The sequence below is a fragment of the Aquincola agrisoli genome (genome assembly GCF_036621135.1).
In the GTDB taxonomy this organism is placed as follows: Bacteria; Pseudomonadota; Gammaproteobacteria; order Burkholderiales; family Burkholderiaceae_C; genus Aquincola; species Aquincola agrisoli.
The window spans coordinates 1-111,207 of record NZ_JAZIBG010000025.1 but is presented as its reverse complement, the minus strand read 5'-3'; the positions used below and the strand labels follow the sequence as shown (position 1 = coordinate 111,207).

The following is a 111,207-nucleotide window of genomic DNA, read 5'->3' as shown; positions in this document are numbered from 1 at the left end:
CGAAGATCACCCGGTAGCCGCTGCGCGGCTTGCGGTTCCACGAGCCGTGCTGGCCGACGAACATGCCGCTGGAGAAGGCCGGCGGCAGCTGGTTGCCGCCCGACCAGGCCAGCCCGAGCGAGGCGGTGTGGGGCCCCAGCGCGTAGTCCGGCACGATGGCCTGCTGCACGAGGTCGGGCCGCGGCGGCTGCACGCGTTCGTCCACGTGCTGGCCAAAGTAGCTGTAGGGCCAGCCGTAGAAGCCGCCGTCGCGCACCGAGGTCATGTAGTCGGGCACCAGGTCGCTGCCGATCTCGTCCCGCTCGTTCACCGCGACCCACAGCGTCCTGCCCGTCGGCTCCCACGCCATCCCGACGGGGTTGCGCAGCCCGGAGGCGAACACCCGCTGCGCGCCGGTCCTGGTGTCGATCTCGAGGATGGTGGCGCGCCGGTCTTCCTCGGCCATGCCGTTCTCGGCCACGTTGCTGTTGGAGCCCACGCCCGCGTAGAGCTTGCTGCCGTCGGGGCTGGCGATCAGGCTCTTCGTCCAATGGTGGTTGCGCGGGCCGCCGGGCAGGTCGGCCACCTTCTGCGGCGGCCCCTGCAACTGCTGCGCGCCCTCGGTGTAGGCGTAGCGCACGAGCGCATCGGCGTTGGCGACGTAGAAGCTGCTGCCCACCAGGGCCATGCCGAACGGCGAGTTCAGGCCCTCGGCGAACACCGAGCGCTGCTCGGCCACGCCGTCGCCGTCGGCATCGCGCAGCAGCGTGATGCGGTTGGCGCTGGGCGTGCCGGCGCCGGCACGCTTCATCACCTGCTGCATCACCCAGCCTTTCAGGCCCTGGCCCTCCTGCGGGCGGGGCGGGGCGTTGGTCTCGGCCACGAGCACGTCGCCGTTGGGCAGCACGTGCAGCCACCGCGGGTGGTCCAGGCCTTCGGCGAAGCGCACGACGGTGGTGCCGGGTGCGGTGGTGGGCGCCGCACCCGCCGGCCAGCCCGTGGCCTCGGCCACGTGCACGGTGGGCAGCAAGGTCTTCTTGGGCGGCGGCAGCTGGGGCTGGGCGCCGATGCCGTCCCTCAACTGCAGCTGGGCGGTGTCGCCGCAGCCGGCGGCCAGCAGCGCGGCGAGCATCGCCAGGGCGGCCAGGCGCGGCGTCCGTCGGAGGGTTGTCGTGGCGGCGCGTGTCATGCGGAATTTGCGGCAAAACACGTACCTGCGGCCTCGCGCGGGGGGCACTTTCGCCGATCGGCCGTTTGCCTGTAAGACAAGACGCCGTGTGCATGTCAGTGCATGCCGCGATCTTCCCACCGCCGGTGGCAGGGGGGCGCTGCAAGGCGTAGCCTCCCGGATGTTGAGCGGCCGCAGGTGGCCGCTGCAGGAGTGCACCATGTCTGCTGTTGCAAGGAATTCGGATCCGTCGCCGCGGTGGTCCCGGCCTGTCTCGCGGCCGGTGCAGCCCGCCCGGCGCTGCGGCTCGCTGGACGACGATGCCCCCTGGGGCGGGCCTGCCTGGCTGACGGTCTACGCCGACGAGCACGAAGAAGGCGGCGCCGAAGAGCTGCTGCTGGAGCCGGAACCGCGCCAGCTCGACCTCGCGGTCTTCCAGGGAGGCGCCCGGGCCCGCGGCTAACATCGCCGCGATGACTGCCCTTCCGCCCGACGACGCCCCCAGCGACCCCCATTCCCCCGAAGAAGCCGCCGACACCGCGGTCCACGAGCCCCGCCTGTGGCGGGACAACGGCTGGACCGCGCGTGTCATCAAGAACGAGGACGACGACGGCTGGGCCGTCGAGATGATCAAGGCGGGTGAACCCGAGCCGGCCCTGGTCGGCCCATGGACCATGGGGCGCGACAAGAAGAACCCCAAGCCGCTCGATACCGCCGCCTTCAACACGCTCGTGAAGACCGCCAGCGAGGTGCTGCGCCGCCACGAGCAGCAACTGCATGCGCTGCTGCACCGGCAGCTCACCGTCAACGGCCCGCAAGGCCCGGTGAGCGTGACGCTGGACATCGTTCCGGACGAGGACGACCCCCATGCGCTGCTCAGCGCCGAGGACGCGCAGGGCGAGCCGCTCGCGCAGGTGCGCGTGGCGGCGGGCTTCCGGCTCGATCGCGCCAGCGCGATGGCGTGGATGGACGCCGGCTTCGCCAAGCCGCGCTGATCACCCCAGCCGCAGCGTGCAGCGCAGCCCGCCGAGCGGGCTCCTGTCGAGCACCAGACTGCCGCCGTAGGTCTCGGCGATGTCGCCGACGATGGCCAGGCCCAGGCCGCTGCCTTCCACTTTCTCGTCGAAGCGGCGCCCGCGCTGCAGGGCCTGTACCAGCGCCTCGCCGGCCAGGCCGGGCCCGTCGTCCTCCACCTGCAGCGTGATGCCCTGCGCCGTGCCGTGTGCCCGCAGCAGCACACGGCGGGCGGCCCACTTGCCCGCGTTGTCGAGCAGGTTGCCGGCCATCTCCTCCAGGTCGGTCGACTCGCCTTTCCAGCGCAGGCCCGTCTGCGCCTCCACCTGCCATTGCAGCGCCTTGCCGGCATGCAGCTGGCGCATCAGCGCGACGAGGCTCTGCAGCGTGCCGTCGACGCCGATCCAGCGCAGGTTGCCGGCGCCGCTGGCGGAGCGCGCGAGGTGCCGGTCGATCAGCACCGTCATCGCATGCACCTGCGACTGCACCAGCGTGCCCGCCACGGCGGGCTTGCGCGCCTCGGCGCCCAGCAGCGCCAGCGGCTTCTTCAGCGCATGGCTGAGGTTGCCGGCGTGGTGGCGCGCGCGTTCGACGATCTGCGCATTGCGGTCCAGCACCTGGTTGATCTCCTCGGCCAGCGGCTCGAGGTCGGGCCCGAAGCGGCCCTCCACCCGCGGTGCCTGCCCGCCGCGCACGCGCGACAGCGCGGCCTGCAGGCGGCGCATCGGGGCGAGGCCGATGCGCGTCTGCGCCACGGTCAGCAGCGTGAACACCGCGATGAACGCGCCTTGCAGCCCCAGCAGCACGCGGTCGATGCGCGCCATCTCGACGTCGGTGTCGGCCACGGGCCCGAACACATGCAGCGTGGCGGGCCGCCCGGCCAGCGCCAGCGGGCGGCTGGTGCCCGCCAGCGGCTCCTGCCGCGGGCCCGCCGTGCGCCGGAGTTCGCCCGCCGCGGCAGGCGGGGCCGCCGCGAGATCCAGCCCGCTGTCCCACAGCGAGCGCGAGCGCAGCGGCTCGCCGCCGTCGTCGAGCTGCCAGTACCAGCCCGAGAAGATGCGGCCGAACTCGCCCGCCGTGGCCGCGCCGTCCAGCGGCATCCCGTCCACGGCGGCGGCCTGCAATTCGGCGGCCACCCGCTCGACGCGCTCGGCCAGGCCCTGCTCGAAGCTGCGCAGCACCACCTCGTGCAGCTGCCGGCGCAGCAGCAGGCCGCCGGTGGTGGCGATCAGCAGCGCCGACAGCACGCCCAGCAGGATCAGCCGGGCCGCCAGCCCCGCCTCAAGCACCGTCTTCAAGCGGATCCGGCTCATGCGACAGGCGGTAGCCCAGCCCCCGCTCGGTGTGGATCAGCGCGACGCCGAGCTTGCGGCGGATGCGGCCGATCAGCACGTCGAGCGTGTTGGAGTCCGGGTCGAGATCGCGCGCGTACACGTGCTCCGCGATCTCGCTGCGCGAGACCAGCGCGCCCTGCCGGCGCATCAGGTAGGCGAGGATGCGGTGCTCCTGCGCGGTGAGCGCGAGCGGGCCGCCATGCAGGCTGAAGCGGTTGGCATGGGTGTCGAACGCCAGCGGGCCCGCGGCGAGCACGGTGCCGGCCTGCCCCTGCGCGCGCCGGTGCAGCGCACGCAGCCGCACCACCACCTCGTCCTGCAGGAAGGGCTTGGTGAGGTAGTCGTCGGCGCCAGCCTCGAAGCCGGCGAGCTTGTCGCTCCAGCGGTGGCGCGCGGTGAGGATCAGCACCGGGAAGTGCCGGCCCTGCTCGCGCCAGCGGCGCAGCACGGTAAGGCCGTCCTGCCCCGGCAGGCCGAGGTCGAGCACGGCCGCGTCGTAGTCCTCCGACCAGCCCAGGGCCTCGGCCTCGCGGCCGTCGGCGCAGACCTCGGCCAGCATGCCCGCCTCGGCCAGCGCATCGGCGATGCTCGTGGCCAGCGCGCGGTCGTCCTCGACGATGAGCACCCGCATCGGATCAGTCGTTCGGTTCTTCGCGCAGCACCTTGCCGGTGACCGCATCGACGTTCACTTCCAGGCCGCGGCCGTTCGGCAGTTGCAGCTCGATCTCGTAGTAGGGCGCGCCCCGGCTGTTCATCTTGACCTCCACCTCCACCGCGCGGGCGCGGTAGCGCTTCTCGATCGACTCGATCAGGTCGGGCAGCGGCTGCAGCGTGCCGGGCGGCTTGATGCGGCTGCCGTCGGTGCTGAGCATGCGTCCGGTGTGCGCATCCGCGACGAAGCGCTGCTCGCGGCCGTCGGCCAGCTCGACCGTGATCTCGTAGACCTGCCGGCGGTCGCGCTGCTCCTCCAGCTCGGCGTGCTTGACGAGGCCGGGCTGCGCGGCGAGCAGCTGCCGCAGCACCGTGCCCATCGGCATCAGCCCGCCCGGCGGGCGGTTCTGCGCGCTCACCTCCAGGCCGGTGACGGCGTCGACATGCAGCTCCACCCGCTGGCCGTCCTTGTTCAGCAGCTTGATCTCGTAGTAGGGCCGCCCGCCCGGGCCGTTCTCGAGCTCGACGTCGAGCACGCGGCCCGCATGGGTGGCCTGCACGGCCGCCAGGATCTCCGCCAGCGGCTTGAACTTGCCCGCCTCGACCGCCCGCCGGGCCGAGTCGTGGTCGGCGGCCTGCACCGCCAGCGCAGGGCACAGCAGGGCGGCGGCGATGACGACGGACCGGAGCATCCACGCAAGCATAAGGGCAGCCCCTAAACGGCCGATGAACGGCGCGTTCAGGCGGCATTTAGGCGGCCTTTCGAACAATGGCCGCAGTCCAACACGGGAGAGAGCCGAGATGAAGCATTCCTTGTACAAGCTGGCCGGTACCTGCCTGGCCGCCGGCGCGCTGGCGGCCTGTGGCGGCGGGGGCGGCGGCGATGACGGCAGCGCGGCACCGCAGGCCCTGGCGACCTATGCCTCGGGCGCGGTGCACGGGCTGGGGCCCGTCCAGGTCAACGGTGCGCGCTACGACGAGACCGGCGCCACCGTCTACGACGAGGCGGGCGCCGCCGTTGGCGCCGGTGCGCTGGCGCTGGGCATGGTGGTCGAGGTGCATGCGGGCGAGCCCGTCACCTCGGCCGGCGGCGGGCAGGTCGCCCCCGCGTCGACGATCCGCTACCGCAGCGAGATCGAAGGCCCGGTCGCCAGCGTCGATGCCGGCGCCGGGGTGCTCACCGTCCTCGGCCAGCGCATCGGCGTGACGCCTTCGACGGTGTTCGACGACGACCTGCGCGGCGGCCTCGGCCGCGTGCGCGCCGGCGACGTGCTGGAGGTCTACGGCTTCCTGGATGCCGCGGGCGCCTACGTGGCCACGCGCATCGAGCGCGAGGACGGCGACGACCCGTACAAGCTGCGCGGCGCGGTGCAGGGCCTGGACACCGCGGCGCAGACCTTCCGCATCGGCGCGCTGACCGTCTCCTATGCCGGCCTGCCTGCCGCCGCCGCCGTGCTGGCCGACGGCGCCACGGTGCGCGTGGAACTGCGGTCCGCGCCCGATGCCGCCGGCCATTGGCCCGCCACGCGCGTCCAGGGCGCCGCCGCGGCGGCCGGCCTGCCCACCGGCCGGGTGAACTCGGAAATCGAAGGCGTGGTCACGGCTTACGCCGGCCCGGCGTCGTTCTCGGTGAACGGGGTGGCCGTCGACGCGAGCCAGGTGGCGCGCCTGCCCGCGGGCCTGGGCCTGGGCGCGCGGGTGGAGGTCGAGGGCACGCTGGCGGGCGGGGTGATCACCGCGCGCGAGGTGGAACTCGACGACGACCGCGACGCCGGCGAAGGCCTGGAGGTCAGCGGCGCCATCGAGCGTGTCGACGCGGCGGTGCCGTCGTTCGTCGTGCGCGGCATCGAGGTGCTGCATGCCGGCGCCCGCTTCGAGGACGGCACGGCGGCCCAGCTGGCCGTGGGCCGGCAGGTTGAGGTCACGGGCGTGCTGTCGGCCGACGGCAACACGCTGCAGGCCAGCGAAGTCGAGTTCGATTGAACCCACCGGCGCGGCGCGGAGGCTGCCGCAGACCCATCGATGAAGAAGGAAGCGCGATGAAAGCCAAGTTCGGAAAGATCCTCGCCACGGCCGCCGCCGGCCTGCTGCTGGCGGCGCCTGCGGTGATGCATGCGCAGTACGTGGGGCCCTCGGCCTCGCCGGAGCTGCGCCAGGTGGCCGCGGTGTTGAAGGAGGGGCGCGACGACCAGCGCGTGCGCCTGCAGGGCGTGCTGGTGCGCCACCTGGGCTCCGACAAGTACCTCTTCTCGGACGGCTCCGGCCAGATCCGCGTCGAGATCGACGACCACGTGTTCCCGCAGGCGCAGGTCAGCGAAACGACGCGGCTGGAGATCCAGGGCGAGGTGGAGAAGGACTTCCTGGAATCGCCCGAGATCGACGTCGAGCGGGTGGTGCTGCTGTCCGCGGCGCCCGGCGCCGCCGCGCCTGCCTCGGCGCCGGCACGCTAGGAGCCCGCGGGCCCATAGAGCATCTTCCCTCGGTACGCGGCCGTCGCCGCGCTCCATTAGCCTGCACAGCATTCTGCAATCCGCCTCAGAGGAGCCGGCCATGGGCTTTTCAGCCAGTGATGTGGTGCCCTTCACCCAGGCACGTGCCAACCTGTCCGAGTTGGCCGACCAGGCCAAGGCCGGCGCCGAGAAGATCATCACCAAGAACGGTGAAAGCTACTTCGCGCTGATCGATGCCGCGCGGCTGGACTACTACCACCGCCAGGAGCGCGAGCGCATCCACCTGCTGCTGATCGACGATGCCAGGCGCGGGCTGGCCGACATCGAGGCGGGGCGCATCTACGGCGCGGATGCTGCCATCGCCCAACTTCAGCAGCGACGCGCAGCCTCGGCCACCGGCAAGGCCGCCAAGAAGCGTGGCTGAGGATGTTTACCGGGTCAGCCGACCGCCAGTTCCGACGCCGTCAGCCACAGCCGCAGGTCGAACTCGAGCTGGTGGTAGTCGGGCGCCATGTGCGTGCACAGCGCGTAGAAGGCCTTGCCGTGGTCGGATTCCTTCAGGTGCGCCAGCTCGTGCACCACGATCATCCGCAGGAACGCGGCCGGCGCCTCCTTGAACAGGCTGGCGACGCGGATCTCGCGCTTGGCCTTCAGCCGGTTGCCCTGCACGCGGGCGACCGTGGTGTGGGTGCCCAGCGCGTGCCGGATCACCTGCAGCTTGTTGTCGTAGACCACCTTCGACAGCGGCTCGGCGTTGCGCAGGTACTGGCTGCGCAGGCCGGTGACGTAGTCGTACAGCGCGCGGTCGGTGCGCACCTCGTGCCCCTCGGGGTAGCGGCGCGCGAGCGACGGGCCGAGCGATCCGTCGTCGATGGCCCGGCGGACCTGGTCCAGCAGGTCGGCGGGGTAGCCGGCGAGGTACTTCAGCGGCGGCATGGCGGCGCTGCCCGCGCTCAGCGGCGCCCGCCGGGGCGCCGGGCCTGCGCGAGCGGCCGCTTGCCCTTGAGCTGCCGTTCGATCCCGTCGTTCAGGCGGCTGCGCAGGCCGATCACGTCGTCGACGTGGCCGTACACGCCGGGAAAGCGCAGGTCCAGCCACAGCCACAGCGTGCACAGGCGCAGCGCCTGCTCCATGCGGTCGAGCCGGCTGTGGCCGTCCACCTCGTCGAGGAAGGCGGGCCGGCCCGCCACGCCGGCGTTCGTGTGGTTGTGGGCCCAGTCCAGGTACTGCTGGACCTGCGTCGGCGTGCGCGTGTCGACCGGCGCCTGCGCGTAGATGAAGCGCTGCTTCAGCGGCAGCCGCCCGGCGTGCTGGTCGAGCTGCTCGGCCAGCTCCAGCATCTGCTCCAGCTCGGCCACCGCGAAGTGCGCGTCGTCGAGCCGCAGCTGGTCCATGAAGACGTCCAGCACCTCGCGCAGCCGCGTCTTGTTCATGCGCTGCGCGATGGTGTCGACGTGCCAGCCGTTCGGGGCCACCGGGGCCTTGAAGTCGCTGGGCGCCCGCGGCGTGCGGGGCAGCAGCTCCTTCAGCGTGCGCTGGGCCGAGGCCTCGGCATCCTTCAGCACGCCGACGAAACCCTCCTCGTGGATGCCGTAGCGGCCGGCGCGCCCGGCGATCTGGTGCACCTCGGAATCGGTGAGCGTGCGGTCGCCCTGGCCGTCGAACTTGGTCATGGTGCTGAACAGCACCCGGCGGATCGGCAGGTTGAGGCCCATGCCGATCGCATCGGTGGCCACCAGGATGTGCGATTCGCCCTGCGCGAAGCGCTCGGCCTCGCGGCGCCGCACCTCGGGCGGCAGTGCGCCGTAGATCACGCTGACCGGATGGCCGTTGGCGGCGATCTGGTCGCGCAGCATGAGCACGTCGCGGCGGCTGAAGGCCACCACCGCGTCGCCCAGCTTCAGCGAGGCCATCGGCACCGGCTGCGGCAGCAGCTCCACGTGCTGCTTGCGCTCGAAGTGGCGCACGGTGCAGCGTTCGCCGCACAGCCCGAGCAGGTTCTCGATCGCCTGCACCGCGTAGGCCGAGCAGATGATCACCACCTCCTTCGCCGGCACCGCGACGATGGCCTGCGTCCAGGCCCAGCCGCGCGCGCTGTCGAAGATCATCTGCGCCTCGTCGATCACGGCGACGTCGATCGGCTGCTGGGTGTTGACCATCTCGATCGTGCTCGACACCGCGCGGGCGCCGGGCGCCGGGACGTTCTCCTCGCCGGTCAGCAGCGAGCACGGCACGCCGCGCGCCACCAGCCGGTCGCGCCCCTCGAGCGCCAGCAGCCGCAGCGGGGCGAGGTAGGCGCCGTCGTGGGCCTGGGCCAGGCGCTCGAACGCGGCGTGGGTCTTGCCGCTGTTGGGCGGGCCGACGTACAGCGTGACGTTGCGCTGCAGCCGGCGCGCCTTCTCGAAGGTGTCGGGGTAGCCCTGGAAGGCGAGCTCGGTGTTCAGGCCCTCCAGCGTGTCGAGCTCGGCCGCCTGGTGCTCCCAGCGGTCCTGGGCACGGGTGCAGGCGGCCATCAGGTCCGCCATCGGCTGTGGCGTGGCGCATTCGGCCTGCAGCCGCGGCAGGAGCGAGGCGAGGTGGCGTGCACCGTGGGCACGGCTGCGGGCGATCAGCGCCTCCAGGTGCGCCAGCAGGGCCGGCGCCTGGGGATGCTGCGGCGCGGGCCCCAGCGCGGCCAGCAGCGCGTCGCGGTCGCCGCTGCGGTAGAACGCCCACACGCCGTCGGCCGACACCGGCACCCGGTACAGCACGGGGATCTGCCAGCCCGGCTCGCTCGGCTTGAGCGTCTGCCGCACGAGGCGCGTCCATTCGCCCGCGCGGCGTTGCACGCCCAGGGCCTCGAGGGCGGCGGTGCGTTCGAGCATCCGCGGGCGGGCATCGGGGGCGGTGCCCACGGCGGCGATGTGGGCGAGGGCGCTGTCCATCAGCGCCGGGGCGATCCAGCGGCTCGGGCGGGCGCCGGCCGCGGCCTTCTGCAACAACACCAGGCCCAGCTTGTCGAGGTGCTGCTCCAGGCCCGGGCTGCGTTCGTCGAGGTAGTCGGTGGGCTTGACCACCTGCGGCAGCGCGTAGGCGTGGTGGCGGATGGCCGACAGCTCGGCCTTGCCGATGTGGGCGGGCAGCCGCGCGGCGTGGCGCGGGTTGGGCAGGTTCAGGTGTTCTGGAGCGGCGGCGGTGGCCAGCGGGGCAGGGGAATTGGGCATCGAGAAGGGGTGCAGCGAAGCCCCCGAGTGTCTCAGGCATGGCGCTCCGATAATCGCGCATGACCGCAACACCCTCCACGGCCCCGGGCATCGCCCCGGCCGCCGGCGCTTCCACCGACTTCGGCACGCTGCCGCTGCCCCCCGCCACGCTGGAAAACCTGCAGCGCCTGGGCTACACCGCGATGACCCCCATCCAGGCCGCCACGCTGCCGCTCACGCTGGCGGGGCACGACCTGATCGCCCAGGCCAAGACGGGCAGCGGCAAGACCGCCGCCTTCGCGCTGGCACTGCTGGCCAACCTGAACCCGCGCCGCTTCGCGGTGCAGTCCCTCGTGCTGTGCCCCACGCGCGAACTGGCCGACCAGGTCACCCAGGAGCTGCGGCGCCTCGCCCGCGCCGAGGACCACATCAAGATCCTGACGCTGTGCGGCGGCAGCACGATGCGCCCGCAGCTCGCCAGCCTGGAGCACGGCGCGCACATCGTCGTCGGCACGCCGGGCCGCATCCTGGACCACCTGGAGCGCGGCAGCCTCGACCTGCAGGCGCTCAACACGCTGGTGCTCGACGAGGCCGACCGCATGCTGGACATGGGCTTCTTCGACGACATCGCCACCGTGGCGAAGCAGTGCCCCGCCCAGCGGCAGACGCTGCTGTTCTCGGCCACCTACCCCGAAGGCATCGCCAAGCTGAGCGCGCGCTTCCTGCGCGAGCCCAAGGAGGTGAAGCTGCTGTCGACCCACGCGGCGGGCAAGATCCGCCAGCGCTTCGTCGAGGTCGCCGAAGACCAGCGGCTGCATGCCGTGTCGATGCTGCTGAACCACTACCGGCCCGTCAGCACCATCGCCTTCTGCAACACCAAGCAGCAGTGCCGCGACCTGGTGGAGGTGCTGCGGGCGCAGGGCTTCGCGGCGCTGGAGCTGCACGGCGACCTCGACCAGCGCGACCGCGACCAGGTGCTGGTGCGCTTCGCCAACCGCAGCTGCAGCGTGCTGGTGGCCACCGACATCGCCGCGCGCGGCCTCGACATCGCGCAGCTCGAGGCGGTGATCAACGTCGACATCACGCCCGATCCGGCCACCCATACCCATCGCATCGGCCGCACCGGCCGCATCGACGAGGCCGGCTGGGCCTTCAGCCTGGCCAGCCTGGACGAGATGGGCCGGGTCGGGCAGCTGGAGACGGCGCTCGGCTTCACCACCGAATGGGAGCCGCTGGCGGCGCTGGCCGATGCGGATCCGGCGCATCCGCTGCGCCCGCCGATGCGCACGCTGCAGATCGTCGGCGGCCGCAAGGAGAAGATCCGCCCCGGCGACGTGCTGGGCGCGCTGACCAAGGACCTGGGCTACGCGGCGGCGCAGGTCGGCAAGATCAACGTCAACGAGTTCTCGACCTACGTGGCGGTGGAGGCCGGCATCGCGGCCGAGGCCCTGCAGCGCCTGTCGGCCGGCAAGATCAAGGGCCGCAGCGTGAAGGTGCGGCTGCTGGGGGATTGAGGGGCACGCGCCGGCCGGGCGTCAGAACAGGTAGCTGAACTTCAGCGTACCGGCGTTGGCGTGGTAGCCGTGGGCGTGCTCCCCGGTGTACTCGAGCTTCAGGTCGACGGCCTGCGCGGTGTACAGGTTGGCGCCGATGCGCAGCTTCAACCGGGTCGAGGGCAGTTCCGCGGTGGAGCGGAAGGCGCCGGCTTCGGCCGCTGCGCCGCTGAAGCGGGATTGCGCGCTCCAGTCGTTGCGGCTGTAGTTCGTGAACCCCACCGCCACCAGGCCGCGCAGGCGCATGCCGTTGGCCAGGTCCAGGCGCTTGCCCACCTCGAGCATCGGCGACACCGCGAACACCGTGTCGCTTTCCGACCGGACGAGCAGGCCGAGTTCGTCGGCACCGGTCTCCTGGTACCCCCCGGTGCGCAGCCGCGTTGCATGCACGTCGACGTAGGGCTTCAGGTACCAGCTGTCGAGCGTCACATGGCGCGAGATCCGGCCGTGCAGCCCGACATGCGTCGCGTCGAAGCTGCCCTCGGCGGTGGCCCTGTCGGTGCCGAGCGTGATCTGGCGCCGGCTGTCGTAGCTGCCGCGGCCGATGTTGACGGCGCCCGAGAACAGCCAGTCGCCGACCTCGCGCTTGGCCACCAGCCCCGCCGTCACGCCGTGGCCGCTGACGGCGTGGGCCATGCCGGTCGTCAGCCGGCTCGTGTCGTAGCCGAACGACCCGCCGATGAACCAGCCGTTCCCCAGGCCGCGCTGGCCGCCGAACTGGACCTGGTAGTTCTCCTGGGCGTAGCCGAGCGGCTTGCCGCTGCCGCTGCGGTGCACACGCTGGCCATCGGCGCGCGACCACAGGCAGTCGCGCTCGCGCAGCGTGCCGTCGCCGCCCTCGAACTGCGGACAGCTGTTCATCCGCTCGACGAAGCCGATGCTGCCCACGTGGATGGCCGTGCCCACCGATTGCGATGCCTCGTTGCCGAGCCGGTCGAGCTGGTCCGCGTAGCCCTGCGCCGACGGCAGTGCGCCCACCTGCGCGTAGTGCTTCGCCATCGTGTCCGACAGCCCGGGCACGAAGCCGGCCTGCAGGTGGTCGGCGACGGCACGCTGGGCGCCGCTCAGGCGCTGGGCCGCCGCCACCTGGGAAAACCGGGCGAACGGCGTGACGGTGATCGCGTTGCCGGAGGTGTCCACCATGTAGGTGAAGAGCTGCGCCGCGGAGTCGTCGCGCACCGTGACCGACGGGTCGACCGACAGCGTGCCGGCGGACAGCACCGTGACGGGCTTGGGCGCCATCGTCGCCGCCGTCAGCGAGATCACGCCCCCGGTCAGCGCCGCACTGCCGCTGACGACCAGCTTGCCGCCCACCTGGTTCTGAAAATCGACCCGGCTGTGCAGGGTGCCGGAGCTGACCAGGTTGCCGGTCAGCCGGCTGTCGGCCATCTGGTCGTAGTTGGCGCCCCAGATGTTGATCGTGCCCTGGTTGTTCACCTTCGAGATGGTGCTCTGGTCGTTGGTCGCCCACAGGGCCTGGTTGTCCAGCGTGCCGTTCGGGCCGAGGTTCAGGTTGCCGTAGATCTGGCCGAGGGCGGTGGTGTTGTGCACGTCGACCGAGGTGCCGCGCGCTTCCACCGCGGTGCCATTGGTGTTGGCGATGAACCAGGTGTTGTTGAGCGTGCCGTGGCCGTTGCCCGAGAACACGATCGCCGGGGCGCTCGAATTGCCCCACACGGTGTTGTAGCTGTTGACCGTGGCGGTGCCGGTGTTGCCGGCCTGGCCGTCGGCGTTGACGAAGATCGCGCTCGAGCCGGCGCCGGTGGCCTGCACGTAGCTGTAGTTGTTCACCACCACGTTGCCCGAGTTGCCCGAGCCGCCGGCCGTGCCCATCAGCAGGCCGGTGTCGCTGCTGGCGACCAGGCCGCCGCCGCCGCCCACGCTCTGCGCAAAGATGGCATGCGCGTTGGCGCCGGTGGTGCGCACCCAGGCCGACTGGTAGACGTTGACGCTGACGTCGCCACCGGTGCCGTCGGAGGCGGTGTTGGCGGTGAACTTCGGGCCGGTGGCGCTGGCCGCGGCCGTCGACAGGTCGCCCGCCAGCAGGCCGCCGCCGCCGATGCTCTGCGCGATGATGCCGTATGCGCCGCCGCCGGTGGTCATCAGGTCGTTGGAGTGGTCGTTCGGCCCGTTGATGCCGACCGACACGCGCACTTCGCCGCCGTTGCCCACCATGGCATTGCCGCCGAAAAACGCATTGCCGCTCGCCGGCGCGCCGAGGATGGCGCCGCCGCCGCCGCCGATGCTCTGCGCGACGATGCCGTGCGAGTTGGTGCCGGCGGTCGATACGTCGGCGGCATCCACTTCCACCAGCGAGCCGTTGCCGCACCCCGCGGCCTTGCGGCCGGTGGCGCCGCAATTGGCCTCGCCGTCGTCGCCGCCGATGTGCAGCGTGATCACCGCGGGCGTGAAGTCCACCGGCAGCAGCGGCACATCGCTCTGGCCCTGCCCGCCGCCGGTGTTGGGCACCGTCGCCCCGAGCATGCCCACGCCGCCGCCGCCGCCGATGCTGTGGGCCAGGATGCCTGCCGAGGCGTTGCCGCGGGTCACGATGGCGGCGTGGGTCCGGTCGGTGAACTGCACCGTCACGTTGCCGCCATCGCCGTTGGAGCCGCCGTCGCCGCCGAGCTGGAAGTTCACCGCCTCGATCTGCTGCCAGCTCGAGGCGGTGGCGCCGCCCTTGCCGCCGCCGCCGCCCACGCTCTGCGCAAAGACGCCGGCGGAGAACGCACCGTCGGTCTCGATGCTGCCGTTGTTGATGACGGTCACCAGGCCGCCCTCGCCGGCCGAGCCGCCCTTGCCGCCGATGCCGAAGGCGGCCGAGAAGCTCTTGCCGTCGGCGTTCTTGAAGCCCTGCGGGTTGTTGCTCGCCTGCGCCGCGCCGCCGTCGCCGCCGCCGCCGCCCACGCTTTGTGCGTAGATGCCTTCGGAGCCGGGCGACAGCGTCAGGATCTGCGCGCTGCCTGCGTTCACGACGCTCACCGCGTTGCCGTCGCCGCCGGCACCGCCCTTGCCGGCGTTGGCACCGCCGACGTCCAGGCTGGTGATCTTCATCGGGTTGGGCTCCGGCTCGGGGAACGGCGCGCCGGGCGGGTTCTGCTCGACGTAGTTCTGGAACGCGGTCGTCATGCTCTTGAGTGCGCCGTCCCCGATCAGCTGGTCATGCGCGAAGCCGTAGATGCCGTCGCTGTACTTCGTCACGTTGGTGCCGATGCCGACCGTGCCGGCGAGGTAGTCGGTCACCGTCAGCTCGGGGTCGGTGCCGCCGCCCGCCGTGGCACCGCCGCCGCTGCCGCCGCCGCCGCCGATGCTCTGGGCGTAGATGGCCGCCGAGGCCGCACCGGTCGTCATGATCGCGCCGGTGTTGTTGACGTTGACCGTGCCGCCGTGGTTGCCGCTGCCGCCCGCGCCGCCGATGCCGATGTTGACCGAGACCGTGCCGCCGGAGCCGCCTGCGTTGCCCGCGGCGCCGGCGCCGCCGCCGCCGCCCACGCTCTGCGCGAAGATGCCGTTCGACAGGTTGCCCATCGTCAGGATCGAGCCGCCGGTGTTGTTGACGGTCACGTCGCCGCCGATCCCGCCGCTGCCGCCCACGCCGCCCATCGCCAGCGAGAACTCCACGGCCTTGTTGTCGCTCAGCAGGGAGGCGGTGTCGGTCTTGCCGAGCCCGCCCATGCCGCCGCCGCCGCCGATGCTCTGCGCGACGATGCCCGAGGCCCAGAAGCCCTGGGTCATCATGAAGCCGGTGTTGTCGGCCAGCACGCTGCCGCCGACGCCGCCCGTGCCCCCGTTGCCGCCGACCACGACGTGCGCGTTGACGTTGGAGTTCTCCACGCCGATGCTGCGGTTGCCGGCATCGCCGCCGTCGCCCCCGCCGCCGCCCACGCTCTGGGCGAACAGCCCGTTCGACGCCCCGCCCTGCGTGATGATGGAGCCCGCGTTGGTGCCGTGCACGCTGCCGCCGTCGCCGCCCGTGCCGCCGATGCCGCCGATCGTCACGGTCATGTTGACAGACGGTGTATCCGGCATGGTCACGGCCTGCAGCGTCTCGGTCCAGCTGGCGCCGCCGTGGCCGCCGCCGCCGCCCACGCTCTGCACGCTGATCGCGGCCGAGTTGGCGGCCAGCGTGTTGATCTGGCCCTGGTTGTAGGCGACCACCGGGCCGGCATCGCCGCCCTTGCCGCCGTTGCCCCCCACCGCGCTCGCCATCGTGATCTGGCCGCCCACGGTGACCGACGACGCAGCGCCGCCGGCACCGCCGCCGCCGCCGATCGCCTGCGCATCGATGCCGCGCGAGTGCTGGCCTTCGGTCTGGATCACGCCGTAGTTGTTGGCGGTGACCTGCGTGTAGACGGTGCCGCCGGTGTCGCGCGTGACCGCGTCGCCGCCCTTGCCGCCCACGCCGCCGATGGACAGCGACACGAAGCCGCCGATCGCCGAGGCACTGGCGCTGCCGCCCACGCCGCCGCCGCCGCCGATGCTCTGCGCCAGCATGCCGGCCGACCGCAGGCCCTTGCTGGAGATCACGGCGCCCGGCGTCAGCACCTGGCTGTCGGGATCGATCGAGCCGTTCTGCACCTGGACCTGCCCGCCGTCGCCACCCTGCTCGGCATTGCCGCCGAGCGAGATGGCCACGGGCGACAGCGTCGAGACCCGGACGCTGGCGCCGTTGCCGCCGCCGCCGCCGATGCTCTGCGCGATCACCACCGTGGCGTCGTCGCCGGTGGTCCTGATCAGCGCATGGCCGTTGCCGTCGCTGCGGTCGTCGGTCTCGACGACGACCAAGCGGCCGGCGCCGGCCGCACCGCCGTTGCCGCCCTTGACGCCGAAGGCCGAGCCGGCGCCGGCGCCATTGCCGCCCGAGCCGCCCACGCTCTGCCCGACGATGGCCGAGGCGCCGTAGTCCGACATGCTGATGCTCGTGCCGCTGGTGTACACCGCGACGAGGTTGCCGCTGCCCGCGGCCCCGCCGCCACCGCCGGACCCGGGGCCGAAGCTGCCGTTGCCGCTGCCGCCCGATCCGCCCTGGCCACCGAGGCTCTGCACCAGCACGCCGGCCGACACGAACGAGGACGCGGCCTGGGCGGCCGGATTGTTCGGGTCCACGATGATCGTGGCGGCCGTGCCGGCGCCATCCACGCCCCGCCCGGTGAGGGTGGCCGTGGTGGCCAGGGAGACGGTCGCCGTGCCCCCCGAGCCGCCCGCGCCGCCGACGCCGCCCTTGGCGCTGTTGTATTCGGCGCTGGCTTCGGCACCATCGCCGCCGTGCCCACCCTGGCTCACCACCACGATGCCGGAGCCGCTGGAGGTGATGGCGCCGGCGGTCGCGCCGACCGACAGGTAGAGGATCGAGCCGCCGTCCCCGCCGGCCCCGCCGGCCTTGCCGGTCGCGGAATCCGACGATGTCGCGGCGCCGCCGCCGGGGCCGCCCCCGTTGCCGCCGGACGAGCTGATCTGGATGGCGGCCGGCGCCAGTGCGCTGCCGTTGTAGGCCGAGCTGTTGGTGATGCTGTCGGCGTTGTTGTGCAGGGTGATGACCCCGCCTGTGCCCCCGTCGCCGTTGGCGCCGCTCGATCCGAAGTTGCCGCCGTTGCCGCCGGTGCCGCCCTGGCCCCCCGATGCGATCACCTGCACCGTGGCCGTGCTGCCGTTGCCGCTGGTCGCGGAGCTGCCGGGATCGAACCCCAGGGTCAGCGTGCCGGCCGCGCCGCCCGCCGCGGCGGCGCCGCCGTTGTGCCAGACGGGGGCCAGGCCGCCGCCGTGCGCATCGCCGCCCTTGCCGCCCGAACCGCCGTTGGCGCGGACGAGCAGCGCGGCATGGCTGCCATCGCCGGCCAGGGCGGTGCCGGCGGCGTACTGCAGGGTCTGGGCGCCGCCGGTCGGGGCCGCCGGCGCATCGCCGCCGGTGCCGCTGCCGCTGAAGGCGCAATCAGGGTCGGGCGAATGGCAGGAACCGTTCGCGCCGGCGGCACCCGGTCCGCCCGAACTGTCTTCCACCACGGCCACCGCCGCGGCCAGGGGCGCCGCGGCGAGCGGGCGCGCGGTGGGCGCCTTCCGGGCCTTGGCCTTGGCCTTCGCCGCCGCGGAAGAGGCCGCGGCCAGTGCCGGCTGGGCGGCGGCCGGGGCGGCCGCGGCATGTGCGGCGTACAACAACAGGCCGGCCGAAGAAACCGCCAGGCACTGCCTCAACGGCAGGTGCAGCGGGTGGAGTCGGAAACGCGCGGGAAGGCATGGGAAAGCAGGCATCGCAGGCTCGCTGGTGGGGGCGAAGATCGGGTGGGCGCGTGGTCGAGCGCAGGGCTCGCCGAGCGATGAACGATGCTAGGCAGGCCTGCCCGCCGCAGCAATTTCCCTGCGTCTCAAGACTGTTCTGTGCGTCTCAGGCGCGATCGATCCCCGGCGGGCCTGCCGGCCGGCCGCCGCGGCGCGGCCGGGCTTCACCGGGCCGTCAGGCCGGCAAGGGCTCCGCGGCAGCGGACCGCTCCTCGATCCACGCCTCCAGCTCGTCCGCCGGCACGGGCCGCGAGATCAGGTAGCCCTGCATCACCGGGCAGCCTTCGCCGGCCACGAAATGGCGCTGCGCCTCGGTCTCGACGCCTTCGGCCACCACCGTCATGCCGAGCGACTTGCCGATGCGCAGCACCGACACCGTCAGCGCGCGGGCCATCTCGTCGTGCTCGATGTCCTGCACGAAGCTCTTGTCGAGCTTGAGCTCGCGGATCGGCAGGCGGTGCAAGTGGCTCAGGCTCGAGTAGCCGGTGCCGAAGTCGTCGAGCGAGACCTGCACGCCCAGCGCATGCACGGCCTGCACGGTGGCCAGCACCAGCGGGTCGGGGTTGAGCATCACGCCTTCGGTCATCTCCACCGTCAGGTCGACCGGCGCCAGCCCGTGCCGCTCTAGCAGCTGCCCGATGAACTCCGGCAGGGCGGTGTCGAGGAAGTTGCTCGCCGAGAGGTTCACCGCCACGTGCGGCACCCGCACGCCGCGGCGGCGCCAGCCTGCCATCTCCCGGCAGGCCCGGTCGAGCACCCATTGGCCGAGCTGGCGGATCAGCCCGCATTCCTCGGCCAGCGCCACCAGGCGCAGCGGCGGCACCGCGCCCAGCGTCGGGTGGTTCCAGCGCAGCAGCGCCTCCACGCCCTGCAGCAGGCCGTCGGTGCTGGCCACCTGCGGCTGGTAGTGCAGCTGCAGCCCGCCGCCGGCGCCCAGCGCGGCGCGCAGGTCCGTCTCGAGCATCGCGCGTTCGTGCGCGGCGCGGTTCAGCTCGGCGCTGAAGAAGCGGAAGCCGCCGCGCTCCTGCGTCTTGGCCTGGTACATCGCCATGTCGGCATGGCGGATCAGCGTGTCGATGTCGGTGCCGTCTTCGGGGAACAGCGCCACGCCCACGCTGGCGCCCGGATGCAGCGTCACGCCCGCGACGGCCACCGGCTTGGCCACCGCGGCGACCAGCCGCTCGACCGCGGTGACCGCGCGGTCCGCGCCGCACTGCGGCAGCACCACGACGAACTCGTCGCCCGAGAGCCTGCCGACGATGTCGCTGGTGCGGGCGATGCCCTGCAGCCGGCGGGCCAGCTCGGTCAGCAGGCCGTCGCCCACCGTATGGCCGTAGGTGTCGTTGACCTGCTTGAAGCGGTCGAGGTCGACGAACACCACCGCCAGCGGCGAGCCGGTGCGCTGCGCGTCGTGCAGCGCACGTTCGGTCTTGGCGCGCAGCAGCGCCCGGTTGGGCAGGCTGGTCAGCGTGTCGTAGAAGGCCAGCTGGTGGATGTGCTCCTTGGTGCGCTCGCGCTCCAGGATCAGCGCGCACAGGTGCAGGCTCAGGTCGACCAGCCGGCGGTGCAGCACGCTCGGCTCGCCGGGGGTGCGGTAGTAGAAGGCGAAAGTGCCCATCACCTGCCCGTCGCTGCTGCGGATGGGGTTGGCCCAGCAAGCGGCGATGCCGAGCGGGCCGGCGATCTCGCGGTAGCGGTTCCAGCGCTCGTCGGTCGCGATGTCGGCCGCCATCACCGGCTCGTTCAGCCACGCCGCGGTGCCGCAGGAGCCGTGGTCGGGCCCGATCGGCTGGCCGTCGATCCACTGCGTGAAGGCTTCCGGCATGCGCGGCGCGGCCAGCGGGCGCAGGCGGTTGTCCTCGTCGACCGTCATGATCGAGGTCAGCGCCTCGGGCGCGATGCGCTCCACCTCGCGGCACAGCAGCATCAGCAGGTCGTGCATCGGCACCTCGCGCACCATGGCGTCGAGCACGCGGTACTGCAGCACCTCGTGCAGCTTGGTGTGGGTGATGTCCGTCAGCACGGTCACGAAGTTGCACAGCCGGCCCTGCACGTCGTGTACCGGATTGACCGCCACCGAGACCCAGCGAGGCCGGTGGTCCCGGGTGTAGGTCAGCATCTCGGCGCTGTGGCTGCGGTCGTCGAGCGCCGGATCCTGGATGGCCGCCAGCGTCGACGGGTCGGTATGGGGCCCCGCCAGCACATCGCCCGGCCGGCGGCCGAGCAGCTCGTGCATCTCGTAGCCGAACATGCGGGTGCAGCCGGCGTTCGCGAAGATGATGCGGCGGCGCTCGTCCGCGACGATCACCGCGATGTCGCTCTCGTTGACGGCCATGGACAGCAGCCGCTGGGGGTCCTGCCGTGGGTCTCCCGCTCGTGCGTCCTGCGTGGACATCTGGAAATTCATCGATGGATCCCTGGCGAGGGCGGATGGTCTGCGACGGGGGCTGCCCGGCCCCTGCGCGCAGGGGCCGATAAGGGCGCCGGAAGCCCTGCTGTTTTTCGGTTGCGGGCGGGCGGGCTTGAGGTCTACTGCGGCGCGCGATGTCCTTCCTGCTGTCCATGTTGCACCCCGCAAAACGCCGTGTCGCTGCCGCGGCCGTCCTGCCGGTCGTGCTGGCCGCCTGTGCCAGCGCGCCCGAGATCCCGCCGTCGCTGTACGAACGCCTCGGCGGCGCCCCCCGGGTCGACCTCGTGGCGGCGCGCACCGTCGACCGTGCCGTCGCCGACCCGCGCACGCGGCGCGGCTTCGAGGGCGTGCACCTGGTCACGCTGAAGCAGGGCCTGGCCTGGCAGCTGTGCCAGGTGTCGGGCGGCGTTTGCGCCCCCGGGGGCGAGGCGATGGCCGATGCCCACAATGGCCTCCAGATCACCGATGCCGAGTTCGACGCGCTCGTCACGCTCCTGCGCCAGGAGCTCGATCGCGCCCACGTGCCGCCATCGGCCAAGAACGAATTGCTGCGGCAGCTGGCGCCGGCGAGGCAGGGCGACGTCGCCAGGGCGGCGCCCCGTGGCTGAGCGGCGGCTGCACTTGCGCCGGCGGGCCGACGGTGCCGTGCTGGCGGCCGCCATGCTGGCAGGCGCGGCGTCGGCGGCGCCAGTGACGGTCACCGTCACGGACTCGGCGGGCAAGCCGCTGCAGGAGGCGGTGGTGTATGCGCTGGTCAAGGGCCAGCCGCAGCAGACCACCACCGCCACCGCCGAGATCGGCCAGCGCGACAAGCAGTTCCAGCCGCACGTGACCGTGGTGCAGACCGGCACCTCGGTGAGCTTTCCCAATTTCGACACGGTGCGCCACCACGTCTATTCGTTCTCGCCCGTGCGCACGTTCGAGCTGAAGCTCTACGCCGGCACGCCGGCCAAGCCGGTCGTCTTCGACAGGCCCGGCACCGCCGCGCTCGGCTGCAACGTGCACGACCGCATGACGGCCTGGGTGCATGTCGTCGACACGCCCCTCTTCGCCAAGACCGACGCGCAGGGCCAGGCCAAGCTGGAGCTTCCAGCGGGCAGCCACCTGCTGCGCGCCTGGCACTTCAGCCAGCCCGGCACCGCGCTGCCGGCCGAGGTGCCGCTGCAGGTGGGCGGCACGCCGGTGCGTGCGGCGGTGCAGATCGCCGCCGGGGGCTGAGCTGCCATGCCTGCCACGCCATCGTCCCCGGGCCTGCTGCGCAGGCTGACGCAGCCGTTCACCCGGCGCCTGCAGTGGCGCATCGTGGTGCTGTTCGTCGGCCTGCTGCTGGGGGTGCAGCTGGCCAGCTTCATGACGATCCGCGGCAACCTCGAAGGCAATGCGGCCCGCCACATCGACCAGGAGCTGCAGACCGGCGAGAAGGTGCTGCGCCGCCTGCTGGCCGCCAACGCGCAGAACCTGTCCGAGGCGTCCAGGGTGCTGGCGGCCGACTTCGGCTTCCGCGCGGCCATCGCCAGCGGCGACCGGGACACGCTGGCCGACGTGCTCGACAACCACAGCGCCCGCATCGGTGCCGAGGTGGCGCTTTTCGAGGACGTGCAGCGCCGGCTCGTGGCCTCCACCGCCGCGGGCAGCGAGGCGCTGCCCATGCGGGCGCCGTCGTCGGGAGGCAGCACCATCGGCGTGTTCAAGGGAAGGCCCTTCCAGCTCGTCACCGTGCCGGTGCGGGCGCCGCAGGTCATCGGCTACGTGTCGATGGGCTTCCCGATCAACTGGGCCGTGCTGCAGGATGTCGAGCAGATCGCCGGGCTGCGCACCGCGCTGGCGATCCGCGCGGCCGGCGGCGGCTGGCAGGTGCTGCCCGCAGCGGACGGAGCGGCGCCCTCGGCCCCGCCGATCGACACCGCGGCATTGGCGCGCCAGCTCACGCCCGGGCACCCCGGAGCGATCCTGCTGGACGGCGGCCTGTACAGCGCACGCATCGTCACGCTCGCCGACGCGCCGGGCAACGAGGCGGCCGTGATCCTGCTGCAGTCGGTGGACGAGGCGGTCGCACCGTTCCGCAGCCTGCAGCTGATCCTGCTGGCGATCAACGCGGCCGGGCTGGTGGTGTTCGCGATCGGCAGCATCGTCACCGCCCGCACCATCACGCGGCCGCTGCAGAGCCTGTCGCGCATGGCCGAGCGGCTGGGCGCCGGCGACTATTCGGAGCCGGTGGCCGTTCGCGCGCGCGACGAGGTGCGCGACCTGGCCCGCTCGTTCGAGGCGATGCGCCAGGGCATGCAGCAGCGCGAGGCGCAGATCCGCCGCCTGGCCTACTGGGACACGCTGACCGGCCTGCCCAACCGCGCGCAGTTCCACGACACGCTGGGCGGGCACCTGCGGCGCGACACGCCGCTGTCGGTGCTGATGCTCGACCTCGACCGCTTCAAGCATGTGAACGACGTGCTGGGCCACGCCTTCGGCGACCGGCTGCTGCGCCAGATCGCCGGGCGGCTCACCGCGGGCGGCCTGCGGCAGCACGACATGGTCGCGCGGCTGGGCAGCGACAAGTTCGCCGTGCTGCTGCCCCACACCGACGTCGACATCGCGCGCGACGTGGCGGTGCGGCTGCGCCGCATGCTCGAGCAGCCGCTGACGCTCGACGACCACACCATCGACGTCAGCGCGGGCATCGGCATCGCGGTGCACCCCGCGCACGGCAAAGAGGCGGACCAGCTGATGGTGCGTGCCGAGATGGCGATGTACGCGGCCAAGTCGCAGCCGCTGCACGAGGGCGGCGTGACGCTGTACGACCCCGGCATCGACTCCTCCAGCGAGGCCTCGCTGTCGCTGCTGACCGAGCTGCGCGCCGCGGTGGCGCAGGACCAGCTGCGGCTCTTCCTGCAGCCGAAGATCGCGATGGACACCGGGGCGGTCGTCGGGGCCGAGGCCCTGGTGCGCTGGCAGCATCCGGTGCGCGGCATGATCCCGCCGATGCAGTTCATCCCGTTCGCGGAGCAGACCGGCTTCATCCGCGAGCTGACGGGCTGGATGATCGAGCGCTGCTCGATGCGCTACGCCGAGCTGCAGCGCCAGGGCATCGACCTCAAGTTCGCGATCAACCTCTCGACGCGCGACCTGCTCGACCAGAACCTGCCGGCCAAGATGGAGCGGCTGTTCTCGCGCGGCGGCGTGCGGCCCCAGGCGCTGTGCCTGGAGATCACCGAGAGCGCGATCATGGACGACCCCCAGCGCGCGCTGCAGACGCTGCAGCGCCTGCATGCGATGGGGCTGCGCCTGTCGATCGACGATTTCGGCACCGGGTATTCGTCGCTGGCGTACCTGAAGCGCCTGCCGCTGCACGAGCTGAAGATCGACCGCAGCTTCGTGATGGCGATGGAGACCGACCGCGCCGACCTGAAGATCGTGCGCTCGACCATCGACCTGGCGCACAACCTCGGGCTGACCGTCTGCGCCGAGGGCGTCGAGAACACGCAGACCTGGGCCCTGCTCAAGGCCCTGCGCTGCGACGAGGCCCAGGGCTACCTGATGGGCAAGCCGATGCCCGAGGCCGTGTTCGCGGAATGGCTGACCGACTGGGCGGCGCCGCAGGCGCGCCTGCGCACCGAGTTCGCGCCGTTCATTTGACGGGCTGCACCGGCGGGTGCCAGGGGTCGACGTGCGTCATCACGTGCAGCACCGGATGCGCCGCCATCACGCGGTCGTGCACCGCCACCGCAATGGCATGGCCCGCCTCGACGGTGAGCGAGGCATCCACTTCCAGGTGCAGGTCGACCACCAGCAGGTCGCCCATCCGGCGGGTGCGCAGGTCGTGCACGGCCCGAACGCCCGGCGTCGCGGCGGCGGTGGCGCGCAGCGCCTCGACCTCGGTGGCGTCGGCGCCGCGGTCCATCAGGTCGGACAGGGCGTTCCAGCCGAAGCGCCAGCCCATGCGCGCCACGAGGAAGCCGACGATGGCCGCGGCGACCGGGTCGAGCAGCGGGTGGCCGAGCAGGTTGCCCACGATGCCCGCGGCCACCACCAGCGACGACGCGGCGTCGGAGCGGGCGTGCCAGGCATTGGCGGCCAGCAGGCTGGAGCGCAGCCGCTTCGCCACGCCCAGCAGGTAGCGGAACAGCAGCTCCTTGGCCGCCAGCGTGAGCAGGGCCATCCACAGCGCCGCCACGTGCACGCGCGGTATGTCGGCCGGCGCCTGCAGCTTGCCCAGCGCCGCCCACAGCAGGCCGGCCCCCACGGCCAGCAGCAGCCCGCCGAGCACCAGCGAGCCGGCATTCTCGAAGCGGGCATGGCCGTAGGGATGGTCCGCATCGGGTGCCTTGCGGCCGTGGTGGCCGGCGATCAGCACGACGAAGTCCGAGAGCAGGTCCGACAGCGAATGCATCGCGTCGGCGATCAGCGCCTGCGAATGCGCCAGCATGCCCACGGCCAGCTGCAGCGCGGTCAGCACGACGTTGACCCCCACGCTCACCCAGGTGCTGCGGCTGGCGGCCGCGGCGCGGCCTTCGGGATCGTTCTGCATGCGTGCAGCTTAGTGCAGTGCGCTGCGACGCCCTGCGGCGGTGCAGCGCCGCCCATAATCGGCGCCTCCCTGGGCGCCCGCGATGGGCAAGCCGCTTGCATGGATGTCGGCCTTGGCGAGGAGTTCACATGCCTGATTGGGGCCGGTCCGTTTCCTGGATCATTGCAACCGTTCTGTTCCTGGCGGCCGCGCCGGCCGATGCGCTCACCCTGCGGGTGGCCAGCCGCGGCGACGTGCTGTCGATGGACCCGCACTCGTTGTTCGAGTCGCTGCAGATGGGTTTCCTGTCCAACGTGTACGAGCCGCTGCTGACGCGCGACAAGGACATGCGGCTGGCGCCGGCGCTGGCCACGGCGTGGGAACAGCGCAAGCCGAACGTCTGGCGCTTCACGCTGCGCCGCGGCGTGCGCTTCCACGACGGCCAGCCCTTCGATGCGGACGACGTGGTCTTCTCGTTCGCCCGCATCGCGAGCGATGCCTCGGACCTGCGCAGCACGGTCGCCGACATTCGCGAGGTGCGCAAGGTCGATGCCTACACCGTGGACATCGAGACCACGCGCCCGCAGCCGGTGCTGCCCGAGATGCTGCCGGTCGTCTTCATCATGAGCCGCGCCTGGTGCGTCGAGGTGGGCGCCGAGCGGCCGGTCGATCGCCGCAGCCGCCGCGAGAACGCGGCCAGCCTGCGGGCCAGCGGCACCGGGCCCTACCGGCTGGCCCGCCGGGAGCCTGGCGTGCGCACCGCACTGGTCCGCCACGCCGCGTGGTGGGGCACGCGGCAGGGCAATGTGGAGGACGTCGCCTTCATGCCCATCGCGTCGGACGCCGCCCGCCTGGCGGCCTTGATGTCGGGCGAGGTCGACTGGATCGATCCGGTGCCGCTGCAGGACGTCGAGGCGCTCCGTGCGGCCGGGTTCAAGGTGCTGCAAGGGCCGGAACTGAGGACGATCTTCCTCGGCATGGACCAGCACCGCGACACCCTGCTGTTCGGCCAGGCCGATGGCAACCCCTTCCGCGACCCGCGTGTGCGCCGCGCCATCTACCAGGCCATCGACGTGCAGGCGATCCACGACCGCGTCATGCGGGGCGCCTCGGTGCCGGCGGGGCTGGTGGTCGGCCCCGGCGTGCGGGGCTACCCCCCGACGCTCGACCAGCGCCTGCCCTACGACGTCGAAGCGGCCAGGACGTTGCTGGCCCAGGCGGGCCACGCGCGGGGATTCGACGTCGGGCTGCACTGCCCGAACGACCGCTACGTCAACGATGCGGCGATCTGCCAGGCGGTGGCCGCGCAGCTCGCGCGCATCGGCGTGCGCGTGGCGCTGCATGCGGAGAGCAAGTCGATCTGGTTTCCGCGCTTGCTGCGCCGTGACACGAGCTTCTACCTGTTCGGCTGGGTGCCGCCGACGCTCGACGCCCACAACGCCCTGTTCAACCTGGTGGCGACGCCCGGCGAGCAAGGCCGGGGACAGTACAACGCCGGCGGCTACAGCAACCCGGAGATCGACCGCCTCACCGCCCGCATCGACAACGAACTCGACCCCGCGCGGCGCGACGCGATGCTGCGCGACGCGCTGCGCCTGCACCGCGACGACATCGGCCACATCCCCCTGCACCAGCAGACGCTGGCCTGGGGCACGGTGAAGCGCCTGAGCGTCAGGCAGCTGCCCGATGGCGTGATGCGTTTCGACTGGGCCGTGCTGGCCGACCGTTGACGGCGCGGCGGCGGGCTCAGCGCAGCGCGCGCAGCCACCGGCCGAAGCTGCCGAGATCGCGCGTGGATGCGCCGGCCGGGCCCCAGGCCAGGGCGCCGTGCGCCTTCGAATCGCTCGGGCTGAAGCCGAAGTGCTTTCGGAACGCGGTGCTGAAATGTGCCGCACTCTTGAAGCCGTAGGTATCCGAGATGCGGCCCAGGTGGATGCGCCCGTCGGCGTTGCACAGCAGCTCGTGGATGTGGTTCAGCCGGCGCTCCTTGACGTAGGCCGCGACGCCGCCGAGCGGCTCGAACAGGCGGTAGAGTGTCGCGCGCGACAGCTTCAGCGCGCTGGCGATGTCCTGCGGGCTCAGGTCCGCGTCCTTCAGGTGCATTTCGATGTAGCGGCAGACCTGGCGCAGCAGCGTGACCTCCGCGGCGCCACGCGCTTCGGCGAGCCGCGCCGCGTCGGGCGCGATGCAGGCGGCGATCATCTGCACGGTCGGCTGCCAGAGGGACGCCGCTTCCGCGACCGACAGGCTCGGCAGCAGCTGCGCAAGCGATTGAAGGTGGCTGCGCAGCAGCATCGCGAGCGCGCCGGCGGGCACGAAGCCGTGCACGTCGAGCGGCCGCGGCAGGGCTTCGTCGAGCACCTCGCGTGCGATGAACACGCTGACGTTGCTGCCGGCCGAGATCGACCGGCGTTCCGGGCGCGACATGTCGGTGAAGAGGATGTGGCCCTGCCCGATCTCGGTGCGCCGGCCGTCCGACTCGACACGCAAGGCCCCGTGGGTGACCAGCGTCAGCCGGTAGTGATCGACGCCATCGGCGCGGATGCGCTGGGCCGTGCGTTCCTGTTCGCACGGGCCGAAGGCCGCGGTGCCCGCGATGATCTGGCCGAGCTGCCACGACGACGTGTCCATGCAGAAGGCCGGTGTGCCCCCTTCGGAAGACGGCGACACGCCGTACAGGCCGTCCACCCGCTGCCGCCACGCGTCGAAGCGGTCTTCGTCCGACAGGCCTTCCGTACAAAAGCGGATCTCTGCCAGCTTGGCAGGCGGCGCGTCCTCGACCACTTGACCCACGTTCATCAGGCAGCTCCCCACGACTACAGAGCCAGCGAGCCGCCGATTATGCCGGGCTCGCCCGCGCCTTCTCTCGGATCGCCCCGGGGGCGAAGGACGATCTGAGACGCAGGCCAAAGAGGTGAGATGCACGGGCAATGCAAGGCCCGCGCAGCCTGCCTAGCATGCGGAGCTCCGAAGCCCGTTGCCCGACTGCCTCATGAAAGATTTCCAGCTGCATGTCCCGCCAGGCTATCCGCGCAACTTCGCCCCGGCGACGCAGGAGCTGGACATCGGCGCGCTGCCGGTCGACGGCGCCGTGCCGCGGGGCCTGCGCGGGACCTTGCTGCGCAACGGCCCGAACCCCCGCACGCCGCAGGCGGCGGCACATTGGTTCGCCGGGGACGGCATGCTGCACGCCTTCCGGTTCGACGGCGGGCGGGTCAGTTATCGAAACCGCTGGATCCGCACGCCGCGCTGGTGCGCTCCGGCAGGCGCGGCATCTTCCGCGGAGGGCGGCAGCGTTGCGAACACGAACGTGCTCGTCCATGCCGGCCAGCTGCTGGCGCTCGAGGAGGCGCACCTGCCGCTGCGCCTCGACGGGCTGGCGGCGGATGGGCCCGTCGGCCCACCGGACTTCGCCGCATCGCTCGCGGGCCCGTTCACCGCGCATCCCAAGATAGACCCCGCCACCGGCGACATGATCTTCTTCGGGTACGGCGTGCCCGACGCGTGGAGCCCCGGCATGTCATACGGCAGCCTCGACGCAGCCGGGCGTGTGACGCGCTTCGAACGGTTCTGCGCGCCGTACGCCAGCATGGTGCATGACTTCGCCGTGACCGCGCAGCATGTGCTCTTCCCGGTGCTTCCGCTCGCGGCCAGCGCGGCGCGCGCCGCCGCAGGCGGGCCGACGTTTGCGTGGGAGCCGCATCGCGGCGGGTACGTCGGCATCCTGCGGCGCGACCGGGGCGTTGAAAGCCTCGCGTGGCGTGCGGTGCCGCCGTGCTTCGTTTTCCATGTCATGAACGCGTGGGACGACGGACGACGGATCGAGGTCGACGTGATGCAGTCGGATGTGCCGGCGCTCTTCACGTGGCCGGACGGCAGCGCCATCGACGGCGACAGCGACGCCTACCTGGCGCGCTGGACGATCGACCTCGACGCGGCCGCGCCTTGCCATTCGCAGGAGTTCCTGTGCGACATCCCGGGCGAATTCCCTCGGATCGACGACCGTTTCGCGGGGTCTGCCCACCGCCACGCCTGGTTCGTCGGCGACGGCGCGCAGGGGCAGCCCTTTGCCTGCCTCGTGCACATCGATCACCACGAGGGCCGGCTGGACGTCCACCACCTCCCGGCCGGCGACTGCGCATCGGAGGGCGTTTTCGTGCCACGCGCCGGCCATGCCGGCGAGGGTGAGGGCTGGCTGCTGTCGGTGGTGTATCGCGGCCGCGCCGACCGCAGCGATCTGCTCGTCTTCGATGCGCAGGCGCTCGGCGCGGGCCCGGTGGCCTGCGTGCGGATGCCCTGCAGGATCCCCAACGGGCTCCACGGCAACTGGGTCGATGCGGCCGCCGGTGCGGCGTGGCATGCGTGGTGAGACGCCGAGGCAAGTCTTGAGACGCCTGCCCAACGACACACGGACGGTGGCGGCAGAGAATTTGTGCAGGGGCCCCGAGCGCCCCCTGGAGGTCCCTTGAGCATCACCGAAATCGTCATCCTGCTGGCCCTGACGGGCTATGCCATCTACCGCCAGTCGGTCAGCCATGCCGTGGTCGGCCGCACCCGTTTCAAGCTCGCGCTGGTGTATGCCGCGGTGGGGCTGGCGGTCGGGGGCTTCTACCTGCCGCCGGATGGCCGTGCCTGGCTGGTGCTGCTCGTCGGATTGGTGGCCAGCCTCGTGGTCGGCCTGGTGCGAGGGCGCCTGAGCCTGCTGACGCTGAGGCCGGACGGCGTCGTCCTCAGCCGTGGCACGCCGCTCACCATCGGCCTCTTCGTGGCGCTGGTGGCCAGCAAGTACGCCTGGGGCGCCTGGGAGTTCCTGCACCACGCCCATCCCCACGGCGGCTTCGGCGAGGTGCTGCTCCAGATCGCGGCGATGGCCGCGCTGCAGGCCGAGGTCGTCTGGCGGCGCGCGCTGGCGCTGCGGCCCGGGCACGGGCCCGCCAGGGACGGCTTCGGCGCTGCCCGGCGCGTGCCTGAGGGCTGACCCCTGACGCCCCGGCGCCCGCATCGCACCCGCCGCACGGCACTGCCGCCTCACCCCACCGCCACCACGGTCCCCACCATGCACACCCATCGACCCTTTCCCCGCCTGCCACGGCGCGCCGCGTTGGGCCTGTTGTGCATCGGCCTGATGCTTTCCGGCTGCGGCGGCGGGAGCGCAGGCGGCGGCGACGATCCGATCCCGCAGCCCGACGTGCTCACCAGCCGCGACGGCGTGCTGCGCGCCACGCTGCGCCAGGCCCCCGCGGAGATCGTGGTGGCGGGCCAACGCTTCACCTCCAACGTGTTCAACGGCCGCTACCTCGCGCCGGTGCTCCAGGTGCAGCGCGGCGACCAGGTGGAGCTGACGCTGCACAACCGCATCGGGCCTGCCGACATCCAGATCACTGCGCCGCAGGAGAGCAACCTGCACTACCACGGCATGTCGATCTCGCCGGCAGCGCCTGGCGACGACGTCTTCCTGCACATCGGTGCAGGCGCCGACTACCTCTACCGCTGGCAGGTGCCCGAGCGCCATCCGCAGGGCGCGCACTGGTACCACCCGCATGCCCACGGCCTGGTGGAGCCGCAGATCCTGTCGGGCATGTCGGGGCTGTTGATGGTCGACGGGCTGGTGCGCCAGCACTTCCCGGCCTTCGCGGCGTTGCCGGAGAAGCATTTCATGCTGCGCGACATCGAGTTGCCTGGCGCCGAGGACGGCGCGCCGCTGACCAAGACCATCAACGGTGTGCTGGGGGGGTGGCTGCGCCTGCAGCCCGGCGAGATGCAGGTCTGGCACTTGGGCAACGTCGGCGCCGATGCCTATTTCGACCTGGCGGTCGACGGCCTGCAGATCTGGGAGATCAGCCGCGACGGCAACCTGCTGCACCGGCCCCGGCGGCTGGACAACGTGTTCCTGCCGCCCGGCTCGCGCGCGAGCGTCGTGGTGGTGGCACCGGCCGTACCGGGGGCCTACGCCATGCGCAGCCGCGACGTGGAGACTGGCCCGCAGGGCGATCCCAATCCCGAGGTGACCCTGGCCACGCTGCGTGTGCAGGGCGCCGCCATGGACACTGCCGCGCTGCAGGCCTTGCTGACCCGGCCGGCGGTCGGCCGGGACACGGCCACGCCCGAGCAGCTGGCCGCGCGGCCTATCACGCGGCGGCGCACCATCACCTTCTCGGAGACGGACGACGGCAACACCTTCTTCATCGACGGCCAGGTCTACGACCTGCGGCGCGACGACGTGACGGTGCGGCTGGGCGATGTGGAGGAGTGGACGCTGCGCAACGTCAGCGGCGAGCGCCACGTGTTCCATATCCACCAGATGGACTTCCTCGTGAAGTCCATCAACCAGCAGGACATCGACGAGACCGGCCTGCGCGACGTGGTGGACATCCCCTACCAGCAGGACGGTGTGCCCGGCGAGGTGAGGATCATCGTGCCCTTCGACAACCCGGACATGGTGGGGCGCTTCGTGTTCCATTGCCACATCGTGGAGCACGAGGACAACGGCATGATGGCCAACGTGGTGGTGCTGCCGCCGGCAGGCGTCGCGATGGCGCCGGCCCGCATGCGCACGGTGCCGGCCGCACCGCCCGCGGGGGCCTGGCAGGCGCTGATGGGCCGCGCCGCCAGCCTGCTGGGCACGACGGCCCGGCGGGTGCCCGACCCGTCGTTCTTCGACAGCGACATCTGCCGCAGCACCGTCGGCGCGGCGGAGCCGGTCGACCTGTCGCGGCTGTTGCGCTGACGTTCCGGTCTCGACGAACCCTGGCGGCGGCGCATGCAGCGGCCCGCGGCTGCGTGAGAATTCCGGCCGTGATGATCCGCCACCGTCCCGACCCCATGCCTTCCTTGCAAGTCCCTGCCCGCCGCCGAGCGGTGCTGCAGGCCCTGGCGCTGCTGGCGCCCTGGGCCGCCCCCGCCGCCTTCGCCCGCACCGAAGCGGCGCCCCGCGCCGTGACGCCCCGCGGCCCGCTGGCGGGCGACGAGCTGAACAACATCGCCGTCTTCAAGGCCGTGTCGCCCTCGGTCGTGAACATCACCGCCTTCGGCGTGGAGCGCGACCTCTTCTCCACGCGGGCGCAGCAGGTGCCGCGCGGCACCGGCACCGGGTTCGTCTGGGACGAGGCCGGGCACGTCGTCACCAACTTCCACGTCATCCAGGAGGCCACCGGTGCGCGGGTGACGCTGTCCGACCAGAGCACGCACCGCGCCTCGCTGGTCGGGGTGTTCCCCGACCGGGACCTCGCCGTGCTCAAGATCGACGCGCCGCGGGCCAAGCTGCCGCCCATCCCGCTGGGCACCAGCAAGGACCTGCAGGTGGGACAGAAGGTCTACGCGATCGGCAACCCCTTCGGCCTCGACCAGACGCTGACCACCGGCATCGTCAGCGCACTGAACCGGGAGATCGAGTCGGTGACGCGGCGCACGATACGCGGCGCGATCCAGACCGACGCGGCGATCAACCCCGGCAACTCGGGCGGGCCGCTGCTCGATTCGGCAGGCCGGGTGATCGGCGTCAACACCGCGATCTACAGCCCCTCGGGCGCCAGCGCCGGCATCGGCTTCGCGATCCCGGTGGACGAGGTGAACCGTATCGTGCCGCGGCTGATCCGAGACGGCCGCATGGTGCGCCCCGCGCTGGGGGTGACGGCCGGGCCCGAGACCATGGCGCGGGCGCTGGGCCTGCCGCAGGGCGTGGCGCTGGTGGCGGTGAGCCCGGGCGGGCCGGCGCAGCGGGCCGGCCTGCGGCCCTTCACGCGGGGTGCGCAAGGCGGCATCGTCGCGGGCGACGTGATCCAGGCGATCGACGACGTGCCGGTGGCCGATCTCGACGACATGCTGACCGCCCTGGAGGCCTACCGGCCCGGCGACCGCGTGACGCTGACGCTGTGGCGTGCCGGCCGGACGCGGCGCCAGCAGGCGACGCTGGCCGAGTCGGAGGATTGAGCGGCGGGGCTGTCAGGGCTGTCCGACACGGCGGTGCGGCGGCGGCTTGTGGCTTCGCACGGGCGCCCGGCCTAGCCTAGAGGTACTTCCACAAACCTCGAAGGGGACCGTGATGAACAGATTGCAGCGTGGTGCCGTCCTGGTGCTCGGCCTGGCCAGTGCGGCGCTGGCCGCCGGTTGTGCCAACCTGAGCGATTGCCAGAAGGGCTCGGCCGTGGGCGCCGGCGTCGGCGGTGTCGCCGGCTCGGTGCTGAGCGGCGGCAGCACCGCCGGGACCGTGGGCGGTGCCGTGGTCGGCGGCGTGATCGGCTCGCAGGGCCGTTGCAACTGACGGCACGGCGCGGCCCAACCGCCGGGCGCGGGGTCACCGCTGGCTGCGCGCCTTGCGGGAGTCGACGTCGGCCAGTTGCTGCTTGAGCAGCAGGAAGAGCACACGCGCGTTCTCCACCGTGAGGCTGAGCGTGCTGGTCGGTTCGGCATCGTCGTCGCGCGGGCCGGCGTTCTGCACCTGCGCGTCGATGCGCGCACGCACCAGGCCGTGGCTGTTGGACATCGACTTGATGCGCTGGATCTCGATGTTGAAGGTCTTCATGCCATTAGGGTAGCCGAGCGGGGCCGGCTATGGGCCATCCGGCTCGCTGCCTCAGCGTGCCGATCAGGCCGCGAACCGCGCCACCGCCGCCTCGTCCCAGCGCAGGCCCACGCCGGGCCGTGAGGAGGGCAGCGCCTTGCCGCCCTCGAAGGCCAGCGGTTCGGCGAGGATCGGCCCGGCCAGGTCCATGCGCTCCAGGTAGTGCGCGGTGGGGGTCACCGCCAGCAGGTGGGCGCTGAACTCCTGAAAGATGTGGCTCGACATCGGCAGGCCCCGCACCTGCGCCAGCGCCGCCGCGCGCAGCCAGCCGCTCACGCCGCCGATTTTCATCACGTCGGGCATCGCCAGGTCGCAGGCGCCGGCGTCGAGCGCCTTGGCCATGTCGTCGAGGCCGAACCAGTTCTCGCCCAGCTGGATCGGGACGCCGGCACCTTCTCGGATGCGCGCGTGGCCGCCCCAGTCTTCCTGCAGCGTCGGTTCTTCCACCCAGCCGATGCCCTCGGCCCGCAGCGCGGCGATGCGGCGCTGGGCCTCGGGCACCGTCAGGCCCTGGTTGTAGTCGACCAGCAGCGCCACGTCGGGGCCGGCGGCGCGGCGCAGCGCGCGCACGATGGCGAGGTCTTCGGCCAGCGTCGCGTAGCCGATCTTGGTCTTGATCGCGGAGAAGCCCTGGCCGCGGGCGCGCGCCGCCCGTTCCACGCCGGTGGCTTCGCCGTCCATGCTGTGGCTGTCGTAGGCCGTCAGCGGCCGGGGCGTGCCGCCGAGCAGCGTGGCCAGCGGCAGCCCGCGCGAGACGGCCAGCGCGTCCCACACCGCCATGTCGAGCCCGGCGCAGGCCATCTGCGCGATGCCGGTGCGGCCCAGCAGCCGCAGCCGGCGCGACATCAGCGCGTCGATGTCGAAGGGCACCAGCGGCTGGCCGCGCAGCCACTCGCCCAGGCCCAGCACCATCTGCCGCGTGGCGTGCAGCGCGGCCGGCGTGTAGGTGAACACGTAGGCGCGGCCGACGACGCCGCTGCGGGTGTAGAGGTCGATCAGCACCATCGGCGAGGTGCTGACGATGCCCACGCTGGTGCGCACCGGGTACTCCAGCGGCACGTTCACCGAGTGGGTGTGGATGCGCTCGACGGTGTCGGCTTCGTCGGTGCGCAGGTCGAGGTCGGCGATGTTCATTCAGAGTCCGAGGTAGGCCGCCTTCACGCGCTCGTCCTGCAGCAGTGCGCGCGCAGGGCCGCTGAGCGCGATGCGGCCGGTCTCCAGCACGTAGCCGTGGTCGGCGATGGAGAGCGCGGCGTGCGCGTTCTGCTCCACCAGCAGGATCGGGATGCCCTGCGCCTTCAGCCGTTCGATCACGTTGAACACCTCGCGCACGAGCAGCGGCGCCAAGCCCATCGACGGCTCGTCGAGCAGCAGCACCTTCGGCCTGCTCATCAGCGCGCGGGCCATCGCCAGCATCTGCTGCTGCCCGCCCGACAGCGTGCCGGCGGCCAGCAGGCGCTTTTCCTTCAGCACCGGGAAGAGGGCGTACATCGCGTCGATCTGCCCGGCCACGTCGGTGCGCTGCGTGTAGGCGCCCAGGCGCAGGTTGTCCTGCACCGACAGCGGCCCGAACACCTGCCGGCCCTCGAGCACCTGTGCGAGGCCGGCGCGCACGCGCTTCTCGGGCGCGGCGTGGGTGATGTCGTCCCCGAGCAGCTCGACCTGGCCGGCGCGGGCGCGGATCAGCCCGGAGATCGTGCGCAGCAGCGTCGTCTTGCCCGCGCCGTTGGCGCCGACCAGCGCGACGAGCCGACCCGGCTGCAGCTCGATGTCGATGCCGTGCAGCGCCTCGATGCGCCCATAGCCGGCCACCAGGCCGCTGACTGTGAGCGCGGCCGTCATGCGGATGCTCCCACGGCCGCCTCGGCGTGCGCCGCGGCTTCTTCCGCCGGGGCGCCCAGGTAGGCCGCGATGACCTGCGGGTTGCGGCGCACCTCGGCGGCCGTGCCTTCGGCCAGCTTGCGGCCGTAGTCCAGCACCAGGATGTGGTCGGAGATGTTCATCACCATCTTCATGTCGTGCTCCACCAGGACCACCGTGATGCCCGAGGCGGCGATACCGCGGACCAGCTCGGTGATCTCGTGCGTCTCGGTGTCGTTGAGGCCGGCGGCGGGCTCGTCGAGCAGCAGCAGGCGTGGCCGGCCGGCCAGTGCGCGGGCGATCTCCAGGCGCTTCAACACGCCGAACGAGAGCTGGGTGGCGTGTGCATCGGCATAGGCGCCCACGCCCACGCGCTGCATCAGCGCCAGCGCCTCGTCGCGCAGCGCACGGTCGTCGCCCCGCGTGCGCCCGAGCAGGCCGCCGATGAGCGAGCTGCGGGTGCGCAGGTGCGCGCCCAGCAGCACGTTCTCGCAGGCGGTCATGTTCATGCACACCTGCAGGTTCTGGAAGGTGCGCGACATGCCCAGCCGCGCGAGCTGGTCGGGGCCGAGGCCGCAGACGTCCCTGCCGTCGAGCAGCACCTCGCCGCGGGTGGCGGTGTAGACGCCGCTGATGAGGTTGAACAGCGTGGTCTTGCCGGCACCGTTCGGCCCGATCACCGAATGCACGGAGCCGGGGCGCACGGTGAAGCTGACGTCCTCGACGGCCTTGACGCCGCCGAAGGACTTGGAGAGGCGGCGTACTTCAAGCATGGTGGTTTGCTCCACGGTTGTCGAGGAGCATGGATTGCTGCGGTAGGGCTTCCTTGGTGGTCGTGGGCCGGGCCAAGGCCGCCGGGCATCCGACTCCGCGAATGTCCTCCGGACCGGGCAAGCCCGGTCCTCCCCCTCTTATTTCGCTGCGTCGGATACCCGACGCCCTTGGCACAGGCAGGGGTGTTTCCCTGCGGTGGATCGGGCGAGGCCGTGCGGGAGCGGGACGGTGGGGCACGGTGCGCAGCGAAATCAAGGAGGAGGCGGCGGCCGCAGGCCGGCGACGGGGGACATTCGCGGAGCACCGTGCCCCGGCGGCCTGCTCCAATGTGCAGCCGAACCGGGGGTTGAGCATGTCAGCAGCACGCACCTCACCCCCTCCGCCGCAGCTTCTGCGCGATCGACGGCACCAGCCCCTTGGGCAGGAACATCATCGTCAGCATCAGGATCAGGCCGAACAGCACCATCTCGTAGCCCTGCAGGCCGCCCAGCAGCTGGGGCAGCAGGGTGAGCAGCGCCGCGCCGAGCACGGCGCCGAAGGTCGAGGCCATGCCGCCCAGCACCACCATCGTCGCCAGTTCCACCGAGTGCGTGAACGAGGCCAGCGACGGGCTGACGAAGGCCAGGTAGTGCGCGGTCAGGCTGCCCGACACGGCTGCGAACACCGCCGACAGCACGAACACGCGCACCTTGAAGGCAGGCACGTCCACGCCCATCACGCGGGCCGCGACCTCGGAGCCGTTGAGCCCGCGCAGCGCGCGCCCGGCCGGCGAGTCGTAGAGGTTGAGCGAGCACAGGATCGCCAGCCACAGCACCACGGCCGCCACCGCGTACCAGTGGCCCACCTTCATCAGCACGAAGCTGCCGATCTGCAGCGGCGGCACCGGCATGCCGTCGGGGCCGCCCGTCCAGCCGACCTCGTTGATCAGCACGATGTTGACGATGACGCCCAGGCCCAGCGTCGCCATCGTCAGCGAGTGGCCCTTCAACCGCAGGATGGGCTTGCCGATGAGCCAGGCCACGAAGCCCGCGCCCGCCGCGGCCACGGCCATCGACATCAGCGCGGGCCATTCGAAGCGGCTGGCCGCGATGCCGCTGCCGTAGGCGCCCAGCGCGATGAAGGCGGCGTGGCCGATGCTGATCTGCCCCGCGAAGCCCATCAGCAGGTTGAGGCCGATGGCCGCCACCGCGGCCAGCGCGACGCGGATGGCCACGTCCATCAGGTAGTTGTTGCCCAGCACCAGCGGCAGCAGCGCGAGCACGGCGGCCGTGACGAGCAGCGAGGGGCGGAACAGGGCCTTCATACGCGCTCCACGCTCTTGGCGCCGAAGAGGCCGTGCGGCATCACCAGCAGGATGAGCACGATCATCACGAAGGGCACCGCGTCCTTGTAGGCCGACGAGATATAGCCGGCCACCATGGCTTCGAGCAGGCCGACCATCAGGCCGCCCACCACCGCGCCCATGCCGCTGCCCAGGCCGCCCAGCGTGGCGGCGACGAAGCCCTTCATGCCGAGCATCAGGCCCAGGTCGTACGAGGTGGTGGTGATGGGCGCGGCCACCACGCCGGCCACTGCGCCCAGCAGCGCCGACATGCCGAACGACAGCAGCAGGATGAACTGTGCCGGGATGCCCACGGCCTGCGCCGCGAGCTTGTTGGCGGCCACCGCCAGCATGCTCTTGCCCAGCATCGTGAAGCGGAAGAAGGCCGCGCAGGCCGCCACCAGCACGGCCGCCACGCCCAGCACCCACAGGCTTTGCGGCAGCACGTAGGCGCCGAAGATCCGCAGCGCCGTGTCGCCCGAGAACGCGGGCAGCGTGTGCTGGTTCTTGCCCAGCACGATCTGCACCACGCCCTGGATGAAGATCGACGCGCCGATGGTGATGATGATGAGCGACACGATGCTGGTGTCGCCCGCCGGCTTCACCGCCAGGCGGTACAGCAGCAGGCCGATGACGACGGTGATCGCCACCGCGGCCAGCGCCGCCAGCGCGAAGGGCATCCGCGTGCCCAGCATCGCGGCGCACACCATGCCGCCGAGCATCAGGAAATCGCCCTGCGCGAAGTTGATGACGCCGCTGGCGTTGTAGATGATGGAAAAGCCCAGGGCCGCCAGCGCATAGATGGCGCCGGTGGTGAGCCCCGAGAACACGAACTGCATGAAGTCAGCCATTGCGGGCTCCGGAAAGTAGGTGGTGCGGGCCGAGGTCTTCCACGCGCGCGGCGCCCAGCAGCGTCATCGTGCGGGCCAGCTCGTCGGCCAGCAGTTGCAGCACGCCGCGCGCGCCGCGTTCGCCGTCGCAGGCCAGGCCGTACACCGCGGGCCGGCCGACGAACACGGCCCTGGCGCCCAGCGCCAGCGCCTTGGCGATGTCGCTGCCGCGGCGGAAGCCGCTGTCGATGAACACGGGCAGCGCGCCGCCCACCGCGTCGACCACCGCCGGCAGCGCCGAGATGGTCGACGGCGCCGCGTCGAGCTGCCGGCCGCCGTGGTTCGACACCACGATGCCGTCGACGCCGCGGCGCACGGCCTCGCGTGCGTCGTCGGGGTGCAGCAGGCCCTTGATCAGCAGCGGGCCGCGCCACAGGCTGCGCAGCCAGGCCAGGCTGTCCCACACCATCGAGCGGTCCATCGCGCGGGCCAGCAGCGCCGCTTGCAGTTGCGCCGAAGCGCCCGCGTCTTCGCTTTCAGCCAGGTTGACGAACGAGGGCGAGCCGTGGCGTGCCATGCCCAGCAGCCAGCGCGGGTGGCGCGCCAGGTCGGCCAGGGTGGCCAGCGTGGGCCGGAACGGCAGCTTGAAGCCGTTGCGCACGTCGCGCTCGCGGTAGCCGCTGACGGCCACGTCGACCGTGAGCACCAGCGCGCCGTAGCCGGCCTGCTGCGCGCGGCGCACCAGCTGCTCGGCGATGGCGCGGTCGGTCATCACGTAGAGCTGCATCCACTGCTCGCCCGCCGGCTGGCGCACGGCTTCGAGCCGCGCGTTGGAGGCGGTCGACAGCACGAAGGGCACGCCCGCGGCGGTGGCGGCCTGCGCGGCCATCACGTCGCCGCGCGGCCGCACCAGGCCGTTGAAGCCGATCGGTGCGATGCCGAACGGCGCGGCCCAGCGGCGGCCGAACACGTCGATGGAGAGGTCGACGTCGCGCGTGTCGCGCAGGCAGGTGGGCAGCAGGTGCAGGCGCTCCAGGTCGCCGGTGTTGCGGCGCAGGCAGCGCTCGTCCTCCGCGGCGCCGTCGACGTAGTCGAAGACGAAGCGGGGCAGGGCGCTGCGAGCGTCGCGGCGGTAGTCCTCGACGTTCAATCGCATGGCGGGTACGGCAGGGTCGTCGTCGGGGGTGCAGCTCAGGGCTGTTTGACTTCCTTGAAGGCGCCGTTCTGCACCTCGACCATGCGGAAGGCGGACACGTCGAGCCCCATGTGGTCGGTGGCCGACATCTTGTAGACGCCGCTCACGCCGACGAAGCCGGTCGTCTTCTCGATCGCGGCACGCACCTTCTCCTTGTCGGTGCTGCCGGCGCGCTTGATCGCGTCGACCAGCATCAGCAGGCCGTCGTGCGCGTAGCCGCCGAAGGTCGACACGTCGATCTTGAACTGGCCCTCGAAGCCCTTCTGGTAGGCCACGCTCACGGCCTTCTGCACGTCGCTGTCGGGCAGGGCGCCGGCGATCAGCAGCGCGGGCGACGGCATGCGGATGCCTTCGGCCGCCTTGCCCGCGATGCGCACGAACTCCATCGACGCCTGGCCGTGCGAGGTGTACAGCGGCTGCTTCACCGCCAGCTGCTGGTAGTTGCGCGCGATGATGGCCGGCGCCTGGCCCGTGCCGAAGACCAGGATCGCCTGCGCGGGCGACGACTTGATCTTCGTGAGCTGCGGCGTCATGTCGGTGTCCTTGTCGCCGTAGACCTGGTCCTCCACCACCTTCAGACCCATGCGCTCGGCGGCCTTCAGCGTCTCGGTGCGGCCCGACTTGCCGAACCCGCCGGTGTCCGACAGCAGCGCCATCTGCGTGAAGCCGCGCTGCTTCATGTCGGCCAGCACCTTCTCGGCCGCCATGCGGTCGGAGTGCGGCATCTTGAAGACCCAGGGCTTCACCGGCTCGACGATCACCGAGGCCGCGGCCAGCGAGATCATGGGCACCTTGGCGCCTTCGACCAGCGGCACCATCGCCATCGTGGCGCCGGTGGTCGACGAGCCGATGATGGCGTCCACCTCGTCCTGCATCGCCAGCCGGCGCACGAAGGTGTTGGCCTTGTTGGCGTCGCTGGCGTCGTCGTACAGCACCAGTTCGAGCTTGCGGCCCAGCACGCCGCCCGCGGCGTTGATGCGTTCCACGTACATGCGCAGCGTCTTGTCCTGCGGGTCGCCGAGGAACGAGGCCGGGCCGGTGGCCGAGACCACGGCGCCGATCTTGATCGGGTCGGCGGCCAGCGCGGCGGCGGGCAGCAGGGCGGCCAGGCCGGCGGCGGCGAACAGGCGCAGGGCGGCGCGCTTGGGGGCGAAATGCTTCATGGTTGTCTCCATCGGGTTGTTGCTTGTCGTCGAACTCTTGTAATGGGGCGGTGGGCGCGTGCGGGATCGTCAGTGGGGTGCGGCCGCCTTCCTGACGATGCGGATCGGCTGCGCCTTGGGCTCGGGCCGCGGCAGGCCCAGCGAGCCGGCCAGCGCACGGCCTTCGGGGTCGGCCAGCGCGGCCTGGCGGGCGCTGCGCACGCGCTCGGTGAGGGCGGCGGCGTCGTCGGTGCCGCGCGTCTGCACGTCGTCGAGGATCGCGGCCAGGTTGCGGTGGCCGCGCTCGCTGGTCTCGCCGTAGCCCTTCACGAGGTTGCCGCACAGCGCCAGCTCCACCGCGAGTTCGGCCGAGCGCGGCAGCGCGGCGCCCACCGCGGCCAGCCAGCGGTCGATGGCCTGTTGTTCGATCGTGTAGCGCGAGGTGCGCGGGCGCCAGCGGCGCAGCGAGCGCAGCACGCACAGCAGCGCGAAGCCACCGACGGTGTCGGTGCGCATGTGCAGGCCGACGTTCAGCGCATGCGCGCGGCCTGCGTAGCGCCGGCGCAGCCGCGCCGCCAGGCCCGTGGGCAGGATCGAGCAGATCTCGTCGAGCCCGGGCTTGAGGTATTCGGTCAGGCGCAGCGGCTCGCCCTCGCGCGCGCCCACCTCGCGGCGCACGCGCTCAAGTCGGTCGCGGCGGGTCTTCAGGTCGGCGACGCGGATGACGTCCTCGTAGCTCATCCACAGCGCGAGGTAGCGCGCCGCCTCGCGCACAGCGGCGTGCGCAGCGGCGCCTTCGGCACCCGGGGCGCCGCACAGCGCCTCGACGCGGTCGAGGTACAGGCGGGCGTAGGCCTCGTCCTGATAGTCGGTCACCTGGCGCACGCCGGCGGCGGCGATCTCGTGCAGCGCCGCGGGCAGCTGCAGCACGCGCGCCGAAGGCGTGGCGGTCGCGCGCCGGGCTTCGCCGGGCACCGCGTTGGCGGCACCGCTGGCCGCATGCTCGAAGCCGGCCGCGAAGCCGCGCAGGCTGGCCTCCACGGCCTTGCCGGAACGGCGGATCGCGTCCTCGCAGGCCTCGCGCGAGAACGGCAGCACGCCCGAGCCGGCCATCGCGCCGAACATCACCGTGTTGATGACGGTGCCGTGCCGCCAGGCGATGGCGCGCATGTCGAACAGGAATGCGCGCTGCGCCATCTTCTCGGCGGCCTTCAGCACGCGCGACACGTCGTAGCGGCCGTCGCCCATCGCGGCCTTCTCCGACACCGCGTACTCGCGGTGCGTCGAAGCTACCAGCACCGTGCGCTGCGGGTTCACGAAGCCGTTCTGCAGCACGCGGCCGGCCTCCACCAGCTCGGAGGCGGCCACCACGTCGACGTTGCCCGGGTTGGGCGTGAGCGACATCACCGGCTGGCGACCGGCCAGTTCGGCCCGCGGCACCGGGAAGATCTCGAGGTAGTACGTGGTCGCGCCGGTGCGCTGCGCCACGCCGGGCACCGAGGTGCTCTGCACGGGGAAGTCGTGCGCCTGCGCGGCGTCGATGATCCAGTCGGCCAGCACGCCGCCGCCCTCGCCGCCCATCGCGGCGACGAGCACACACACCGAACGCGTCGTCATTCGACCTTGACTCCCTGCGCCTTGGCGATGCCCGTCCAGCGCGTGATCTCCTGCAGCCAGAAGGCCTGGAAGGCCTCCGCCGACATCGGCGTGGCCTCGACGCCCAGCGTCTGCCAGGCCTTCTTGATCTCGGGGCTTTGCAGCGCGGTGTTGACCGCGGCGTTCATCGCTTTGATGGCCTCGGGCGGCGTCCTGGCCGGTGCCATCACGCCGTACCAGGTGATCGCGTCGAAGCCGGGGTAGCCGCTCTCGGCGACGGTGGGCACCTCGGGGAAGGCCGGGTTGCGCTTGGGCGAGGTGACCGCCAGCGCGCGCAGCTTGCCGCCGCGCACCTGCACGGCGGCCGAGGGCAGCGTCTCGAACATCACCTGCACGTTGCCGCCCACCAGGTCGGTGATGCCGGGCGCGCTGCCGCGGTAGTGCACCGGCACCATCGTGATCCTGGCCTGCGAGGCGAACATCTCGCTGGCGATGTGGATCAGCGTGCCGGCGCCGCCGGTCGCGTAGTTCACCTTGTCGGGGTTGGCCTTGGCCCAGGCGACGAATTCCGGCAGCGTCTTCACCGGCAGCTTCTCGTTGACCACGACCATGTTCGGCACGTTGCCGATGTGGGCCACGCCGACCAGGTCGTGCGTGGAGTCGTAGGGCATCTTGGGGTACACGCCCGGCGCGATCGCGTGGTGTGTGGCCGCGAGCAGGAAGGTGTAGCCGTCGGGGGCCGACTTGGCCGTCACGTCTGCCCCCAGCACGCCGCCGGCGCCGCCGCGGTTCTCGACGATCACCTGCTGGCCCAGCAGCGTGGTGAGCTGCGCGGCCAGCGGGCGCGTCAGCGCATCGAGCGAGCCACCGGGCGAGGCGGGCACGATCAGGCGCACGGGCTGCTTGTTCGGCCAGCCGTTCTGGGCCAGGGCCAGCGCGGGGGCTGCAAAAGCGGCGGCCACGGCGATCAGGTGTCTTCTCTTCATCGTCTGTCTCCTTCTTGTGTCGTCAGGCCTTGCCCTTGCCGCGCGAGAGCGGTTCCTTGGCGAGGCGTTGGATGGCGTCCCAGTCGGGCGCGAAGCCCAGGCCGGGGGTGTCGGGCAGGGCCATGCGGCCGCCGGCCGGCACCGGCAGGCCGTTGAAGAGCTGCCGGCACAGCAGCACCGCCACGTGGTGGTATTCGACGAAGCCGCCGTGCGCCAGCCCGCCGTGCAGGTGCATGTTGTGGAAGGGCCAGGTGCCGCCGTTGCCGATGGCCACGTTGTGCGCCTGCGCCATGCCGGCGATGCGCAGGCACTGCGTGAAGCCGCCGCTGATGCAGGCGTTGGGCTGCAGCACGTCCAGCACGCCGGCGCGCAGGAAGTCGGCGAAGCGGCTCGCCAGGCCTTCGTTCTGGCCCGCGGCCAGGCCGATGCCCGAACGCGTGCGCACCTCGCGCAGCGCGCCGATGTCGTTGTGCGTCACCGGCTCCTCGAACAGCGTGACGCCCAGCGCCCGCGCGCCCTGCGCCAGCTCGGTGGCGTGCAGCGCGTCGAGGCTGCAGTTGGCGTCGATGCCGATGTCGATCTCGGGGCCCACCGCGTCGCGCACCGCGCGGATGCGGCGCAGGTCCTCGGCGATGACCGAGCGCAGCGTGCGCGGCTCGTCGCGCCGCGCCAGCGCGTGCTGGCCGACCGTCATCTTCAGGTGCGTGAAGCCCTGGGCCACCCACTCGCGCGCCGCCTCGGCCAGCGCGTCGCGGTCGAGGAAGCCGAAGCCGAAGGTGGCGTAGACAGGCACGCTGTCGCGTGCGCCGCCCAAGAGGCGCCACAGCGGCTCGCCGGCGGCCTGGGCCTTCAGGTCCCACATCGCGCCGTCGAGCGCGGCGATGGCGTGCGACGCGTAGCCGCTCTGGCCGCGCGGGGTGAGCAGCCAGTAGAGCCTGTCCCAGAGCTGCTCGGTGCGGCGCGGGTCCAGGCCCGTCAGCGCGGGGGCCGCCACCTCGTTGACGATGCAGGCCACCACCTCTTCCTCGGTGATGGCGGTGAAGCCGCAGCCGGTGAGGCCGGTGTCGGTGTCCACGCGCACGACCACGCAGCTCAGGTTGGTGCGCTTCTTCACGCCGGCGATCTCGACGTCGCAATGCACGTTCAGCGGCGTGGCCGTGATCCGTTCGATCTTCATGGTGTCTCCTGGGGGATTCGCCGCTTGCCGGGCGATCGTGGTCTTCAGGCGAGGGCCGCCTCGGGCGTGCGCGCGCTGCCGGCCATCCAGCCGATCACGCGGCTGCGCACGCGGTGCAGGAAGCGCTCCGCCGCGCCGGCGTTCTGCACGATCTCGGCCTTGTAGAACGAGGGGCACAGCACCGCCGCATGTGCGTTCTCGCCGCACAGGCCGCAGCCCACGCAGCCCTGGTTGACCGTGGCCACCGGGTCGGTGCGCAGCGCGCTGGGGTTGGGCTTGATGGTGAGCGACGGGCAGCCCGACAGGCGGATGCACGAGTGGTCGCCGGTGCACACGTCGTCGTCGATGCCGAAGCGCGTGCGCACCACGCGTTCCTTGCGCTTCATTTTTGCGGCGACGAGCGGCTTGATGCGGCGCTGGCGTTCGAGCTGGCATTCACCGTCGGCGATGATGACCTTGAGCCCGGGCTCGCCGGTGGTCATCGCGTCCTTCAGCGTCTTCACCATGTCCGAGACCTGGTAGCTCGGCACCGTCTTCACCCACTGCACGCCCACGCCCTTGAGCGCGGCGGCGATGTCGAGCGTGGTCTCCTTGCTGACCGGCTGCGTGGGCGAGGAGGGGATGTTCTGCGTGCCGGTGGCCGAGGTGTAGCCGTTCTTCAGGATCACGAGCACCGAGTCGTGCCCGTTGTAGACCGCGTTGACCACGCCGCTGGTGAAGCCGTTGTGCCAGAAGCCGCCGTCGCCCATGATGCTGACGGTGCGATTGGGCATCAGCGGCCCCACGCCCGCCGAGCTGGCCAACCCCAGGCCGTAGCCCAGCACGGTGCTGCCGATGTGGAACGGTGCCAGCGTGCCGAAGGTGTGGCAGCCGATGTCGGCGCTGACGTGGATGGGCCCCAGTTGCTGCTGCGTGAGCTTGATGGCCGAGAACACCGGCCGCTCGGGGCAGCCGATGCAAAAGCCCGGCGGGCGCGGCGGCACCGGCTCGCCCAGCGCCTCGATGCCGGTCTGCTTCAGCCCGGTCAGCGTGGTCTGCTCGGCGTGCAGCGCCTGCAGCGTGTCGGCCGCCAGGCCCGCGGGGCGCGCCAGCTCGAAGAAGCGGGAGAGGCCGCGCAGCAGCACCTCGCCGGTGTATTCGCCGGCCATCGGCAGCACGTCCTTGCCGTGCAGCGGCGTGTCGACGCCGGCGCGGCGCAGCAGGGCCTGGATGGCGTCCTCGGTGTAGTTGGGCTGGCCTTCCTCGACCACCAGCACGGCCTTCTTGTCGGTGCAGAAGTCGGCGATCTGGTCGGGCACCAGCGGGTACACCACGTTCAGCACGTGCAGCGGCACGCGCGATTCGCCGTAGGCGTCGGCCAGGCCGAGCTGCTGCAGCGCGCGCAGCGTGCCGTTGTAGAGGCCGCCGGGCAGGATCAGGCCGACGTCGGCCAGGTCGCCCGCGAAGGTCTCGTTCAGGCCTTCGCGGCGGATGAAGTTGACCGCCGCGGGCCAGCGCTGCTGCACCTTCTGGCGTTCATGTTCGTAGATGGCCGGCGGCAGGTTGATGCGCGCCAGGTCGAAGTGAGACTTTTCCAGCATCTGCCGGGTGGAGATGGCGGGCGCGCGGTTGTCTTTGCAAGTGAAGCTGCCGTGCACATGGCAGGCGCGAATGCGCAGCTGCAGCATCACCGGCGTGTCGCTGGCCTCCGACAGCTCGAAGCTCTTCTCCACCGCCGCGACGATGGACGACAGGTTCGGCCGCGGGTCCATCAGCCAGAGCTGCGACTTCATCGCGAACGCGTGGGTGCGCTCCTGGATGATGCTGGAGCCCTCGCCATAGTCCTCGCCGAGGATGATCAGCGCGCCGCCCTTCACGCCGGCCGAGGCCAGGTTCGACAGCGCGTCGGACGCGACGTTGGTGCCGACGGTGGACTTCCACGTCACCGCGCCGCGCACCGGGTAGTTCATCGAGGCGGCGAGCATCGCCGCGGCACCGGCCTCGGAGGCGCCGGCCTCGAAGTAGATGCCCAGGCCGTCGAGCAGGCCCTTGGCGTCGCCCAGCACGTCGATCAGGTGCGAGACCGGGGCGCCCTGGTAGCCGCCGATGTAGCTGACGCCCGACTGCAGCAGCGCCTTGGTGACGGCGAGGATGCCCTCGCCATGAAAAACCTCGCCTGCACCGAGCGACAGGCTCTTGATCTCGGCGGCGAATGAACGCTCCACGGTGTTGTCTCCTTCGGCTGGGCGGGGCCTGGCGGGGCAGGTCGGCGGATGCCGGGGCTGCTCGATTTCTGTGTATGGCGGCAAGCGTATGGGCGGCTGACGAATACATCCAATCGATAGAATGTCTGTTACTTATCGGTCATGTCTATTTGCTGAAGCACACACGTGGCGCGCCTCGACCTCAACCTCGTGCGGCTGTTCGTCGCCGTCTACGACACCGGCAGCGTGACCGGCGCGGCGCAGCGCCTGGCGCTGGCCCAGCCCAGCGTGAGCTACGGGCTGGCACGGCTGCGCGAGGCCTATGCCGACCCGCTCTTCCTGCGCAACGCGCGCGGCATGGTGCCCACCGCGCTGGCCGAGGAGGTGTACGGCCGCTTCAGCCAGGCGCTGGCCGGCATCGACAGCACGCTGGACGACCCGCACCAGCAGTTCGACCCGGCCCATTCGCACCGCCGCTTCAAGGTGGCGATGTCGGACATCGGCGAGCTGTATTTCGTGCCCCCGCTGCTGACGGCGATGCGCCAGGCGGCGCCGTCGGTCGAGCTGGAGGTGGTGCAGATGCCGATGGACCAGATCGCCGCGGAGCTCGGCATGGGCCGGCTGGACGCCGCCATCGGCAACCTGCCCGACATCCGCAACGACACGCGCAGCGACACCCTGTTCGTCGAGCGCTACGTGTGCCTGTTGGGCCGCAAGCACCCGCGCATCCGGCAGCGGCTGTCGCTGGAGGCCTTTTTGCAGGCCAAGCACGTGCTGGTGTCGTCGCCGTCGTCGGGCCACCGGCTGATCGAGCAGGCGCTGGCCGACCGCGGTGTGTCACGGCAGGTGGCGCTGCGGGTGCCGCACTTCACCGCGCTGCCGCAACTCATCGCCGGCAGCGACCTGCTGGTGTCGTTGCCCTCGCGCGTGGCCACGCTGTTCGCGGCGCAGACGCCGGTGCGCTGGCTCGAACTGCCGGTGCCGATCCCGACCTTCGAGGTGCGCGTGCACTGGCACACGCGCCAGGAGCGGCTGCCGGCGCACCGCTGGTTCATCGGGCTGGTCACGCAGACGCTCAGCGGGCTGTGAGCGGCGCGGATGCTAGGCTGCCGGCCATGACGATGCCTGCTCCCGACGCCCCATCTCACCCGTTGCTGCAGGCCGACCGGCTGGTGTTCTCGCATGGCGGGGCGCCGTTGCTGCAGGGCCTGTCGTTCACCATCGGCCTCGGCCTGACGCTCGTGCGTGGCGGCGACGGGCGGGGCAAGAGCACGCTGCTGCGGTTGATCGCCGGGAGCCTGCAGCCCGCCGGCGGCACGCTTTGCCGGCATGCGGCCACGCTCAGCTTCGAGAACCCCTCGGACCCGGCGCACGACCAGGCCGTCGCCGGCGCCTGGCTGCAGGCGCGGCTCGCGCCGTTCCCCCACGCTTTGCCGCCCGACGAGGTGCGCAGGCTGGTCGACGGCTTCGGCCTGGCCGAGCACATCGACAAGCCCTTGTACATGCTCTCCACCGGGAGCCGGCGCAAGGTGGGCCTGGTCGCCGCGGCGGCGAGCCAGGCCGCGCTGACGCTGCTCGACACGCCCTTCGCGGCGCTGGACGGCCCCTCGCGCGAGCGCCTGGCGCGGCTGCTGGCCGAGGAGGCCGCCGGTACGTCCCGTGCCTGGATCATCGCGGACTACGAATGGCCGCCCGGCCTGGCCGGTGTGCGCTGCGCGGGCATCGTCGACCTCGGCGACTGACCGCGCCGGCGCGGTCAGTCGCACCAAGGGCGATCACGGGTCGCGCGCGGCGCGTCGATGCACTAGGCTGGAACCATGAAAGCCACCGCCTCCCTCATCGTGACGGCCCTTGCTGCGTCGGGGGCGGCCGGACCGGCCGCCGCACGGACCGAACCCTGGCCGGTGGCCGGGCGGCAGGGGGTGATCCAGGTCGTCATCGTGCCGGGCAACCAGGCCCGCGACCGCGAGGCCTACACGCGGCAGATCGCGCTGCTGTGCGCCCCGCAGTCCACCTGCTTCATCAACTTCTTCACCAACTCGACCGGCGCCCCGGTGGCCGTGCCGCTGCCGGACGAGATCGCGCAGGAGTCGACCGCGGTGTTCCGGCGCTCGGTGAAGCAGGGGGGCGAGTACTTCCGCTGGAGTTGCCGCATGGGCATCGACGCCGGCAACTGTTTCTGAGCCTCGCCGCTGCGGGCCGCGGCCGGCCCGCTCAGCGGCGGCGCTTGGGCGGCTGCCGGTCGTACTTGGGCCAGTAGCCGAACTCGTCCTCGTGCACCTCGATGTCGATCTCGGCCACGCGCATCTGCAGCCGCTCCTGGACGTCCGCGACGGCCTGGTTGTAGATGCTGGGTCCCAGCTCCTCGAGAAAGAAGTTCAGCAGCCCGCCGGCGGCGATGTTCCCCAGCGGCTCCTCGAGCTGCAGGTGCTCGCGGAAGTAGCGTTCGATCGAGTCCACCGCCTGCTGGCGGACCTGCTTGGAGAGTTCGATGGCCATGCGGCGATGGTAGGCCGTAGGCTCAGCGCGCGTCGCCGGCCAGCAGCGGGGCGAGCCGCTGCCCGAGCGTGGCGCGAGAGAGCTCGCCGACGCGCGAGCCCACCAGCCGCCCCTGCGCATCGAAGAACAGCGTGGTCGGCAGCGAGCGGTGGCCGGCGAGGGTGCTGGCGCGGCCCTTGGCATCGAGCAGCACGTTGTGCAGCCGCAGCTGCTCGCTGCCAAGGAAGCGCTTCACCTTGTCGGCGGATTCGCCCTGGTTGAGGAACACGAAGTGCACACCCGGGTGCGCGGCCTGCGCCTGCTGCAGCACCGGCATCTCGCGCCGGCAGGGGCCGCACCACGTGGCCCACAGGTTGACGACCGTGGGCCGGCCTTCGAAGGAGCGCAGCGCGACGGCCTCGCCGTCCAGGCCTGCGAACGACCAGTCCGGCAATTGCGCCTGCTGGTGTGACTGCACCGCCAGTCCGACCGAGCCGGCCACCCACAGCGCCGTGGCGCCGCCCATGGCCGCGATGACGGGCCTGCGCAAGCTGCCGCGGGGGCGCAGCCACAACAATGCCGCCAGCCAGCCGGCGATGGCGCCGACCTGCGGCTCCCAGCCGCCGTCGCGGATGTCCAGGATGTCCCAGGGCCGGGCGAGGTAGGCCTCTCGGAACTGCCACACGAAGGCGAGCCTCGCCGCCACCACGGCCACCAGCAGTGCCTTGAGCAGCAGCGCCTCGGCGTCGGCGGCGCGCTCGCGCCCGAGGCGCCGGCCGATGAAGAGGCCCAGCGCCGCCGAGGCCACCGTCAGCAGGAAGGCTGCGGGCAGCGACAGCGGCCCCAGCTGCACATGCGACATGGCGGCGCGCGCGGCTCAGCCGCCGAGGTAGGCCGCCTGCACCTTGGGCTCGTTCAGCAGCAAGGCGCCGCTGCCTTCGAGCACGATCCGGCCGTTCTCCAGCACGTAGGCGTGGTCGGCGATCTTCAGCGCCTGGCGCACGTTCTGCTCGACGAGGAAGATGGTCAGCCCCTCGCGGTTGATCTCGCGCAGCGTGCGGAAGATGTCCTGCACGATGATGGGCGCCAGGCCCATCGACGGTTCGTCCAGCAGCAGCAGCTTGGGCCGGGCCATCAGCGCGCGGCCGATCGCCAGCATCTGCTGCTCGCCGCCCGAGAGGTTGCCGGCCAGCCCGTGCTCACGCTCCTTGAGCCGCGGGAAGAGCGTGTAGACCTTCTCCAGGTCGGCGGCGCGCGCGGCGGCGCCGTCGCGCCGGGTGTAGCCGCCCAGGTCGAGGTTTTCGCGCACGGTGAGCGTGGTCAGCGTCGCGCGCCCCTCCGCCACCTGCACCAGGCCCGAGGCCACGATGCGGTGCGGGGGCAGGGCGGTGATGTCGGTGCCGTCGAACTGGACGCGGCCCGCGGCCTTGGCGACGAGCCCCGACAGCGCCAGCAGCGTGGTCGACTTGCCCGCGCCGTTGGCGCCCACCAGCGTGGTGATGCGGCCGGGCGCGAGGTGGAGGTCGATGCCGTTGACGGCTTCCACGTGCCCGTAGCGCACCGCCAGGCCCTTGACGTCGAGCAGGGGCGCGGTCATGCCGGCACCTCCTCGTCGTCGCGGCCCAGGTAGGCCTCGATCACCTGGGGATCGTTGCGGATCTGCTCGGGCCCGCCCTGGGCGATGATGCGGCCGAAGTTCAGCACGGCGATCTGCTCGCACAGGCCCATCACGAAGCGCATGTCGTGCTCGATCATGAAGATGGTGTAGCCGCGGCCCTGGATGTTCTGGATCTCGCGCATCAGCTCGGTCTTCTCGGCCGGGTTCATGCCGGCCACCGGCTCGTCGAGCAGCAGCAGCTTGGGCTCGGTGGCCAGCGCACGGGCGAGCTCCAGCTTGCGCTGGTCGCCGTACGAGAGGTTGTCGGCGATCTCGTCGGCGCGGTGGTCGAGCTTCATCCACGACAGCAGCTCGCGCGCGCGGTCGCGGGCGCGGCGCTCCTCGGCGCGGAAGCCCCTCGACGCGAACAGCAGGCCGCCGGTGCCGTACTTCAGCAGGCCGTGCATGCCGACCACCACGTTCTCCAGCAGGCTCATCTCCTTGAAGACGCGGATGTTCTGGAAGGTGCGCGCGATGCCGCCGTGCGTGATCTCGTGCGGCGCACGCCCCACCACGCTGCGGCCCTGGAAGTGGATGTCGCCCGAGGTGGGCGGCAGGAGGCCGGTGACGAGGTTGATCACCGTCGTCTTGCCCGCGCCGTTGGGCCCGATCAGGCCGAAGATGCCGCCCGAGGGCACGGCGAAGCTCACGTCCTGCAGGACCTTGAGCCCGCCGAAGTGGCGCGAGACGTTCTTGAGTTGCAGCAGCTCGCTCATGCCTTGCTCCCCATGCCCACCCAGCGGCGCAGGCGCGCCGGGTCCCACAGGCCCTTGGGCAGGAACAGCACGATGACGACGAGGATGAGGCCGTTGATCACGAGGCGGAAATCCTTGAAGCCGCGCAGCAGCTCGGGCAGCAGCGTGAGGATGAGCGAGCCCAGCACCGGGCCCAGCAGGCTGTTGATGCCGCCGAGGATGGTCATCGTCAGGATCTCGACGCCGCGGTCGAAGCCGTACTCGTTCGGGCCGATGAAGAACGTCAGGTGCGCGTTGAGCGTGCCCGCCAGGCCGGCGATGGCCGCCCCCAGCACGAAGGCCACCATCTTGTGCGCGTCGACGTTGATGCCCATCAGGCCGGCGGCCGTTTCATCGAGCTTGATCGCCTCGAATGCACGGCCCGCCTTGGAGCGGCGCAGCCGGCCGAGCGCGAACAGCACCACCGCCAGCGACAGCGCCACGTGCCACCACTGCGTGGACTGCGGGATGCCGTTCAGGCCCAGCGCGCCGCCGGTCAGCGACTCGGTGTTGAGCACCACGATGCGCACCACCTCGCCGAAGGCCAGCGTGGCCATCGCCAGGTACACCCCCGACAGCCGCAGCGTCGGCTTGCCGATCACGAAGGCGACGACCATCGGCGCCGCCATGCCGCCGGCGATCGCGACCGGGAAGGGCATCCCGGCGTTCATCGTCAGCAGCGCCGAGGTGTAGGCGCCGATGCCCATGAACGCGCCGTTGGCCATGGCCAGCAGCCCGCACGAGAGCGTCAGGTAGATGGACAGCGCCAGCAGCGCGTTGGTGCCCAGCGTGAGCACCAGGTTGCTGTAGACCGCCCAGAAGTTGTCGAACCACTCCACGTTCATGCAGCCCCCTTGGCGCTGCGCGCCGTCCCCCCGAGGGGGAACTCGCCCTTGAGGCGGCTCGGCGTGCTCGTAGTCATACCTTGCGCTCCTGCAAGGTGCCGAACAGCCCCTTGGGCCGCACCAGCAGCACCAGGAACAGCAGGCCGAAGGCGACGGCGTCGCGCATGGTGGAGCCGATGTAGGCGACCGACAGCACCTCGGCGAAGCCCAGGAACAGGCCCGCCAGCATCGCGCCGCGGATGTCGCCCATGCCGCCGAGGATGATGACCGCGATGCCCTTGTGCAGGATCGGCTGGCCCATCAGCGGGAAAAGCGCGTTGGAGTAGAGGCCGATCAGCACGCCGGCCACGCCGCCCAGGCCGGCGGCGAAGAACGAGGTGAGCATGAACAGGCCCTGCACGTTCACGCCCAGCAGCGAGGCGGCCTTGGGTGATTCGGCGATGGCGCGCAGCGCGCGCCCGAGCTGGGTGCGGCGCAGCGTGAACATCAGCCCCGCCATCAGCACGAAGGACAGCAGGATGATGCCCAGCTCGATGACCGTGAGGTGCAGGCCGGCGAGCGTGATGGCGTCCTGCGGCAGCACCTCGACGGGAAAGCGCAGGTTCTCGGCGCCGAAGAGGCCCTGCGCCAGGTTGTTGATCGCGATGGCCAGGCCGATCGTCGCGATCATCGGAATCAGGTGGGGGGCATTGCGCGCGCGCAGCGGCCGCAACACCAGCGTGTCGATCAGCAGCCCCAGGATCCCGCTGACGGCGAAGGCCGCGATGATCGCGACCCACAGCGGCTGCTGGAGTTGGGTGACCGCCATCAGGGCGGCGTAGGCGCCGACCATGAACACGGCGCCGTGCGACAGGTTGATGACGCCCAGTACGCCGAAGATCAGCGTGAAGCCCAGCGCAAAGAGCGCATAGACGCAGCCCAGCGAGAGGGCATTGAACAACTGCTGTTCGAGCATGGAAATGAGCGGCGGCCCGTCGCCGCGAAGCGAGGGGCCGCCTGAGTTGGGCTGGTTACTTTTCGATGACGTAGGCGTTGCCGCGCGTCACGCTGACGATCGGCAACTGGTCGGCGTCGTAGCCGGCCGGCTTGCCCGCCTTGTCGGTGGCGCGGCGGAACTTGAAGGCGCCCGTGGCGCCCGTGACGCTCACTTCAGGCAGTGCGTTGCGCAGCGCCACGCGGTCCTTGGCGAGGTCGCCCGTGAGCTTGACCGTCTTCAGCGCCTGCGTGGCGATCTGCATCGCGTCGAAGGCCTGCGCCGCGAACTGGTCGGGGGCGGCGCCGAACTTCTTGTTGTACGCGTCGATGAAGGCGCTGTTCTCCTTCGTCTTGTTCTCGATCGACCAGGGGCTGCCGACCCACAGGCCGTCGGAGGCGCCCTTGGCCAGCTCGAACACCTTGACGGAGTTCATGCCGTTGCCGCCGATCACCGGCACGTTCAGGCCCAGCTGGCGGGCCTGCACCATGATGGGCGCGCCCTCGGCGATCAGCGCGGACAGCACGATCGCGTCGGGGTTGGTGGCCTTGATCTTCGTCAGCTGCGCCTTGAAGTCGACGTCGCCCTTGGCGAAGGTCTCGGTCGTGGTGACCGGGATCTTCAGGTCTTCGAGGGCCTTCTTGAAGTTGTCGTAGCCGCTCTTGGTGAAGACGTCGTCGTTGCCGTACAGCACCGCGACCTTCTTGATGCCGGCATGCTTGACGGCGGTCTTGATGGTGACGGGCAGCACGTCGGCCTCGGTCACCGAGTTGCGGAAGACGAAGTCGCCGATGCTGGTGATGCCGTCGGCGGTGTTCGAGGTGCCGAACACGACCGTTTTGGCGGCCTGGGCGATCGGGTCGGCCGCCTGTGCGGAGTTCGACAAGGTCGGGCCGAAGACCATCAGCACCCGGTCCTGGAAGATCAGCTTCTTGAAGGCGTTGATCGCCTCTTCCTTCTTGCCCTGCTCGTCCTCGATGACCAGCACGATCTTGTCGCCGTTGACGCCACCGGCGGCGTTGATCTGGTCCGCGGCCAGCTGGAAGCCATTGCGGATGCTTTGCCCATACTGGGCGGCGGGGCCGGAAAGGGCCTCGGCCATGCCGATCTTGATGTCGGCGGCCTGCGCGGCGGAACCCGCGGCGAGGGCGGCGGCCAGCGCGAGTGCGCGCAGCGAGCGGGGGAAGGGGCTGTTCAAGACATCTCCCGAAGAGACTGAAAAAGGGGACGCATGTTATCGCGTGGCGGCGCCGCCGCCATCCTGTCCAGCCCGTAGGTTCAGCGGGGCGACGGCGGGGGCGCGGGCACCTCGCGCACCTCGACGTCCACCACCTCGCCCTGGCGCAACCGCCAAGCGGCCGTGCCGGGCCGGGAAAACCCGCCCTCGGGGTCGCCGGATGCCTGCCGGTGCCGGAACAGGCTGAAATCGCCCATCGGGCGACGGCCGCGCAGCCGCGCCCAGCCCCACCAGCCGAGCAGGGCCAGCGCACCCACCACCAGCGATGCCATCAGTGACACCCACAGCAGCAGCACGCCCGCCACGCCGACCACCGTGCCCACCGCCACCGCGGTGACCTGTGTGCCGCGGCGCACCAAACCATCGAACCGGGATTTCGCGTTCATCGATGTCTGACGGGCGGGCTCCGCAGGAGTTCCCCATCCCCCGCCGCGCCGGCCACCGGCCGGGCCAGGGGCGCATCCCAGGGAAAACACCATGAAGCTGCCCTCCATCCTGCTCGCCGTGGCTGGCCTGGCCGGCGCTGCCGTGCACGCCGACGCCGAAGGGCTCGTCGCCATCCCGGCCCTGCAGGGCCGCGGAGCCACCAGCCCCTGGGCCGGGCAGCGGGTGGCGACCCAGGGCACCGTCACGCTGGTGACCGGCGACGGCTTCTTCCTGCAGGATCCGGCCGGTGACGGCGATCCGCTCACCTCCGACGGCATCCGGGTGCGCGCGGGCCACGTGCCCGGCCTGGCCGCGGGACGCCGGGTGCGGGTGACCGGCACGGTCGCCGAGCTTGCGCCCGAGGCCGCCCGCGAGCGGGCGGCGGCCGGCCGCACGACGACGGTGCTGACGTCCGCGGGGGCCGTGCGGGTGGCAGGCGCCGGCGCCCCGGTGGCCGCCGTGGATGTCGATCTGCAGGCCGAGGCCGAGGGCGGCCTGGAGCGCTACGAAGGCATGCTCGTGCGCCTGGCCGGCCCGCTGACGGTGTCGGACCCCCATGCGCTCGGCCGCTTCGGCCAGTTGATCCTGTCGGCCGGCGGGCGGCTGGAGGCGCCGACCCACCGCCACCCTCCCGGCCCGCAGGCCCGGGCGCTCGCCCGCGACAACGCCCGCCGCCGCATCGTGCTGGACGAGGGCAGCCTGCAGCCGAACCCGCCGGCCGTGCCCTACCTCGGCGAGGGCGGCACGGTGCGTGCCGGGGACCGCGTCGAGGCCGTCACCGGCGTGCTCGACGAGGGGCCGGGCGCGCCGGGCGCCGGCGCCTCGGGCGGCTACCGGATCCATCCGGCCGTGCCGCCGCGTTTCGTGCGGGCCCATGCCCGCACCGCGGCGCCCGCGGCGGTCGGCGGCAACGTCAAGGTCGCCGTCTTCAACCTGCAGAACTACTTCACCACCTTCTCCGACGGGCGCACCGCCGACGGCCGCGCCGGCCAGGGCTGCACGCGGGGCGGACAGCGCTCGGCGGCCGACTGCCGCGGCGCCGGCTCGCTCGGCGAGTTCCGGCGCCAGCAGGCCAAGCTCGTCGCGGCGCTGCGGGCCATCGATGCCGACGTGGTAGGCTTGGTGGAGATCGAGAACAACGGCCCCGTCGCGGTGCAGAACCTCGTCGACGCGCTCAACGCGGCCATGGGCGCGGGCACCTACGCGGCCGTGCCGGACCCGCCCGCCACGGGCACCGACGCCATCAAGGTGGCGATGATCCACAAGCCCCGCGTGCTCGGGCGCGTGGGCGCCGCGCGCGCCGACGCCAGCCCCGTGCACGACCGGCCGCCGCTGGCGCAGGCCTTCTCCTTCGGCGAGGGCGGAGAACGCTTCACCGTGGTGGTGGGGCACTTCAAGTCGAAGCGGTGCGAGGCGGCCGCCGGCGCCGATGCCGACCTCGGCGACGGCCAGGGCTGCCACAACGGCCGCCGCGTGCGGCAGGCGCAGGCGGTGGCGGACTTCCTGGATACGGCGGCCGCGGCGGCGGGCACGGCGGGCGTGCTGCTGGTCGGCGACCTCAACGCCCACCCCCAGGAGGATCCGGCGCAGGTGCTGGCCGCCCGCGGCTACGTCGACGTGGCCGCGAGGCACGTGCCGCCGCCGGGCCACACCTACGTGTTCGGCGGCGAGGCCGGCCGCCTCGACCACGCGTGGGCCGACGCCGCGCTGGCCGCCCGCGTCAGCGGCGCGGCGGTGTGGCACATCAACGCCGACGAGCCGGCGGCGCTCGACTACCGGCTGGCGTACAGGCAGCCCGCCTGCGCCGCCTGCGCGCCCGACCTCTACAGGCCGGGGCCGTTCCGCGCATCCGACCACGATCCGGTGATCGTCGGCCTGGCGCTGCGCCGCGGCGCAACCCGCTGAACGCGCTCAGCCGCCGGCACGCTTGACCGTCCAGCCCGCCCCCTGGAGGTGGGCGACGACCTTGTCGCGGTGGTCTCCCTGCAGCTCGATCTCGCCGTCCTTGGCGGTGCCGCCCGAGCCGCACAGCGTCTTGAGCCGCGTGCCAAGCTGGGTGAGCGCGGCCGCGTCCAGCGGCAGGCCGCGCACGACGGTCACCGCCTTGCCGCCACGGCCTTTGGTCTCGCGCCAGACGCGCACGATGCCATCCGTGGGTGGCGGGGCCGCCTGCCGGCTGGCGCACAGGCACTGCGCGACGGGTTGCCGGCACGCCGGGCACATGCGCCCGGCGTCGGTTGAATAGACAAGTCCGCCTGGGGCGGAGCGGCGTTGGGAGGAGGCCATCGGTGTGTCGTGACGGGGCGGAAGCCGCAAGCGTAAGGCCTAACATCGCCGCATGCCCGAGCCGCACGACACCGCCGTTCCACCCACCCGGCCGCGCCGCGCCCGCGAGGTCAAGCCCGAGGGGCAGTGGCACCACGGCAACCTGCGCGAATCGCTGATCCAGTGGGGCACGCACCTGATCGACACGCAGGGCATCGAGGCGATGAGCCTGCGCGCGGCCGCCAAGCTGGCCGGCGTGTCGCAGGGGGCGCCGGCCCATCACTTCGGCGACAAGAAGGGCCTGCTTGCGGCGATCGCGGCGCAGGGCTTCCGCGACCTGGTTGCGCTGCGGCACAAGCGGCTCGCCGCGGTCGATCCGCACGACGGCCCGGCGCGGCTGCGGGCGGTGATGCTGGCCTACGTCGACTTCGCGCAGGCGCACCCTGCGCGCTTCCACCTGATGTGCGGCCCGTTCTTCGACAGGCGCGACGACTACCCCGAGCTCACAGAGGCCGGCACCGCCTCGTATGCGCTGCTGCGCAGCGTCGTGGTGCCGCTGCTGCCCGCCGGGCGGCGGGCGGGGCTGAGCGACGACGACCTCGCCTTCGCCGTGTGGGCGACGACCCACGGCCTCGCCACGCTGCGCATGCACCGCCGGGCGGCGCCGGTGCGCACCGGCCCGCGCCGCAGCGCCGACCAGCTGTGCGACGTGATGGTCCGCTTCTGCCTGCTCGCCATCAACGGGCTCGCCGCGCAGGCGCCGGCGGATGGTTCGGCGTAAACTAGACACTGCCTAGTTTGCCGGAGAGCCTGCATGACACTTCCTATCGTCCTGGCCGAGCGCCTGCGCCTGCCCGTGGTGGCCTCGCCGCTGTTCATCGTCTCGAACCCCGACCTGGTGATCGCGCAGTGCAAGGCCGGCATCGTCGGCTCGTTCCCGGCACTGAACGCCCGGCCCGCCGACCAGCTGGAGGTCTGGCTCGAGCGCATCACCACCGAGCTGGCCGAATACGACCGCCAGCATCCGGAGGCACCGTCGGCGCCGTTCGCGGTGAACCAGATCGTCCACCGCTCGAACGACCGGCTGGCGCACGACATGGCGGTGTGCGCGAAGTTCAAGGTGCCCATCGTCATCACCTCGCTGGGCGCCCGCGTCGAGATCAACGAGGCGGTTCACGCCTGGGGCGGCATCGTGCTGCACGACGTGATCGACAACCACTTCGCGCGCAAGGCGATCGAGAAGGGCGCCGACGGCCTGATCGCCGTCGCGGCCGGCGCGGGCGGGCACGCGGGCTTCCAGTCGCCGTTCGCGCTGGTGCAGGAGATCCGCGAGTGGTTCGACGGCCCGCTGCTGCTGTCGGGCTCGATCGCCTCGGGCCGCGCCATCCTGGCCGCGCAGACGCTGGGCGCCGACCTGGCCTACATCGGCTCGGCCTTCATCGCCACGCAGGAGGCCAACGCCGTCGAGGGCTACAAGCAGATGATCGTCGACTCGACGGCCAAGGACATCGTGCACACCAACCTGATCACCGGCGTGCACGGCAACTACCTCAAGCCCTCGCTGCGCAACGCCGGCATGGACCCCGACAACCTGCCGGTGAGCGACGCCTCGGCGATGAACTTCGGCTCCGACCGCCAGAAGCCCAAGGCCTGGAAGGACGTGTGGGGCTGCGGCCAGGGCATCGGCGTGCTGCACGACGTGCCGCCGGCGGCCGAGCTCGTCTCGCGGCTCGCGGCGCAGTACGAGGCCGCGCGTGCCGACTGGCTGCAGCGCATCGCCCCGCGGCCCGCGGTGCGGGAACACGCGGGGGCTTGACCGGCATCAAGGGGCGCGGGGGCGGGGGGCCCTAGGCTCGCGGCCTGACCGCAACGGCATGGAGCCGACCCCCAAGATGACCGATCTTTCCTGCACGGCGGCGGCCGTGCCCCCGCAGGTGCCGCCGGCGCCGCCGATCCCGCACCGCAAGGAAATCCGCGCCTGGCTGGCGCCCATCGCCGCCCGCAGCACGGCCTACGCCCTCTGGCTCTCGCTGCTCGACATCACGCTGTTCGCGCTGGCCCTGTGGGCGGCCGTGGCGGCGGCGCATCCGGTGCTGCAGGTGCTGGCCGGCATCGGTGCCGGGCTGGTGATCGCGCGGCTGTTCATCCTGGGCCACGACGCCTGCCACCAGAGCTTCACGCCCCACCGCGGCCTCAACCGCTGGCTCGGCCGGCTGCTGTTCCTGCCCTCGTTGACGCCCTACAGCCTCTGGGAGGTGGGGCACAACGTGGTGCACCACGGGTACACCAACCTCAAGGGCTTCGACTTCGTTTGGGAGCCGCTGACGCTGGCCGAATTCCGCGCGCTGCCGCGCTGGCGGCAGGGGCTGGAGCGGGTCTACCGCAGCGGCTGGGCGCCGTGGCTGTACTACCTCGTCGAGGTGTGGTGGGTGCGCATGGTGTTCCCGGGCAAGCGCCACATGCCCACGCGGCGCGCGGTGTTCACGCGCGACGGCCTGCTGGTGAGCGCGGCGGCCGCGCTGTGGGCCGGCGGGCTGGCGGCGGCGGCGCTGGCCACCGGCCAGGCGGTCGCGTGGGTGCTGCTCGTGGGCTTCGTGCTGCCGTTCCTCGTGTGGAACGTGATGGTCGGCTTCGTGCTGTATGCGCACCATACGCACACGAGCATCGAATGGCATGCCGACAAGGCCTCGTGGTCGGCGGCGCAGCCCTTCGTGTCGACCACGGTGCACCTGACTTTCCGCTCGTTCGTCGGCGCGGCGCTGCACCACATCATGGAGCACACCGCGCACCACGTCGACATGAGCGTGCCGCTGTACCGCCTGCGGCAGGCGCAGCGGCTGCTCGAGGCCCGGCTGCCCGGGCGCATCGTGGTGCAGCGGTTCTCGCTGCGCTGGTACTTCGACACGGCCCGCCGCTGCAAGCTCTACGACCTGCAGGCCCGCTGCTGGACGGACTTCGACGGCCGGCCGACAAGCCCGCCCGCGACGGGCTGAAGCACACGCCGGCGCACGCAGCGCGGGCCTGCCTACACTGGCGGTCTCGCCCCTGCCAGCCTGCCGCCATGCGCATCGAAGAGTTCCGCCAACGCCTGCGTGCCCTGGGCGCCAAGCCCACCCACGAGGCGCGGCTGCTGCGCCAGTGGGTGAATGCGCGGCCGCTGGAAGGCGGCCGCAGCCTCGCGGAGCACTTCCTGCCGCAGCGCGTGCGCGACGAGCTGCCGGCGCTGGCGGCCGACCTGTCGGCGCTCGCGCGGGTGCGTTCAGCCCACCCCGCCGAGGACGGCGCCGAGCGCCTGCTGGTCGAGCTGGCCGACGGCCAGACGGTGGAAAGCGTGCTGCTGCCGCGCGATGGGCTGTGCGTGTCGGCGCAGGTGGGCTGCGCGGTCGGCTGCGTGTTCTGCATGACCGGGCGCGACGGCCTGCTGCGCCAGGTGGGCAGCGCCGAGATCGTCGCGCAGGTGGTGCTGGCACGCCAGCGCCGTCCGGTGAAGAAGGTGGTGTTCATGGGCATGGGCGAGCCTGCGCACAACCTGGACAACGTGATGGAGGCGATCACGCTGCTGGGGCGCGAAGGCGGCATCGGCCACAAGCAGCTCGTGTTCTCGACCGTGGGCGATCCGCGCGTGTTCGAGCGCCTGCCGCAAGGCCCGGTGAAGCCGGCGCTGGCGCTGTCGCTGCACACCACCTACGCGCAGCGCCGGGCCGAGCTGCTGCCGCGCGCGCCGCGCATCGATCCGGCAGCCCTGGTGGACGAGGGCGAGCGCTACGCCCGCGCCACCGGCTACCCGATCCAGTACCAGTGGACGCTGCTCGAGGGCATCAACGACGGCGACGACGAGCTCGACCGCGTCGCCGGGCTGCTGCAGGGCAAGTACGCGATGATGAACCTCATCCCGTACAACACGAACGAAGGGCTGCCGTTCCGGCGGCCCGACGGCGAGCGCGCCGCCGAGATGGCGCGCTTCCTGAACCGCCGTGGCGTGCTGACGCGGCTGCGGTGGTCGGCGGGACAGGAGATCGATGGCGGCTGCGGGCAGCTGCGGGCGCGTACGGCGCCCCAGCCGGTGCGTGTTCACCGTCGTCCGGTATCTTCCTAGGCCCGCCCCGCGACGAAAGGAAGCTTCTCCATGCCAGCGAAGACCCCTCCCGCGAAGACGCCGTCCCGGCGCACGGACGATGCCCTGCTGCGCGCGATGCGCAGCTACGTGCGGGCCAAGAGCCCGGAGCTGCTCGAGGACCCCAACATCACCAGCGTGGGCATCGGCCACAAGATGGTGCCCGGCGCCGCCGGGCCGCAGCTCGCGATCCAGTTCACCGTGGCGCGCAAGGCGTCGCCGGAGGCGCTGGAGACGCTCGGCACGGTGCGCATCCCGGCGACGATCGAGATCGCCGGCGTGCAGGTGCCCACCGACGTCGTCGAGCGCACCTACAAGCCCTCGTACATCGAGGTGCAGCTGCAGGCCAAGGATCCGCGCAAGGCCCGCGCCGACGTGATGGCGGCCGGCATGAGCGTGGGCAACGTCTTCACGACGGCCGGCACCATCGGCGCCTTCGTGCGCGACCGGGAGACGCGGGCGGTGCTGCTGCTGTCGAACTGGCACGTGCTGCAGGGCCCCCAGGGCTACATCGGCGTGGACGTGGTGCAGCCCGGCCGGCACGACGACAACCGCGTCGAGTTCAACAAGATCGGCAGGCTGCTGCGCAGCCACCTGGGGCCGGCCGGCGATTGCGCCGTGGCCACCGTGGCCGGGCGCGCGGTGTCCGACGAAGTGCTCGGGCTCGGCGTGCGGGTGACGGCCATCGGCGACCCGGAGCTCGGCGATGCGGTGATCAAGAGCGGCCGCACCACGGGTGTGACGCAGGGCACCGTGGTGCGCATCGAGGTCAACACCAAGATGGACTACGGCGCCGGCATCTCGGCGGTGGTCGGCGGGTTCGAGGTCGGGGTCGACAGCGCCGCGCCGCCGGCGGACGGCGAGATCTCGCGCGGGGGCGATTCCGGCGCATCGTGGTTCGCGGTCGATGCGCAGGGCCGGACCACCGGCGTGATGCTGGGCCTGCACTACGCCGGCGATGCGGAGGGCACGGATGCCGAGTTCGCGCTGGCCTGCTATGCCAAGTCGGTGATGACGGCGCTGGAGGTCGAGCCGCTGGGCGACATGGAACTGCCGGAGGCCGGCACGCTCGCCGACGGCCTGGTGCCGCGCGACGGCTTCGACCGCCGCTTCCTCGACTTCGCCATCGATGCGCCCAAGTTCATCAAGGGCCGGCAGGCGGACCTGGCCACGCTCGACGACGATGCCGAGCTGCGCTACTGCCACTTCTCGGTCTGGCTCAGCCGGGCGCGCAGGTACCCGCTGTGCGTGGCCTGGAACATCGACGGCAGCCAGTTCAAGCGCCTGAAGCGCACCGGCTTCCGCACCGACCGCCGCGGCGGCCTGGCCGCCTTCCAGTTCGACGACAAGCTCTACGGCAACAACCCGCTGGACAAGGGCCACATCGCGCGCCGGGCCGACCTGTGCTGGGGCTCGATGGAGGAGGCCCGGCAGGGCAACTACGACAGCTTCTACTACACGAACATCGTGCCGCAGCACGAGGCGTTCAACCAGAGCGGCAACGTCGACGACGATCCCGAGGGCGGCGTGTGGGGGCGGCTGGAGAACACCTTGTTCGATGCCGAGTCGCCGCACCAGCTGCGGGTCAGCGTGATGGCGGGCCCGGTGTTCGGCCCCGAGGACCGCAAGTTCGTGCAGAACGGCGTCGAGTGCTTCCTGCCCAACGAGTTCTGGAAGCTCGTCGCCTACCGGGACGATGCCGACGGCAAGGAGAAGGTGTTCGCCTTCCTGCTCACGCAGAAGCACCTGGTCGAGCCGCTGACGGTGCCCGAGGGCCTGCAGCTCGAGCCGTGGCTGTGGGCGCGGGTCAAGCTGCGCGACCTGGAGGCACGCACCGGCATCCGCTTCGGCGCGGCGATGCGCCGCCGCGAGAGCCCGTTCGCCGTGCCGGAGACCCTGGGCGACGCCCCGGTCATCAAGATCCTCTCGTCGCCGGCCGAGTACTTCGCCTAGCGCCGCCGCGGCCAGCCTGCCGCGCCGCCCCCGCCCCGGGCGCCGGTTCTGGCGTCTGACGGTCACTGGTTCCCGTTATTTCTTCTTCTTGTTCGTCTTCCCTTTGTCGTAATGCCACTTGATGGCGAAGAACATGCCCGTGCCGAACACGAGGATCTTGAAAGTGACCAAGACGATGGGGATCCATTCCATTGGTTCGGGTATGTCGAGTCAATTGCCAGCGAAGCCGCCCAGACCGTGAATGTGCCGACGCGCGGCCGCGTTGCACAGGCTCAGATCGCGTCGAAACAGCAGATCAGATGGCGCGGCATCAGCCCGGCGGCGGCATCTGCCCCAGCAGCTTGTCCAGCGTGATGGGGTAGTCGCGCACCCGCATGCCCGTCGCGTTGTGGATCGCGTTGGCGACCGCGGCCCCGACGCCGCAGATGCCGAGTTCGCCCACGCCCTTGGCCTTCATCGGAGAGGCGACCGGATCGGTCTCGTCGAGGAAGATGACGTCCTGGTGCGGGATGTCGGCATGCACCGGCACCTCGTAGCCGGCGAGGTCGTGGTTGACGAAGAAGCCGCGCCGGGTATCGACCACCAGGTCCTCCATCAGCGCGGCGCCGACGCCCATCGTCATCGCCCCGATCACCTGGCTGCGTGCCGACTTGGGGTTGAGGATCCGTCCCGCCGCGCACACCGCGAGCATGCGCCGCACGCGGACCTCGCAGGTCGCCGCGTCGACGCCCACCTCGACGAAGTGGGCGCCGAAGGTGGACTGCTGGAAGCGCTTGTCGAGGTCGCCGTACTCGATGCCGTCCTCCGCCACGAGGCCCTTGTCACCCGCCGCCTGCGCCAGCGGCACCCGGCGCGCGCCGGCGCGAACCTGGTCGTTGGCGAACACCGCCTGCGCCGGGTCGATGCCGACGCTGCGCGCCACGGCCTCGCGCAGCTTCATGCAGGCCGCGTACACGCCCGAAGTGGAGTTGGCGGCACCCCATTGCCCACCCGAGCCGCAGGACACGGGGAAGTCCGAGTCGCCCAGCCGCACCACGACCTTGTCCAGCGGCACGCCCAGGGTCTCGGCGGCCGTCTGCGCGATGATGGTGTAGGAGCCGGTGCCGATGTCCGTCATGTCGGTCTCGACGGTGACGATGCCGCGGCCATCGAGGCGCACCCGCGCGGCCGAGGCCATCTGCAGGTTGTTGCGGAACGCCGCCGCCACGCCCATGCCGACGAGCCAGCGGCCGTCGCGCACCTGGCCCGGGCGCGCCTGGCGCGCGCTCCAGCCGAAGCGCTGCGCGCCCAGGCGCAGGCACTCGGTGAGCCGGCGCTGCGAGAAGGGCCGCTGCGGCTTCTCGGGATCCACCTGCGTGTCGTTGAGCACGCGGAACTCGACCGGGTCCATGCCGAGCCGCTCGGCCATTTCGTCGATCGCCACCTCGAGCGCCATCATCCCGGGTGCCTCGCCGGGCGCGCGCATCGCGTTGCCCTCGGGCAGGTCGAGCACGGCCAGCCGCATCTCGGTCAGCCGGTGGGCGCCCGCGTACAGCAGGCGGGTCTGGTTCACCGCGGTCTCAGGGCCGCCGCCGGGCAGGTCGCCGGACCAGCTCTCGTGCGCGATCGCGGTGATGCGCCCGTCGCGACCGGCGCCGATGCGGATGCGCTGGATGGTGGCGGGCCGGTGCGTGGTGTTGTTGAACATCAGCGGGCGCTGCAGCGCCACCTTGACCGGCCGGCCCGCGGCGCGCGCGCCGAGCGCGGCCAGCAGCGCGTCGCTGCGCAGGAACAGCTTGCCGCCGAAGCCGCCGCCGATGTAAGGCGAGACCAGGCGCACCTTCTCCTTCGGGATGCCCAGCGTCTTGGCGAGGTCGCCGGTGCTCCAGGCCACCATCTGGTTGGCGGTCCAGACGGTGAGCCGGTCGCCTTGCCACGCCGCCAGCGTGGCATGCGGCTCCATCATCGCGTGGGCCTGGTCGGGCGTGGTGTAGTGCGCGTCGAGGCGGACCGCCGCGGCGTCGAAGGCGGAATTGAAGTCGCCCACCGCGGTGCGGGTGGGGCCGCTGGAATCGGTCTCCTTGGCGAGCGGCGCGCGGTCCTTCACCGCTGCGAGGTCGAAGGTGCCCGGCACCGCGTCGTAGGCCACGCGGATCAACGAGGCGGCCGCCCGGGCCTGCTCGAAGGTCTTCGCGACGACCACGGCGATGGCCTGGTGGTAGTGCTCGATCTCCGGCCCGCCCAGCAGCTTGGCGGTGTTGTACTGGCCCTTGGCCAGCGGGCCGGCGTTCTGCGCCGTGACGATCGCCAGCACGCCGGGGGCGGCTTGGGCGGCGTTCAGGTCCATCGAGGCGATGCGGCCCTTGGCAATGCCGGCGCCCAGCACCACACCGTAGGCGGGGTCGCGCACGACGTCGTGGCGCTCGTAGGCATAGGGGGCGGTGCCGGTGGCCTTGAGCGGACCGTCGATGCGGTCCAGCGGGCGGCCGACCACGTTGAGCTGGTCGATGGGGTTGGTGGTGGCAGGGGTGTCGAACTTCATGGCTCAGGCCTTGGCATCTGCCAGCACCGCGGCGAGCGTGCGCTCGACCAGCGGCAGTTTGAAAGCGTTGTCGGGCGTCGTGCGCGCACCGGCGAGGAGCTGGCCTGCGGCCGACGCGGCGCCTTGCGGCAGCGCCGCGTCGGCGGCCTCCACGCGCCAGGGCTTGTGCGCCACGCCGCCCAGCGCGACGCGGCCGCTGCCGTCGCGCTGCACCACGGCGGCGACCGAGACCAGCGCGAAGGCATAGGACGCGCGGTCGCGGACCTTGCGGTAGAGGTGCCGGCCGCCGACCGGCGGCGGCAGCGTGACGGACGTGATCAGCTCGCCGGGTTCCAATGCCGTCTCGGCCTGCGGCGTGTCGCCCGGCAGGCGGTGGAAGTCGGCGATGGGGATGGTCCGGATGCGGCCGTCGGCGCGCACGGTGTCGATTCCCGCATCGAGCACGCGCATCGCCACCGCCATGTCGCTCGGGTGTGTCGCGATGCAGGCGGTGCTCGTGCCCACGATCGCGTGTTGCCGGCTGAAGCCCCCGATGGCCGAGCAGCCGCTGCCCGGCACGCGCTTGTTGCACGGCTGGTTCGTGTCGTAGAAGTAGGGGCAGCGCGTGCGCTGCAGCAGGTTGCCGGCGGTGGTGGCGCGGTTGCGCAGCTGGCCGGAGGCGCCGGCGAGCAGCGCCCGCGAGAGCACGGCGTAGTCGCGCCGCACGCGGCTGTCGGCCGCCAGGTCGGTGTTGCGCACCAGTGCGCCGATGCGCAGGCCGCCGCCCGGCATGGGCTCGATCCGGTCGAGCCCGAGGCCGTTCACGTCGACGAGGTGGGTCGGCGTCTCGATCTCCAGCTTCATCAGGTCGAGCAGGTTGGTGCCCCCCGCGATGAACCGGGCGCCCGGCCAGCGCAGCACCGAGGCGGCCGCGTCCTGCGGCGTGCGCGCGCGCTCGTAGGTGAAGGCCCTCATGCCTTGCTCCCGGCCACGTCCATCATCGCATCGACGATGTTCGAGTAAGCACCGCAGCGGCAGATGTTGCCGCTCATGCGCTCGCGCAGTTCCTCGGCCGACAGCAGGGGGCGGGCGGTCAGGTCGGCCGTCACATGGCTGGGGATGCCGCTGCGCACCTCATCCAGCACCGCGACCGCGGAGCACACCTGGCCCGGCGTGCAGTAGCCGCACTGGTAGCCGTCATGGCGCACAAACGCCCGCTGCATCGGGTGCAGGCTGCGCGGCGTGCCCAGGCCTTCGATCGTGGTGACGCTCGCGCCTTCGTGCATCACCGCGAGCGTCAGGCAGGTGTTGATGCGTCGCCCGTCGACGATGGCCGTGCAGGCGCCGCACTGGCCATGGTCGCAGCCCTTCTTGGTGCCGGTCAGGTGCAGGTGCTCGCGCAGCGCGTCGAGCAGCGTGGTCCGGTTGTCGAGCGCCAGCGTGTGGCTGCGGCCGTTGACCTTGAGGGAGACGCGGGTGGGCGTGGTGGCGTCCGTCACCGCCGGGGCGGCGGTCTGGGCGGCGGCCCCAGGGGCCGCCATCGCGGCCGCGGCCGACGTGCTGGCGACCAGCACGTCGCGTCGGGAGATCAGGCAGGGATCGGTTCTTTCCATCGGTGTTCCTGTGCGGCGGCGGCCCGCGCCGGGCGATGGAGTTCACTGTATGCGGCGCCCGCCGGATCGCCGTAGGACCGCGACGACTCCGGCCGTCGGAGAGCGCGAGGACGCCCGCCGGCGTCAGCCCGTGCGCTGGAGGCCGGCGGCGGCCCGCAGCATCGCGGCCAGGCTGGCCTCGACGTCGTCGTCGGTGGTGGCCCACGAGCTGACGCTGATGCGCATCGCCGTGCGGCCCTGCCACTCGGTCACGCCGCACCAGCAGGTGCCGTCCTCCTGCAGCGCGGCGATGGTGCGGCGCGTGGCCTCGGGTGGGCCGAAGCCGACGAGCACCTGGTTCAGCACCACGTCGTTCAGCACCTCGTGGCCGGCGGCGCGCAGGCCGTCGGCGAAGCGGCGGGCGTGGCGGCAGCACCGCTCCACCATCTCCGCCACGCCTTGGCGGCCCAGGCTCGCCAGCGCGGCCCAGATGTCGACGCCGCGTGCGCGGCGCGACAGCTCGGGCGTGTAGTCCGAGGGCGACCGCGCGGTGGCGTGCACCGGCAGGTAGGCGGCGGTCACCGACATCGCGGCCCGCAGGCTGTGCTCGTCGCGCACGAAGGCGAGGCCGCTGTCGTAGGGCACGTTGAGCCACTTGTGGGCATCCGTCGCCCAGGAGTCGGCCAGCGCCAGGCCTTCGGCGAGGTGGCGCAGCGCGGGCGAGGCGGCTGCCCACAGCCCGAACGCCCCGTCGACGTGCACCCACGCGCCGGCCTCGCGCCCGCGCTCGCACAGGGCGGCAAGCGGATCGAACGCGCCGGTGTTCACGTTGCCCGCCTGCAGGCACAGGATCGTCGGCCCCTGCAGCGGCGGCAGTCGGTCGGCACGCATGCGGCCCTGCGCATCGGTGGGAACCTTGACCACGCGGCTGCGGCCCAGGCCCAGCACGCCCAGCGACTTGAACAGCGTCGGATGGGCCTCGGCGCCCACCACCACGGTGATGGGCGGCGCCCCGAAGAGGCCGTCGGCCTCCACGTCCCAGCCCGCGCGGCGCAGCACCGCGTGGCGGGCCGCCGCCAGGCCGCACAGGTTGGCCTGGGTCGCCCCGGTGACGAAGGCGCCGGCGGTGCCGGCGGGCAGCCCGAGCAGGTCGAGCAGCCAGCGCAGCGCGGCGTGCTCGAACGCGGCGACACCCGGCGTGGGCCCATGCAGTGCGGCGTTCTGGTCCCAGGCCGTCGCCAGCCAGTTGGCCGCGAGCGCGACCGGCAGCGACCCGCCGATCACGAAGCCGAAGAAGCGCCCCCCGGCCGAGGCCGCCGTGGCCGGCGAGCCCAGCGCGTCGAGCTGGTGGAGCACGGCCAGCGGGTCCTGCGGCTGCTCGGGCAGCGGCGCATCGAGCAGGCGCAGCTGCTCGACGGCCGCGGCCGAGGGCGGCACGGGCCGCGCCGGCAGGCCTTGGAGGTAGCCGTCGGCAAGCCGGGCGGCGGTCGAGAGGAGGGGGTCCACGGGCCGGATTCTGCGCCCGGAGGCCGCCCGCGGCTCAGCCGGCTTCGCCCTTGCGGTCGGCGTGGCCGAGGTGGCGCTCCGGGGCGATCCGGTCGCGCACCCGCTGCTTCAGCTCGGTGATCTCGGGGAAGCGGCCTTCCTCCTTGCGCGACCAGACCCGCTCGCCGTCGGCATGCACCTCGAAGACGCCGCCCGTGCCGGGCCGCAGCACCAGTTCGCCGATCTCGTCGAAGGTGCCGAGCAGCTCCTGCGCCATCCAGGCGGCGCGCAGCAGCCAGCGGCACTGGGTGCAGTAGTGGATCTCGACGCGGTGGGTCATCGCGGTTCGTCAGCGGGCACGGAGGACCGAGTATCGGCCGCTTCATGCCGGGGCGCGAGGGCGACGCAGCGGCCATGAGCGGCAGGCATGCCTTTGCCTCAAGTGGCGGCCCGGGCAGCGGCGCCAAGCGCGAGCACCGCCTTCTGCACCTGCTGCAACGGCCGGCTCAGCGGCTTGTCCCGGCGGATGACCCAGGCCAGCGTCCGGCTCAGCCTCGGCGAGAGGGGCAGCACCTCGATCCCGCGGCGTGAACGCGCCTGGGCGACGCCGAGTTGCGGCAGCAGGGACCAGCCCAGGTGCGCGGCCACCATCTCCTTGATCGCCTCCACGCTGCCGAGCTCCATCACGGGCCGGACGGCCAGGCCGCCATCCCTGAACCACTGGTTGATCAGCGCCCGTGTGTTCGCGCCTTCCTCGAAGAGGACCAGGGGATGCCTGGACAGCGACACCGCGGTCACGCTCCTGCGCCCCTGCGCGGCCCCGCGCGGGGCGATCGCGACGAAGGGGTCCTCCAGCACCGGGGTGACGTCGAGGCTCCTGCTCGATATCGGCAGCGTGACCAGTGCGGCGTCCAGCGTGTTCTCCTCGACCCGGCGGACGACCTCCGGCGTGTTGCCGGTGCTCACGGCGATCTCCAGCTGCGGGTTCGCGCGCTTCAGCCGGCCGAGCATCGGCGGAAGAAGGTGGATGCAGGCCGTGGCGCCCGCGCCGATGCGCACCTTGCCGGCCGCCGAATCGGTCCACCGGGTGAGGGCCGCCTCGGCATCCGCCAGTGCCAGGCTGATCCGCTGGGCATGGAGCGCCAGCTCGCCGCCTGCCTCGGTCGCACGCACCCGCCTTCCGACGCGCTCGACGAGCCGCAGCTGCAGGCGCCGCTCGAGTTCCTTGATGTGGTGGCTGACGGCCGGCTGCGACATCTCCAGGTGCTCGGCAGCCTTGGAGAAGCTGGCCTTCTGGATGACGGCCGTCAGTGTGAGCAGGTGGTCGGGATTGAGATGCCGCATAAGGAAGCTTGATGATTTGCATGCGTTTCATCCGGTTCCTCGATGCTAGGGCCGCGCATAGAGTGCCGGCGGAACGATCATGGATTCAACGGCCAGAACCACCCATGCACGGCAGCCCGCGGCGGGCCGCGATGCACCGCTGGACACGAAGCTCGTCGTGCGCCTCGGGCTCTCACAGGTGGTGGGATGGGGCACGATGCACTACCTCATCGCCGTGTTCGCCGCCCCCATGGCGGACGACTTGGGCTGGAGCCTGTCGTTCGTCCAGGCCGGCTTCTCGCTTGCACTGGTGGTGATGGCGCTGGCATCGCCGGCCGTCGGCCGCTGGATCGACGCGCACGGAGGGCGCGGCATCCTGATGGCCGGCTGCCTGGTGGGCGCCGGCGGCTGCGGCCTGCTCGCGTCCTGCGTGAACGAAGCGACCTACCTGGGCGGATGGGTGCTGCTCGGCCTGGCGATGGCCATGTCGCTGTACGACGCCGCGTTCTCGACGCTCGCGCGCATCGCCGGCCCTTCCGCCCGGCGCGCGATGGCCGCCGTCACGCTCTTCGGCGGGCTGGCCTCCACCGTGTTCTGGCCTTTCGGGCAATGGCTCTCGGGGGCCGCGGGCTGGCGAGGCGCCCTGTGGGTGTACGCGGCGATCCTCGCATCCGCGTCGTTGCTGCACCGCCGTGTGCCCAGGGCGCCGCCGCGCGAGCCATGCGCCATCGAGCCGCGCACCGCCATGACGGCGCGTGCCGGGGCCGGGCGGATGGATGTGCTGCTGTACGGCATCGTCGTGGTGCTGGTGGTGTTCATGCAGACGGGGGTCGCCGCGCACTTCATCGAGTTCGTCCGCGGCCTCGGCTGGAGTCCGGCCGCCGCCGGCCTGGTCGCCTCGCTGCTGGGCGTGGGGCAGTTCACCGGCAGGGCCTGGGTCGTGCTGCGGGGCCACCGCCACGACGCGACGATCCTGAACCTCATTCCCGGTGCGCTCCTGATGCTGTGCTACGTCGTGCCGCTCACGGCGGGCGGCAGCCTCGCCGGCATGGCGGCGTTCGCGCTGCTGTACGGGGCCGGCAACGGGATCGCGACCATCTCCCGGGGGGCCATGCCCCTGGTGCTCTTCGACCCCGGCCAATACGGCCGGATCATGGGATCGCTCATGCGGCCGGCCTTGCTGCTCGCCGCGCTGGCGCCGGTGGCGCTCGCCGAGGCGATCGGGCGCGTCGGGCACCGCGCCACCCTGGGCATGCTGCTGGCATCGTGCGTGCTGCTGCTGGCATGCTCGATCGCCTTGGCCGTGCGCTTTCATCACCACACGAGGAGACAACATGCAACGTAGAGGAATGGTGCTTGTGACGGGCGGCAGCCGCGGCATCGGCGCGGCCACCGTGCGGCTCGCCGCCGAGGCCGGCTTCGGCGTGGTGTTCACCTATGTCAGCCGTGAAGACGCAGCCCGGGCGCTGGTCGCCGACCTGGTGCAGCGCGGCCACCGCGCGCACTGCATCGAGGCCGACGTCGGCGAGCCGGACCACATCGACCGGCTCATGTCGAGTCTGCCGCAGGACATGGGGCCCTTGGTCGGCCTCGTGAACAACGCCGGGCTGACCGGGCCGCTGGGTGCCTTCGTCGATACGTCGCTCGAGACGATGCGGCGGGTGACCGCGGTGAACGTCATCGGCACGATGCTGCTGAGCCGATACGTCGTGGCCGCCTGGCTGGCGGCAGGGACACACGGCAGCATCGTGAACGTCTCGTCGATCGCGGCGACGCTCGGCGCGCCGGGCGAGTACGTGCACTACGCCGCCACGAAGGGCGCGGTGGAAAGCTTCACCATCGGCCTGGCCAAGGAGCTCGCGGCCACAGGCATCCGGGTGAATGCGGTGTCGCCCGGGACCACGTTGACCGACATCCACGCGACGGCCGGCGAACCCGGCCGTCCGCAGCGCGTGGCGAGCCGCATCCCGATGCAGCGCGTCGCCCGTCCGCAGGAGATCGCCGAGGCGATCGTCTGGCTGCTGGAGGACAAGGCGTCGTATGTCACCGGATCCGTGCTGAAGGTGGCGGGCGGGTCCTGACGCGAGAAGCGCCGCGGGGCGCACAGATCCCGTTCGTGGCGATCGAGCCCGCGCTGAACGGGCCGGCCCCTCTCACGCCCTCAACCGCTCCACCGCGAGGTCGATGAAAGCGCGCACCTTGCGCGAAGCCCGCGGTCCCTGGTGCTGCAGCGCCTGCACCGGCACGGGCGGCGGGGCGAACTTTGCGAGCACCTCGACGAGGGCGCCGGACGCGATCTGATCCTCGACCATGTACGACAGCACACGGGTCAGGCCGAAGCCGTCGCAAGCGGCGGCGATGGCGTGGTCGTTGTTGTTGGTGGCGAGCCGCGCATGGACCGGCACGGCGATGGTCGGAGCGCCGGGGCCGGCGCCTTCGCGGAACTTCCACTCCGATCCCGGCTCCAGGCCGAGCGCCGCGATCACCGTGTGCGTCGCGAGGTCCTTCAACTGCTTTGGCGTGCCGTGGCGCTGGAGGTACGCAGGCGACGCGCACACGATGCGCCGCACGGTGGCCAGCGGCGTCGCGTGGAAGGAAGCGTCCGGCAGGTCGCCGATGCGGATGGCGATGTCGACGTCGTCGTTGAGCAGGTTGACATTGCGATCGAGCAGGCGGCACTCGACCTCGGTCTGCGGATAACGCGCCAGATAGGCGAGCACCACCTGGTTGAGCTTGAGCCGGCCGTACAGCACCGAGGCGCTGACGACGAGCTTGCCGCGCACGGCGCCATGCGAGCCGCTGGCCGCCTGCTCGATTTCCTCCAGATCGCCGAGCACGCGGCGGCAGTCCTGGGCATACCGCTCGCCCACCTCGGTCACCTTGACCACGCGCGTGGTGCGCAGCAACAGGCGCACGTTCATCGCGGCCTCGAGTTCGCTCACCGCGCGGGTCACGACCGGCGCGGACACGCCGAGCCGCCGCGCCGCCGCGGAGAACCCGCCTTCTTGAACGACGGCCACGAAGATGGCCATGGCATCGAGCTTGTCCATATCCTTTCTATTCCAGAAAGAGTCATTTCCCAGCCGCGCCGATTCTCTCCGCGGACCGCGAGGGCCACCATTCGCTCACCCTCAACCCACCGGAGAACTCCCATGAGCCGCATCCACGTCGTCGAATCGTCCACCGCCACGCCCGAGCAGAAGGCACTGCTGGACGCGATCCAGGGCCAGCTCGGCATGGTGCCCAACTTCCTGAAGGTCTTCGCCAATTCGACCACCGCGCTGCAGGCCTTCCTCGGCCTGCACGGGGTCGCCAACGGCGGCAGCCTCGACCCGCTGGACCGCGAGCGCATCGCGCTGGCGCTGGCGCAGCAGAACGGCTGCCAGTACTGCGTCTCGGCGCACACGGCGATCGGCCGCAAGACCGGCCTGTCGGCCCAGGAGATCGCCGCGGCACGCGCCGGCACCAGCGACGACGACACCTCGGCCGCGATCCTGAAATTCGCGCGCAGCCTGATGGACAAGCGCGGCGACATCTCCGCGCTGGAGCTGGCCGAGGTGCGCGCCGCAGGCGTCGACGAGGCGCAGATCGTCGAGATCATCACGCACGTTGGCATGAACTTCCTGACCAACATCCTGGGCAAGGCCAGCCTGGTCGAGATCGACTTCCCGAGCGTCAAGCTCGAACTGCCGGCCGCGGCCTGATCGTCCACCTCGTCACCGGGAGCTCATCATGGGACGCGCCTATTCGGACATCACCTTCACGCCGACGGTCCGCGAGGTCCAGTCGGAGATGGGCAGCCGCGAGCAGTACGCCTTCCTCGACGCGATGAGCGAGCGGGGCGATGCCCTGACGCCGCGCGAGGCGCAATTCCTGACCGAGGCGGACCACTTCTTCCAGGCCACGGTCAGCGAGGCCGGCTGGCCCTATGTGCAGCACCGCGGCGGGCCGAAGGGCTTCCTCAAGGTGCTGGACCCGCGGACGATCGGCTTCGCGGACTTCCGCGGCAACGTGCAGTACCTGAGCGTCGGCAACCTGCGCAAGGACGATCGCGTCTCGATGATCGTCGTCGACTATCCGAACCGGCGCCGTCTGAAGCTGCTCGGGCGTGTGGAGCTGGTCGAGGCCGGCGCCAGCGCACAGGGCGACGCCGCCATCGCCGCCGTGAGCGATCCGTCCTATGGGGCGACGGTCGAGCGCGCTTTCCTGATCCGCATCGAAGGCTGGGACTGGAACTGCCCGCAGCACATCACGCCGCGCTTCACCGAAGCCGAGGTTGCGTCGCTCACCGCGCCGCTGCGCGCCCAGGTGCAGAAGCTGAAGACGCAGTTGAGCGAAGCCAAGGCGGCGCTCGCCGCTTCCCAGGTGCCGAGCGCGTCTGCCGCGCCGCAGGCCCTCGGCGACGGACCGCTCGCCCTGACGATCGCCGGCGTGCGCCAGCTCACGCCCTCGGTGCGCGCGTTCGAGCTGAGGTCCGCCGACGGCTTGCCGCTACCGGCGGTGATCGCCGGCGCCCACATCGACCTGCCGGTGCGCCTGGCCGACGGCACCGACTCGACACGCAGCTACTCGATCGCATCGAGTCCGCATCGCATGGATGCGTACGAGATCGCTGTGCAGCGCGAGGCCGAAGGCAAGGGCGGCTCCGTCGCCGTGCATGAGGGGTTCACCCTCGGGCTGCGGCTCCATGCCTCGATGCCGAGGAATCTTTTCTCGCTCGCCGAGACGGCGCACCGGGCGGTGCTGATTGCCGGCGGCATCGGCATCACGCCGATCAAGGCGATGGCGCATGCGCTTGCCGCGCGCGGCCAGGACTTCGAACTGCACTACGCCGTGCGGTCACGGGTGCTGGCGCCGTTCCTGGGTGAGCTGACCGAAGCCTTCGGAGACCGCGTGAAGGTGCATGCAAAGGACGAGGGCGGCCGCCTCGACGTCGATGCACTGATGCTCGGCCTGGGGGAGGCTGAGCATGTCTACGTCTGCGGGCCGTTACGCCTGATCGACGCCGTGTCGCTGGCGGCGAAGTCGGCCGCCGTGACCTCCTCGCGTGTGCATGCCGAGAAGTTCAGCGCCGACACGGCCAGGCCCGGGGACCGCGGGTTCGTCGTCCATCTGGCACGCAGCGGCAAGGACATCGTCGTACCGAAGGACCGCTCGATCCTCGAGGCCGCCGAAGCGCAGGGCGTGCGGGTGCCGGCCTCGTGCCGGATCGGCAACTGCGGCACCTGCGCCACGCGGGTGGTCGCCGGCAAGCCAGCGCATCGCGACGAGGTGCTCACGCACGCGCAGAAGATCGACCAGCAGCTGATGTGCGTCTGCGTTTCACGGGCCGACGGCGACGAGTTGACGCTCGATCTCTGAGCGGCGGGAGCGGGCGGCCAGCGGTGGTGCGAGCGGATCTAGAGACCCCTCGCAGGTCTTGTCTGGCCCCGGACGAGGACCGTCTGTCCTGCGCACTGCATCGTGTTCAACGAGGCAGCACCGCGGTGAATACCGTGTTGCCTTCGTTCGAGGCCAGCACGATCCTGCCCCCGTGGCCGCGCACGATCTCGCGCGCGATGAACAGGCCTAACCCCATGCCGCCCGACTTCGGGCCGCTCGTGCCTCCGCGGCGCAGGGGCTGAAAGATGACCTTCTGCATCTCAGGCGCAATCGCCGGGCCCGTGTTCTGCACGGCCAAACGAACTTCGGTGTCTTTTGTCTCCAGGAGCACCCCGATCGATGCACCCGCGGTGCCGTGCCGGGCAGCGTTGGACACCAGGTTGCCGACCACCTGCTTCATGCGTGAAGCATCCCAGGCGCCGGGGCAGGGGGCGGTGATGCTCAAGTCGATGACCACACCCGGCAAGCTCGCCCGACGCAGGTCTACCTCCTCCTGCACGGCAACCGCGAGATCGCATGCCTGACGGTGCACCGGGATGCCCAGCCCCAAGGCAGAGCGGTTGAACTCCAGCAAGTCGTCCAGCAAGGCCGACATCCGCCGACCGTTCCGTATCAACCGTTCCGTGGCCTCGCTGGCGGGGGTGTCTGCGGCCAGCCTCTTCACCAGCTCCGAGGTCAGCAGCACGGCCTCCAGGGGCCCGCGCAGTTCGTGGGCCAGGACGCCGAGAAAGACGTAGCGCCAGCGCTCGGTTTCCCGGTTGAAAAACACCACGGACTCCGCCAGCGCCTGATCGATCGCCTCGTTGAAACGGCCGACCTCCGTGACAACGTCGCGGCCCGTGGGATGACTTTCCGCCCACAGGCGCAGGACCGACGCACGCAGCGCGCGGTACTCCGCAACCAGCTGCTCGAGCGTGAAGCCGTCAGCCACCCGCAGCAGCGCATGGGTTTCCGCGGCTGTGCGCCCTACCGTGTCGGCACGCACGGCCAAGCCATGCGATTTGTTGATCTCTTCTTCGCGCGTCTGGGGGGTGCGTAGATCCGTCTGAATCGCTTCCAGGATCTCCTGGGCGTGGTCACGCAGCGCGGTTGACGACATCCGTGCTCCCGCTGGAAGCAACGTACTGGCGTAGGTTTCCCACTCCGCCAGGATCGCCCGCATTTCAGCGTGGATGAAGTCCGCCAGGTCTGAGTTCATGGTGGCACCCAAAAACGGATAACCGAGCTTATCCGAGGCTGCGTCAATCTCTCCAGGGATGGAGGGCCCACCCTGCGCATCATGGCAATCGAGCTGGTCGGGCATGCCAGTGAGATTGCATGGTGCAGAGCCGCCACCCAAGCTACGGACTCGTGCGGTGGATCAGCCCTTCCTCGATAGCCACGTCAGCAGTCTCCATCAAGGAAAAGGCCCCGAGGATTGCTCCTGAGGGCCTTGCTTCTGTACCCGTGGGCTGTACCACGGTTGATGCCTGCTTACCGGCTGGCGCCCGAAAACGTAGCTTGCAGAGACTTCGAATCGAGTGGTGGTGGTGGGCGGTTGCCTGGTGCTAAAGCCGCCCGTTGAGCTTACGAGCAATGCCGCGGGCATCCGCGGGCCTGCGGGTAGAGAGCCGCCGACTGCCCCCCATCACGGCCGGGTGGGCGGCCACAGGCGAGCGGTGTGCACCAGGGCCAAGATCCACACGGTATCGGCCTGCACCTCGTAGACCAGACGGTAGCTCTCGTGCGGGATCAACTCGCGGGTACCCGGGATCTGTCCAGGCCGCCCCATCAAGGGGTGCTCGGCCAGTCGGCCGACCGCTGCCCCGAAGAGCTCATCCATCCGGATGGCAGCGCGCGGATTGTCCTGGGCGATGAAGTCGACGATGTCGGTGCGGTCCTGCTCGGCGGCGAGGGTCCACAGGACCCTCATGCGTCAGCAGCGCCGCCGGCCTTGGCCCGCAGCGCGGCGCGACGGGCGGCGAAGCGCGCTTCGACGTCAGCGCTGCTGGCGACCTGGCCGGAGGCGATCTGCGCGCGCGCCGTATCGACCTTGGCGCGCAGGAACGCGTCGTACTCGCGTGCCTGCCGTTGACGCTCGACGAACTCGCGCATCAGTTCCCGCACGACCTGCGACGCCGGGCGGTGGCTAGCCTCGGCCTCGGCCATGAAGGCATCGCGCAGCTCGGGCTCCAGCTTCATGGTGAACACGGCTTCTTTGGACATAACCGGCTTCGAGAGGAACAGTATGGATGGAGTATATACAACATAAATACCCATAAGTAGGCTTTCATATCGCACCGCGCAGGTCTTGAACGGACACACAGCCGTCCCATAGCCGCACTGTCGCTGACCCCGTATCGGCGCGATCTCTAGGCGTTCAAGGCTCAGAAAGTCTGCGCAGCCGCTCGCTTGCCCATCCAAACCCCACTCGCTCATGCTCCAGTCGGAGTCTGGGCTGGTGGCCGATGCATACCGCACGGAGGACCGCAGCGGGACCCCCAACAGGGCGACGGTGACGCTCTGGCAGGGTGGGGCCTACGGTCTGACCAAGGCAGAGCGACTCGCCGCTGCGGAGAAGTGCGGCTTGAGGGCTCAGGACTTCGCCAACAGCGAGTACCGGCTGAACTACTTCCTCGATATGGATTGCAATGCCATGCTTCGGGAGACGCTCGCCCTTGGCGCCTAGCCTGTCTCGATCACTCGGGGCATCTCGGCGCGCCTTTGATTCCCGCATCGGGAGCGGGGGATAGAAAAAAGGCCCCGAGGATTGCTCCTGAGGGCCTTGCTCCTGTACCCATGGGCTGACCCACGGTTGATGCCTGCTTGCTGGCCAGCGCCCGAAAACGCTAGCTTGCAGAGCCTTTGAATCGAGTGGTGGAGACGAGGAGGATCGAACTCCTGACCTTCGCATTGCGAACGCGACGCTCTCCCAGCTGAGCTACGCCCCCATTCAAGCCCGTGATTATATGCATGAATTGCGCCGGTTCAGTCGACCTCGCCGTCGACGTAGAACCACCGTCCGTCCTCGCGGACGAAGCGGCTGGTTTCGTGCAGCCGGTGGGCGCGGCCGCCCAGCTTGCTGCGGGCGACGAACTCGACGACGGCCCGGTGTTCGCCGGCCATGGCGTGGTGCCGCACCTCCAGGCCGAGCCAGCGCAGCCCCGGCTCGAAGTCGATCGCGGCCGGCCGTGTGTCCGGATGCCAGGTGGCCAGCAGGTAGGCGGCGTCTTCCAGCACGAAGGCGCTGTAGCGCGACCGCATCAGCGCCTGCGCGGTCGGGGCCTGCAGGTGTTCCGGCCCGGCGTGCCAGCGGCCGCAGCACCGGGCGAGCGGCAGCCCGCTGGCGCATGGGCAGGGGGAATCGGGGCGGGGGTTCATGAGAGGTCGAGCTCCCACACCTCGCCGACGAGCTCGACGCCGAACTCCGCATGGGGCGCGGTGGCGCTGAGCCGGTAGCCATGGCGCGTGTACAGCCTGCGCGCGGCATGGAGCACGCTGTTGGTCCACAGCCGGATGCTGCGGTAGCCGGCCGCGCGGGCGAACCGCGTGCACTCGCCGACCAGCAGGTCGCCCACGCCCAGGCCTCTTGCGTCCGGCTCGACGATCAGCATGCGCAGTTGCGCAATGCCGGGCAGGGCCTGGTCGTCGGCATCGTCCCGGGCCTGCACCAGGAACACGCAGCCCAGCGGCCGGCCGTCGCGTTCGGCGATCCAGCAGGCTTCGCGCGCGGGATCGAAGCGCTCGATGAACCGGACACAGAGCCGGGCGACGAGCGCCTCGAAGGCCGTGCCCCAGCCGTATTCCTCGTGGTAGAGCGCGCCGTGCCGTGAGATGACCCAGCCCATGTCGCCGCAGCGGTGCGGGCGCAGCACGCACGCGCCAGGGGCCGGTTCGTCGGGTGCGCCGAGCAGCGCGGCGACCGTGTGGGTGGCGTCGACCAGCCGTTGCCGCTGCACCGGCGCCAGGCGGGCGAGCAGTGCCACAGTTTGCTGCTCGGAGCGGCGATCCAGTGGCGCGAAGGCCTTGCGGCCCGCAGCGGACAGGCGCAGCAGCGTCTGCCGTGCATCGTGCGGCGCAGCCTGTCCGCGCAGCAGGCCCCGGGCCTTCAGGCCGGCGAGCAGGCGGCTGAGGTAGCCGGGGTCCAGGTCGAGCTCGCGCGCCAGCGCCGCCGCACTGAGGCCGTCGTGGTGGGCCAGCTCCCACAGCACCCGCGATTCGGGCAGCGTGAAGCGCGAGTCGAGCAGGTGCTCCTTGAGCACGCCCAGGTGCCGTGTGTAGAAGCGGCTGAAACGGCGCAGCGCCGTGACCTGGCCGGGCAGCACGGAGGGGGCATCGGGCGTGGCATCGGGCGTGGCTTCGGGCGGCGAGGCGGCCGCAGGATCGGTGGCATGCATGGCTCGATGCTGCCACGAGATCATTGCTTTTGGCAATGATTTGCGGCGCGCCCGGCGGTGCGCCCTCGCGCCGGGCGGCCCGCGATAATCGCGCGATGCTGTTCGTGATCTCGCCAGCCAAGTCGCTGGACTATGAAACACCCGTCGCGCCGTCGCTGCTGGCGGCCGCCACGCAGCCGGCCTTCGCCGTGCGCGCGGCCGAACTCGTCAAGCTGCTGAAGCCGATGTCGGCGCAGCAGGTGGGCCAGCTGATGGACCTGTCGCCGGAACTGTCTGCACTGAACGTCGGGCGCTACCGGGCGTGGTCGAAGACGTCGGGCCCCCACAACGGCAAGCCCGCGGTGCTGGCCTTCAACGGCGACGTGTACGACGGCCTCGCGGCGCGCACGCTGTCCGATGCCGACCTCGCCTGGCTGCAGTGCCACGTCGCCATCCTGTCGGGGCTCTACGGCGTGCTGCGGCCGATGGACTGGCTGCAGCCTTACCGCCTGGAAATGGGCACGCGGCTGGCCAACCCCCGCGGCCGCGACCTCTACGCCTACTGGGGCGACACGGTGGCCGAGCACCTCAACACGCTGGCCGCGGCCAACGAAAGCCCGGTGATCGTCAACCTGGCCTCGCAGGAGTACTTCCGTGCGGCCGACCGGCCGGCGCTGGCGCCGCGGGTGATCGAGTGCGTGTTCGAGGACTGGAAGAACGGCCGCTACAAGATCATCAGCTTCTTCGCCAAGCGTGCGCGGGGCCTGATGGTGCGGTATGCGGCCGTGCGGCGCATCGTGACGCCCAAGGGGCTGGAAGGTTTCGACCTCGATGGCTATCGTTTCGACGGCGCGGCCTCCGAGCCCGACCGCCTCGTGTTCCGCCGCAAGGTGAGCGAATGACCCGACAACACATCACGCCCGAACTGCGCGGCTGGATCGTCGCGCAGGCCCAGGCCGGCCACACGCCGGAGAGCCTGCTGGCCTCGATGCGCAGCAGCGGCTGGGAGGAAGACGCCGCGATGCAGGCGATGGAAGACGCGCTGAGCGGCTTCCTGGCCGAGCAGCATGCGGCCGGCGGCCCGCCGGTGCCGGTCGCAGTGCCCGACATCGCGACGGACGGTGCGTCCAACGTGCTCGACGCGGGCGACCGCGAGGTGCGCATCGTCATGGCGATGCGCAACCCGCGCGTCGTGGTGCTCGCGGGCCTGCTCTCCGACGAGGAATGCGACGAGCTCATGCAGCTGGCCGCGCCGCGCATGGCGCGCTCGGAGACGGTGGACGTCGCGACCGGCGGCAACGAGGTGAACGCCGCGCGCACCAGCCGCGGCATGTTCTTCGAGCGCGGCGAGCACGAGGTCTGCCGCCGCCTGGAGGCGCGCATCGAGCGGCTGCTGCAGTGGCCGGTCGACCATGGCGAGGGGCTGCAGATCCTGCACTACGGGCCGGGCGCCGAATACCGGCCGCACCACGACTACTTCGACCCCGAGCAGCCGGGTTCCGCCACCATCCTGAAGCGTGGCGGCCAGCGGGTGGCCACCATCGTCACCTACCTCAACACGCCGGCCGCGGGCGGGGGCACCACGTTCCCCGACGTCGCGCTGGAGGTGGCGCCGCAGAAGGGCCACGCGGTGTTCTTCAGCTACGACCGGCCGCACCCCGTCACTCGCACGCTGCACGGCGGCGCGCCGGTGGTGGAAGGCGAGAAGTGGGTCGCCACCAAGTGGCTGCGCCAGGGCGTGTTCCGCTGATGAGAGGACGTCGACGGGCGCCCGCCGTCCGTCAGGGCCGCGTCCAGGGCTGCAGCAGCCGGCTGCGCACGATGCGCTCCCACTTGCGCTGCTCCCAGCTCTGCGGGCCTTCGAGCGGCCAGCGGTCGATCTCGGCCTGCACCTCGGTGCGCGGCACGCGCTGGTAGCTCGGGGCGCGCCGCGACAGCAGCCACCAGCCGCCGCGCAGGGCGCGCGGCAGCGGCGCACGGGTGGCGGGCACCCAATACACGCAGGGCCGCTGGGCCCAGAACGCCTGCCGCTCGAAGTGCACCCGCCCCGCGATGCCCGTGGCAGGCGGCAGCAGCAGCGTGTGGGTGGGGGTGTCGATCAGCGCGTAGGCCAAGTCGCCCGGCGTTTCGCCGGCGCGGTGGTACGCGAGGATCACACGGTCGATCTCGCCAGCCGGCACGCGGTCGATCTCTTCCGTGCCACGCAGCACCAGCAGATCCATGCCGCGCCAGGCGGTGAGGGGGGGTTCTCGCATCGTCGGACGCCTTGCTTTCAAGGCGCCCGACCTTAACCAGAACAGGCCGCGACGACTGTGACGATGCGCGACAGGATGCAAGCGGCGGTCAGCAGGCCGGGCGTGCCGGCGTGGGGTGCCCGGCACGCTTGCGCAGGGCCGGCAGCACGGCGATGCCTGCGAGCAGCAGGGCGCAGGACGCCGGCTCGGGCACGCTGCTGACCCAGAGGGCCTGCTGATGGTCGGCCGGGTCGGCGGCCATGGTGGCGTCGATCCAGGCACGGTAGCTGGCCAACTGCACGAAGGCCGAGGCGTGCAGGCCGTTGTCGAACGTGACGGCGGCCGAGGTGATGCCCAGCAGCGTCGAACTGCTGTCGCTCACATGGCCGAGGAACAGGCCGCCGCCGCTGTCGCCGGGCTGCACGTAGGGTTCGCCGAGCGTCGCGGTCGCGGTGATCAGCCAGTTGGTGGTGGCGGCCGGCTGGGGGCCGCTGCCATCGGCGTCGAAGGCAGGCCAGACGTCCTGCAGCCAGGTCGCGCCGTAGCCGCGCGGCCACTGGTTGCTGCCGGTCGCGATGGTCACGGCGATCGGCGCGCTCAGCGTGTCGGGCGCGAGCACCGTGCCTTCGAGCGCCAGCGCGGGCGCGTCGATCGCGGTCGCCAGGCGCAGCAGCGTCAGGTCGTCGGCCGGGAAGCCCGCCTCGCCGAAGTGGTAGACCGCGGCCACGCTCGCGCTGCCGTAGCCGTTGCCGTAGAGGCTGCCGACGCCATAGGCGACGTGCGTGGCCGTCAGCACCCAGTTGCCGGTGATCTGAACGCCGGAATCGACCTGGCCGAACGCCGTGGTGCTGGTGCCGCCGACGATCGCGGCGGCCTGGCCGGCCGCGCCGGCCAGTGCCATGGAGAGTGCAAGGCGCAGCGGCGCGCGGCAGCGGAGGGGCATCATTTGTGCACGTTCGGTCAAATTCGGAGGGCCGAATGTAGCCGATGCCGCCGCCGCGCCGCGGCGCGGCGCCTGCCGCGGTCAGCGCTTGGGCTGGGTCAGGCGCGGGCCGTTGCCGTTGCCCGAGCTGCGGCGGTCGTCGCGCCGCGCCGGCTGGGCGCCGGGGCGGCGGCCGCCGCCCGCGCGGCCGGGGCCGCCACGGCCATGGCCCGAGCCATGCCGAGGCGCAGCGCCGCCGCCGGCACGGCGCGGTTCCTGGCCGCGCGACTCGGGCGGCCTGCCGCCGCCCGGCCGGCCACCGCCGCCACCACCCGGCCGGCCGCCGCGCCCGCCGCGGCTCGCGCCGACGCCGATCGTCATGCGGCCCAGCACGATGGGCTCGGCCTTCTCGCCCGCGGGCACTTCGAAGCCGGGCACCGTCTCACGCGGAATGCTGCGCTTGATGAGCTTCTCGATCTCGCCGAGGAAGATCTCCTCGTCAGGGCAGACCAGCGAGATCGCCTCGCCCTGCGCGCCCGCGCGGCCGGTGCGGCCGATGCGGTGCACGTAGTCCTCGGGTACGTTGGGCAGCTCGTAGTTGACGACGTGGGGGAGCTGGTCGATGTCGATGCCGCGCGCGGCGATGTCGGTGGCCACCAGCACCTGCAGGTCGTTGCTCTTGAAGTCGGCCAGCGCCTTGGTGCGTGCACCCTGGCTCTTGTTGCCGTGGATCGCCATCGCGCTGATGCCCTGGTCGTTCAGGTACTCGGTCAGCCGGTTGGCGCCGTGCTTCATGCGCGTGAAGACGAGCACCTGGTGCCAGTCCTCGCTCTTGATCAGGTGCGTCAGCAGTTCCTTCTTGCGGTCGCGGCCGACCGGGTGCACCTTCTGCGCGATGGTCTCGGCGGTGGTGTTGCGGCGTGCCACTTCCACCAGCGCCGGCTTGTTCAGCAGGCGTTCGGCCAGGGCCTTGATGTCGTCGCTGAAGGTGGCCGAGAAGAGCAGGCTCTGCTTCTGCTGCGGCAGCACCGCCAGCACCTTCTTGATGTCGTGGATGAAGCCCATGTCGAGCATGCGGTCGGCTTCGTCGAGCACGAAGATCTCGACCTGGCTCAGGTCGAGCGTGCGCTGCTGGTGGTGGTCGAGCAGGCGGCCGGGCGTGGCCACCAGGATGTCGACGCCGCGGCGCAGCTTGTCGATCTGCGGCTGCATGCCCACGCCGCCGAACATCACCATGCTGGTGAGCTTGCTGTACTTGCCGTAGGTGCGCACGCTCTCCTCGACCTGGGCGGCGAGTTCGCGAGTGGGCGTGAGGATGAGGCCACGCACCGGCACGCGGCCGCGGGCGTCGCGCACCGCCGGCTTCTGCATCAGGCGGTGCAGCAGCGGCAGCGTGAAGCCGGCGGTCTTGCCGGTGCCGGTCTGGGCACCGCCCAGCAGGTCGCCGCCGGACAGCACGACGGGGATTGCCTGCGCCTGGATGGGCGTCGGGGTTGTATAGCCATGCTCGAGCACGGCACGCAGGATCGGCTCGGCCAGGCCGAGTTGGTCAAAGGTCATCGGGGAGCCCGCACGTTGCGGGGGTACCTGCCTGCTGCCGCTCGCGAACGGAGGACACCAGTCGAAGGCGGGGAGGGTGTGGTTGACGTCGGAAGCGACTGCGGCCACGTGACTGGAGGTGCGGCCGCAACGCGGATTGTAGGGCTTGCGGCCTCGTTCAGCGAAAGAGGATCGACTGGTGCACGCCAGCGCCGGCCAACGCGCCATCGCCCACCGCCAGGGCGACGTTGCCTGCGGCCCGCGCGGCGTCGCCGCAGGCGAAGACGCCGGGCACCGTGGTCTCCCGGGTGGGGCCGGTGCGCACGAAGGGGCCCATCGGCCCCTCGTCGAACGCGCAGCCAAGCTGTGCTGCCAGCGGGCTGGCCATCCGCAGGCGGGTGGCCGTGAACAGGCCGTCGAGCACGGCATGGCGGCCGTCGGCGAGCACCACGGTGGCGGTGTCGGCGATGCGCAGGACACGCGCCGGCTCGATCCGCACCCCGCGTGCCTGCAGCGCGGCGGCCTGCGCCGCGTCGGGCTCGAGCCGGCCGTCGGTGAACAGCGTGACCTGCCCCCAGTGCGGCAGCATCATCGCCTGGTGCAGCGCCAGCGGGCCTGTCGCCAGCACGCCGATGCGGCCGTTGTCGAGCTCGTAGCCGTGGCAGTACGGGCAGTGGAAGACGCTGCGGCCCCAGCGCTCGGCCAGGCCCTCCACCGGCGGCAGTTCATCGACGACGCCGGTGGCCAGCAGCAGGCGGGCCGCGTCGAAGCGCGCGGCCTCGGTCGTCACGGCGAAGCCGTCGCCCCGGGCCCGCGCCTCGAGCGCCAGCCCGTCGATCCATTCGACGTTGGGGTACTGCAGCAACTGCCGGCGCGCATCGGCGGCGATCTCGCCCGGCGCCCGGCCATCCTGGCCCAGGAAGCCGTGCGAGGCGGCGGCGAAGCGGTTGCGGCGCTGGCCGGCGTCGATGACCAGCAGCCGCCGGCGCGCGCGTGCGAGCTGCAGCGCGGCCGACATCCCGGCATAGCTGCCGCCGACGACGATGGCATCGAAGCGGGGGGCGTGTTCAGATGGCATGGATGTTCCTCTTGCGGGGATGGGCCGCGGCGCGGCGGTTGAAGTCGGCGGACAGGTCGGCCAGCGTCACCTGGCCCAGCCGGTCGACGAGCAGGCGCTCGGCCTGCTGCATCGCATCGTCCAGCGCCTCGTTGACCGCCTGCTCGACCAGGCATTGGGGGTGCTCGGCGCGGTGCCCGATCGCGAACAGCGCGGGCGAGCCGACGGCTTCGTAGATGTCACGCAGCGTGACCGCCTGCAGGTCGCAGGCCAGCGTCCAGCCCCCGCCGTGGCCCTTGCCGGAGCGGACGTAGCCAAGCTCGCGCAAACCCGCCAGCGTGCGGCGCACGACGACGGCATGGCTCTGCAGGAAGCCTGCCAGTTCTTCGGAGGCGAGCGGGCGGTCGCTGTGCGCCATGTGCAGCAGCACGTGCAGGACGGAGGAGAGCTTGCTGTCGCGTTTCATGTAATCCAAGAGATTACGTGAGACGCGAAAGGCCTTGGGCCTGTGCGGGGATAATCGGCGATTCGGCGCCTTCAGGGGCGCACCCAGACTGCACACCACACACCATGGCCCAGTACGTTATGTCGAAACAACTGCCCGGCTTCGCCGGCCTCGTCTCGTTCCGCTCGCCGAGGACCCTGTAATGGCGCAGTATGTTTTCACCATGAACCGCGTCGGCAAGATCGTGCCGCCGAAGCGGCAGATCCTGAAGGACGTCTCGCTGTCCTTCTTCCCCGGCGCCAAGATCGGCGTACTCGGCCTCAACGGCTCGGGCAAGTCGACGCTGCTGAAGATCATGGCCGGCATCGACAAGGACATCGAGGGCGAAGCCGTCGCGATGCCCGACCTGAAGATCGGCTACCTGCCGCAGGAGCCGCAGCTCGACGCCGACCAGACGGTGCGCCAGGCGGTGGAAGAGGGCATCGGCGGCGTGCTGGCCGCCAAGAAGCGGCTCGACGAGGTGTACGCCGAGTACGCCGAGCCCGATGCCGACTTCGACAAGCTCGCCGCCGAGCAGGCCGACCTGGAAGCGATCATCGCGGCCGCCGGCAGCGAGAACACCGAGCTGGTGATGGAGATCGCCGCCGACGCGCTGCGCCTGCCGCCGTGGGAAGCCACCATCGGCAACCTCTCCGGCGGCGAGAAGCGCCGCGTCGCGCTGTGCCGGCTGCTGCTCTCCAAGCCCGACATGCTGCTGCTCGACGAACCCACCAACCACCTGGACGCCGAATCGGTCGACTGGCTGGAGCAGTTCCTGCAGCGCTTCCCCGGCACCGTGGTGGCCATCACCCACGATCGCTACTTCCTCGACAACGCCGCCGAGTGGATCCTGGAACTGGACCGCGGCCGCGGCATCCCGTACCAGGGCAACTACTCCACCTGGCTGGAGCAGAAGGAGAAGCGCCTGGAGCTCGAACAGCGCACCGAGGACGCCCGCACCAAGGCGATGAAGATCGAGCTGGAGTGGGTGCGCAAGAACGCCAAGGGCCGCCAGGCCAAGAGCAAGGCGCGCCTGGCCCGCTTCGAGGAGCTGAGCGACGTCGAATACCAGAAGCGCAACGAGACGAACGAGATCTTCATCCCGGTCTCCGAGCGTCTGGGTCACGAGGTGATCGAGTTCAACAACGTCACCAAGAGCTTCGGCGACCGCGTGCTGATCGACGATCTGAGCTTCAAGGTGCCCGCGGGCGCCATCGTCGGCATCATTGGCCCGAACGGTGCCGGCAAGTCCACGCTCTTCCGCCTGATCGCCGGTAAGGAGCAGCCCGATTCGGGCAGCGTCTCGATCGGCAAGACCGTGAAGATGGCCTTCGTCGACCAGAGCCGCGAATCGCTGGAAGGCGAGAAGACGGTGTGGGAAGACGTCTCGGGCGGGCTCGACAACATCGTCGTCGGCAAGTTCGTGATGCCCTCGCGCGCCTACATCGGCCGCTTCAACTTCAAGGGCAACGACCAGCAGAAGCTGGTCAAGAACCTGTCGGGCGGTGAGCGCGGCCGCCTGCACCTGGCCAAGACGCTGGCCCAGGGCGGCAACGTGCTGATGCTCGACGAACCGTCGAACGACCTCGACGTGGAAACCCTGCGTGCGCTGGAAGACGCGCTGCTGGAGTTCGCCGGCTCGGTGATGGTGATCAGCCACGACCGCTGGTTCCTCGACCGCATCGCCACGCACATCCTGGCGGCCGAAGGCGATTCGAAGTGGGTCTTCTTCGACGGCAACTACCAGGAGTACGAGGCCGACAAGAAGAAGCGCCTGGGCGAAGAGGGCGCCCGCCCGCACCGCCTGCGCTACAAGGCACTGAAGTAAAGGCTGCCTCGGGGGCGGCCCCCGTGCCGCCCCCGGCGCCGCTTCGCTAGGGATTGCCTGCCGCGGGGCACTCACCGAACATGCACGGCTCTTGTCGTCCCAGGAGCAGTACATGGCCACGCGAAAGAAGGCGTCCGGCGCCGCGAAGCCCGCCAGCAAGCGGTCGGGCGGGCCGGCCGCGAAACGGCCGCGCGCCCCCCGCAAGCCACCCGTCTGGAAGCTGTGCGCGCGCCCCGACGCGATCGACTTCCGCGACCGGCAGTTCCTGCCGAACATCGCGATGTGCCCATCGCCGACGCTGTTCCCGAAGTTCGCGCTGCCGGTCAAGAACCAGGAAGACACCAACGCCTGCACCGGCTTCGCGCTGTCGCTCGTGGTCGAGCATGCGCTGCGGGCGTCCAAGCGGGAGCTGGAGCCGTCGATCTCGCCGTACATGCTGTATTCGATGGCCCGGCGCTACGACGAGTTTCCCGGCTCGGTCGCCGACGAGGGTTCCAGCCTGCGCGGCTCGCTCAAGGGCTGGTTCAAGCACGGCGCTTGCGCGTTCGAGCTGTTTCCCGGCATCGACATGCCGCCGGCGGCCGAGGACATCGAGAGCGACTGGTGGTTCGACGCCGTGCGCCGGCCCCTCGGCGCCTACTACCGCATCAAGACCACGCAGATCACCGACATGCACGCCGCGCTCAACGAGGCCGGCATCCTGTACGTGAGCTGCGGCTGCCACGCCGGCTGGGACCTGGGCATGCAGCAGCCGGCGGTGGCCGAGCGCCCGAGCTCGTTCGACGAGGTCTGGACCATCCCGGTCGAGCCGGGATGGGCCGCGCACGCCGGCCATGCCTTCGCGATCGTCGGCTACAACGAGCGTGGCTTCCTGATCCAGAACTCCTGGGGCCCGGAGTGGGGCTCGCACGGCTACGCGATCCTCACCTACGACGACTGGCTGAAGAACGCGATGGACTGCTGGGTGGTGCAACTCGGCGTCGTCACGCAGGACCACCGCGAGCTGGCCCGGACCGCCACGCTGCGGCTGGACCAGCGCGGCAAGGTCGCCCTCGCGCAGAGCGACGTGCTGCGCAACCGCGAGCTGTCGCCCTTCATCATCAACATGGGCAACAACGGCGCGCTGTCCTCGAGCGGCGATTTCCGAACCACGCCGGACGACGTGCGCGCCATCGTCGACCTTCAGCTCGAACGTGCCCGCGAGGCCTGGGGCCTGCAGCAAGGCACGATCGACGTGTGCCTGTACGCACACGGCGGCCTCGTCAGCGAGCAGGCCGCGGCGGTGATCGCGTCGCAGTGGATCCCGATGCTGTACGACCGCCGCATCTTCCCGGTCTTCCTGATGTGGGAGACCGGCTTCCTCAGCACGCTGGCGAGCATGATCGGCGATGCGGTGAGCGGCACCGACCGGGTGTCCGGCGGGCTCGAACGCTGGTGGAACCAGCGGCTGGAGCGCGTGCTGGCCCGCCCGGGCACCGCGGTGTGGGGCGAGATGAAGGAGAACGCCGACTGCATGAGCCGCTACCGCGAGGGCGTGGCCGACGAGCGGCAGGCCGGCGCGGTGCTGCTCTACCAGCACTTCTCCAAGGCGGTGAAGAACAAGAACGTCCGCATGCACTACGTCGGCCACTCGGCGGGCGCGATCGCGGGCACCTACCTCGTCGAGCGGCTCGTCGCGGCGGGCATGCCCTTCGAGTCCGTGAGCTTCCTGGCGCCCGCGGTGCGGCTCGACGTGTTCGAGCAGCGCTTCGTGCCGCTGCTGGCCAAGGGCAAGGTCAAGCGCTACCAGCAGTTCTCGCTGACCGACCGCGCCGAGGAGGACGACCCGACCTGCGGCCCTTACCGCCGCTCGCTCCTGTACCTGGTGCGCGAATCCTTCGAAGGCGGCGCGCCCACGCCCATCCTCGGCATGGAGCGCGACGTGCGCGGGCCGGGCAAGGCTTGGCCCCACACCACGCTGCACTTCGCCCCGGGGCCGGCGAGCCAGGCGACCACGCATGGCGCCTTCGACAACGATCCCGCGACGGCCGAGCAGGTGCTGCGGTTCATCGCCGGTCAGTAGCGCAGGCCGCGGCGGCCCGCCGATGCCGATTGCGGCTCCGGGAGGGCTCGGGTAGATTGGCGCGAGCATCACCATCGGAGTGCGCCATGCCGTCCCCCCGTGCCCAAGCCTTCTTGCGGACCCTGCGCGCCGATCCGGGGCTGCGGGCCGACTTTGCTGCCGACGCCGAGGCCGTGATGGCCGAGTACGCGCTCGACGACGCCGACCGGCGCTGGCTGTGCGAGAACCCGGGCGAGGCCGCGTCCGCCGAGGTGCCGGCGCTGATCGCCGAACCGGGGTTCTGATCTGCACCGCTGGAGCGCTGAAGAGCTCGCCCGGCTCGACGGGCAGGGTTGGCTGCTGCTGCAGGGCCAGGCGGTGCAGGCTTTGGCCCGTTGCGCGCAGGGCCTGGCCGCGGCGTGGGGCGATCCGGCGCTGGCCGCCAGCGGCACCGGCGCCGTCCATGCCGGCGCGCACGCAGCCTCGTCCGGCGCAATGACCTTCACCCGCGGCGCCGTGCCCTGGCACACCGAGGGCCTCTACCTGCGCCATCCGCCGCGGGCGCTGCTGCTGTGGTGCGAGGCCGCGGGCGACGCGGGCGGCGACACGCTGCTCCTCGACGGCGCCGTGGCGGCGCGCTGCCTGCCGACCGCGCTGGCGGCGCACCTGCGGGCCACGCCGCTGGCCGTGTGCACCGGCGATTTCAGGGCGGTGCACCGGCTGCTGGCGCCGGGCGGCCCGCAGGCCGAGGTGCTGCGCTTCTGCGATCCCGCCATTGCGCCAGGCTGCCGCCTCGAAACCGCCGATGGCCGCGATGCGGGGGACATCGCCGAGGCCGTGCGCGCCGCGCTCGCCGATGCACCCGTGCATCGCCATGCCTGGCAGGCCGGCGACCTGCTGGTGATCGACAACCGACGCATGTTGCATGCCCGTGCGGCCTTCGCCGGCCGCCGGTTGCTGCAGCGCGTGCTGATCGGCCGCGGCCTGCAGCAGTGGGGACGGGCCGCATGATCGAACTGGCTCCGGCCGTGATCGAGGCCGGCAAGTGGCTGCTCGGCTTCCTCGCCGGGTCCACCGTCGCCACCGGCATGGCGGCCGATGCCGCCAAGCTCGCCGGCCAGCTCGTGATGACGGTCGTGGGCGACGAGGTGTCCGATCGCCTCCGCGGCGCATTCGGCGGCCCCGGCCGCGGCGACCCCGCCAACCGCGAGCTGAACCACCACATCGAGCAGGCGTACCGGCTGGCCGAGCTGTCGGCGCTCGTGCAGTTCGTCCAGCGGTACGCCCGGCACACCGGTGCCGGGGGCGCTGCCGATGCCTACGCCGCACTGGCGTCGGCGCAGGGCGTCGAGCGCCTGGCCGCCAGCTACCGCGCCGTGGAGCGCGATGCCCAGGCCGCCTACGCGGGCGACATCGGCCTGTCCGACATCGCGGCCGCCCTGGTCTCGACCGATGAAGCGGGCTGGCAGGGCATGGCGCCCGCGGTGCAGGCCTTGCGCCAGCGCCTGGAGAACCGTGCGCTGGCCGAGATGGCGCACGTCGTTGACCAGCCGGCGCCGGCGCGTTTCGCCCAGGCCTTCCGGCAAGGCGAGGGCCCCGGGCTGCCGCCCTGGTATGCGCTGCTCGCGCACAGCTTCGCCGCGGTGCTGCTCGACGGGCGGCACGACCAGGCCAAGGAATCGATGCTGTTGCGCATGGTCTCGCGCGCCGCGCTGCGGGTGGCGCCGCACGCCGTTGACGAGGCCGCCGCCACGGAAGCGCTCGAGCAGCGCCTGCGCGACGACCTGCGGGCGCAGGGCACCGACCTGGGCGCTCGCCTGGCGGAGGCCGTCGGCCGCGTCGGCGACAGCCTGGGCTCCGACCTGCGGGCCGTGCGCACCGAGCTGGAGGCGCTGTCGCGTCAGTCCGCCACCATCGCAGGCCTGGTGCATTCGGTCCACCGCGGCCTCGCGCATGTGCAGCAGCTGCTGGAGGACTACGGCCAGGCGCTGCATGCGTTGCGCGAGGATGTGCGCGAGGTCCGGCAGCGGCTCGATGCCGTGCCGCCGGCCATGCCGCCCGGCACGTCCCGGCCGGCCGCGCCGCCCTGGCACCGCGTGCCGCTGGGCACCGTGCCGGCGGCGGGCGCCGCGCCCATCGGACGGGACGCCGAGCTGGACGCGGTCGCGGGCTTCGCCGGCGAGACCGGCCCGCAGGCGGCGGGCCTGCTGGCCGTGCTCGGGCGCGGCGGCAGCGGCAAGACGCTGCTGCTCGTCCATGCATTGCAGCGCCAGGCCGACCGGTTGCCGGCCGGCCGCTGGCCGCCCGCGGTGCTGTTCCTGCGCGCGGTCGACGGCGACCGGCAGCTGGTGGCCGCCGCCATCGCCGCCTGCGACCGCCTGCTGGCCGCGCTGGGCCATGCGCCCGTCGCGGGCAATGCGCAGTTCTCCACCGTCGCCGAGAAGCTGGCCTGCGTCGACGAGGCGCTGGCCGGCGAGGGCGTGCAGGCGCTGCTGGTGCTCGACAGCCTGGAGGCCGCGCTCGACGCCACCACCGCGCGGCCGCTCGACGAGGAGCTCGGCGAGCTGCTCCTGTTCGGCCTGCACCGCCGCGCGCCGGCCCTGCGGGTGATCGTCACCAGCCAGGTCGCGCCGCGGGTGAAGGTCGATGCGCTGTACCGGCCGCTCTCCCAGGCCGTGTCGGACAGCGTGCGCATCGTCGACCTCGGCGGCGGCCTGCGCAGCGCGGCCGACGGCGTCGCGTTGCTGCGCCGGCACGATCCCGGCGGCACGCTCGGCCTGGCGGCCGCGCCCGACGCGCTGCTGGAGGCGCTCAGCCGCTGCGTCGGCGGCAACCCGAACGCGCTGAAGCACCTGGCCATGCTGCTCGACCTCGACCGGTCGCTCGATCCGCCGACGCTGCTGCAGCGCCTGCAGGACGAGCAGGCCGTGCAGCCGGAGGTCGACGAACTGCGCCAGCACCTGATCGGCCGCTACTTCGAGCGCCTGCCCCCGGCCCAGCAGCGGCTGCTGCAGGCGCTCGCGATCCAGGGCGGGCAGGCGCCGCTGGCCGCCGCAGCGGCGCTGCTCGATCCCGCCGACGGCGACGCGGGCCCGTTGGCCGGCGAGCTCATGCGGCGGCAGCTGCTGCGCCGCGAGGGCGCCGAGCACGCCATCCACGACTCGGAGCGCGCCTACTACCTGGCGCGCCTGGCCGGCTCGCCCGCGCTGCCCGCGCTGCAGCGCCGCGCGGCCGACCACTGGGCGACGCGCGCGCTGCCGGCGGCGCGGTGGACATCGCATGCCGACGCACAGCCCACGCTGCGCGAGATCGCGCTGCGCTCGCGGGCCGGGCAGGCGGAGCGCGCCGCGCCGGCGCGTTGCGAGGCGGCCCGGCGGCTCTACGAGCTGGGGCTGCTGTCGGCCGCCACGCAGCTGCTGCTGGACGCCAGCGCTGCCGAGCAGGGCCAGCCCGGAGAAGCCGACCGGCTCGCGCAGCTCGCGCTGTGCCACTGGAAGGCCGGCGCCTTCGCGCAAGGCCTCGCGGTGTGCAGGCAGGCCCTGGACCGCTGGCCCGCCGCGCCGGGCGCCACCAATGCGACGCTGGCGGGCCTGCGCCAGACCCATGCCGCCTGCACCCTGGAAACCGGCGCGGTCCATGAGGCGATCGATGCGTACCGCCGGCTGGTGGCCGAGCTCACGCAGGCGGGCGTGCCGGCCGATCCGGCGCTGGCCCGCGTGGCGGCCCAGGCCTGCATGGACCTGGCCTTCGCGCAGAGCATGGCCGGCCAGGCCCAGGCCGCCATCGACGACGGCCGCCGCGCCGTCGCGCTGTGCATGCCGCCTGCGGCGCCGGTGGCGCTGCCCGCGCTGCAGGCCATGGCGAGCGGCTACCTCGCCACCTACCTGACCTACCTGCCCGCCTTCGACGAGGCGCGCAACCTCTACCACGAGGCCATCCTGCAGGCCGTGCGCTGCGAGGCGCGCTACGAGCTGGCCATCGTCTACGGCCTGGCGGCCGAACTGGAGCTGCTGGACGGGCGCCCCGAGCGGGCCGCCTCGCTGAGCCGCTCCGCGCTCGCCGCCCAGAAGGACACCGACGCCATCACCGGCAGCTGGTGCCACTACCTGATCGCGCAGGCGCTGGCCGGCACGCCGGACGGCATGGCCGAGGCCCGCGAGGCCGCGGAGACCGCCTGCCGCTTCAGCCGCCCGCTCAACGATGCCAACCCGCGGGTGCTGCTCGGCATGCTGCTGCTGCGCCAGGGCCACGAGGCCGAGGGCATCGAGCAACTGCAGCAGGCCGTGAAGACCACCGACGCGCTCGTCGCCGCCTGCGCGCAGAACTGGGAGGCTTGGGTGGCGCAGGGCTGGGCGCTGCTCGGCCTGGCGGCGCGGGGGCGCGCCACGGCCGAGGCCGCGCTCTCGGCCTACCGCCAGGCGCAGGCGGCGTCGCCCCATCCAGGCCACTTCGCGCGCATCCGTGTGCAGCTGGGCTTGTCGGCCCCGGTGCTGGCGCCGGCAGGGCTGGCTCCGCTCCCGCGGATCGCATCCTTCTACGGCCTCCCGCCAGGCACCGACGCATGACGCCAACCTGCTCCGACGCGCTGAATCCGGGCTTCGAGGTCATCGACAACCTGCTGCCGCCCGACGAATTCGCCGCCGTCTGGCGCAGCGTGCAGCAGCTGCGCTACGACACGGGCGGCGAGTGGAACAAGCTCTGGGGCCTGGGCGACCCGATGCCCGCGGTCTCGGCGAGCACGCGGGCGGCCGACCGTCCGCTGCACGACGGCCTCGACGGCCTGGTCGCACGGATCGAGGCCTGCATGCGCGCATCCGCGCTGTTCGATGTGCCGTGGGCGGACGTGCTGGCCCGGGTGTACCTGCAGCCGCGTGGCAGCCGGCTGGGCGCGCATGGCGACTCGCGGTTTGCCGGCAGCGCCGTCTTCTATGCCCACCCGGCCTGGCAGCCCGACTGGGGCGGCGAGCTGCTCTTTCCCGAGATGCCGCCGCCGGACGGCCAGCGGGCGGGGCCGCTCGACGGCCCGCTGGCCGACGGCCGACAGCAGGCCCGGGAGGCCCTGCGCGGCGCCGGCCGCTTCGTCGCGGCGCGGCCCAACCGCCTGGTGCTGATCCGCCGCGGCGTGTGGCACCGCACCCAGCGCGTCGATCCGGACGCCGGCGGGCACCTGCGATGCGCGGTGGCGGCGTTTGCGGTGCCGGGCTAGGAGTCTGCGCGGCAGAAGCCGCCCAGCCTGCGGCTCGACGCACGGCTTCCCCGAGCCCCTTTGCTCGGGGTGAGAGCTTCAGCGGCGATGGCGAGCTACGGGAGGACATCCGGGTCCATCGGTCGAGGGCTGTGCAGGGGCCTGAGGGCTTCCTCCGCGATGTTGTCCAGGACGTCGGGGCCGTAGGGGATGCCTTCGCCCCGGTCCAACTGCTCGTCGCCTTCGCGGATGGCCGCACGCCAGGCGGCGGCCCGCCCCAGGAGCGGAGGCCTAAGCATCCGGCGATGCACCGGCCAGCACCCCCGCCAGCGTCTCCCGGCAGATCGCGCAGAAGCGCGTCGCGCTGCGGGTGAACATGCGGCAGTCGGACTCGGGCCGATACAGCCCGTGCGCCAGGTAGCGCGCGCCCTCGAACACGCCGATGCGCTCGGCCCATGGCTCCTGCGCCATCACGGCGGCGAGTTCGGCGCGCACCTCGGCCGGCGGCCGGGCGGCCGGGTCGGCGCTGGGCAGCAGCGGCACCTGCATGAGGCGCAGGTACTCCGCGTGCTGCCACGGCGTGGGCACCGGCACGCCGGCGGCCACGCGTGCCGACCACTTCACGCGGCCCTGCACGTCCATCGGCGAGACGTTGGGCTCCCACGGCTGCCAGGCGTCGGCACCCTCGGTGTCGTAGGTCACTTCCTTGCCGAAGTACTCGTCGCCCAGCCCGCCCAGCGAATGGCCCAGCTCGTGGGGCAGCACGTAGCCGAAGTCGGCGTCGTCCATCCCGGCGGGGACCAGGCAGTTCGTGTTGAAGATGCCGCTGCCGCCGTAGGTGCCGGCGTTGGCCAGCACGATCGTCGCGGCATGCGCAATGCCTTCGGTCGCACGGCCGAGGGCATGCAGGTCGGTTGCCACCAGGTAGCGCGCCATGCCCAGCGCGCCGTAGCTGCTGCCGAAGCTGGTGGTGCCGGCGTCCTCGGGCCGGGTGGGGATGCCCGACGCCGGGCTCGGCACGAACAGCGCCGAGAAGCGCAGCCGGCCGGCGAAGGCGGAGAAGGGATCGGTGGCGCGCAGCACCTCGCAGGCCCGGCGTGCGGCGGCGAGGAACGCGGCCTCCTCGCCGGCCGCGAAGCCTTCGGCCACCATCAGCAGCCGCACGGGGCCGTCGCCGTGCAGTTCGTGCAACCGCCGGTCGCTGCGCCACGGCGCGGGCGGCACGGGCATGCCGGCGTCGGGCAGCACGGTGTCGAAGATCGTGCGGAAGCGCTCGCCGGCTTCGCGCCGTTCGATGCGCAGGCGGCCGCCCGCCACCCAGGGCACCACGTGCGACTCGTTGAAGCGGCCCTCGCGCGGCTGCGGATCGCCGGCGACCGTGCTCTGCCATTCCTCGAACAGCGCGGAGTAGCCGCGCGACGCGGCCACGCTGCCGTCGGGCGCCGTGACCGTCCAGCGGTAGGTGCCGCGGTCGTCGAGGTGGCCGCGGCGGTGCGCATCGGCCGCGGCCGAGCTGCCGAACTGCAGCAGCTCGTAGCGCTCGGCCTGCTGCGAGCCGATGTGGACCAGGTCCAGGCGCAGCGCGGTCATGGCCGCCCGGGCTGCCATGCATCGCCCTCCAGCGTGCGCGCCAGGAACTCGGCGATGCGCAGCTCCAGGTAGGGCCGCTGCACCGCGGAGCGCACGCCGTGCCGCTCGCCCGGCAGCAGCAGCAGCTCGTAGGGAACGCGCCGCGCGGCCAGGTCTTCCATCAGCGCGGCGCTGTGGCGCAGCAGCACGTTCTCGTCGTTGAGGCCGTGGATCAGCAGCAGCGGCCGGTTCACCACGCCGTCGCCGCGGACGACGCTCGACGCGCGGTAGCCCTCGGCATTGCTGCCCGCGAAGGCCGGCAGCGGCACCGGCGTGCCCATGTAGCGCTCGGTGTAGGGCGCGTCGTAGTCCTCCCAGTTCACCACCGGCGCTCCGGCGACGCCAGCGCGGAAGAGGTCGGGCCGCCGCTGCAGGCAGCGCAGCGCCATGTAGCCGCCGTAGCTCCAGCCGCAGGCGGCGATGCTGCTGCGGTCGGCGCGCGGCAGCCGGGGCAGCAGCTGCTCGAGCGCGGCGCACTGGTCGTCGACCTCGGCATGGCCGAGCCGGCCGTACACGGGTTGCTCGAACACGATGCCGCGGCCGGCGGCGCCACGGTTGTCCACCTTGATGACGTAGAAGCCGCGCTGCGCCAGGTACTGCGCGCGCAGGTCGACCGTCAGCGCCCAGGCGTTGCGCACCGCCTGCAGGTGCGGGCCGCCGTACACCAGCAGCACCACCGGCCGCGGGCCCGGCATGTCGGCATCGGGCTCGTACACGGCGGCGTGCAGCGGCGTCTCGCCGTCGGCCGACACCACGTCGAGCAGGCGCGGCGGCCTCACGCCGGCGACCCAGTCGGGCATCCAGGCCGGCGCGGTGCCGTTGGCGAAGCGGTGCTCGATGCCGCCGTCGATCGTTTGGAGCGTCACCGAGGGCGGCGTGCCCAGCGCCTCGTGCGTGTGCAGCCAGCTGCGCGCGTCGGGCGCGAGCGAGGCCCCGTGCACGCCGGGGGCCCGGGTCAGCGGCACGCTCGCCCAGCCGCCGTCCGGCGAGGCGTGGAAGAGGTGGCGTTCGCGCGGGTCGGTGCCCGTCGCGCCGAACAACACGCCCTGGCGGCCGGCGTCCAGGCCCAGCAGGCCGTCGACGTGCCCGGTGCCGTCGCCGATGTCGCGCTGCCAGCGGCCCTGCGCGTCGTACAGGCCGATGCGGCCGATGCCGGCGTTCTCGTGGACCAGCAGGAAGCTGCCGTCCCCGCGGCGCAGCGGCGGGGCGATCGCGTTGATCCACGGGGCCTGCACCAGCGTCAGCAGCTCGCCGGACTCTCCGCTCGCCAGATCGATCTTCAGTAGCTGCAGCCGGGTCTGGTCGCGCGACAGCCGCGTCAGCAGCAGCGTGCCGGCGCCCCATTCGACGAGGCCGTGGAAGTAGGGCCACTCGGGCGAAGCCGGCAGCAGGGTGCGGCGGGCGCCGCCCTCGCCGAGTGCCAGCGCTTCGATGCTGAACACCGCCACCGGCAGCCCGGGTCGGGCATAACGCGTCGATTCGATGCGCGTCTGGGCGCCGTTGCCCACGGCGATGGCCTCGACGGCACCCACGTCGAAGCGCGCCCACGCCAGTTGCTGCCCGTCGCCGGTCGTCAGGAACGCCGCGCCGTTGAAGATCTCCTCGCGCGTCATCCCGTCGGGGATGCCGTTGAGCACCGTGGCGCTGCCGTCGCCGGTGAGGCGCTGCGGGGCGCCGAAGGCCGTGCCGCCGGCGGCCACCGGCGCACGCCACAGGTCGCCGCCTGCGACGAAGGTGATCGCGTGGCCGGCGGGCGAGGGCGTGGCCACGGCGGCCTCGATGAAGCGGGCGTGCTCGTACAGGGCCGCCACGGCGCCGCCGGGCCCGGCCAGCACCAGCCGATTGGAGGCCACGGACCACAGCGTGTCGGTGCCCGGCAGCCAGCGCGCGTGGGTGATGCCGGAAAAGCGCTGCCGGGCGCGCTCGCGCGCCAGCTCCTCGTCGAGCGACATCGCCACCGGCGGCAGCGCATCGGCCGCCAGCCGCAGGCTGCTGCGGCCGGTGTCGCGATCGAACACCGACAGCGCCAGCGTGTCCGGCCCGCCGTGGCGGTGCAGGTAGGCGATGCGCCGGCCGTCGGCGCTGAACTGCGCCGATTGCACCGGCACCGCGGCCGGTGAGCTGACGGGGACGAAGTCTTCGGATTGGATGGGGCGGCTCATCGGGCCTCCTCGGCGAGCAGGGCTTCTGGGATGTCGGGCAGCCGCAGCACGGGGCAGCGGCGCCATGCCGGCTCCGCGTAGCGCCGCGCGTTCAGGAAGATGAAGCCGAGCACGGCCTGCGGGTCGCCGAGCTGGCCGGGGCGGGCGGCCTTCCAGGCCTCGAAGCGCTCGCGCAGCCCGGGCTCGGTGGCGAGCAGGCGCTCGGCCTCGTCCTCGAACACGTAGTCGCTGAAGGTCTCCTTCTTGTCGAGCACGCTGTCGAAGAAGGCCCAGCGGAAGAAGCTGTCGATGCCCAGCGGCTCCAGCGTCTCGACGGCGAAGCGGTCGTGCGGGCCGCCGAGCGGCACCAGCCAGTCGCCGGCGGCGACTTCCGCATCGAGCGCTTCGGCCCGCACTTCCAGCACGTCGTGCAGGTGACGGCCTTCGAAGGGCAGGCGGCGCTTGTCGAAGCGGGTGACGCGGTAGGCCTCGGCCGCCACGCGGCCCGCGCGCACCGCGCGCCGCAGCGGCAGGCCGTGCACCTGCAGGCGTTGCGCCACGTCGTGCCAGGCCTGGGGCAGCAGGTAGGCACGCGGCGGCACGGCGGCGGCGGTGGCTTCGTAACGGTCGAAGTAGGGGATGTCCTGCTCCCAGGGGGCCGCGCGGTCGTAGCGCAGCCGTTGGTAGGTGCCGAGCCGGCTGGGCTCGTGCACGGCCTGGAAGCCGCTGAAACGGAAGGGCCGGTTGCGCGTCTCGTCGAGCCGCCAGTTCAGCGCCACCGGCGCGCCGCCCGAGACCGCCGCGCGGTCGGCCGCGCGCGCGGCGCGGATCGCATCGCCGTGGGCCACCGTGTAAGCGAGCGCGCTGTCCACCAGTGCGCGCGTGCCGTGGTAGCGCTGCGCGAAGGGCTTCAGCATGTGCGTCTCCGGCATGAAGCCGATGGTGTGGTGCAGCGCCGCGTAGCCGGTCGAAAAACGAGGCGAATCGAGGAAGTCGGCGATGCCGTCGTCCGGGATCTCCTTCACCGGGTTGACGTAGGGGCACATCGGGAAGCCGCGCGCCGCCATGTCGGCATAGAGCGCCGGCAGCATCGCGTCGCGCAGGTGCGCGCCGGTGCGGCCGCCGAGCTTGTCGGGCTGCGTGGGGATCAGCGTCACCACGTGCTGGTAGTCGGCGCCGTTGGAGGTGTGGGTGTCGACCATCACGTCCGGGTCCCAGCGGGTGAACACCTGCGCGAAGGTGCGGGCGTTCAGGCTGTCGGCCTTGATGAAGTCGCGGTTCAGGTCGAGGTGGCGGGCGTTGCCGCGGAAGCCGAAGGCCTCGGGGCCGAGCTGGTTGACGCGGCTGGTGTCCTGGCGGTCGAGCGCGCCGTCCACGTTGTAGACGGGGATGTAGACCAGCACCGTGCGGCCCAGCGCGGCGCGGCGGGCGGGGTCCAGGCACAGGTCGCGCAGCATCGCCATGCAGGCGTCGATGCCTTCGGGCTCGCCGGGGTGGATGCCGTTGTTGTTGAAGAACACGGGCCGCCCGGCGGCCTTGACGGCCTGCGGATCGAACACGCCGTCGGCGGAAAAGACGCCCACGTGGATCGGCACCCCGCCGTCCGAGCGGCCGGCTTCCTCGAAGCGCAGCCACTGCGGGAAGGCCTGCGCGAGGCGCTGGTGGAAGCCGATGCATTGCCGCCACGTGGCGGTTTCGTTGCCGTTGCCCTGTTCGAAGGGCGTGGTCCAGTCGATCGTCATGCTGTGCAGTGTGCCCCGGTCGCTGCGGTGACGGCCGGAGGCGGCCGTGCCAAGCCCAAAAGCAGTGTATAGGCGGCTCCTGCGCGCCCAGCGTCCAGGCCCTGGCGACGGCGCCGACTCGCCGCAGGCGCTGACAAATGCAGCGGGAGACTGTCGGATTGCTTTACAAAATATGCCATCAATGGCGATGTCGACGTCGATCGATCAATAAAAATTCACATGTTTGCAGGTGCATCCCATTGATTTAGGTGGTATTTGCAAATTTGAATCTGAATTCATCTTTTTTTGGCACATAAGTTGCATTTGCCGGTGCGGGGCGGCTCGGACGACTCCACGAGCCGGGGAGGACGTGGCGCACCAGAGCGCCCTGCGCCGCGCGTCCAGGACGCGGCCCTGGACTTCCTTTGAGCAACCCCCGAGAACCACTCACATGCCCACCACCTCCACATACCGACTCGCCCTCTCCCTGGTCTGCGCCGCCTGGCTGTCCTGCGCGGCAAGCTCGGCATCTGCCACCCCGATCACCAAGCAGCTCGACGTCTCCGTGTACCAGCTGTGCAACACGCTGGGCGACTGTGCAAGCACCGGCCCCGCCGGCAACGCGTACTACGCCGACGCCACCAACAAGATCTGGGCACAAGCCGGGATCCGCGTGACGTTCAACTTCGTCAAAGCGATCGTGAGCGACCAGTTCTACGACATCGGCGACACGGCGGGCGACACGTTCGATGACCTGTATAACTCGGTCTTCCCCGGCATGGCCGGCCTCAACCATTCGACGGTCGACATGTTCCTGGTCAATAGCTATGCGGGCGCATACGGCGTCGGCTACGACAGCGCAGGAGGACTGATCATGTCGATGTCCGATATCCAGTCGTTCGACTGCAACGGTGCCGCCGGTTGCACGGGCCGCATCGACACGCTGGCGCACGAGATCGGCCACAACCTCGGCCTGGTGCCTGAGAACTTCCCGGATTACGCGGGTGCGGAAGATCCGGGGCATTCGCTCGATCCCAGCACGCTGATGGCCAGCGGCGGCGTCCGCAATGTGCCCACGACGCTGGCGGACATTCGGCCGGACGGCCTGGGCTACGGCTGGCTGCCGCAGCACCACATCGATCACGCGCTGCAGAGTACGTTGTTGCGTGACGTCAGCCCGATCCCTGAACCCAGTACGTACCTGCTGATGGGTCTGGGGCTCGCGGCGCTGACGGGTATCCGCCGCCGGCACTGAAAGAGGCTCGGCATGCGACGCCGGCGGTTTTTCGGGTGGGTGCTTCCGATGGTTGCCGGCGGCCACGCCCTCGCGGCGGAAGCATCGGGCCGTGTACGGGCGGACCGCATCGTGCTGCCGCCCGAGCGGCGCACGTCCGAATCGCCGTCCGGTCGGTTCGTGCTGACGGTGGAGTCTCGGGACGGCTGGCGAAGCCGCTACGCGCTGGCCACCCTGCGCCTCCACGACGATGCCGGCCCGCGGATGCTCTGGCAAAAGCAGCTGCCGCATGAGCGTGGGCCACGCCACCTGCTCGTGACCGACGCGGGCCAGACCGTGCTGGTGGACGAGTGGATCAACGTCCCTTCGCGGCATGCGCTGATGCTGCTGGCCGTCGACGGCACCGAGATGGCCCATCTCGGACTCGATGCGCTGGTGCAACTGCTCGGCGTTCCGCGCCGCGCAGTGGCGGATCACGCTCGGCTCGGCATCTGGCTCAGTGCACCGCCGATGGTGGCGGCTGACGGCCGCTCCGTTCGCTTCGAGGCCGCTGGCCGTGCGCTTCTCATGAACCTGTCCGAGGGGTCGGTGACGGCCAGGGACTGAGCCACCGTTTGCCGAGACCAGCGCGGCAATCTCGCGTCGGTCGAGCCGGCCGGGCGTCCGCCGCACCGAGACATCATCGACTGCGCCTTGGCCAGCCACCACCACGGCGCTCAGGCCACCGCGCTGGCCGGTCCGTTCTGCGCCGCTTCCGGCGTGTTCGGCCGGCCAGGCGCCGCGCCGCTGCGGACCTTCGCGGGGCGCAAGGGGCTCGCCCACCTTGAACTCCCACGGCATCAGCTTGCCGCTCGTCGGGTGGCGGAAGCCGCTGCAGCGATGGCCGGCCACGTGGTGGAGGCCGCTCTGGCGCGCTTCGGCCGCATCGACGTGCTCGTCAACAACGCCGGCTTCGGCCTGCTCGGCGCGGTGGAGGAAGCCACCGCCGACGAAGTGCGCCGCCTCTAAAAGACCAACGTCTTCGGCCTGCTGAACGTGACGCGTGCGGTGCTGCCGTCGATGCGTGCGCGCCGCAGCGGCCACGTGATCAACATCTCGTCGCTGGGCGGCTGCCGGTCGGGCCCGGGCTTCGGGGTGTACTGCTCGACCAAGTTCGCGGTCGAGGGGCTCACCGAGGCGCTGCACGGCGAGCTGGCGCTGCTGGGCATCCATGCCACGGCGGTGGAGCCGGGCTACTTCCGCACCGAGTTCCTCGAGGGCAGCCTGAACCAGCCGGGCGATCCGCTGCGTCTGGCGCAGGCGATGCTGCGGCTGCCGATGGGCACCGAGGCGCTGCAGGTGATCCGCGACAAGCACGCGTTTGTCAAGCGGGAGACGAAGGCGTGGGAGGCGCTGGCGGCGTCGACGGACTTCGCGCGGGCAGGCTGAGGTCTCGCTGGCGGCGGCCGCATCCAGTTTGAGCGCGGCCCCGGCCTCGACCTGCCCGCCGCGGAGCCGCGATCCGCTGCCGGCCTCAAGCCGGCCGCGCCGGGTTGCCCTTCACCGTCGCGCCGGCCGGCACGTCCCGCGTCACGATGCTGCCCGCGGCGACCAGGGCGCCGTCGCCGATGCTGACGCCCGGCAGCACCAGCGCGCCGGCGCCGATCCACACGTCGCGGCCCACGCGCACGGGCCGGCCGAACTCCAGGCCCTGGCGGCGGGTGGCCGCATCGCGCGGGTGGTCGGCCGCCAGCAGCTGCACGCCGGGGCCCATCTGCGTGCCATCGCCGACCGAGACCTCGACCACGTCGAGGATGACGCAGTTGAAGTTGATGAACACGTTGGCGCCGAGCCGGATGTTGAAGCCGTAGTCGCAATGGAACGGCGGCCTGACCTGGGTGCCGGCCCCGACCGCGCCCAGGTGGCCCGACAGCATCTGCCACCGCTGCGCGCGGCCCAGGGCGAGCGAGGCGTTGTACCGGGCGAGCCAGGCCTCGTTGGCCGCGAGCTCGCGCTGGAGCTCGGGGTCTTCGGCGGAGTAGGGCTCGCCGGCCAGCATGCGCTGCTTATGGGTGCGTTCCATCCTCGCTCCGATGGCACCGGGCCGCGGAAGTTCAGCCGCGGTAGCCCGCCGTCTGTGCGAGCAGCCAGCTGCTGAAGGCCGCCAGCGCCGGCCGCGGCGTGGCCGACTGCGGGTGGATCAGGTAGTACGACCGGTCGCTGACCCACTCGAACGGCAGCACCTGCCGCAGCCGGCCGGTGGCGAGGTCGTCCTCGATCAGCAGCCGCGGAATGAGCGCGATGCCCAGCCCGTGCACCGCGGCCTTCGCCAGCATCGAGAACAGCTCCATGCGCGGGCCGGCGACGTCGTTCTCCACCGCCAGGCCCTGGGCGCCCAGCCACTGCCGCCAGGCGTAGGGGCGGGTGCTGGACTGCAGCAGCGTGTGCCGCGCCAGGTCGGCCACCTGCAGCGGCCCGGGCACCAGCGAGGGGCTGGCCACCGCGATCATCGGCTCGTGCATCAGCAGGTGCGATTCGGTGCCCGGCCAGCCGGCCTGGCCGGCGTAGATCGCCGCATGCAGCGTGGTGTCGTCGAACAGGAAGGGCCGGGTCCGCGGCGCGAAGTGCAGCGTGATGCCGGGGTGCGCCCGCTGGAAATCGGGCAGCCGCGGCAGCAGCCACTGCGTGGCGAAGGTGGGCACCACGCCGAGCTCGAGCGAGCCGCCGAGCGCGCCCTTTGACATCACCTCCAGCGTGTCGCGCTCGACGTCGTCGAGCCGCTCGCGCACGCTGCGGCTGTAGTTCTGGCCGGCCTCGGTCAGCACCACGCCGCGGCGCGTGCGGCGGAAGAGCTTGACGCCGATGAAGTCCTCCAGCGCCGCGACCTGGCGGCACACGGCACTCTGGGTGACGGCCAGTTCGTCGGCCGCCGCGGTGAAGCTCTGGTGCCGCGCCGCCGATTCGAAGGCGGCGAGGGCGCCGAGCGAGGGGATCTTCCTGCGCACGCGGGTCTCGGTAAGTCTTACGAAGTGCTTCAAACGCACACCAGCGTGCGCGCAAATCGTTTGCGCCGCGGGGGCCGAGCGCATAGATTCCAGCTTCCAGCCATCCTAACTCCGCGAGACACCGAAATGACTTCTTCGAACACACGCGCCAGCTTCCACTGGGACGACCCGCTGCTGCTCGACCAGCAGCTGACCGATGAAGAGCGCTCGGTGCGCGACGCGGCCCAGGCCTATTGCCAGGACCGCCTGGCCACGCGCGTGCTCGAGGCCTTCCGCCACGAGAAGACCGACGCGGCGATCTTCCGCGAGATGGGCGAGCTGGGCCTGCTGGGCGCGACGATCCCCGAGCAGTACGGCGGCGCGGGCCTTAACTACATCTGCTACGGGCTGGTGGCGCGCGAGGTGGAGCGCGTCGATTCCGGATACCGCTCGATGATGAGCGTGCAGTCGTCGCTGGTGATGGTGCCGATCAACGAGTTCGGCACCGAGGCGCAGAAGCAGAAGTACCTGCCCAAGCTGGCCGCCGGCGAATGGATCGGCTGCTTCGGCCTCACCGAGCCGAACCACGGCTCCGACCCCGGCAGCATGATCACCCGCGCCAAGAAGGTGGCCGGCGGCTACAGCATCAGCGGCGCCAAGATGTGGATCACCAACAGCCCGATCGCCGACGTGTTCGTGGTCTGGGCCAAGGACGACGAAGGCGCGATCCGCGGCTTCATCCTGGAAAAGGGCTGGAAGGGCCTGAGCGCCCCCGCCATCCACGGCAAGGTGGGCCTGCGCTCCAGCGTCACCGGCGAGATCGTGATGGACGAGGTGTTCTGCCCCGAGGAGAACGCCTTCCCCGAGGTGCGCGGCCTGAAGGGCCCGTTCACCTGCCTGAACAGCGCGCGCTACGGCATCGCCTGGGGCGCGATGGGCGCCGCGGAAGACTGCTTCCACCGCGCCCGCCAGTACGTGCTCGACCGCAAGCAGTTCGGCCGCCCGCTCGCCGCCAACCAGCTCGTGCAGAAGAAGCTCGCCGACATGCTGACCGAGATCAGCCTGGGCCTGCAGGGCGTGCTGCAGCTCGGCCGCATGAAGGACGCCGGCACCGCGGCCGTCGAGGTCACCTCGATCCTGAAGCGCAACAACTGCGGCAAGGCCTTGGACATCGCCCGCGTGGCGCGCGACATGATGGGCGGCAACGGCATCAGCGACGAGTTCGGCGTGGCGCGCCACTTGGTGAACCTGGAAGTGGTGAACACCTACGAAGGCACGCACGACGTGCATGCGCTGATCCTCGGCCGCGCGATCACCGGGATCGCGGCGTTCTCTAACTGAGCTTCCTGCGCCGCCGGCCGGGCCTCGACGCGGGAGCGTCCGCCGCGGCCGCCGGCTCGGCTTCGTCGCGCATCAGCGCCTGCATCAGGCCGCGCACGATCGGCAGCGCCGGCACCGGCGTGCGCCGCCCCAGCGTCACCAGCGCGAAGCGGGCATTGAAGTCGAGCGTCGGGGCCATCGGCAGCTCCACCAGGCCCGGGGCCGCGGCGCGGATCGAGACCAGCACCGCGTCGGTGTGCAACGCCACCTCCACCAGGCTCGGAATCTCCTCGCAGCACAGCGTGACGCAGGCGGCCGGGTGCGCCGCCTCGCCGTAGCGCTCGACCATCACGCGCGCCACCTCGTCGCTGAGCGGTATGGAGGCGATCGGGTAGCCGCGCACGTCGTCGAAGCGCACGCTGGCACGCCGGGCCAGCGGATGGCCGGGCCGGCACATGAACGAGCCGCGCATCTCCTGCACGGCCTCGACGTGCAGGTCGGGCGCCGGCGACAGCGATCGCGCATCGACCACCAGCGCATCGAGCGCACGCGCCCGCAGCGCCTGCACCAGCAGGGCGGTGCGGGCCCGCGAGACCTCCAGCCGCAGCTCCGGATGGCGGGTCGCCATGTGCATCAGCAGGGGGTTCATCAGCATCGCGCCGGGCCCCGAGCCCAGGCCGATGCGCAGGCTGCCGCCTGCGCCGTCCGCCGACTGCCTGCCGCTGCCCATCATCTCGTCGGCATCGGCCACCAGCTGCCGCGCGCGCGGCACCATCTCCTGCCCGAACGGCGTCAGCTCGCTGCGGCGGCCGATGCGGTCGAACAGCGGCCGGCCCAGTTCGTCCTCGAGCGAGCGGATGCTGCGGCTCAATGCGGGCTGGGTGATGAACAGGCGCTGCGCCGACTGGCTGAAGGAGCCGCTGTCGGCCAGCGCGAGGAAGTGCCGGAGCTGCACGAGCGTCATCGGATGGGGCTTGGTATGGAATGAGTCGGATGCATCGATTGCGGCAAAGCAATGCATTGGACTTTCGATTGTGCGCTTCCTAGCATGCGTTCACCCCCTTCAGGAGACGGACGTGATGAACCGGATCGCCAAGCACACCCTGGCCCTTCTTGCCTGCTGCGCGGTGGCCGCCGGCGCGTGGGCGCAGGCCTACCCGAGCAAGCCCGTCAACCTGATGGTGCCGTACCCCGCCGGCGGCCCGTCGGACGCCATCGCGCGCATCGTCAACACGCCGCTGGGCAAGGATTTGGGCCAGCCGGTGCTGGTGGAGAACCTGGGCGGCGTGAGCGGCGCGCTGGCGGCCCAGAAGGTGCTCGCGGCGCCCGCCGACGGCCACTACCTCTTCCAGGGCTCGCCGAACGAGGTGATCCTCTCGCCGCTGGCGAACGCGGCCGTCCGGCTGAAGAGCGAGGATTTCCGGCTCGTGCATCCGATCGCCGATGCGGTGATGGTGTTCCTCGTGCGCAAGGACCTGCCGGTGCACAACGTCGACGAGCTGGTCGCGCTGGCGCGGCAGTCGGCGGCGCAGCCGCTGACCTACGGCAGCGTCGGCGTGGGCTCGCTCTACCACCTGGTGCTCGAGGACCTGCAGCAGCGCACCGGCGTCAAGCTGCAGCACGTGCCCTACAAGGGCAACGCGCCGCTGCTGCAGGACGTGGGCGGCGGCCAGGTCGACTTCGCGGTGCTGGTGTACAGCGCGGCGATGGGTGCGATGGCCGAGCAAGGCCGGCTGAAGGTGATCGGCCAGCTCGGCGCCGAGCGCTCCGAACTGCTGAAGGACGTGCCGACCGTCGGCGAAGGGCAGGCGCTGAAAGGCTTCGCCTACCGTACCTGGAGCGGCTTGCTGGTGCCACGCGCGACGCCCGAGGCCACGGTGCAGCGCCTGCACGCCGCCATCGGCAGGGCGCTCCAGGCGCCCGAGGTGCGCACCCAGCTGGCGGCGCAGACGCAGCTCGCGTCGGCACCGATGTCGCTGGCCGAGGCTGGACGCTTCTACGAGGCCGAGACGGCGCGCTACCGTGCCATCGCCAAGGCCATCAAGCTGCAGCCGCAGTGAGCGGGGGCGCGGCATGACCTACCTGCTGAACGCCCTGCTGCCGCAGGCTGGCGAGTTCATCGCGCTGCGCCGCGACATCCACCGGCACCCCGAGCTGGGCTTCGAGGAGCACCGCACCGCGGCGCTGGTGGCCGACAAGCTGGAAGGCTGGGGCTACGAGGTGGAGCGCGGCATCGGCGGCACCGGCGTCGTCGGCCGGCTGGTGCGCGGCAGCGGGCGCAAGCGCCTCGGGCTGCGCGCCGAGATGGACGCCCTGCCGATCCAGGAGGCCTCGGGCGCGGCCTGGGCCAGTGCCCGGCCGGGCCTGATGCACGCCTGCGGCCATGACGGCCACACCACGATGCTGCTGGCTGCCGCGCGCCGGCTGGCCGAGGCGGGCGGCTTCGACGGGACACTCCACCTGATCTTCCAGCCGGCGGAGGAGGGCGGCGGCGGCGCGCTGCGCATGATGGCCGACGGCCTCTTCGACCGCTACCCGTGCGACGCCGTGTTCGCGATGCACAACATGCCCGGCATCCCGCAGGGCCGGCTGGTGCTGCGCGAGGGGCCGGCGATGGCGTCGTCCGACTACGCCACCGTGCGCCTCGACGGCGTGGGCGGCCACGGCGCGATGCCGCACCGGGCCAGCGATCCGGTGGTGGCCGCGGCCAGCATCGTGATGGCGCTGCAGACGGTGGTCTCACGCAACGTCGATCCGCTGCAGATGGCGGTGGTGACGGTGGGCGCGCTGCACGCGGGCCAGGCCAACAACGTCATCCCGGCGTCGGCCACGCTGGAGTTGAGCGTGCGCGCGCTCGACCGCGAGGTGCGCGCCACGCTGGAGCGGCGCATCAAGGCGCTGATCGCCGCGCAGGCCGAGAGCCTGGGCGTCACCGCGCACATCGACTGGCGCCCCGGCTACGCGGTGCTGGTCAACACGCCGCGGGAGACCGCCTTCGCGCGCGAGGTGGCGCTCGAGCTGCTGGGCCCGCAGCAGGTGACCCTGCAGGGGCCGGCCGTGCCGGGCAGCGAGGACTTCGCCTTCATGCTGGAGCAGGTGCCGGGCAGCTACCTCTTCGTGGGCAACGGCGACGGCGACAGCGCAGGCGCCTGCATGGTCCACAACCCGGGCTACGACTTCAACGACGACAACGTCGCCGTCGGCGGCGCCTACTGGGTGCTGCTGGCGCGGCGCTTCCTGGCACCGGAGCCCGGCACGCCCGCCTGAGCCCGCAGTGGAACACCGTTCTGTTACAGGGTGTGTTGTACACCTCTTAGTTCGGCAAATTTGACGGCATCGACCAAACCTACCCTCCATCGTCTTTCATTGGCTCGATGGCCAGGAGTTGTTTGTGCATCGTTCGTCGTTGAATCATGTGTTCAGGGTCGTCTGGAACACGTCGCTGGGTTGCTGGGTTGCTGTTTCGGAGATCAGCCGCGGGCGCGGCAAGTCGTCCTCGGCGAAGGCGCTCGCGCCAGCGCTGCTGTTCGCGGCCCTGGGGGCCGGCGCACAGGCGCAGACGACCGTCGTCGACGGCAACGGCCACGGCGGCTGCATGGTGGGGGTGGGGAGCTGCGGCCTGCCGACGAGCGACGCGCTGTTCACCAACTTCTATACGCAGGGCGGCGCGGGCAGCGGCGGCGGTGCCGGCCTGGGTGGCGTCTTCTTCGTCAACTCGGGCAGCTCGCTGCATCTGAACAACGTCACCTTCGAGCGCAACACCGTCAAGGGCGGCGAGGGCGGCAGCACGCCGGACGTCAACGTCAGCGGCGCCTCGCTGACGCTGATCGAGAAGTCCGCTGACGTCACCTCGGTCACGGCCTTCCAGATCAAGCCGACCATCGTCGACACCGCCGGCACGCTGACCATCTCCGGCGTCACGCTCGGCTCGGCCAACCCGCTGCTGAAGGCGGGCAGCCTCGTCTCGCTGGGTGGCGCCACCGGCACCATCGACACGCTGTCGGGCACCGACGTCACCTTCGTCCAGCCCGTCACCGTGGATGCCTCGGCGATCAAGTCGGTGGCCGGCGCCACGGCGGCCAACGGCAGCAACACCATCACCAGCGCGTCGTTCAGCGGCATGGCGCCCTCCGACGTCGCCACCGGCATGACGGTGGTGGGCGCCGGCATCCCCGACGGCACGACGATCACGCAGGTCACGCGCGACGGCAGCAACGCCGTCACCTCGATCACGCTGAGCAACAACGTCACCTCGGCGGTCAACGGCGCGATCAAGCTGGTCGACGTCACCAGCTTCCAGGCGTCGCAGTTCCAGACGACCGCGAACGCCAACGAGATCAAGCTCGCCGCCACCGGCCTCGGCCTGGCCGTCGGCATGACGCTGACCGGCGACGGCGTGCCTGCCAACACCCAGGTCACCGCCATCAACGGCGACGTGGTGACGCTGTCGAACCCGATCACCGGCCTGAGCTTCGCCGGCTCGCTGCCGATCGGCACCGTCGGCCAGAACCAGATCCAGCTCGGGATGATGGACAGCCGCTTCACGGTCGGCAGCGCCATCACCGGCAACGGCATCCCCGCCGGCACCACCATCACCGCGATCGACAGCCAGACCGGCAAGATCACGCTGAGCAACAACCTGACGGCGATCCCCGGCGAGATCTCGACCAAGAGCATCCTCGCGCAGGCCGGCGCCACGCTGCAGCTCAAGAGCGCGGCCGGCCTGCAGGTCGGCATGAAGCTCGAAGGCGCCGGCATCCCCGACGGCACGACCATCCTGTCGATCTCGGGCAACACCGTGACGCTGAGCGCCACGCCCACCGGCAGCGTGTCGGGCTTCCTGGCCAGCTCGGCCTACAGCACCGGCGGCTCGCTCAACAACATCGCGGCCACCGGTGCCACCGGCGGCAACGGCAACCGGGGCAACAGCGCGACCAACGGCATCGTCTGGATCCGCGACGGCGAAGGCTCGTCGGGCACCAACGGTGGCAACGCCGGCAGCGGCACCAACGGCGCGGGCGGCCGCGGCGGCAACGGCGGCAACGGCAGCTCCGGCGCGCCGTTCAACTACGGCCTGACCTTCGCGGTGCTGAACGCCACCAAGACGGCCGTGGCGGACACCGCGGCGGCCGCGGGCGCGCTCGCCACCTTCCCGCCCAACGCGGTGCTGTCGGCGGCGCACGTGATCGCCGCGGGCGTGGCCTACGTCGACCTGGGCGTGGCCATCGCCAACCTGGTGACCTGGGGCGTCGAGCTCAGCAACGGCACGGCCGGCCGCGGCGGCGACGGCGGCGCGGGCGGCAACGGCGGCAAGGGCTCTACCTTCTACGGCGGTGGCGCGGGCGGCAACGGCGGCGTGGGCGGCAACGGCGCGCTCAGCGGCACCGACGGCGGCGCCGGCGGCGACGGCGGCAGCGGCGGCAACGGCGGCTTCGGCGCGGGCGGCGGCTC

General features: G+C 71.6%; 97 protein-coding genes, 1 tRNA gene and 1 pseudogene (1 of these 99 only partly in view). 44 read left to right on the top strand and 55 right to left on the bottom strand.

All coding sequences use genetic code 11. The features are described 5' to 3' along the window. Positions 1-1,168: the 5' portion of a PQQ-dependent sugar dehydrogenase gene (locus V4F39_RS11460; RefSeq protein ID WP_378235147.1), read on the bottom strand. Its footprint begins 212 nt before the window's first position; the window shows 1,168 of its 1,380 coding nt (coding positions 1-1,168); its start codon is at positions 1,166-1,168; the stop codon falls past the left edge of the window. Between the two features lie 199 nt (positions 1,169-1,367). Here V4F39_RS11460 and V4F39_RS11455 point away from each other — a divergent pair, with 199 nt between their 5' ends. Both V4F39_RS11455 and V4F39_RS11450 read left to right on the top strand, forming a co-directional pair. Beyond that, positions 1,368-1,610, top strand: a complete 243-nt coding sequence (locus V4F39_RS11455; RefSeq protein WP_332289525.1) for a hypothetical protein — start codon at positions 1,368-1,370, stop codon at positions 1,608-1,610. 10 nt (positions 1,611-1,620) lie between these two features. Then, the gene (locus tag V4F39_RS11450) at positions 1,621-2,142 is read left to right on the top strand and encodes a hypothetical protein (protein WP_332289524.1); all 522 of its coding nucleotides are present in this window, start codon (positions 1,621-1,623) and stop codon (positions 2,140-2,142) included. On the opposite strand, the gene V4F39_RS11445 is transcribed toward V4F39_RS11450, so the two are convergent. Genes V4F39_RS11445 through V4F39_RS11435 form a run of 3 tightly spaced genes read right to left on the bottom strand, consistent with a single transcriptional unit; the run spans position 2,143 to position 4,838 of the window. Then, a complete protein-coding gene (locus V4F39_RS11445; RefSeq protein WP_332289523.1) occupies positions 2,143-3,474 on the bottom strand; it encodes a sensor histidine kinase in 1,332 nt (443 codons plus the stop codon). Continuing rightward, entirely contained in the window at positions 3,443-4,126 is a 684-nt protein-coding gene (locus V4F39_RS11440) for a response regulator transcription factor (RefSeq protein ID WP_332289522.1), read from the bottom strand. The genes V4F39_RS11445 and V4F39_RS11440 overlap by 32 nt, the downstream gene beginning before the upstream one ends. 4 nt (positions 4,127-4,130) lie before the next feature. Next, a complete protein-coding gene (locus tag V4F39_RS11435; protein WP_332289521.1) occupies positions 4,131-4,838 on the bottom strand; it encodes a PepSY domain-containing protein in 708 nt (235 codons plus the stop codon). Between the two features lie 109 nt (positions 4,839-4,947). On the opposite strand from V4F39_RS11435, the gene V4F39_RS11430 reads away from it, so the two are divergent. The 3 genes from V4F39_RS11430 (at position 4,948) to V4F39_RS11420 (ending at position 7,020) form a co-directional block, all read left to right on the top strand. Then, complete coding sequence (locus V4F39_RS11430) at positions 4,948-6,129, top strand: DUF5666 domain-containing protein (protein ID WP_332289520.1); 1,182 nt, start codon at positions 4,948-4,950, stop codon at positions 6,127-6,129. A 56-nt stretch (positions 6,130-6,185) separates the two neighbouring features. Next, positions 6,186-6,596 (top strand): YgiW/YdeI family stress tolerance OB fold protein, encoded by a 411-nt coding sequence (locus tag V4F39_RS11425; protein ID WP_332289519.1) that lies wholly within the window; start codon positions 6,186-6,188, stop codon positions 6,594-6,596. A 100-nt stretch (positions 6,597-6,696) separates the two neighbouring features. Continuing rightward, on the top strand, positions 6,697-7,020 hold the full coding sequence (locus tag V4F39_RS11420; protein ID WP_332289518.1) for a type II toxin-antitoxin system Phd/YefM family antitoxin: 324 nt from the start codon (positions 6,697-6,699) through the stop codon (positions 7,018-7,020). Between the two features lie 14 nt (positions 7,021-7,034). Here the strand turns inward: V4F39_RS11420 and V4F39_RS11415 are convergent, their stop codons facing one another. Continuing rightward, positions 7,035-7,532, bottom strand: a complete 498-nt coding sequence (locus tag V4F39_RS11415) for a M48 family metallopeptidase (RefSeq protein ID WP_332289517.1) — start codon at positions 7,530-7,532, stop codon at positions 7,035-7,037. 17 nt (positions 7,533-7,549) lie between these two features. Continuing rightward, positions 7,550-9,799 (bottom strand): helicase-related protein, encoded by a 2,250-nt coding sequence (locus V4F39_RS11410; RefSeq protein WP_332289516.1) that lies wholly within the window; start codon positions 9,797-9,799, stop codon positions 7,550-7,552. A gap of 59 nt (positions 9,800-9,858) precedes the next feature. Between V4F39_RS11410 and dbpA the strand changes: the two genes are divergently transcribed. Further along, positions 9,859-11,292, top strand: a complete 1,434-nt coding sequence (dbpA, locus tag V4F39_RS11405; protein WP_332289514.1) for an ATP-dependent RNA helicase DbpA — start codon at positions 9,859-9,861, stop codon at positions 11,290-11,292. Between the two features lie 21 nt (positions 11,293-11,313). Here dbpA and V4F39_RS11400 read toward each other — a convergent pair whose 3' ends face one another. Further along, positions 11,314-17,577, bottom strand: a complete 6,264-nt coding sequence (locus tag V4F39_RS11400; protein ID WP_332289512.1) for a hypothetical protein — start codon at positions 17,575-17,577, stop codon at positions 11,314-11,316. 202 nt (positions 17,578-17,779) lie between these two features. Then, complete coding sequence (locus V4F39_RS11395) at positions 17,780-20,011, bottom strand: sensor domain-containing protein (RefSeq protein WP_332289510.1); 2,232 nt, start codon at positions 20,009-20,011, stop codon at positions 17,780-17,782. Positions 20,012-20,166: 155 nt separating this feature from the next. Here V4F39_RS11395 and V4F39_RS11390 point away from each other — a divergent pair, with 155 nt between their 5' ends. From V4F39_RS11390 to V4F39_RS11380, 3 genes are read left to right on the top strand one after another with little or no spacing between them, the layout of a single operon-like run. Continuing rightward, positions 20,167-20,622, top strand: a complete 456-nt coding sequence (locus tag V4F39_RS11390) for a group I truncated hemoglobin (protein ID WP_332289509.1) — start codon at positions 20,167-20,169, stop codon at positions 20,620-20,622. Next, positions 20,615-21,232: a methylamine utilization protein gene (locus tag V4F39_RS11385; RefSeq protein ID WP_332289508.1), complete on the top strand. Its 618-nt coding sequence runs from the start codon at positions 20,615-20,617 to the stop codon at positions 21,230-21,232. Before V4F39_RS11390 ends, V4F39_RS11385 begins: the two co-directional genes overlap by 8 nt. A 6-nt stretch (positions 21,233-21,238) precedes the next feature. Further along, complete coding sequence (locus tag V4F39_RS11380) at positions 21,239-23,644, top strand: putative bifunctional diguanylate cyclase/phosphodiesterase (protein ID WP_332289507.1); 2,406 nt, start codon at positions 21,239-21,241, stop codon at positions 23,642-23,644. Here the strand turns inward: V4F39_RS11380 and V4F39_RS11375 are convergent. After that, a complete protein-coding gene (locus tag V4F39_RS11375) occupies positions 23,637-24,536 on the bottom strand; it encodes a cation diffusion facilitator family transporter (RefSeq protein ID WP_332289505.1) in 900 nt (299 codons plus the stop codon). The two genes, V4F39_RS11380 and V4F39_RS11375, sit on opposite strands and share 8 nt — an antisense overlap. A 128-nt stretch (positions 24,537-24,664) precedes the next feature. Between V4F39_RS11375 and V4F39_RS11370 the strand changes: the two genes are divergently transcribed. Then, complete coding sequence (locus V4F39_RS11370) at positions 24,665-26,245, top strand: ABC transporter substrate-binding protein (protein WP_332289503.1); 1,581 nt, start codon at positions 24,665-24,667, stop codon at positions 26,243-26,245. A gap of 16 nt (positions 26,246-26,261) precedes the next feature. Here the strand turns inward: V4F39_RS11370 and V4F39_RS11365 are convergent, their stop codons facing one another. Continuing rightward, positions 26,262-27,314 carry an AraC-like ligand-binding domain-containing protein gene (locus V4F39_RS11365; protein ID WP_332289502.1) on the bottom strand — a complete coding sequence of 351 codons (1,053 nt, stop codon included), beginning with the start codon at positions 27,312-27,314 and terminating at the stop codon, positions 26,262-26,264. Positions 27,315-27,507: 193 nt separating this feature from the next. Between V4F39_RS11365 and V4F39_RS11360 the strand changes: the two genes are divergently transcribed. From V4F39_RS11360 to V4F39_RS11340, 5 genes are all read left to right on the top strand, one after another. Next, positions 27,508-28,884 carry a carotenoid oxygenase family protein gene (locus V4F39_RS11360; RefSeq protein WP_332289501.1) on the top strand — a complete coding sequence of 459 codons (1,377 nt, stop codon included), beginning with the start codon at positions 27,508-27,510 and terminating at the stop codon, positions 28,882-28,884. A 96-nt stretch (positions 28,885-28,980) separates the two neighbouring features. Further along, positions 28,981-29,493 (top strand): hypothetical protein, encoded by a 513-nt coding sequence (locus V4F39_RS11355; RefSeq protein WP_332289500.1) that lies wholly within the window; start codon positions 28,981-28,983, stop codon positions 29,491-29,493. 78 nt (positions 29,494-29,571) lie between these two features. Further along, complete coding sequence (locus V4F39_RS11350) at positions 29,572-31,242, top strand: multicopper oxidase family protein (protein WP_332289498.1); 1,671 nt, start codon at positions 29,572-29,574, stop codon at positions 31,240-31,242. Positions 31,243-31,337: 95 nt separating this feature from the next. Beyond that, positions 31,338-32,444, top strand: coding sequence for a S1C family serine protease (locus tag V4F39_RS11345; protein ID WP_332289496.1), 1,107 nt, complete (start codon positions 31,338-31,340; stop codon positions 32,442-32,444). A 112-nt stretch (positions 32,445-32,556) separates the two neighbouring features. Next, complete coding sequence (locus tag V4F39_RS11340) at positions 32,557-32,775, top strand: glycine zipper 2TM domain-containing protein (protein ID WP_332289495.1); 219 nt, start codon at positions 32,557-32,559, stop codon at positions 32,773-32,775. 33 nt (positions 32,776-32,808) lie between these two features. Here V4F39_RS11340 and V4F39_RS11335 read toward each other — a convergent pair whose 3' ends face one another. The 12 genes from V4F39_RS11335 to V4F39_RS11280 form a co-directional block, all read right to left on the bottom strand. After that, positions 32,809-33,036, bottom strand: coding sequence for a hypothetical protein (locus V4F39_RS11335; RefSeq protein WP_332289494.1), 228 nt, complete (start codon positions 33,034-33,036; stop codon positions 32,809-32,811). A gap of 63 nt (positions 33,037-33,099) precedes the next feature. Then, on the bottom strand, positions 33,100-34,209 hold the full coding sequence (locus tag V4F39_RS11330) for an enolase C-terminal domain-like protein (RefSeq protein WP_332289493.1): 1,110 nt from the start codon (positions 34,207-34,209) through the stop codon (positions 33,100-33,102). Beyond that, positions 34,210-34,917, bottom strand: a complete 708-nt coding sequence (locus V4F39_RS11325; RefSeq protein WP_332289492.1) for an ABC transporter ATP-binding protein — start codon at positions 34,915-34,917, stop codon at positions 34,210-34,212. After that, complete coding sequence (locus V4F39_RS11320) at positions 34,914-35,708, bottom strand: ABC transporter ATP-binding protein (RefSeq protein WP_332289491.1); 795 nt, start codon at positions 35,706-35,708, stop codon at positions 34,914-34,916. The genes V4F39_RS11325 and V4F39_RS11320 overlap by 4 nt, the downstream gene beginning before the upstream one ends. Positions 35,709-36,079: 371 nt before the next feature. Further along, positions 36,080-37,012 (bottom strand): branched-chain amino acid ABC transporter permease, encoded by a 933-nt coding sequence (locus tag V4F39_RS11315; RefSeq protein WP_332289489.1) that lies wholly within the window; start codon positions 37,010-37,012, stop codon positions 36,080-36,082. Next, complete coding sequence (locus V4F39_RS11310; protein WP_332289488.1) at positions 37,009-37,881, bottom strand: branched-chain amino acid ABC transporter permease; 873 nt, start codon at positions 37,879-37,881, stop codon at positions 37,009-37,011. Before V4F39_RS11310 ends, V4F39_RS11315 begins: the two co-directional genes overlap by 4 nt. Then, positions 37,874-39,016 carry an alpha-hydroxy acid oxidase gene (locus V4F39_RS11305; protein WP_332289486.1) on the bottom strand — a complete coding sequence of 381 codons (1,143 nt, stop codon included), beginning with the start codon at positions 39,014-39,016 and terminating at the stop codon, positions 37,874-37,876. Before V4F39_RS11305 ends, V4F39_RS11310 begins: the two co-directional genes overlap by 8 nt. A 35-nt stretch (positions 39,017-39,051) precedes the next feature. Continuing rightward, a complete protein-coding gene (locus V4F39_RS11300) occupies positions 39,052-40,218 on the bottom strand; it encodes an ABC transporter substrate-binding protein (RefSeq protein WP_332289485.1) in 1,167 nt (388 codons plus the stop codon). A 69-nt stretch (positions 40,219-40,287) separates the two neighbouring features. Then, a complete protein-coding gene (locus tag V4F39_RS11295; RefSeq protein ID WP_332289483.1) occupies positions 40,288-41,814 on the bottom strand; it encodes an indolepyruvate oxidoreductase subunit beta family protein in 1,527 nt (508 codons plus the stop codon). Beyond that, positions 41,811-42,779, bottom strand: a complete 969-nt coding sequence (locus V4F39_RS11290; protein ID WP_332289481.1) for a Bug family tripartite tricarboxylate transporter substrate binding protein — start codon at positions 42,777-42,779, stop codon at positions 41,811-41,813. The genes V4F39_RS11295 and V4F39_RS11290 overlap by 4 nt, the downstream gene beginning before the upstream one ends. Positions 42,780-42,801: 22 nt before the next feature. After that, the gene (locus tag V4F39_RS11285) at positions 42,802-43,956 is read right to left on the bottom strand and encodes a mandelate racemase/muconate lactonizing enzyme family protein (RefSeq protein ID WP_332289480.1); all 1,155 of its coding nucleotides are present in this window, start codon (positions 43,954-43,956) and stop codon (positions 42,802-42,804) included. A gap of 44 nt (positions 43,957-44,000) precedes the next feature. After that, positions 44,001-46,160, bottom strand: coding sequence for an indolepyruvate ferredoxin oxidoreductase subunit alpha (locus tag V4F39_RS11280; RefSeq protein ID WP_332289479.1), 2,160 nt, complete (start codon positions 46,158-46,160; stop codon positions 44,001-44,003). 165 nt (positions 46,161-46,325) lie between these two features. Here V4F39_RS11280 and V4F39_RS11275 point away from each other — a divergent pair, with 165 nt between their 5' ends. The 3 genes from V4F39_RS11275 (at position 46,326) to V4F39_RS11265 (ending at position 48,322) form a co-directional block, all read left to right on the top strand. Continuing rightward, positions 46,326-47,228, top strand: coding sequence for a LysR family transcriptional regulator (locus V4F39_RS11275; RefSeq protein WP_332289478.1), 903 nt, complete (start codon positions 46,326-46,328; stop codon positions 47,226-47,228). Between the two features lie 26 nt (positions 47,229-47,254). Continuing rightward, on the top strand, positions 47,255-47,881 hold the full coding sequence (locus V4F39_RS11270; protein ID WP_332289477.1) for an ABC transporter ATP-binding protein: 627 nt from the start codon (positions 47,255-47,257) through the stop codon (positions 47,879-47,881). A 75-nt stretch (positions 47,882-47,956) separates the two neighbouring features. Continuing rightward, positions 47,957-48,322 carry a hypothetical protein gene (locus V4F39_RS11265; protein ID WP_332289476.1) on the top strand — a complete coding sequence of 122 codons (366 nt, stop codon included), beginning with the start codon at positions 47,957-47,959 and terminating at the stop codon, positions 48,320-48,322. Positions 48,323-48,353: 31 nt separating this feature from the next. Here the strand turns inward: V4F39_RS11265 and V4F39_RS11260 are convergent, their stop codons facing one another. The 8 genes from V4F39_RS11260 to V4F39_RS11225 form a co-directional block, all read right to left on the bottom strand. Next, entirely contained in the window at positions 48,354-48,638 is a 285-nt protein-coding gene (locus V4F39_RS11260) for a DUF2164 domain-containing protein (protein ID WP_332289475.1), read from the bottom strand. 22 nt (positions 48,639-48,660) lie between these two features. Further along, positions 48,661-49,479, bottom strand: a complete 819-nt coding sequence (locus tag V4F39_RS11255; protein WP_332289474.1) for a TlpA family protein disulfide reductase — start codon at positions 49,477-49,479, stop codon at positions 48,661-48,663. A 15-nt stretch (positions 49,480-49,494) separates the two neighbouring features. Beyond that, the gene (locus V4F39_RS11250; RefSeq protein ID WP_332289473.1) at positions 49,495-50,214 is read right to left on the bottom strand and encodes an ABC transporter ATP-binding protein; all 720 of its coding nucleotides are present in this window, start codon (positions 50,212-50,214) and stop codon (positions 49,495-49,497) included. Continuing rightward, positions 50,211-50,990: an ABC transporter ATP-binding protein gene (locus V4F39_RS11245; protein WP_378235146.1), complete on the bottom strand. Its 780-nt coding sequence runs from the start codon at positions 50,988-50,990 to the stop codon at positions 50,211-50,213. The genes V4F39_RS11250 and V4F39_RS11245 overlap by 4 nt, the downstream gene beginning before the upstream one ends. Continuing rightward, positions 50,987-51,847, bottom strand: a complete 861-nt coding sequence (locus V4F39_RS11240) for a branched-chain amino acid ABC transporter permease (protein WP_332289530.1) — start codon at positions 51,845-51,847, stop codon at positions 50,987-50,989. Before V4F39_RS11240 ends, V4F39_RS11245 begins: the two co-directional genes overlap by 4 nt. 79 nt (positions 51,848-51,926) lie before the next feature. Then, positions 51,927-52,808 (bottom strand): branched-chain amino acid ABC transporter permease, encoded by an 882-nt coding sequence (locus V4F39_RS11235; protein ID WP_332289472.1) that lies wholly within the window; start codon positions 52,806-52,808, stop codon positions 51,927-51,929. Between the two features lie 55 nt (positions 52,809-52,863). Next, positions 52,864-54,024, bottom strand: a complete 1,161-nt coding sequence (locus V4F39_RS11230) for an ABC transporter substrate-binding protein (RefSeq protein WP_332289471.1) — start codon at positions 54,022-54,024, stop codon at positions 52,864-52,866. A gap of 80 nt (positions 54,025-54,104) precedes the next feature. Next, positions 54,105-54,449, bottom strand: coding sequence for a hypothetical protein (locus V4F39_RS11225; RefSeq protein ID WP_332289470.1), 345 nt, complete (start codon positions 54,447-54,449; stop codon positions 54,105-54,107). Positions 54,450-54,540: 91 nt separating this feature from the next. Between V4F39_RS11225 and V4F39_RS11220 the strand changes: the two genes are divergently transcribed. After that, complete coding sequence (locus V4F39_RS11220; protein ID WP_332289469.1) at positions 54,541-56,394, top strand: ExeM/NucH family extracellular endonuclease; 1,854 nt, start codon at positions 54,541-54,543, stop codon at positions 56,392-56,394. Between the two features lie 6 nt (positions 56,395-56,400). On the opposite strand, the gene V4F39_RS11215 is transcribed toward V4F39_RS11220, so the two are convergent. Then, positions 56,401-56,775, bottom strand: coding sequence for a translation initiation factor Sui1 (locus V4F39_RS11215; RefSeq protein WP_332289467.1), 375 nt, complete (start codon positions 56,773-56,775; stop codon positions 56,401-56,403). 52 nt (positions 56,776-56,827) lie between these two features. Between V4F39_RS11215 and V4F39_RS11210 the strand changes: the two genes are divergently transcribed. The 5 genes from V4F39_RS11210 to V4F39_RS11190 all read left to right on the top strand — a co-directional run bounded on the left by V4F39_RS11210 (position 56,828) and on the right by V4F39_RS11190 (position 62,821). Continuing rightward, on the top strand, positions 56,828-57,535 hold the full coding sequence (locus tag V4F39_RS11210) for a TetR/AcrR family transcriptional regulator (protein ID WP_332289466.1): 708 nt from the start codon (positions 56,828-56,830) through the stop codon (positions 57,533-57,535). Between the two features lie 33 nt (positions 57,536-57,568). After that, positions 57,569-58,570, top strand: a complete 1,002-nt coding sequence (locus V4F39_RS11205) for an NAD(P)H-dependent flavin oxidoreductase (RefSeq protein ID WP_332289465.1) — start codon at positions 57,569-57,571, stop codon at positions 58,568-58,570. A gap of 76 nt (positions 58,571-58,646) precedes the next feature. After that, positions 58,647-59,747: a fatty acid desaturase gene (locus V4F39_RS11200; protein WP_332289529.1), complete on the top strand. Its 1,101-nt coding sequence runs from the start codon at positions 58,647-58,649 to the stop codon at positions 59,745-59,747. Positions 59,748-59,815: 68 nt separating this feature from the next. Next, positions 59,816-60,850, top strand: coding sequence for an RNA methyltransferase (locus V4F39_RS11195; protein WP_332289464.1), 1,035 nt, complete (start codon positions 59,816-59,818; stop codon positions 60,848-60,850). Between the two features lie 30 nt (positions 60,851-60,880). Beyond that, positions 60,881-62,821 carry a DNA/RNA non-specific endonuclease gene (locus V4F39_RS11190; RefSeq protein ID WP_332289463.1) on the top strand — a complete coding sequence of 647 codons (1,941 nt, stop codon included), beginning with the start codon at positions 60,881-60,883 and terminating at the stop codon, positions 62,819-62,821. 310 nt (positions 62,822-63,131) lie between these two features. On the opposite strand, the gene paoC is transcribed toward V4F39_RS11190, so the two are convergent. The 6 genes from paoC to V4F39_RS11160 form a co-directional block, all read right to left on the bottom strand. After that, positions 63,132-65,342, bottom strand: coding sequence for an aldehyde oxidoreductase molybdenum-binding subunit PaoC (gene paoC, locus V4F39_RS11185; RefSeq protein ID WP_332289462.1), 2,211 nt, complete (start codon positions 65,340-65,342; stop codon positions 63,132-63,134). Between the two features lie 3 nt (positions 65,343-65,345). Continuing rightward, positions 65,346-66,296, bottom strand: coding sequence for an FAD binding domain-containing protein (locus V4F39_RS11180; RefSeq protein WP_332289461.1), 951 nt, complete (start codon positions 66,294-66,296; stop codon positions 65,346-65,348). Next, positions 66,293-66,934: an aldehyde dehydrogenase iron-sulfur subunit PaoA gene (gene paoA, locus V4F39_RS11175; protein WP_332289459.1), complete on the bottom strand. Its 642-nt coding sequence runs from the start codon at positions 66,932-66,934 to the stop codon at positions 66,293-66,295. Before paoA ends, V4F39_RS11180 begins: the two co-directional genes overlap by 4 nt. A 123-nt stretch (positions 66,935-67,057) precedes the next feature. Next, complete coding sequence (locus V4F39_RS11170) at positions 67,058-68,419, bottom strand: pyridoxal phosphate-dependent decarboxylase family protein (RefSeq protein WP_332289457.1); 1,362 nt, start codon at positions 68,417-68,419, stop codon at positions 67,058-67,060. A gap of 34 nt (positions 68,420-68,453) precedes the next feature. After that, complete coding sequence (locus V4F39_RS11165) at positions 68,454-68,738, bottom strand: Rdx family protein (protein WP_332289456.1); 285 nt, start codon at positions 68,736-68,738, stop codon at positions 68,454-68,456. Between the two features lie 98 nt (positions 68,739-68,836). Beyond that, positions 68,837-69,742: a LysR family transcriptional regulator gene (locus tag V4F39_RS11160; RefSeq protein ID WP_332289454.1), complete on the bottom strand. Its 906-nt coding sequence runs from the start codon at positions 69,740-69,742 to the stop codon at positions 68,837-68,839. A 79-nt stretch (positions 69,743-69,821) separates the two neighbouring features. On the opposite strand from V4F39_RS11160, the gene V4F39_RS11155 reads away from it, so the two are divergent. Both V4F39_RS11155 and V4F39_RS11150 read left to right on the top strand, forming a co-directional pair. After that, positions 69,822-71,066 (top strand): MFS transporter, encoded by a 1,245-nt coding sequence (locus tag V4F39_RS11155; RefSeq protein ID WP_332289453.1) that lies wholly within the window; start codon positions 69,822-69,824, stop codon positions 71,064-71,066. Further along, positions 71,056-71,802 carry an SDR family oxidoreductase gene (locus tag V4F39_RS11150; RefSeq protein WP_332289452.1) on the top strand — a complete coding sequence of 249 codons (747 nt, stop codon included), beginning with the start codon at positions 71,056-71,058 and terminating at the stop codon, positions 71,800-71,802. The genes V4F39_RS11155 and V4F39_RS11150 overlap by 11 nt, the downstream gene beginning before the upstream one ends. Positions 71,803-71,874: 72 nt before the next feature. Here V4F39_RS11150 and V4F39_RS11145 read toward each other — a convergent pair whose 3' ends face one another. Next, positions 71,875-72,771, bottom strand: coding sequence for a LysR family transcriptional regulator (locus tag V4F39_RS11145; RefSeq protein ID WP_332289450.1), 897 nt, complete (start codon positions 72,769-72,771; stop codon positions 71,875-71,877). Positions 72,772-72,873: 102 nt separating this feature from the next. Here V4F39_RS11145 and V4F39_RS11140 point away from each other — a divergent pair, with 102 nt between their 5' ends. Together V4F39_RS11140 and V4F39_RS11135 are read left to right on the top strand one after the other, a co-directional pair. Further along, positions 72,874-73,425, top strand: coding sequence for a carboxymuconolactone decarboxylase family protein (locus V4F39_RS11140; RefSeq protein WP_332289449.1), 552 nt, complete (start codon positions 72,874-72,876; stop codon positions 73,423-73,425). Positions 73,426-73,453: 28 nt separating this feature from the next. Further along, on the top strand, positions 73,454-75,082 hold the full coding sequence (locus V4F39_RS11135) for a 2Fe-2S iron-sulfur cluster-binding protein (protein ID WP_332289448.1): 1,629 nt from the start codon (positions 73,454-73,456) through the stop codon (positions 75,080-75,082). A gap of 106 nt (positions 75,083-75,188) precedes the next feature. On the opposite strand, the gene V4F39_RS11130 is transcribed toward V4F39_RS11135, so the two are convergent. The 3 genes from V4F39_RS11130 to V4F39_RS11120 form a co-directional block, all read right to left on the bottom strand. Then, positions 75,189-76,406: a sensor histidine kinase gene (locus V4F39_RS11130; protein WP_332289447.1), complete on the bottom strand. Its 1,218-nt coding sequence runs from the start codon at positions 76,404-76,406 to the stop codon at positions 75,189-75,191. 324 nt (positions 76,407-76,730) lie between these two features. Beyond that, on the bottom strand, positions 76,731-77,015 hold the full coding sequence (locus V4F39_RS11125; protein WP_332289446.1) for a type II toxin-antitoxin system RelE/ParE family toxin: 285 nt from the start codon (positions 77,013-77,015) through the stop codon (positions 76,731-76,733). Beyond that, positions 77,012-77,308, bottom strand: a complete 297-nt coding sequence (locus tag V4F39_RS11120; RefSeq protein WP_332289445.1) for an antitoxin of toxin-antitoxin stability system — start codon at positions 77,306-77,308, stop codon at positions 77,012-77,014. Before V4F39_RS11120 ends, V4F39_RS11125 begins: the two co-directional genes overlap by 4 nt. Positions 77,309-77,543: 235 nt before the next feature. Here V4F39_RS11120 and V4F39_RS11115 point away from each other — a divergent pair, with 235 nt between their 5' ends. Then, entirely contained in the window at positions 77,544-77,771 is a 228-nt protein-coding gene (locus tag V4F39_RS11115; protein WP_332289444.1) for a hypothetical protein, read from the top strand. Between the two features lie 186 nt (positions 77,772-77,957). Here V4F39_RS11115 and V4F39_RS11110 read toward each other — a convergent pair. From V4F39_RS11110 to V4F39_RS11100, 3 genes are all read right to left on the bottom strand, one after another. Further along, positions 77,958-78,033, bottom strand: a tRNA-Ala gene (locus V4F39_RS11110). Between the two features lie 37 nt (positions 78,034-78,070). Then, on the bottom strand, positions 78,071-78,463 hold the full coding sequence (locus V4F39_RS11105; RefSeq protein ID WP_332289442.1) for a YchJ family protein: 393 nt from the start codon (positions 78,461-78,463) through the stop codon (positions 78,071-78,073). Continuing rightward, positions 78,460-79,479 (bottom strand): bifunctional helix-turn-helix transcriptional regulator/GNAT family N-acetyltransferase, encoded by a 1,020-nt coding sequence (locus V4F39_RS11100; protein ID WP_332289441.1) that lies wholly within the window; start codon positions 79,477-79,479, stop codon positions 78,460-78,462. The genes V4F39_RS11105 and V4F39_RS11100 overlap by 4 nt, the downstream gene beginning before the upstream one ends. Positions 79,480-79,574: 95 nt before the next feature. Between V4F39_RS11100 and yaaA the strand changes: the two genes are divergently transcribed. Both yaaA and V4F39_RS11090 read left to right on the top strand, forming a co-directional pair. Beyond that, positions 79,575-80,360 carry a peroxide stress protein YaaA gene (gene yaaA / locus V4F39_RS11095; RefSeq protein WP_332289440.1) on the top strand — a complete coding sequence of 262 codons (786 nt, stop codon included), beginning with the start codon at positions 79,575-79,577 and terminating at the stop codon, positions 80,358-80,360. After that, positions 80,357-81,208: a 2OG-Fe(II) oxygenase gene (locus tag V4F39_RS11090; RefSeq protein ID WP_332289439.1), complete on the top strand. Its 852-nt coding sequence runs from the start codon at positions 80,357-80,359 to the stop codon at positions 81,206-81,208. Before yaaA ends, V4F39_RS11090 begins: the two co-directional genes overlap by 4 nt. A gap of 31 nt (positions 81,209-81,239) precedes the next feature. Here the strand turns inward: V4F39_RS11090 and V4F39_RS11085 are convergent, their stop codons facing one another. The 5 genes from V4F39_RS11085 to V4F39_RS11065 form a co-directional block, all read right to left on the bottom strand. After that, a complete protein-coding gene (locus tag V4F39_RS11085; protein ID WP_332289438.1) occupies positions 81,240-81,713 on the bottom strand; it encodes a hypothetical protein in 474 nt (157 codons plus the stop codon). Between the two features lie 88 nt (positions 81,714-81,801). Next, positions 81,802-82,635 (bottom strand): trypsin-like serine protease, encoded by an 834-nt coding sequence (locus V4F39_RS11080; RefSeq protein ID WP_332289437.1) that lies wholly within the window; start codon positions 82,633-82,635, stop codon positions 81,802-81,804. A gap of 81 nt (positions 82,636-82,716) precedes the next feature. Further along, complete coding sequence (locus V4F39_RS11075) at positions 82,717-84,174, bottom strand: DEAD/DEAH box helicase (RefSeq protein WP_332289436.1); 1,458 nt, start codon at positions 84,172-84,174, stop codon at positions 82,717-82,719. Positions 84,175-84,331: 157 nt separating this feature from the next. Further along, positions 84,332-85,231, bottom strand: a complete 900-nt coding sequence (locus V4F39_RS11070; RefSeq protein ID WP_332289434.1) for an NAD(P)/FAD-dependent oxidoreductase — start codon at positions 85,229-85,231, stop codon at positions 84,332-84,334. Further along, a complete protein-coding gene (locus tag V4F39_RS11065; RefSeq protein WP_332289433.1) occupies positions 85,221-85,676 on the bottom strand; it encodes an Rrf2 family transcriptional regulator in 456 nt (151 codons plus the stop codon). The genes V4F39_RS11070 and V4F39_RS11065 overlap by 11 nt, the downstream gene beginning before the upstream one ends. Positions 85,677-85,857: 181 nt before the next feature. Here V4F39_RS11065 and ettA point away from each other — a divergent pair, with 181 nt between their 5' ends. The 6 genes from ettA (at position 85,858) to V4F39_RS11035 (ending at position 94,769) form a co-directional block, all read left to right on the top strand. Continuing rightward, positions 85,858-87,522 (top strand): energy-dependent translational throttle protein EttA, encoded by a 1,665-nt coding sequence (ettA, locus tag V4F39_RS11060; protein ID WP_332289432.1) that lies wholly within the window; start codon positions 85,858-85,860, stop codon positions 87,520-87,522. 112 nt (positions 87,523-87,634) lie between these two features. Next, positions 87,635-89,584 carry a C1 family peptidase gene (locus tag V4F39_RS11055; protein ID WP_332289431.1) on the top strand — a complete coding sequence of 650 codons (1,950 nt, stop codon included), beginning with the start codon at positions 87,635-87,637 and terminating at the stop codon, positions 89,582-89,584. An 86-nt stretch (positions 89,585-89,670) separates the two neighbouring features. Next, positions 89,671-89,868, top strand: a complete 198-nt coding sequence (locus V4F39_RS11050; protein WP_332289430.1) for a hypothetical protein — start codon at positions 89,671-89,673, stop codon at positions 89,866-89,868. Between the two features lies 1 nt (position 89,869). Continuing rightward, positions 89,870-90,574, top strand: coding sequence for a TauD/TfdA dioxygenase family protein (locus tag V4F39_RS11045; RefSeq protein WP_332289528.1), 705 nt, complete (start codon positions 89,870-89,872; stop codon positions 90,572-90,574). Next, positions 90,571-94,128 carry a hypothetical protein gene (locus V4F39_RS11040; RefSeq protein ID WP_332289429.1) on the top strand — a complete coding sequence of 1,186 codons (3,558 nt, stop codon included), beginning with the start codon at positions 90,571-90,573 and terminating at the stop codon, positions 94,126-94,128. The genes V4F39_RS11045 and V4F39_RS11040 overlap by 4 nt, the downstream gene beginning before the upstream one ends. Then, a complete protein-coding gene (locus V4F39_RS11035) occupies positions 94,125-94,769 on the top strand; it encodes a hypothetical protein (RefSeq protein ID WP_332289428.1) in 645 nt (214 codons plus the stop codon). Before V4F39_RS11040 ends, V4F39_RS11035 begins: the two co-directional genes overlap by 4 nt. Positions 94,770-95,039: 270 nt before the next feature. Here the strand turns inward: V4F39_RS11035 and V4F39_RS11030 are convergent, their stop codons facing one another. Genes V4F39_RS11030 through V4F39_RS11020 form a run of 3 tightly spaced genes read right to left on the bottom strand, consistent with a single transcriptional unit; the run spans position 95,040 to position 100,260 of the window. After that, the gene (locus V4F39_RS11030; RefSeq protein ID WP_332289426.1) at positions 95,040-96,356 is read right to left on the bottom strand and encodes a M64 family metallopeptidase; all 1,317 of its coding nucleotides are present in this window, start codon (positions 96,354-96,356) and stop codon (positions 95,040-95,042) included. Beyond that, complete coding sequence (locus tag V4F39_RS11025; protein WP_332289425.1) at positions 96,335-98,539, bottom strand: S9 family peptidase; 2,205 nt, start codon at positions 98,537-98,539, stop codon at positions 96,335-96,337. Before V4F39_RS11025 ends, V4F39_RS11030 begins: the two co-directional genes overlap by 22 nt. After that, positions 98,536-100,260 (bottom strand): M14 family zinc carboxypeptidase, encoded by a 1,725-nt coding sequence (locus tag V4F39_RS11020; protein ID WP_332289424.1) that lies wholly within the window; start codon positions 100,258-100,260, stop codon positions 98,536-98,538. The genes V4F39_RS11025 and V4F39_RS11020 overlap by 4 nt, the downstream gene beginning before the upstream one ends. Before the next feature lie 430 nt (positions 100,261-100,690). Between V4F39_RS11020 and V4F39_RS11015 the strand changes: the two genes are divergently transcribed. The 3 genes and pseudogenes from V4F39_RS11015 to V4F39_RS11005 all read left to right on the top strand — a co-directional run bounded on the left by V4F39_RS11015 (position 100,691) and on the right by V4F39_RS11005 (position 102,901). Then, positions 100,691-101,494 carry a PEP-CTERM sorting domain-containing protein gene (locus V4F39_RS11015; RefSeq protein ID WP_332289423.1) on the top strand — a complete coding sequence of 268 codons (804 nt, stop codon included), beginning with the start codon at positions 100,691-100,693 and terminating at the stop codon, positions 101,492-101,494. Positions 101,495-101,506: 12 nt separating this feature from the next. Next, entirely contained in the window at positions 101,507-102,079 is a 573-nt protein-coding gene (locus V4F39_RS11010; RefSeq protein WP_332289422.1) for a hypothetical protein, read from the top strand. A gap of 153 nt (positions 102,080-102,232) precedes the next feature. Further along, positions 102,233-102,901 (top strand): annotated as a pseudogene (locus V4F39_RS11005) (SDR family NAD(P)-dependent oxidoreductase). An 85-nt stretch (positions 102,902-102,986) separates the two neighbouring features. Here V4F39_RS11005 and V4F39_RS11000 read toward each other — a convergent pair. Continuing rightward, entirely contained in the window at positions 102,987-103,535 is a 549-nt protein-coding gene (locus V4F39_RS11000; protein ID WP_332289420.1) for a sugar O-acetyltransferase, read from the bottom strand. 31 nt (positions 103,536-103,566) lie between these two features. Continuing rightward, positions 103,567-104,457: a LysR substrate-binding domain-containing protein gene (locus V4F39_RS10995; RefSeq protein ID WP_332289419.1), complete on the bottom strand. Its 891-nt coding sequence runs from the start codon at positions 104,455-104,457 to the stop codon at positions 103,567-103,569. Positions 104,458-104,583: 126 nt separating this feature from the next. Here V4F39_RS10995 and V4F39_RS10990 point away from each other — a divergent pair, with 126 nt between their 5' ends. Beyond that, positions 104,584-105,777, top strand: a complete 1,194-nt coding sequence (locus V4F39_RS10990; RefSeq protein WP_332289418.1) for an acyl-CoA dehydrogenase — start codon at positions 104,584-104,586, stop codon at positions 105,775-105,777. Here the strand turns inward: V4F39_RS10990 and V4F39_RS10985 are convergent. Further along, entirely contained in the window at positions 105,770-106,720 is a 951-nt protein-coding gene (locus V4F39_RS10985; protein WP_332289417.1) for a LysR family transcriptional regulator, read from the bottom strand. The genes V4F39_RS10990 and V4F39_RS10985 overlap by 8 nt on opposite strands. A gap of 115 nt (positions 106,721-106,835) precedes the next feature. Here V4F39_RS10985 and V4F39_RS10980 point away from each other — a divergent pair, with 115 nt between their 5' ends. The 3 genes from V4F39_RS10980 to V4F39_RS10970 all read left to right on the top strand — a co-directional run. Further along, entirely contained in the window at positions 106,836-107,816 is a 981-nt protein-coding gene (locus tag V4F39_RS10980) for a tripartite tricarboxylate transporter substrate binding protein (RefSeq protein WP_332289416.1), read from the top strand. A 13-nt stretch (positions 107,817-107,829) separates the two neighbouring features. After that, positions 107,830-109,023 (top strand): M20 aminoacylase family protein, encoded by a 1,194-nt coding sequence (locus tag V4F39_RS10975; RefSeq protein ID WP_332289415.1) that lies wholly within the window; start codon positions 107,830-107,832, stop codon positions 109,021-109,023. A 124-nt stretch (positions 109,024-109,147) separates the two neighbouring features. Further along, a partial coding sequence (locus V4F39_RS10970; protein ID WP_332289414.1) for an ESPR domain-containing protein occupies positions 109,148-111,207 on the top strand: 2,060 nt, incomplete at its 3' end.

What these genes read in the sequence shown, in the direction of transcription:
- V4F39_RS11325 (WP_332289492.1), bottom strand. Translation starts at nt 34,917, where the DNA reads ATGACGGCCGCGCTCACAGTCAGCGGCCTGGTGGCCGGCTATGGGCGC.
- V4F39_RS11030 (WP_332289426.1), bottom strand. Translation starts at nt 96,356, where the DNA reads ATGGCAGCCCGGGCGGCCATGACCGCGCTGCGCCTGGACCTGGTCCAC.
- V4F39_RS11410 (WP_332289516.1), bottom strand. Translation starts at nt 9,799, where the DNA reads ATGCCCAATTCCCCTGCCCCGCTGGCCACCGCCGCCGCTCCAGAACAC.
- V4F39_RS11235 (WP_332289472.1), bottom strand. Translation starts at nt 52,808, where the DNA reads ATGCTCGAACAGCAGTTGTTCAATGCCCTCTCGCTGGGCTGCGTCTAT.
- V4F39_RS11310 (WP_332289488.1), bottom strand. Translation starts at nt 37,881, where the DNA reads ATGGCTGACTTCATGCAGTTCGTGTTCTCGGGGCTCACCACCGGCGCC.
- V4F39_RS11125 (WP_332289446.1), bottom strand. Translation starts at nt 77,015, where the DNA reads ATGAGGGTCCTGTGGACCCTCGCCGCCGAGCAGGACCGCACCGACATC.
- V4F39_RS11210 (WP_332289466.1), top strand. Translation starts at nt 56,828, where the DNA reads ATGCCCGAGCCGCACGACACCGCCGTTCCACCCACCCGGCCGCGCCGC.
- V4F39_RS11085 (WP_332289438.1), bottom strand. Translation starts at nt 81,713, where the DNA reads ATGCGAGAACCCCCCCTCACCGCCTGGCGCGGCATGGATCTGCTGGTG.
- V4F39_RS11400 (WP_332289512.1), bottom strand. Translation starts at nt 17,577, where the DNA reads ATGCCTGCTTTCCCATGCCTTCCCGCGCGTTTCCGACTCCACCCGCTG.
- V4F39_RS11340 (WP_332289495.1), top strand. Translation starts at nt 32,557, where the DNA reads ATGAACAGATTGCAGCGTGGTGCCGTCCTGGTGCTCGGCCTGGCCAGT.
- V4F39_RS11455 (WP_332289525.1), top strand. Translation starts at nt 1,368, where the DNA reads ATGTCTGCTGTTGCAAGGAATTCGGATCCGTCGCCGCGGTGGTCCCGG.
- paoA (WP_332289459.1), bottom strand. Translation starts at nt 66,934, where the DNA reads ATGGAAAGAACCGATCCCTGCCTGATCTCCCGACGCGACGTGCTGGTC.
- V4F39_RS11250 (WP_332289473.1), bottom strand. Translation starts at nt 50,214, where the DNA reads ATGACCGCGCCCCTGCTCGACGTCAAGGGCCTGGCGGTGCGCTACGGG.
- V4F39_RS11430 (WP_332289520.1), top strand. Translation starts at nt 4,948, where the DNA reads ATGAAGCATTCCTTGTACAAGCTGGCCGGTACCTGCCTGGCCGCCGGC.
- paoC (WP_332289462.1), bottom strand. Translation starts at nt 65,342, where the DNA reads ATGAAGTTCGACACCCCTGCCACCACCAACCCCATCGACCAGCTCAAC.
- V4F39_RS11450 (WP_332289524.1), top strand. Translation starts at nt 1,621, where the DNA reads ATGACTGCCCTTCCGCCCGACGACGCCCCCAGCGACCCCCATTCCCCC.
- V4F39_RS11180 (WP_332289461.1), bottom strand. Translation starts at nt 66,296, where the DNA reads ATGAGGGCCTTCACCTACGAGCGCGCGCGCACGCCGCAGGACGCGGCC.
- V4F39_RS11020 (WP_332289424.1), bottom strand. Translation starts at nt 100,260, where the DNA reads ATGACGATCGACTGGACCACGCCCTTCGAACAGGGCAACGGCAACGAA.
- V4F39_RS11350 (WP_332289498.1), top strand. Translation starts at nt 29,572, where the DNA reads ATGCACACCCATCGACCCTTTCCCCGCCTGCCACGGCGCGCCGCGTTG.
- V4F39_RS11155 (WP_332289453.1), top strand. Translation starts at nt 69,822, where the DNA reads ATGGATTCAACGGCCAGAACCACCCATGCACGGCAGCCCGCGGCGGGC.
- dbpA (WP_332289514.1), top strand. Translation starts at nt 9,859, where the DNA reads ATGACCGCAACACCCTCCACGGCCCCGGGCATCGCCCCGGCCGCCGGC.
- V4F39_RS11150 (WP_332289452.1), top strand. Translation starts at nt 71,056, where the DNA reads ATGCAACGTAGAGGAATGGTGCTTGTGACGGGCGGCAGCCGCGGCATC.
- V4F39_RS11200 (WP_332289529.1), top strand. Translation starts at nt 58,647, where the DNA reads ATGACCGATCTTTCCTGCACGGCGGCGGCCGTGCCCCCGCAGGTGCCG.
- V4F39_RS11195 (WP_332289464.1), top strand. Translation starts at nt 59,816, where the DNA reads ATGCGCATCGAAGAGTTCCGCCAACGCCTGCGTGCCCTGGGCGCCAAG.
- V4F39_RS11365 (WP_332289502.1), bottom strand. Translation starts at nt 27,314, where the DNA reads ATGAACGTGGGTCAAGTGGTCGAGGACGCGCCGCCTGCCAAGCTGGCA.
- V4F39_RS10980 (WP_332289416.1), top strand. Translation starts at nt 106,836, where the DNA reads ATGAACCGGATCGCCAAGCACACCCTGGCCCTTCTTGCCTGCTGCGCG.
- V4F39_RS11320 (WP_332289491.1), bottom strand. Translation starts at nt 35,708, where the DNA reads ATGCTTGAAGTACGCCGCCTCTCCAAGTCCTTCGGCGGCGTCAAGGCC.
- V4F39_RS11050 (WP_332289430.1), top strand. Translation starts at nt 89,671, where the DNA reads ATGCCGTCCCCCCGTGCCCAAGCCTTCTTGCGGACCCTGCGCGCCGAT.
- V4F39_RS11330 (WP_332289493.1), bottom strand. Translation starts at nt 34,209, where the DNA reads ATGAACATCGCCGACCTCGACCTGCGCACCGACGAAGCCGACACCGTC.
- V4F39_RS11010 (WP_332289422.1), top strand. Translation starts at nt 101,507, where the DNA reads ATGCGACGCCGGCGGTTTTTCGGGTGGGTGCTTCCGATGGTTGCCGGC.
- V4F39_RS11015 (WP_332289423.1), top strand. Translation starts at nt 100,691, where the DNA reads ATGCCCACCACCTCCACATACCGACTCGCCCTCTCCCTGGTCTGCGCC.
- V4F39_RS11035 (WP_332289428.1), top strand. Translation starts at nt 94,125, where the DNA reads ATGACGCCAACCTGCTCCGACGCGCTGAATCCGGGCTTCGAGGTCATC.
- V4F39_RS11360 (WP_332289501.1), top strand. Translation starts at nt 27,508, where the DNA reads ATGAAAGATTTCCAGCTGCATGTCCCGCCAGGCTATCCGCGCAACTTC.
- V4F39_RS11395 (WP_332289510.1), bottom strand. Translation starts at nt 20,011, where the DNA reads ATGAATTTCCAGATGTCCACGCAGGACGCACGAGCGGGAGACCCACGG.
- ettA (WP_332289432.1), top strand. Translation starts at nt 85,858, where the DNA reads ATGGCGCAGTATGTTTTCACCATGAACCGCGTCGGCAAGATCGTGCCG.
- V4F39_RS11090 (WP_332289439.1), top strand. Translation starts at nt 80,357, where the DNA reads ATGACCCGACAACACATCACGCCCGAACTGCGCGGCTGGATCGTCGCG.
- V4F39_RS11000 (WP_332289420.1), bottom strand. Translation starts at nt 103,535, where the DNA reads ATGGAACGCACCCATAAGCAGCGCATGCTGGCCGGCGAGCCCTACTCC.
- V4F39_RS11075 (WP_332289436.1), bottom strand. Translation starts at nt 84,174, where the DNA reads ATGACCTTTGACCAACTCGGCCTGGCCGAGCCGATCCTGCGTGCCGTG.
- V4F39_RS10985 (WP_332289417.1), bottom strand. Translation starts at nt 106,720, where the DNA reads ATGACGCTCGTGCAGCTCCGGCACTTCCTCGCGCTGGCCGACAGCGGC.
- V4F39_RS11120 (WP_332289445.1), bottom strand. Translation starts at nt 77,308, where the DNA reads ATGTCCAAAGAAGCCGTGTTCACCATGAAGCTGGAGCCCGAGCTGCGC.
- V4F39_RS11025 (WP_332289425.1), bottom strand. Translation starts at nt 98,539, where the DNA reads ATGAGCCGCCCCATCCAATCCGAAGACTTCGTCCCCGTCAGCTCACCG.
- V4F39_RS11435 (WP_332289521.1), bottom strand. Translation starts at nt 4,838, where the DNA reads ATGCTCCGGTCCGTCGTCATCGCCGCCGCCCTGCTGTGCCCTGCGCTG.
- V4F39_RS11295 (WP_332289483.1), bottom strand. Translation starts at nt 41,814, where the DNA reads ATGACGACGCGTTCGGTGTGTGTGCTCGTCGCCGCGATGGGCGGCGAG.
- V4F39_RS11145 (WP_332289450.1), bottom strand. Translation starts at nt 72,771, where the DNA reads ATGGACAAGCTCGATGCCATGGCCATCTTCGTGGCCGTCGTTCAAGAA.
- V4F39_RS11375 (WP_332289505.1), bottom strand. Translation starts at nt 24,536, where the DNA reads ATGCAGAACGATCCCGAAGGCCGCGCCGCGGCCGCCAGCCGCAGCACC.
- V4F39_RS11105 (WP_332289442.1), bottom strand. Translation starts at nt 78,463, where the DNA reads ATGAACCCCCGCCCCGATTCCCCCTGCCCATGCGCCAGCGGGCTGCCG.
- V4F39_RS11300 (WP_332289485.1), bottom strand. Translation starts at nt 40,218, where the DNA reads ATGAAGCATTTCGCCCCCAAGCGCGCCGCCCTGCGCCTGTTCGCCGCC.
- V4F39_RS11370 (WP_332289503.1), top strand. Translation starts at nt 24,665, where the DNA reads ATGCCTGATTGGGGCCGGTCCGTTTCCTGGATCATTGCAACCGTTCTG.
- V4F39_RS11270 (WP_332289477.1), top strand. Translation starts at nt 47,255, where the DNA reads ATGACGATGCCTGCTCCCGACGCCCCATCTCACCCGTTGCTGCAGGCC.
- V4F39_RS11205 (WP_332289465.1), top strand. Translation starts at nt 57,569, where the DNA reads ATGACACTTCCTATCGTCCTGGCCGAGCGCCTGCGCCTGCCCGTGGTG.
- V4F39_RS11140 (WP_332289449.1), top strand. Translation starts at nt 72,874, where the DNA reads ATGAGCCGCATCCACGTCGTCGAATCGTCCACCGCCACGCCCGAGCAG.
- V4F39_RS11255 (WP_332289474.1), bottom strand. Translation starts at nt 49,479, where the DNA reads ATGTCGCATGTGCAGCTGGGGCCGCTGTCGCTGCCCGCAGCCTTCCTG.
- V4F39_RS11440 (WP_332289522.1), bottom strand. Translation starts at nt 4,126, where the DNA reads ATGCGGGTGCTCATCGTCGAGGACGACCGCGCGCTGGCCACGAGCATC.
- yaaA (WP_332289440.1), top strand. Translation starts at nt 79,575, where the DNA reads ATGCTGTTCGTGATCTCGCCAGCCAAGTCGCTGGACTATGAAACACCC.
- V4F39_RS11135 (WP_332289448.1), top strand. Translation starts at nt 73,454, where the DNA reads ATGGGACGCGCCTATTCGGACATCACCTTCACGCCGACGGTCCGCGAG.
- V4F39_RS11245 (WP_378235146.1), bottom strand. Translation starts at nt 50,990, where the DNA reads ATGAGCGAGCTGCTGCAACTCAAGAACGTCTCGCGCCACTTCGGCGGG.
- V4F39_RS11130 (WP_332289447.1), bottom strand. Translation starts at nt 76,406, where the DNA reads ATGCCCGACCAGCTCGATTGCCATGATGCGCAGGGTGGGCCCTCCATC.
- V4F39_RS11445 (WP_332289523.1), bottom strand. Translation starts at nt 3,474, where the DNA reads ATGAGCCGGATCCGCTTGAAGACGGTGCTTGAGGCGGGGCTGGCGGCC.
- V4F39_RS11380 (WP_332289507.1), top strand. Translation starts at nt 21,239, where the DNA reads ATGCCTGCCACGCCATCGTCCCCGGGCCTGCTGCGCAGGCTGACGCAG.
- V4F39_RS11425 (WP_332289519.1), top strand. Translation starts at nt 6,186, where the DNA reads ATGAAAGCCAAGTTCGGAAAGATCCTCGCCACGGCCGCCGCCGGCCTG.
- V4F39_RS11305 (WP_332289486.1), bottom strand. Translation starts at nt 39,016, where the DNA reads ATGCGATTGAACGTCGAGGACTACCGCCGCGACGCTCGCAGCGCCCTG.
- V4F39_RS11065 (WP_332289433.1), bottom strand. Translation starts at nt 85,676, where the DNA reads ATGAAACGCGACAGCAAGCTCTCCTCCGTCCTGCACGTGCTGCTGCAC.
- V4F39_RS11315 (WP_332289489.1), bottom strand. Translation starts at nt 37,012, where the DNA reads ATGAAGGCCCTGTTCCGCCCCTCGCTGCTCGTCACGGCCGCCGTGCTC.
- V4F39_RS11040 (WP_332289429.1), top strand. Translation starts at nt 90,571, where the DNA reads ATGATCGAACTGGCTCCGGCCGTGATCGAGGCCGGCAAGTGGCTGCTC.
- V4F39_RS11160 (WP_332289454.1), bottom strand. Translation starts at nt 69,742, where the DNA reads ATGCGGCATCTCAATCCCGACCACCTGCTCACACTGACGGCCGTCATC.
- V4F39_RS10990 (WP_332289418.1), top strand. Translation starts at nt 104,584, where the DNA reads ATGACTTCTTCGAACACACGCGCCAGCTTCCACTGGGACGACCCGCTG.
- V4F39_RS11220 (WP_332289469.1), top strand. Translation starts at nt 54,541, where the DNA reads ATGAAGCTGCCCTCCATCCTGCTCGCCGTGGCTGGCCTGGCCGGCGCT.
- V4F39_RS11215 (WP_332289467.1), bottom strand. Translation starts at nt 56,775, where the DNA reads ATGGCCTCCTCCCAACGCCGCTCCGCCCCAGGCGGACTTGTCTATTCA.
- V4F39_RS11265 (WP_332289476.1), top strand. Translation starts at nt 47,957, where the DNA reads ATGAAAGCCACCGCCTCCCTCATCGTGACGGCCCTTGCTGCGTCGGGG.
- V4F39_RS11100 (WP_332289441.1), bottom strand. Translation starts at nt 79,479, where the DNA reads ATGCATGCCACCGATCCTGCGGCCGCCTCGCCGCCCGAAGCCACGCCC.
- V4F39_RS10975 (WP_332289415.1), top strand. Translation starts at nt 107,830, where the DNA reads ATGACCTACCTGCTGAACGCCCTGCTGCCGCAGGCTGGCGAGTTCATC.
- V4F39_RS11420 (WP_332289518.1), top strand. Translation starts at nt 6,697, where the DNA reads ATGGGCTTTTCAGCCAGTGATGTGGTGCCCTTCACCCAGGCACGTGCC.
- V4F39_RS11285 (WP_332289480.1), bottom strand. Translation starts at nt 43,956, where the DNA reads ATGAAGATCGAACGGATCACGGCCACGCCGCTGAACGTGCATTGCGAC.
- V4F39_RS11390 (WP_332289509.1), top strand. Translation starts at nt 20,167, where the DNA reads ATGTTGCACCCCGCAAAACGCCGTGTCGCTGCCGCGGCCGTCCTGCCG.
- V4F39_RS11165 (WP_332289456.1), bottom strand. Translation starts at nt 68,738, where the DNA reads ATGACCCACCGCGTCGAGATCCACTACTGCACCCAGTGCCGCTGGCTG.
- V4F39_RS11190 (WP_332289463.1), top strand. Translation starts at nt 60,881, where the DNA reads ATGCCAGCGAAGACCCCTCCCGCGAAGACGCCGTCCCGGCGCACGGAC.
- V4F39_RS11055 (WP_332289431.1), top strand. Translation starts at nt 87,635, where the DNA reads ATGGCCACGCGAAAGAAGGCGTCCGGCGCCGCGAAGCCCGCCAGCAAG.
- V4F39_RS11260 (WP_332289475.1), bottom strand. Translation starts at nt 48,638, where the DNA reads ATGGCCATCGAACTCTCCAAGCAGGTCCGCCAGCAGGCGGTGGACTCG.
- V4F39_RS11225 (WP_332289470.1), bottom strand. Translation starts at nt 54,449, where the DNA reads ATGAACGCGAAATCCCGGTTCGATGGTTTGGTGCGCCGCGGCACACAG.
- V4F39_RS11335 (WP_332289494.1), bottom strand. Translation starts at nt 33,036, where the DNA reads ATGAAGACCTTCAACATCGAGATCCAGCGCATCAAGTCGATGTCCAAC.
- V4F39_RS11290 (WP_332289481.1), bottom strand. Translation starts at nt 42,779, where the DNA reads ATGAAGAGAAGACACCTGATCGCCGTGGCCGCCGCTTTTGCAGCCCCC.
- V4F39_RS11070 (WP_332289434.1), bottom strand. Translation starts at nt 85,231, where the DNA reads ATGCCATCTGAACACGCCCCCCGCTTCGATGCCATCGTCGTCGGCGGC.
- V4F39_RS11345 (WP_332289496.1), top strand. Translation starts at nt 31,338, where the DNA reads ATGCCTTCCTTGCAAGTCCCTGCCCGCCGCCGAGCGGTGCTGCAGGCC.
- V4F39_RS11415 (WP_332289517.1), bottom strand. Translation starts at nt 7,532, where the DNA reads ATGCCGCCGCTGAAGTACCTCGCCGGCTACCCCGCCGACCTGCTGGAC.
- V4F39_RS11080 (WP_332289437.1), bottom strand. Translation starts at nt 82,635, where the DNA reads ATGCCCCTCCGCTGCCGCGCGCCGCTGCGCCTTGCACTCTCCATGGCA.